This is a genomic window from Crocinitomix algicola (assembly GCF_001661595.2).
GTDB classification, from domain to species: domain Bacteria; phylum Bacteroidota; class Bacteroidia; order Flavobacteriales_D; family Crocinitomicaceae; genus Crocinitomix; species Crocinitomix algicola.
Map to the genome: position 1 here is coordinate 173,014 of NZ_LYPF02000002.1, position 115,343 is coordinate 288,356.

The following is a 115,343-nucleotide window of genomic DNA, read 5'->3' on the forward strand; positions in this document are numbered from 1 at the left end:
AAATTGACATCTGACGGAAGTGACTGAACAAATAACAAGCGATGACACATAAATTGCTTGGAAAAGTTTTTTAAACATCAAATCAGTTTTATTTTATTATTTTGTGTCCTACTAGTCAATGCTAAGTTTTAAACGTTGTAGTTGATTGGTGCTGAAGATATAAAAAGGAATTTAAATGCCAGAAGTTTTTAATAATTAATTATCATGAGAAAAATCACGTTTATTGGTCTATTATGCCTTGGATTAATGAATTGCAAATCAGATATAGATCGTGAAGCCAAAGGAGTGTTATCTTGGTCGGTTGGGGTAGTAGTGGATATAGGTTATGGGTTAGATATCACTTCGAATATTCAAAAAAAACGCTTACCACAAACGGTAGTAGGAGATTTTGTTTTAGACTTGGCGAACGGGAATTGTGAAGAGGCAATAAAGAGCACTATTGGTAAAGCTCGTGAAACAGTACAGGCTAGTTGGGATGCCGGTTGCGAAGAATACAAAACGATTATAAAAGGTGTGAACTGTGAGTTAAATGAAGAGGATAAAAAACGAATGATATGTGATTGTATAGAAGAAAGAGAGGGCCTAGAAATGACCTATTTTTATGAATTGAAAAAAATTAAACGGACATGGAAAATAGAGAATTATAGCAAAGAAATTGATTCTTCAGTAGATTAATGAAACGATAATCCTTTTATTATTCCGTTCGTGTAAGATATTGTTTACACTTATTATTCTTGACTATCTTCAATTAAAAATAAATTATGAAAAAACCTATTTTTTTATGCGCTGCAAGTTTATGGTTATTTGCTTGTAACAATAACACTAAAAAAGAAGAACAAGTGGAAAGTTTTGAATATCCAAAAACAGTAAAGAAAGCTGATAGTACGGTTTATTTTGGTAGAACAGTATTAGACCCTTATCGCTGGTTGGAAGATGATCGAAGTGAAGAAACAGAGGCGTGGGTAAAAGAACAAAATAAATTTACTTTTGGCTACTTAGATGAGATTGAATTTAGATCTAAAATAAAGGACAGGTTTTCTGCATTATGGGATTATGAAAAAGTTGGTTCTCCATTTATTGAAGGAGGTAAAACTTATTATTATAAGAATGATGGACTACAAAATCAGTATGTCATTTATCAAGTAGATGAGAATGGGGATGAACGTGTTTTCTTAGACCCAAATCAATTTTCAGAGGATGGGACCATTTCTTTAGGAAATGTGAGTTTTTCAAAGGATGGTAAAACAGTTGCTTACAGTATTTCTGAGGGAGGATCTGATTGGAGAAAAGTAATTATTATGGATGCGAATTCACTCGAAATTCTTGAAGATACGTTGGTGGATATTAAATTTAGTGGGTTGTCGTGGAAAGGTAATGATGGTTTTTATTACTCGAGTTATGACAAGCCAAAAGGAAGCGAACTCTCGGCGAAGACAGATCAGCACAAACTTTATTACCACAAGTTAGGGACTAAACAAAGTAATGATGAGGTTATCTTTGGAGCAAAACCGGAACAAAAGCGACGTTATGTTGGAGGTAGCGTAACGGAAGATGATCGTTATTTACTAATATCTGGGGCGATTTCGACTTCTGGAAATGAATTGTATATCATGGACTTAATGGATCCGAAAAAGGAAATTAAGGCAATTGTTGATAATTTTGATAGTGATTCTTATGTTATTGAAAATGAAGGAGAGAAATTATTTATTGTTACGAATTTAAATGCTCCGAATAAACGAATTGTGACTGTTAATGCAAACCAACCGAAACCAGAAAATTGGGTTGATTTTATCCCGGAGACAGCACATGTTCTCAGTCCATCTACTGGTGGAGGTTTTTTCTTTGCGAATTATATGAAAGATGCAGTTTCGCTAGTTAAACAATTCGATTACCAAGGTAATGAAATTACAACTGTCGAATTGCCGGGTATTGGTTCTGCCGGAGGGTTTGGCGGTAAAAAAGAAGATACAGTATTGTATTATTCCTTTAGTAATTACCACACACCATCTAGTCTTTACACATATAATCCTAAAAAGCAACATTCAACTCAATATTGGACACCTGAAATTGGATTTAATAAGGATGATTTTGAATCAACGCAGGTGTTTTTCGAATCTAAAGACGGAACGAAGGTTCCTATGATTATTACGCATAAGAAAGGAATTGAACTCAATGGAAAAAATCCGACTATCCTTTATGGATATGGTGGTTTTAATATCAGTTTAACTCCATCTTTCAGTTTGTCTACTGCAGTTTGGATGGAACAAGGAGGTGTTTATGCTGTTCCTAATTTAAGAGGCGGAGGTGAGTATGGTAAAGCGTGGCATGATGCAGGTACACAATTGAAAAAACAAAATGTATTTGATGATTTTATTGCTGCAGCAGAATATTTAATCGCGAACAAATATACTTCGTCAGAATACTTAGCGATAAAAGGAGGTTCTAACGGTGGGTTACTCGTGGGAGCTGTCATGACGCAAAGACCGGACTTAATGAAAGTAGCATTGCCTGCGGTTGGGGTTCTGGATATGTTGAGATATCATACGTTTACTGCTGGTGCAGGTTGGGCTTATGATTATGGTACGGCAGAAGATAGCCAAGAAATGTTTGAGTACCTATTGGGATATTCTCCTGTGCATAATGTTAATGAAGGCACCTCATATCCTGCTACCATGGTAACAACAGGTGATCACGATGATAGAGTTGTTCCCGCACACTCTTTCAAGTTTATCGCTGAGTTGCAGGCTAAAAATTCGGGGAATAATCCAGTACTGATTCGCATTGAAACGGATGCCGGTCATGGGGCAGGAACGCCGGTTTCTAAAATTATAGATGCTTATGCTGATGAAATGAGTTTTGTGCTTCACAATATGGGCGTTAAGGATTTTGTTATGAAAGAGTAAAAGCGAAATTAATATTAATAATTCACGAAGGGTGTTAGAGGATTAGTAAAATCTTCACACCCTTTTTTTATGTTTTTTTGATTAATTGATGAAGAATATGATGAATTTACTACAAGTAGAAATGTTTGAAACGCTCTCACGGATTTTAGCTAAAATTAGAGGCGATTTTTTTCCGTCACTATGTTCTTTCCAAAAGAAAAAAACACCGTAATATAGGTCAGTCGAATGTTAGTCGTTTTGAAATTAAAAAACGCTAAAAAAAATCTCAATAATTCAGAGGCAAAGAGTTGGAATCTTAAAAATATTGTGGTATAGAGTGAGCGAGATTTCCTTGTTAACATGTTGTTTTGCAATGGGTTGTTTGCTTTGTTTTTTCAGTGAGAAAAATCATGTTTTAAGAGGTTGGGTTTTCCACAAAATAGATACTTATTCACAATTTACTACTTTGTCAAAAACGTAAATTGGGTCGTGAAATACTGTATTTAGGCAGTTTAGTAAGTCTATTAACAAAGGGTGTTAATAACCTTTATTTTTTTGTCAAAAAGAGAGGCAAGTTTAGGACTAATTTTGATGGTAAGAACTGTTCTAAATAGATTTTATTATGTCAATAACTCATATTCAAAAACGAAATTATACTGCAAAACCTTTCCAACTGGAAAAAATCACGAATGCTGTATTTAAAGCTATGAATGCTGCTTCTGAAGGTGAATTAAAGGATGCTGAAATTATTTCGCACAAGACATACGAGAGCTTATTAGAGCGTGTTAATGCTTTGGAGAATTACACACCAACAGTAGAGGAAATCCAAGATTTAGTGGAGCAAAAATTAATGGAGAATAAGTTTTTCAACACTGCAAAAGCTTATATTCTTTACAGAAACGAACAAGCCCAAAAAAGGAAAAGAAATCTATTTGAAAAACGTGTAAATCTGAAGCCTTATGAATATCCAGAATTGTACGAATATGTTCCTGCTATTCGACATTCTTATTGGATTCATTCCGAATTTAATTTTACCAGTGACATTCAAGATTTTAAAACACATTTGTCTGAAGTTGAACGCAGTTCGATTAAAAATACAATGTTAGCAATCTCGCAAATTGAAATCGCTGTAAAAACCTTTTGGGGTGATATTTATAAAAGAATGCCAAAACCTGAGGTTGGCTCGGTTGGAGCAACATTTGCAGAAAGCGAGGTAAGACATGCTGATGCATATTCGCATTTAATTGAAATTTTAGGATTAAATACCGAATTTGAAAGCTTGAAAAAGAAGCCTGTCATAATGCGTAGAATTCAATACCTAGAAGCTTCATTATCAAATGCAAGAAGTACAGATAATAAGGCATATTCAGAAGCCGTTCTGCTTTTTTCACTCTTTATTGAGCACGTATCGTTATTTAGTCAGTTCTTAATAATTATGGCCTTTAACAAACACAAGAACATGTTAAAGGGAATTTCAAATGTTGTTGAAGCAACTTCTAAAGAAGAACAAATACATGGAGATTTTGGAATTGATATCATCAATATTATCAAAGAAGAGAATCCAGATTGGTTTGATGAGGAGTATAAGAAACGCATTACAGGGATGTGTTTAAATGCGTTTGAAGCAGAAAGTGGTATTGTAGATTGGATTTTTGAAAAGGGAGAATTGGACTTTTTACCAAAAAAGGTTGTTATCGAATTTTTAAAAGACCGATTTAACCGCTCTTTAGACAGCATTGGAATTGAAAAAGTATTTGAAACTGACGAATCACTATTAAGTGAGACAGAATGGTTTGACGATGAAATTATCGGGACAAAACACGGTGATTTCTTCGTAAAACGATCAATTAATTACAGTAAAAGAACTCAAAGTATTACAAGCGAAGACCTATTTTAATTATGAAAGAAGAATTTAGCCCCGAGAATGCAACATTAGCAGGAGATATTGCTACTGCTGCTGATAAATTGAAAACAGCGCGTGAAGAAGCGCGTCAACAAATGAACGATCCGTACAGTGATGGTTTTAAATGGTTAACTGAGCACAGCAGAAACTTTTTAAAAGCAGGTTATTTAACGGAAGGTGTAGAACCAGAGGAGCGTATTAGAGAAATCGCTGATAGAGCCGAAAAAATCTTAGGAATCGAAGGATTTAGTGACAAGTTCTTTTATTATATGTCACAAGGATTTTACTCATTAGCATCGCCTGTATGGTCTAATTTTGGTAAAGATAGAGGTCTGCCAATTAGTTGCTTTGGGTCTCATATTGATGATGATATGGGAAATATTTTATACACACAGTCCGAAGTAGGAATGATGTCCAAATTAGGGGGAGGAACATCAGGTTATTTCGGGAAAATAAGACATCGTGGTGCTGAAGTTAAAAATAATGGACAAGCATCGGGAGCTGTACATATCATGCAGTTATTCGAATCGATGGTTGATGTTGTTAGTCAAGGTTCTGTTCGTAGAGGTCGATTTTCGCCCTATTTACCCGTAGAGCATAAAGATATTTCTGAGTTCTTAGATATTGGAACGGAAGGAAATCCAATTCAAGAATTGACACATGGCGTAACGGTTGGAGATGAATGGATGCAAGCAATGATTGATGGTGACCAAGAAAAACGAACCATTTGGGCAAAAGTACTTCAAAGAAGAGGTGAAATGGGGTACCCATACATCTTTTTTAAAGATAAAGCTAATGCTGGTGCTGCGGATGTTTATCGTGATAAGAATCATGAAATCTATGCAAGTAACCTTTGTACAGAAATCATGTTACCATCAAATGATAACTGGTCGTTCGTATGTGTTTTATCTTCTTTAAATGTTTTACATTACGATAAATGGAAAGACACTGACGCTGTTGAAACCATGGTTTATTTCTTAGATGCTGTTATTACAGAATTCTTGGAAAAATTAGAAGTTTACAGAGATTCAGAAGATCGTGAAGATCGTCAGACCTTCTTGTTTATGGAAAGAGCTTATAATTTTGCCAAGGAAAACCGTGCTTTAGGATTAGGTGTTCTTGGTTGGCACTCATTATTACAGTCAAAAATGTATGCTTTTGATAGTCAAGAAGCGTTTAATTTAAATAATGAGATTTTTAAGAATATTAAAGAACATTCTTATAAAGCGTCTGAAGAATTAGCAGAACAATTTGGTGAACCTGAGTTGTTAAAAGGTTACGGTAGAAGAAATGCAACATTAAATGCTATTGCACCAACTACTTCATCTGCTTTCATTTTAGGACAAGTATCTCAAGGTATTGAACCTATTTGGTCAAATATCTATGTAAAGGATATCGCAAAAATTAAAACGACGATTAAGAATCCTTTCTTGGTTAATTTACTTCAGGAAAAAGGTATGGATAATCAAGAAACTTGGAGAAGTATTCGTGATATGGATGGTTCTGTTCAACACCTTGACTTTTTGACCGAAGCTGAAAAAGATGTCTTTAAGACGTATTCAGAGATTGATCAAATGGATATTGTTTATCAAGCAGCTAACCGTCAAGCATACATAGACCAAGGACAATCAGTGAATATTATTGTACACCCAGATATGCCTGTTAAAGAAATTAATAAAATACATGTAACGGCTTGGAAATTAGGGTTGAAGTCGCTTTACTATCAACATAGTATGAATGCTGCACAAAAATTTAGACAAAAGAAAGATTGTGCTAGCTGCGAAGCTTAAAAAAATAATAAATACAGTAAAAAGACTGCTGCCTTTTGGTGGCAGTCTTTTTTTATGCTCGATATTCCCTAACTTTGCAATAGAACCTTAATTATGGATTTACCAAAACACAATGATTTGCAAGCAAAGTCCTTGGCTGAACGTGTTAAAGAGCTAGAATGTTTGTATAAAATCTCTCAAATTTCAGGAAATTTTAAAACTGATTTAGTTAAAGCCTTAACATTAATCTTAGCAGAAATTCCTAAGGGTTGGCAATTCCCTGAATTAATGCAAACTTATCTGGTTTATGGGAATGTGGAGTACGGAATTAAGCCAACGGATGAAATGTATCAATCCTGTAGCTTCGAAATTCATCCGAACATTAATGGGTGTTTATTCGTGTATTTTGAAAAGGATAAAGAACCTAATAGTGGCCAAAAGTTTTTAATTGAAGAACAAGCTTTATTAAAACAAATTGTTCACGAAATTTCAGGGTTAATCGAATTGGATGAAAAGCGTAAAAGTGAACGTCTTATCCAAGAAAAATTGAAACATAGTGATCGTTTAAATTTGTTGGGTGAGCTAACGGCCGGAATTGCTCACGAATTGAATACGCCTCTTGGAAATATAATTGGGTTTACAGAATTATTGCTGAAGGATGAGTCAGATCCGAATAAAATAAGTGACCTCAATCGGGTTTTAAAATCTTCAAAACATGCTAGCGAAATAGTTAAAAAATTGCTTTTTTTCTCTTGTGAAATGCCTTCTCAATTCAAAAAATCTAACTTAAATAAAGTTATAAAGGATTGTATTGATTTGTTGAAAATTCAAATTAATGAAAAACAAATTCAGGTCAACTTAAACCTTAATCTTGAGATACCTCTGTTTAAATTTGATGCCATTCAAATAACCCAAGTTATTTTTAATATGGTGTTAAATGCCATTCATGCAATGGATTTACAAGGACAGCTTTGTATTGTCACGAAACAGGAAAATAAAAATATTGTTTTGATAATTCAAGATAATGGGGCCGGAATTCCTCAAAATGATTTGGAAAAAATATTTCAGCCTTTTAATTCGAATAAAGAGAATGGAGCAGGTCTTGGTTTGGCGGTAACTCATGGTATTGTTCAAGCTCATAAAGGAAGGATTAAGGTTGAATCGAAAGAAGGTGAAGGGACCTGTTTTACTATTTATTTACCAATAACAGAATAATGAATAAAGATACTTCTATTTTAGTTGTTGATGATTCGCACGATATGCTAGAATTAGTGCGACGGCAATTGGTTAATCTAGGGTTAAATCCAGTGGTTTCGGATAATGTAATGGATGCGATTGAATTGTTGGAGCAGACAACATTTGACTTGCTAATTACAGATTTAAATATGCCAAAAATAGGAGGGGAACAACTGATTAAATTTGTAGCGGAGCATGTGCAAAACCTCCCAGTTTTAGTGATTACAGGGTATCCAAGTATCGATTCGGCAATAAATGTGATGAAATTGGGAGCAATGGAGTATTTGATTAAGCCGTTTACTGCTGAAGATTTGGCTTATGCAATAGAAAATATTCTGAGCGATATTCCAGAGCCATCAGAATCTTTAGTTAACGAAAATAGAAGTAGTTACCATGGTATTATTGGTGCAAGTGACAAAATGCAAGAACTCTATACCACGATTGAACGAACGCGATCAAATCGGGCAACAATTTTGATTAATGGAGAAAGTGGTACGGGTAAAGAATTAGTGGCGCGAGCAGTTCATTACGGAAGCGATTTTTCAGCAGCACCCTTTATTTCTGTTAACTGCGGAGCTATTCCTGAACAGCTTTTGGAAAGTGAGTTGTTCGGACATCTGAAAGGAAGTTTTACTGGTGCAATTTCAAACCGAGCTGGTTTTTTTCAAGCGGCGCATGGAGGAACTTTGTTTTTGGATGAAATCAGCAATACTTCTTTAGCCGTGCAAGCTAAATTACTGAGAGCAATCCAAGAAAAAGAAGTTACGGCACTCGGGGCAACTAAAAGTCAAAAAATTGATGTTCGAATAATTACTGCAACCAATGTCAATTTACAGGAGTTGGTACGTCAAGGTAAATTTCGTGAAGATTTGTATTATCGTTTAAATGTTATATTTCTTGAAATACCACCATTACGTGATCGAAAAGGTGATATTGTATCCTTGGTCAGGTACTTTAATCAAAAATTCAGTAAAGAATTGTCTAAGAATAAATTAAAGTTTCACAGAAATGTAATCAATTCGTTTAACAATTATGCGTGGCCAGGAAATGTTCGAGAATTAGAAAATTTTATTCAACGATTAGTTGTCATGCATGACGATGAAATTACGATGGTTGAAATTCCGGACTATATGAAATCTAAACCTGCTCAAAAAGAAGAGGATGATGAAGTACTCTCGTTAAAAGAGATGGAAAGAAAATACATTCAAAAAGTACTACTTAGCTTTGATAACAATAAATCTAAAGCAGCGCAAGCTTTAGGGATAGATCGTAAAACTCTAAGGGAAAAGCTTAAATAAACAAAAAATCATTGGTTCAATTCGTACCGTAATGGGGAATTTTGTACCAGAATGTTGGTAGTAAAAATCCAAGAAAAAGTAGGGGGTAAAAACTAATGCCCTGAACTTCAGTGGTTGGTGCTTTTGTTTTGCTCAGAATTTCTGTTTTGGCATTGGACTTGCCTTTAGTAAAGTCAAATTATAAAACTGATATGAGCATTTGCAACAATTGTACACATGATAATTCCTGTGTTTTTAGAATGTCTGAGAAATATAGCTCCTTTATGTTTTGTGACGGACATGAGGTACAAGAGAATTTGACATCTTTATCTGTTGAGCAGACTCGCTCACCTCAAATGGCTCGAACGATTTTGGATTTATGTGCAGATTGTGACTCAAGCAATACCTGTACACTTAGAGATCCGGAGCATTTTATTTTTCAGTGCGAACACTATTCTTAAACTATATATTATATGGAAACAATCAAAAAAAAATCTGCTAAAAAAGGCATGTATGAAAATGTGATGAAGCAGTACGATCAAGCTGCCGATATCATGAATTTACATGGTGGCATTCGAAAAATTTTAGCCAATACCAATAATGAAATTGTAGTTCATTTTCCTGTAAAATTGGATGATGGGACAATTGAAGTATTTACAGGATATCGTGTACAACATAATAATGCACTAGGACCTTACAAAGGAGGATTGAGGTATCATCCAACAGTTGATATTGATGCGGCAAGAGCTTTAGCAATGTGGATGACCTGGAAAAGTGCTATAGCAGGTTTGCCTTATGGTGGAGGAAAAGGAGGAATTCAAATTGACCCTAGTAAGTATTCGGAGGCGGAATTAGAACGAATTACACGAAGGTTTACCTACGCTTTAGGAGATAATATTGGACCAGATTTAGATATTCCTGCTCCAGATGTTAATACGAATGCCAAAATTATGGCATGGATTGCAGATACTTACTCTTCAATTAAATCACCATCGGTACGCCAAAAAAACATGCACGTCGTAACTGGTAAACCTGTTTATTCAGGTGGATTAGCTGGTAGAGATAGAGCAACAGGCTTTGGAGTTGTGGTGAATATTAAAAACTGGGCTAAAACAAATAATATAGACTTAAAAGACAAAACTTTTATTGTTCAAGGTTTTGGAAATGTAGGGTATTGGGCATCACATTTTTTAATTAAAGAAGGCGCAAAATTAATAGCCGTTCAAGACGCAAGTGGAACAATTGTAGCAGATAATGGAATAGACCCTGAATCACTTTTAGACCATACAAAAAATAATAGTGGAAATGTTGCGGGATTTGTTGACGCAGCTGAATTTGAAAATGGAGGTTTTTTTGGAATTAAATGTGATATCGTTATACCAGCAGCATTAGGAAATCAAATTACAGAAGAAAACTGTGAGACTATCCAAGCACAAGTTATTGCTGAAGGTGCAAATGGACCAGTGAATACTGAAGCAGAACGTATTTTATTGGATAAAGGAATTCAAATCATCCCAGATATTCTTTGTAACTCTGGTGGCGTAATTGGTAGTTACTACGAATGGCTGCAAAACAAGAGAAGTGAGAATTGGAAAATCAGTATGGTGTTGGATATGATTGAAGATAAGATTATAGATGCTTACGATCGAGTAGTGGAAACATCTCAGAAACATAATGTAAGCTGGCGAGTTGGTGCGTATGTTGTCGCATTAGAACGATTGGAGCAAACTTATAAAGAAAGAGGGGTATTCCCATAGCCTATGAAAGTATTAGGAGTATTAAAGGAGAACACTGGTGTTACCGTTGTTTGTTTAACACCAAATAATGTTGCGTCTTTAGTAAAAGACTATACCGTTCTTGTAGAAAAAGGAGCAGGAGATGACGCTGGATTTAGTGATCAAAATTATAAGGATGCCGGTGCTCAAATTCTAGACTCAAGAAATAAATTAATTAATCAAGCAAATATTATTCTGACTCATCATGCTCATATTGATGAGTCAGAACTAAACGAACATAAAATAGTTATTGGGGGGTATAATGTTTTAGATGATTTTACATCCTTTATTCAATTTACCAACGCTAATTTTGACCTCTATAGTTTAAGTCTCTTACCTCGGACTACAATTGCGCAATCGATGGATATTCTTTCCAGTCTTGCCTCGTTGTCCGGTTATCAATCGGTCGTTTTAGGGTTAAATAAATTGAAAACGGTAGCACCTATGATTTCTGGTGCTGGTGGAACATTGCCCCCTTCTAACATTTTAATTCTAGGAGCTGGAGTAGCAGGGTTGCAAGCTATTGCTACCGCAAAAAGAATGGGTGCAGTGGTTTATGCATTTGATATTCGAAAGCAAACCAAAACTGAAGTTGAAAGTTTGGGTGGCAAATTTATTCAAATTGAAGGAGCAGTAGAAGATGAAAATAGTGGTGGTTATGCCGTTGAGCAAGGTGATGATTTTATGCAAAAAGTAAATAGCACTTTGACAAAGTATATTAAAACTGCAGACTTAATTATTACCACTGCAAGAATTCCTGGTAAAAGGGCACCACTTTTAATTAACGAGTCAATGTTTGATGAAATTAAAAGAGGAGCAGTAGTTATTGATTTAGCCGCTGATACAGGAGGCAATTGCGCTTATATTCAACCGAATGAAGAGTTAATAAAGAATGACGTACGTTTGATAGGTAATTCAGCATTGTATGAATCCTTACCCGGTTCGGCATCAGTTCTTTTAGGCAATAATATGACAGCGTTTTTAAAGCATTACAATCAATGCGGAAGTCCTAAAGAGGACGAAATACTTCAGTCTACTTTAGTGGTTAAAAATGGGGAAGTCGTTCATGAAAAAATCTGTGAAGAAATAAGTAATTATTAAGATGAATTTTAGTTTAAGTTTAACACCACTAGACGGTGTTTATATTGTGTTGTTGTGCATTATTGTTGGCATAGCAATTATTAAAAATGTACCTGCTGTTTTGCATACACCATTAATGTCTGGCTCAAATGCGATAAGTGGAATTATTATTATTGGCGGGGCGATACAATTGTTAGGACCAAAGTTTGGTTTTAATTTATCAACAGTTGTTTCGGCAATCGGTGTTCTCGTTGGTACAATTAATGTTTCAGGTGGCTTTTTTGTTACTCACCGGATGTTGAAAATGTTTCAAATAAAAAAATAAGGGATGATTTTAGGAGGGAATTTAGGTGTTTTATTTGGTGCGTTTTCTTTTGTTGTTGGAATGCTTTTAATGGGAAATCCTAAGAAAGCATTTAAGGGGAATTTATTGCTGGTAATTGGAATGATCGCTGCAATTATTGGTACTGTTATGATTCAATTGGTGGAATTAAATAACATTCCCTGGGCGCGACTTGGTGTTCTGTTAGGTTTGTTAATGATTGGTACTTTAATTGGCAAAAAAGTTTCGTTTAGCTTTCAATTGACCAAAATGCCAGAATTGGTTTCATTATTTAACGGTTTTGGAGGGTTGGCAGCTGGGTTAATTGCACTGGTGGGTATTTTGCAAATTAACGGAAATGAGTTTTCAATAGCAAGTCTAAGCTTATTGGTGTCCTCAGTATTTTTAGGACTTTTCACATTTTCAGGAAGTTTAGTAGCCTTTTACAAATTAGGAGGAAGATATAAATGGAACTTTAAGACAAATCAATGGGTGAATGCATCTATTTTGATTTTAAATATAGGGTTAATATTTGCAGTATTATTCGCTAATTCACCGCTGATTGGTTTGATGGCACTTTTCTTATTGGTTGTAACGAGTTTATTGCATGGAATTGCTTTCTCGAATGGTATTGGTGGAGGAGATATGCCCATTTTAATTTCAGTCTTAAACGGGTTAACAGGTTTGTTGACAACGGTTTCTGGAATATATTTTGGGAGTACTGTGATGATTTTATCAGGTGTTTTTGTTGGTGCCACTGGAGTTATTTTAACAGTTCAAATGTGCGCAGCTATGAATACCTCTCTAGTTAAGGTGTTTTTTGGAGGAGCAACCGTAGGAAGTCAAGCAGGCGCAAATAATGATTATAGCGAATTGATAGAAACAACTGCTCCAAAAGTTGCTGGAGATCTCATGCTTCTTCAGAAAGTAGCTATTGTACCAGGATTTGGGTTGGCCGTCGCTAAAGCCCAAAAGGTATGTCGAGAATTGAAAGATGAGTTAGCGGGTATGGGGATTGAGTTAAAATTTGTAATACATCCTGTGGCAGGAAGAATGCCAGGACACATGAATGTTTTGTTGGCTGAAGCAGGGATAGAATACGATGATATTTTGGATTTAGCAGAAGGAAATGATTATTTGGAAGAGGCAGATTTGTGTTTTGTGATTGGAGCAAATGATGTGGTTAATATCTCTGCGGAAAACGATCATGAATCCGTGATTTATGGAATGCCAATTGTTCAAACCTACAAGGCAAAAAGGGTTGTGGTTTTAAAGCGAAGCTTAAGCCCTGGGTACGCAGGAATTAAAAACCCTCTTTTTGAGAATGAGCAAACGTCCATGTTGTTTTTGGATGCAAAATCAGCATTAGAATTAATTGTTAAAAATCTTAAGTTGAAATAGTAAAATTTGTGTAAAGGCATGAAGCGCGTTATTGTCCCAATTGATTTTTCAGAGACATCAGATAAGATTGTTCGAACTGCTCTCCAATTTTGTTTACATTTTAATGTCGAACTCTATTTACTCCATGTTTTTGATTATACCCATCTCGATCTTGATTTTAATCAACAAAAGGTGAAAACTGAAATTGATTTTAAGAAAAAAGAGATGGGTAAATTGGTGACTTCAATTCGAAATGATAAAAAATATGAGAAAATAAAGATTGTTGAAGCGTTTGGACATGGCACTTTGGTGAGAAATTTAAAAAGTCTAGGTTTTCAATCGAAGAAGGACTTAATTGTTTTGGGTATATCGGGAGAACATCGTTTATTGAGAAGAATGTTTGGTACGAAATGGACTGAAATTGTTCAAGAAATTGAGAACCCTATGTTTTTACAACCAAATCAGTTAGAAGTAGATTTTATCAAGTCCATAGTTCTTGGGATAAATGAATCAACAACTTTGAATAAGCCAACAAGCAATTTATTGGAAAGCGTATTGAGCATGTATAATTTAGAGGTGATCAAATTGGTACATGTTATTGCTGACTTTAAAGATGATCGCGTAGACAACGTGGTTAAAAAATATGATTTACCTTATACATACACCGAATTTTGTGACACAAACATTTCTGAAGGGTTACAACATTTTGTTCAAAGAGCAAAAGACACATTACTAGTGCTAAAGAAGCGTACACCTAAATTACCCCTTCAGAAAAACATTATCCAAGAGCTTACGTTAGATGCAAAAATTCCATTGATGATAGTTTAAGGTTTATAATCATCATTTGAATATTGAGTTTAGTTTAGTGAGCATTTAAAGTAAGGAGGATAAAAAAAAGGACTGTTCTGTAAGGGACGGTTCTTTTTGTTTGGTGAAAAGTCTAAATAACTGCAATTCTAAAACGAGATGACTGTTGACTGCATGTGTTTTTCTGAATGGCGTGCTGTTAATTTAAAGAAAAAAAGCAGGTAGATTTTCAAAGATTATATATTCAATAATTAACCCAAAACTTATGAAAAAGTAAATTAATCTTCTACTCTGTCTACCTGCACTACAAAGATACAAAGACTTAAACGATATATCCAAACAAATTCCATAGGAAGACTAATTTTATCGATAAACGGTCTTTTTATTATGATACTGGTCTGAAAAACTTCGCTAAAATTAAAATTATTAAATCAAGCTGATTGTATTATCCGCTAAGGATGGCAATGACAGCTTACTGAAAAAATGATTTTAGTTTGGCTAGACTTGAAAGGTGACAACAGAAACCCTTTCAAGATTATGCAAAAACTTAGTCATTTTGAAGTAACTATAATGGACAGCCTGTTAAAGCGGCCAGAAAAATTTTAATCCACATCCTTCCCTTACTTCCTTTAAGCATTTTCTCTCTTTTTATTGCAAGAGTTTTGCTAAGAAAAATTTCCACATGAATAACTTTCCAAGGACGAAAATTTTTGGTGTAGCCTTTATGTCCGTTATTATGATAATATATGCGTTGAATTAAATTGCTAGTGTAACCGATATAAATTTTATCGAAATTATCACTATATAGCACATATACAGCAAAATGCGTTTCCATAAGTGTTAGGTTTTGGGTTAAAAAAAACCGAAAGTAGAACTTCCGGTTTTCAAGTGGCGAGAGGGAGATTTGAACTCCCGACCTCAGGGTTATGAATCCTGCGCTCTAACCAACTGAGCTACCTCGCCGTATTCATTTCTCAATGTGGGGTGCAAATGTAAATTATTTTTCTTAAATACCATCAATATTTTTTAAATAATTATTTAAAAAAAGGCATAAAAATTCTAACCGGCTGAAAGCCTATTAATTTCTAAATTTGTTTTTGATAATTTTGACATTATGAAGTTATTTCCTGAGGATGGAGAAAAGAATTGGCTGCCTTATAATGGGGTTGTAAATTATTTTGGAATTATAATGAATGCACAGATGATAGGTTTTTATTTTAATCACTTAATGCACGAAATACCTTGGCGACATGATGAAGCACACCTCTATGGTAAGAGAATAATTACGAAAAGGAAAGTAGCTTGGTATGGAGATGAGCCATTTCCGTACCGTTATTCAGGTACAACAAAGACTGCTTTGCCTTGGACCAAGGAGTTGTTAGAATTAAAAGTAAAAGTCGAGCAGCGAACAAAGGAAACGTTTAATTCTTGTTTACTTAACTTGTATCACGATGGATCAGAAGGAATGGCATGGCATAGCGATGGGGAAAGAGAATTGAAGAAAAATGGTGCGATAGCAGCATTGAGTTTAGGAGCAGAACGAAAATTTTCTTTAAAGCATAAGAAGGACCGTACAAAAATAAACTTTCTGCTTGAAAATGGTAGTTTATTAGTAATGAAAGGCGAGACACAAACTTATTGGTTACATCGCATTCCACCAACGAAGAAGGTATTTGAACCGAGAATTAGTTTAACCTTTAGAACAATAGCGAAGGAAGCAACTATTTAGGCCATTTAAATACCCAAGCTTCACTTGCATCAGTACTAACACTTGATTTTCCATTGTAAGCCTCGCTATTAGAATCGTAAGACTTGATTGAGACCATGTAGAGTCCATCAAATCGACCTAAAATTATAGCAGGATAACCTTTGTTCGACATTGCTTCTACATAGGCTTCTGCATTTGATTTTTCGCTAAATGAGTTCCCTATTAAATGATATGATCCGTTATTTGAAGAAGTGACTACTGGCTTTGATTCACTTTCAGTTTCCTGAACACCATTATTGGTTTCGTTTTTATCAGTTGAATCTAAGTCTTCAAAATTTTCGACATGCGTCGTGTCGGCAACCATAGTCTCCTCTTGAGAATCATCGCTTTCACTTAAAGCTTCTTTTTCACCAGAGTTTTGGACAGTTTCAGGCTTGGATTCTTCTTTATTGATGAATGCTAAAATCTGATCTTTGAAAAAATAACCTGTCACTGTTAAGCCAATTAATAGAAGCAAGAGAATAATCCAAGGTAATTTTGATTTTTTCTTTTTTTCGATCTTCTCTTCTTTCTTCTTCTGAGCTTTAGGGATAGTTTTCTGTTTCGATTTTTCGTCAAACGACGCTTTGGTTTCTTTTACTTTATTACCAATTTCGGCTACTGTTTTATCCGTTTTTTCAGAAACGATAGCTGTCGCTGCATTGGCCTTATCTTTCAATGAATTTTCTTCTTTTTTATTATCCTCCTCTGCAGGTTTAAAAGTGTTTTTCGCTTGTTTGTCTTCCGTTTTTGGACTTGCTTTGGCAACTGCCTTTGGAGCGGCTAACTCTTCCTTTTTGGCAAGTTTTTCAGCCTCCTCTTTAGCTTTTTTCTTCGCTTTTTCTATTTTTTTAGCTTCTTCTTCCTTTTTCGCTTTTAAGGCCTCAGCTTCCTTTTCAGATTTATTCTCTCGAATGATGTCAGCAGGTGTTACAACCGTCTTTTTAACCGTTTCTTTTTCCTCTTGTGATTCGTTTTCACCACTCAGGATTGCCCCTTCATTGGTCATTTCAAAATCGACATCACCATCCGAATTTTTGACAAATCTTCCGAATTCAAACATATCGTAAGAATTGCCTTTTCCCAGCTCAGCTTCAATTTCGCGAACAAATTTTGCAACTTTGTTTTGAGCCTCTTGCTGTTCAATACCCTCCTTTTCTGCGATAAATTTTGCTAAACTACCATCATTAAATTTGAGATGTTGATTGAAAACAATCTTACCGGTTTTCTGACTTGGCACCATAAGAGCTCCTAAACCAGGGAGAATTACTGAATTTTGAATCTTTAGTATTTCAATCAAGTATTTATTCATGATGGTAATTTTTGGCTTTGTTATTGGTTTATTGTAAAACGATTACAAAATAAGAAATTCATTTTATTTTGCGCTATTCAAAAAATAATTTAGACGAATTTATAAATCACTTAGTTTAAAAGTGCGATCTAAACGAACACCTTTCTCAGTTAATTTAACCGTACAACATTCATTTTGATGGTCATGTTCAAGCATCAAAACAAAACTTTCTTTTGCTGCTGTTTCTAGAAAATCTCCTTTTTCAGCAAGGGTTAATAAGGGGCGTGTATCGTACCCCATAACATAAGGCAAAGGAATGTGACCAACGCTTGGTAGTAAATCGGCCATGAAAACTAATTTATTTCCTTTATAATCTAACATCGGTAACATTTGACTGTCCGTATGACCATCAACAAATAAAAAATCCATTCCTAATAATTCAGGAGCTTTTGTAATTTGATTTTCTCGATTGATAAATTTTAGCTGACCACTTTCCTGAATGGGAAGTATATTCTCTGCTAGAAAAGAGGCTTTTTCACGTGCATTTGGTTCGGTAGCCCATTTCCAATGCCTTTCATTACTCCAATATGTAGCATTTTTAAATACAGGTCTAAAACCATTATCCGTGCGAGAAATGGCACCTCCACAATGGTCAAAATGTAAATGAGTTAAAACTACATCAGTTATGTCATCAAGTGAAAAACCGTACTGCTCAATACTCGATTTTAAGGTTTCATTGCCAAATAGATAATAATAACTGAAAAATTTTTCAGATTGTTTATCTCCAATACCGGTATCAACAAGAATTAACCGATCACCTTCTTCAATCAGTAAACAGCGCATGCTCCAAGAGCACATATTGTTTTCGTCTGCAGGATTTGTGCGTTGCCAAATGGATTTAGGAACGACACCAAACATTGCACCACCGTCAAGTTTAAAATTACCAGTTTCGATAGGATATAATCTCATAAAAAATATTTTCTACCAAATATAAAGATTGATTGAAGGAAAATTTAGAAATCGAGTGTTTATTTTTATTGTTCCAAAATAAGCTGTTGAAAACTATAGGAGATGAGGAGATTTGATACGTTATTTTTGGTCAATTTAGTAGAAAGAATAAAAGAAGTTATGCGCGTACATTTTATTGCAATTGGAGGAAGTGCAATGCACAATTTGGCAATTGCCTTGAAACGAAAAGGGGATGTGGTAACCGGATCGGATGATGAGATTTTTGAACCCTCCAAAAGTCGTTTAGCAGAAAATGGTATTTTACCCAAAAGCATTGGATGGAATACGGATTTAATTACAACTGATCTCGACGCAATTATTCTTGGAATGCATGCACGCATTGATAACCCGGAATTATTAAAGGCTCAAAAATTAGACTTAAAAATTTATTCATACCCTGAGTTCATATTCGAACAAACAAAAGATAAAATTCGACTTGTTGTTGGGGGTAGTCATGGTAAAACTTCAATCACATCAATGCTTTTACATGTCATGGATAAGCTTGGTATAGAAACAGACTTTTTAGTTGGAGCCTTATTAGATGGCTTTGATTGTATGGTGCAACTTTCTGATGCTAAATACATTGTTATTGAGGGCGATGAGTATTTATCTTCGCCAATCGACTTAAAACCAAAATTTCACTGGTATGCGCCACATATTGCTTTAATTAGTGGAATTGCATGGGATCATATTAATGTTTTTCCGACGTTTGAAAACTACGTTTCACAGTTTAAAATATTTACTGAAAAGATAGAAGAGAAGGGGAGTTTGATTTATTTTAAACATGATGAATCAATACAAAGTATAGTTCCTAAACTTAGAGAAGATATTCAAAAAGTTGGTTATGAAGCAGCTCCCTACAAGGTTGTTGAAGGTGTAACATATGTTCATTATAATAATCAAGAAATTCCGCTTAAAGTTTTTGGAAACCATAATCTTCAAAACATTGAAGGAGCACGGTTAATGTTAAAAGGTATTGGTGTTTCCGATGACGATTTTTATCGTGCAATACAATCCTTTAAAGGCGCAGCAAAACGTTTGGAATTAATTGCTGAGGGGCCAAGTTCTAATGCTTATAAAGATTTTGCGCACTCGCCCTCTAAACTGAAAGCAACGGTTTCGGCAGTGAACGAACAATTTCCGAACCGTAAATTAATTGCATGCATGGAACTTCATACATTTTCATCGTTAAAAAAAGAATTCCTGCCTCAATATGATCAATGCATGGTTGAGGCCGATGAGGCATTAGTTTATTTTAGCCCAGAAGTCGTAGCACATAAAAAGTTAGATCCCATTACCGCAGAAATGGTTGAACAGGCTTTTGGTTCAGCCAACGTTAAGGTGTATACAAACTCTGAAAAGTTGCAAAGTGATTTGAAAAGTAAAAATTGGGAAAATTCAAACTTACTTTTGATGAGCTCAGGAAATTTTCACGGAATTGATTTAAATGCTTTTGCAAAATCTTTAATCGAAGAGTAATTATTGTCTGAGGATAATTTTTCGAATAACAATTGTGACAAAGAAAGAATAGAAAAGAGAGAACATAAATAAGATCATTAAGTGAAAGAATGATGTGAAAAATTCTCCTACAAAAGTTCTTGTTTGGTCTTCTTGATTTTCAATAAAGTCATCAAAGCTCTTATTGGTCCACTTGTCATCAACAGCTTGAATGTCTTTTATATAAGTCTCTTCGTTTGGAATTTTTTCATGAATAGCAGCTATTCTGTCGTTCGTGATACTTTCCTTTATGCTTTCGTCTATTTGACTGTGGTAGAGATATACAAATCCTGTAATGAGAATCGTATACACAATACCAGATTGCATTGCAATTTTGAAGTCTTCAATAGCGTTTACTGTTTCGTAATTATTCTCTTTTTTGGTTAAGTATAACCCCGTGAAAATAGCACCGAGTAGTAAAAACAGATTGATGAGCTCAGATACAATGAAAAAATCCACTGAGTACCCTAGTAAGTAGGCAATTAGGACCAAAATGATCCAAATAATTCCAAATAATAAACCTGCTTTTACTGAAGTCTTCATTATAGTACATTAGAGTTGATGCACAAATTTAACATCATTCCATTTGTAATGGCCTTATTATTTAGAATTAATTCTAGATTTATTTATGCCTTAGACGGCTTAACTCCTAATTGTTTTAACATTCTGCCGTGGCTTCTTATTGCACTAAAGAACGTTGGTTCAGAATAATATGGTACACCAAATTCTTCTGCTGTTTCCTTTACTATTTTTGATAGCTTCTTGTAATGCACATGGCAAATATTGGGAAATAAGTGATGCTCAACTTGATAATTTAATCCGCCTACTAACCAATAAAAAATTCGACTTTTAGGAGCAAAGTTTGAAGTTGTTTCTAATTGATGGATTGCCCAGTTATTTTCAATAGTCAAGTCTCTTGTTGGCTCTGGGAATTCAGTATCTGGAACAACATGAGCAGGTTGAAAAATTACGGCTAAAGTGAAACCTGCAATTAAATGCATCATAATGATAAAAATCAATAATTGCCACCATGCGATATCCAGGAAAATTAAAGGGAGAATTACTATGTATAAGTAGTAAACAGCCTTTGTTATTAGAAGCTCAGTTAAGAGTTTGCCAAATTTTTCGTTTTCCGTTTGGGTCAGCCCCATTTTTTTATAGCGAAATAACTGTTGAAAATCTTTTGTTGTAATCCACATTACTGTCATTAAGCTGTAAAAAAACCAAGCATAAATAAATTGAAAACGGTGAATTGGAATGTGCTTGTCTTTTGGTGAGAACCGAAGGATTGATAAGGCAGGTGACACATCTTCATCATACCCATGTACATTTGTGTAGCTGTGATGAAGAATATTATGTTGAATTTTCCATGTCGGGGCATAGCCTCCAACTAAATTAACAATTCTACCTATTATTCGATTGACACTTTCTTTTTTAGAATAAGCACCGTGATTGGCATCGTGCATTACTGATAAACCAATACCGGCTATTCCAAACCCCATGAACGCCCAACACATGGCAATTAACCAAATATTGGTAATAACACCTGTCATCATTAAAACGTAAGGAGTGAAGTACAGTAATGTCATGAAAGCCGTTTTGATTTTCATGTTTGTATTTGCGTATTTCGAAATATTATTTTCTTTAAAGTACGCACGTACTCTTCGCTTTAATGTTGAATTGAAATCTCGTCCAATTTTATGCGAAAATTTGATGGGTTTAAGTTTATTGGTATTATTCTCCATTGAATGATTTTAGTTGCGAATCCTTACAAATATATAAACTTGAAGGAATTAATTGTTACTCAATTAAACTGACTGTTTGATTTATAACAGAAAATTTAATATTTTATTGTTTTAAATATTACTTTTTACTGTCGCTTTTGCCGTAGGTTTTCCAAGGCGTTGAAGCATTTTATAGTGACTTTTTACCGCGCTTAAAAAAGTTGGCTCCGAATAATAAGGAAGGCCAAATTCAAGTGCTGTCTCACGGACTATTTTTGATAAATTACGGTAGTGAACATGACAGATGTTTGGAAACAAATGATGTTCGACTTGATAATTCAACCCTCCAATAAACCATTGAAAAATGCGGCTGTTTGGTCCAAAGTTTGAAGTAGTTTCAAGTTGGTGTATCGCCCAGTTATTTTCAATTTCGCCATTTTTATTTGCTACAGGGAAGGATGTTTCCGGTACCACATGAGCCAAAATAAAAACGATAGCCAAACTAAATCCTGCAATCAAATGTTTTAATAATAAAAACAAAAGGATTCCCCACCATGGAACATCAATAAAGATAAGAGGTAACACTAAGATGTAGCCAAAATAAATAACTTTGGAAAGTAAGAGCTCTGTTAATAGAGGGCCAAATTTTTCACTTTCTGTTTTCGTTAATCCCATTTTTCGATACCTAAAAATCTGCTGGAAATCTTTCACGGTTATCCAAGATACGGTCATGAAGCTATAGAAGAACCATGCATAGAGGAATTGAAAGCGATGAATTTTACGGTATTTATCGTGTGGCGTAAATCGAATGATAGGTACAGGTTGATCTACATCTTCATCGTACTCATGAATATTGGTATAAGTATGATGAAGTACATTGTGTTGAATTTTCCAGTTTGGAGCAAATGTTCCAACTAAATTCATCACTCTTCCTAGAAGATAGTTTGTGCGCTTATTTTTCGAGTAGGCACCGTGGTTGGCATCATGGATAATTCCCATGCCAATTCCTGCCATACCAAATCCTATTAATGACCAACAAATTGTCATTGCCCAGATGCTGGTAACAACACCTGTAATCATTAAAAAATATGGAACAAAATAAAGAGACAGCATGAAAACTGTCTTTAGTTTCATGTTGAAGTTTGCATATTTGGAGATATTATTATCCTTAAAATATGCTCGAACTCGCTTTTTGAGAGTGGAATTAAAATCGCGCCCAATTGTATGTGAAAACTTGATTGGTTCAAATACAGGTTTGGATTCTGATTTAATATTTGTGTTATTCATGGTTTGTAAAGATATAGTTTTTTCGGGTTAATCATGTACCCAAAAAAGCACTTACCTTAAAAATACCATAAATGGGTGATTCAAATCAACCTAAATTTATTTTCTATTTTTTTGTCGTTGACGCTCTTGTTGTAGCTTTTGAGCTTCTTCTAATCGCTGTTGGAATTTAGATTTACCTTTTTTCTTTTTAGGATTTGCTTTGTTTGATTCAATTTTTGCAAGAATCTTATCTTCATCTAACATGAATTTTTTAATTGCAAACATAATTCCAATTGTCATCAAGGTAGAGATAAAATAATAATAACTCAATCCAGAAGCATAACTGTTGAAGAAGAAAATCATCATGACAGGAAAGAAATACATGATGTACTTCATATTAGGCATTCCTTCCATTTGCGGTTGTTGCATATTACTACTATTATAATGCGTGTACAACAATGTTGTCGCAGCCATTAAAAGTGTAAATAAACTGATGTGAGCTCCATAGAAAGGAATCTCAAAACCAAAGTTTAAGATAGAGTCATATGTTGACAAATCTTCTGCCCATAAAAAACCTTCTTGACGTAAAGCTATTTCAGCGGGGAATAAGCGGAAAATAGCAAATAGAATAGGCATTTGGATTAACATGGGGATACATCCAGCCATGGGAGAAACACCTGTTTCTCGATAAAGAGCCATCGTTGCTTGCTGTTTTTTCATGGCATCTTCTTTCTTCGGGAATTTTTTGGTAATCTTTTCGATTTCAGGTCTTAGTACTTTCATCATTGCTGACGACTTATACATTTTGTAGTTGACTGGGCTCAATAATAGTTTAACAAAAATCGTTAAGAATAAAATTGCAATTCCTGCGCCAATCCCCATATTCATTAACCAGCCAAAAATAGGTCGCATAAAATACACGTTAATCCATCTAAAGAGTCCCCAACCAAGATCTACGATATCTTCTGATCCATTGCCGTATTCAGCTAAAATATCATAATCGTTTGGACCAAAATACCATTTCATTTCAACCGTGTTGTTAAAATTACTTACACCTAAATCCAGGTTAGATTTGTAGTGTTTAATGTATGTCGTATCCGATTCCGGTAAGTTCAAGATTTCAATTGTTGAGTTTTCATCTCCTTTAAAACCATTTTCACTCATTAAAATGGCAGAGAAATAGCTCTGTTTAAAAGCAACCCATGCTGTTTTTTCTTCTAATACTTCGTCATCATCCCCGGCAATAGATAAGTAGTCGTATGAATCTTCATTGTATTTAAAGAAAATCGTACTTACACGTTGTTCTGAAGGCAAGTGCTTTTCTGTCGATAGCAATTTAAAATCGGTATTAAAAAAAGTACTGGAAGCATCATCTTCGTTAAACCCCGTAAATGAAACATCAAATTCAACGTCATAATGATTTTCCGATAAGGCATAGCGATAGGATACCGATTTGCCAGATGGATTGATCATATCAAGAATTACAACGTCTTTATTTTGTTCTCTAACTTTAAAATCAAAGTTATTGGCGTTTAGTATTTCTTCTCCATCTTTAAAGGTAACGCCGTATGTCGATTGGCGGTCAAATAATTGCAAGGGAGCTTCATTTTCTTTTATAAAATCTGCATACGTATTGTACTCTTTTAGGTATACAGCTTGGATGTTCCCACCTTTGTTTGAAATGTCTACAGCAATTTTATTATTCTCTAAACGAATGGTTTTTTCTTCAACTGATATCTGCTCTAGCAAAGGAACCGCATCGAGTTTTTTAGTAAGAAATGTATCAAGATCTAAAACGGTGTCTTTATAATGATATTGACCGATATTGTTTGTCAATTGTATGCCGTCTTCATTTAATACAGGGACAAGATTATTTATTGGCTCTACGATAGTTTTACTCGGCGTAGTATCTAATTGTTCAATTGAATCATTTTCAGAGGTTAGAGTGTCCGTTTGAGCGTTAGCCGTCTCTGAGTTTTCAGGTTGACTTGGATTGAAATAACTAAATGCAAAAAGAATTGCTCCAATAATAAATAATCCAATAATTGATCTTTTATCCATGCTGTATTAATTTGGCCTATTTTTAAATTAGGCGGTGCAAAAATACGATTTATATTGTTTTTTGCACAAGGATTGCGGTTTTAATAAATTCTTAGCCCTATTGACGAATAAAAAAGGATGATATTTTAAATCATCCTTTATCTATTATTGTTTATTTTTAAGTGCTGCCTTAACGAAGGCTAAAAATAACGGATGTGGCCGCTCTACAGTACTTTTATATTCGGGATGAAATTGTGCTCCAACAAACCAAGGATGATCAGGAATCTCTACAACCTCTACGAGACCAGTTTCTGGATTTTTCCCAGTTGAAATCATTCCATGCTTTTCAAATTCCTCGAGGTATTCACCATTGAATTCATAGCGATGGCGATGACGTTCTTTGATAATCTCTTCTTCGTAAGCCTGTGCTATATTTGATCCATCTAGAAGTTTACACTTGTATGCCCCCAATCGCATAGTGCCCCCTTTGTTGGTAATATCCTTTTGATCTTCCATAATAGTAATTACAGGATATTCACAATTGTCTGATATTTCCGTTGTGTGTGCATCCTTCCAGCCAATTACGTTACGGGCAAATTCGATTACTGCACATTGCATTCCAAGACAAATTCCTAAAAACGGAATCTTATTCTCTCTAACATATTGAATGGCCAAAATTTTTCCTTTAATTCCTCTAGAACCGAATCCTGGAGCAACTAAGACACCATCCAAAGCTGATAATTCATTGTCAATATTATCACCATTTAATTTATCTGAATGTATCCATTTTAAATCAACCTCACATTCATTATAGGCGCCAGCATGAACAAATGATTCAATAATTGATTTGTATGAATCCTTTAATTCAATGTATTTGCCCACTAATCCGATAGTTATTTTTGATTTAGGATGAGCAAGTTTGTCTAAAAATTCTTTCCATTCTTTAAGTTCTGGATTTCCTTTAGAAGGTAGGTCAAGTTTTTGAAGAACAACCTTGTCCAATTCCTCCTGTTGCATAATAATTGGTACTTCATAAATAGATGAAGCGTCTATAGATTCTATTACTGCTGTTGGATTTACATTACAAAATCGTGCGATTTTTTTACGAATAGTGTTGTCCAAAGGATGCTCAGTTCGACAGACTAAAATATCGGGTTGAACGCCTAGTTCCAGTAATGATTTTACGGAGTGTTGTGTAGGTTTGGTTTTTAATTCTCCAGCTGCGCGTAAAAACGGAACTAAAGTAAGGTGAACAACAATACAATCGTCCGGATATTCCCACATCATTTGTCGAACTGATTCGATATACGGTAAAGATTCAATATCTCCAACCGTTCCACCAATCTCTGTAATTACAATTTCATAATCTCCTGATTTTCCCAAGATTTGAATTCGATCTTTGATTTCATTGGTTATATGAGGGATAACTTGAACAGTTTTACCTAAAAATTCCCCTCGTCGTTCTTTGTCCATAACAGACTGATATATTCTACCAGTTGTTACATTGTTTGATTGTGAGGTGGGAACATTCAAAAAACGCTCATAATGTCCTAAGTCAAGGTCTGTTTCAGCACCATCATTAGTCACATAACATTCCCCATGCTCATATGGGTTTAATGTTCCTGGATCAATATTGATGTAAGGGTCAAGTTTTTGGATGGTTACTGTGTAACCTCGTGCTTGAAGAAGTTTTGCTAATGAAGCTGAAATAATACCTTTACCCAGTGAAGAAGTAACCCCGCCGGTTACAAAGATATATTTTGTTGAATTGGACATAATCTTAATTTGTAACTACGGGGAGCAAAGGTAGTGGAAAATTAAGTCCTATCAAGTATAAAAATGAAGAAAAAATAATAAAGTTTAGAATGTGGTGGCTATAAGGTATTTGTAGTCCGTCAAAAAAGTGAAGCCTGGAACTAATTTAACTCTTCTTGAAGGCCAATCATTTTAAGCAGGGATACCGCACATTCTATTCCTTTATTGCCATGCTTTCCGCCCGAACGATCAATGGATTGCTGTTTGGTATTATCTGTAAGTACGCAAAATGAAATAGGTGTATTATATTCTAAAGTGACGTCCATAATTCCCTTAGTAGCTCCTTGACAAACAAAATCAAAATGTTTTGTTTCTCCTTGAATAACACATCCAATCGCAATTACTCCATCCAACTCCTCATCATGTTCAAGTAAATATTGACAGCCAAGGGGCAATTCAAATGTGCCTGGAACATTTTTAACGAGAATATTTTCTCGTAATACGCCGTTTTCTGTCAAAGCTTCTAATGCACCCTTTAAGAGGTTAGAGGTAATATCATTGTTCCATTCAGATACAACAATGCCGATTCGAAAATCGGCACCATTAGGAATATTTCCTATTTCGTATTCTGATAAGTTTTTATTTTCTGTAGCCATTAGTTTTCTACTCTTGCAATATATTTATCAATATCAGTCGCTTCTTCACTTTCTGGCCAATCATTTTTAATTTTCAGATAAGCATTTAATGCATCTTCAGGCTGGTTTAAGGCTTCATAAGTTAAGCCTGCCTTTTTTAAATACATCGGTGAAGTGTAATCATTTTGTTCACGAGCAGCTGCTTTTTCAAAATAATTTACTGCGTCTTCATTTTGGTCTAGTTCAACATAACAATCTCCTTTTAATCCCAAAACAAGTGACCCCATCATTACATCGTCAAAATCACATTCATCTAGGTATTCAATTGCTTCTTCAAAGTTTCCTGCTTTCATAGCTCCAATTGCAAGAGTATAGTTTGCAATATTACCACCTGAAGTTCCGCTATACTCATCTGCTACGTCCAACATTCCGTCAAACATTTCATTTCCGTTAGCCGCCAATTGCATAGAATCTTTTTCAAATTCATAAAACGCTGGCCAATAAGCTTCTTGGGATGCTATTTCGTTTGGTTCTGCAACAAGCTTCTGATAACCTATAATACCTAACACAACTACAACAATGGCTCCACCACCAATCATAATTGCATTTTTGTATTTGTCAATAAAATTCTCTGTTGAAGTTAATGCTTCTACTTCTTCAATCTGTGATTCTCTATTTTTCTTTGCCATTGCTTCTTTTCAAAATATCATGCAAAAGTAATTTTTTTTTGATTCAAATTGATATAAAATGTAGATTTTTGTGAATTCAAGAACAAGAATACTATTCTTTATGCTAAAACGACTGACAATTCGACAACTAATTTTACTGTCAACCGCCCTTTTTCTAATGGCTTTTTTAGTTTTTGGAATTGGCTACAGAACTGATCGAACAGCCTTTCTTACTTTTTTCTTGCAGTACGTTAGTCTCTTCATTTTATTCTACATGGTTTGGTTAAATCAATGGAATTTCAATTTTTATTTCTTTTTGTTGTTAGCCCTGGGCTTGAGGTTGGTTTTGTTAGGAGCAATTCCTGAATTGTCGAATGACTTTTATCGTTTTATTTGGGATGGAGAATTAATCACGCAAGGTAAAAATCCTTTTGCCCAAAAACCTGAAGAGATTATTAGTAATTATGCCGTTTATGGAAGTGATTATAAGAGGATGCTGTATTTGGGGATGGGGAGCTTATCACAGGAGCATTATTCTTGTTACCCTGTTTTGAATCAGGTACTTTTTGCTATTCCTGCATTTTTCTCAGAAACTATAATGGGTAATATTTTTGGGTTAAGAATAATCGTAATTCTTGCTGATCTTGGCGCGATTTATTTTGCAAAAAAAATTGCAAATCACTTTAATCTTTCTATTCATGCTATTTGGCTGTATTTTTTAAACCCATTTGTTATTCTTGAATTTACCGGAAACCTCCATTTTGAAGGTGTAATGGTGTTTTTTCTATTGGCCGCCATTTATTTTATTTTAAAGTTTAATTGGATATTGGCAGGTGTTTTCTTTGCCTTGGCAATTCATATAAAATTAATTCCTTTAATGCTTTTACCTTTTGTTTTAAAGAAATTAAAATGGCGCTTTTCCATCGGTTTTCTAGCAGTAGTTACTCTTGTTTTAATGGTTGTTGGTGGTATGATGCTCAACGTACAATATTTAGCGAATATGTTGGATTCTGTTAACGAGTATTTTGTTCGTTTTCAATTTAACGCCAGTGTTTTCTACATTATTCGAGAAATTGGATTTGCAACGGTTGGCTGGGATCCTATTCAATTTGTTGGCCCTATTTTATCTTTATTGGCAGGAACAGGCATTTTAATATTGGCTGCCTTTAAAGCCTATCACAATGATCTTGATATGGTAAAAGGCATGTTGTTTGGATTAATGATTTATTACTTTTTGGCAACAACCGTTCATCCGTGGTATGTTGGAACGGTTCTGGCTCTTTCAATGTTTACGCAATACAAATTTGCGCTAGTCTGGTCGCTGGTTGTTATGTTATCTTATTCGGGGTATATGAACCCTACCATGGTAGTTGAAAAACCATACTTGTTAATTGCTGAATACCTTGTTGTTATCATGATTATGTTCTATGAAATTAGAAAACATACTGATAAGAAGAATTTTGGTCTTCAGTTAAAATCCTTCTTTGGTTCTCTGTAAATTTTAAAGGCATTCCTTTTTTTTGGGTTAAATTTGCAGACATGAAAAAGGCAGAGTTTATTCCGATTAATCGAACTAAAATGATTTTGTTAACTGTATTGTATGGTTTAGCAGGGTTAATTGGTTTTTCCATGTTTTATTATGGAGGATTCGCTTTTGAAACAGTTCCTCACGGTGTTTTTAAAGGATTATCCCTTGTTGTTTTACTTTTTTTTGCTGTGGTAGCAGGAACGTTTGCAAAGCGTGTAAAGAACAGTGATGCAGGACTTGAAATTAATAGTAAAGGCATAACTGATACCAGTAGCTCAATAAGCCTAAGTTTAATTCCCTGGAAGGATATCACTAAAATTGAAACCTATCGGTCAGCGTCGGCGAAATACATTCTTGTTCATGTAAAACAACCAAACAAATACCTCGAAGGTGCTAAGAATAGTGCAATTCGAAAACTGTTAACGCAAAATGTGCAACAGTTTAAAACTCCCGTAGTTATTAATGCGGGAATTCTAAAAACAGATTTGAATGATTTGTCGGGAAAGTTAAAAGCTCGATTAAAGAAATAAGTTTATGAAAGTAGATATATTGGCTATTGGAGCACATCCAGATGACGTTGAATTGTCAGCGTCTGGGACATTGATTCATCATATAGCGATGGGTAAAAAAGTAGCATTGTTAGATTTAACCGAAGGTGAACTAGGGTCAAGAGGTACAGTCGAAACGCGCTACCAAGAAGCAAAGGATGCGGGAAGTATAATGGGAATTTCCAATCGAGTTAACCTTAATTTAGGGGATGGATTTTTCGATTTATCAAAAGAAAATAAATTAAAAATAATTCAGCAGATTCGATTTTTTCGACCGGAGGTTGTTTTCGTAAATGCTTATACGGATAGACACCCGGATCATGGCAAAGCTGCAACTTTAGCCAAGGAAGCTTGTTTTTTGTCTGGTTTATTAAAAATTGAAACCGAGTATAAAGGTCTAAAACAAGAAAAATGGAGGCCAAAGGCTGTTTATGGTTATATTCAAGATCGTTATCTAAAACCTGATTTTGTTGTAGATATTACCCCTTATGTCGAACAAAAAATGGAATCAATATTAGCTTATAGAACGCAGTTTTATGATCCCGAATCATCCGAGCCAAATACACCTATCTCAGGGAAAGATTTTATTGATTTTTTAAAAGGAAGGTGGGCACAATTTGGTCGTGAAATTGGAGTGCCTTTTGCTGAAGGTTTTACAACGGATCGAACGATTGGAATTAATAATGTTTTAGATTTAAAATAAGATGAATTTAATCGATAGAGATAGGGCTTTTGTTTGGCATCCTTTTACTCAGGCTCAAATTGCACCTACACCAATTCCAATAATCAAAGCGAAAGGTGTATGGTTGTTTGCAGAAAATGGCAAGAAATATATTGATGCAAATTCAAGCTGGTGGACTATTAACCACGGGCATGGTAATCAGTATATTGCGAATGCCATTCACAAGCAGTTTTTAGATATTGATCACGTTATTTTTGCAGGAGCAACTCATCCAAAAGCAGTTGAAGTAGCAGAACGTATTGTAGGGGCTTTGCCTAATGGTTTTCAGAAGGTTTTCTTTTCAGATAATGGATCTACTAGTGTAGAAGTTGGTATTAAAATGGTGTATCAATATTGGTATAATAAAGGCCAAACTAAAAAACGATTTTTAGCGATTGAAGGTTCGTATCATGGAGATACTTTCGGAGCAATGTCTGTTGGTCAACGGGGGTACTTTAATAAGCCATTTGAACATTTGTTTTTTGACGTAGATTTTATTCCATTTCCGACAGAAGAAAATATTGATGAAGTTCTTTTAAAAATAGAAGACTTTTTTGCTACGGATGAATTTGCTGGTTTCATTTTTGAACCGCTCGTTCAAGGAGCGGCGGGTATGAGGATTTATCAACCCGAATGGTTAAACGCATTCGTAAAATTAGCAAAAAAACATGGCGTTTTAACTATTGCGGACGAAGTGATGACTGGCTTTTATCGTACAGGAAAAATGTTTGCGATTGATCAAATAGAGGAGGTGCCTGATATTGTTTGTTTATCAAAAGGTGTTACGGGTGGAGTCATGCCTGTCGGTTTGACTGTCGCCAGTCAAAAAATTTATGATGCTTTTTTATCTGATGATACTTCAAAAGCACTGTTGCATGGACATTCTTTTACTGGAAACCCATTGTCTTGTGCAGCTATATGTGCTTCCCTCGATTTGTTTGAAAAAGAAGAGGTGAGAGAAAATATACGTGCATTAGAGAAGGATCATCATGATTTTGTTCGTGAACATGTTAATCATTCTAAATTAAAAGCTGCTAAAGTGATGGGGACAATCTTGTCCTTGGAGGTTGAGGATGATCATGAAAGTTCTTATTTTTCTTCAATTCGCGAAAAAGCGTACAATTACTTTTTAGAAAACAACATTTTATTACGGCCACTAGGTAATATCATCTTTTTCAATCCTCCTTATTGTATTACTAAAGAAGAAAGGAATCATGTTTATGGTCATATTTCTAAATTTTTAGATGCTTTATAAAACTAATCGAGCCTGTAAAAATTAGACAATAAAAAAGCCACTCTGATTTGAGTGGCTTTTTTTAGTTCTGTTTTGTAATGATTTGGTTAGCAACCTCCATTTACAACATCGTCATAATAATTCATGAAAATCTCGTCGTCTTCGTACCATTGCTTTACCTGATTCAATAACTTTTTAGCATTGTCACAAAGTCTATTTTGAACCATATAATTACAGTATTCTATTACTCCCAAACGCATCATTTCAAAGTCAATATCTCTCCAGTCTTCAACGCTTTCAACTAAATCTAATTTTTCCTGTCCTTTGTTAAAGCTTATTTTTGCTCCACCTTTATCTTTAATTTGATATTGACAAGCGGCTAACAAATAGTACGATCCAATATCTGTTGGGTCCATACGTTGTAATTTCATCACTTTACCTCTAAGTCGGCTGTAGTCTTCAATATCAACCATGTTTTTAATCTCCTCAACAATATATTCTTTTAACTCAGTAAAGTATGCTTTTTCTCTATCGTAAACTTCTCCAGTCTTATCTTTTTTTATTGCTTTACCGGCATCCCCAATGGCATCATTAAATGCTTTCGGAAAATCTTCTTCATATTGTTGGTCTTTAGACATCTCAAAATTTGCTTTTGAAGAATATAAATATGGCCAAGGATCATTTTTCGTGTCATCATTACCCATATACTTTTCTGCTTTGCTAATTAGCTTTTCGTAATTACCATCTGCATAATAAATAAGCAGGTCGTCATAATATGGCGGCTGCGTATTCGCATTAAATGCAAATGTTGTAAGTATTAGGAATAAGAATAAATTTTTCATAATCATTGTCATTTTTTTCAATTATAATTCAAAGATGATGCCGAAAGTTACAAAATTGTCTGGATTAACTAAAATTTAACAGAATCATTTTTTATGGTACTGCAATAATATATTTAAAATATTTATGGCTGCATTTGCAATCTTTGTACCAGGGCCAAAAATTCCCATTACACCACTATCATATAGAAAGTCGTAATCTTGTGCAGGAATGACACCTCCGGCGACGACCATTATATCACTTCGCCCTTGTTTTTCAAGTTCTTCGATTACTTGAGGTATCAATGTTTTATGTCCGGCTGCTAATGAACTTACACCTAAAATATGTACGTCATTTTCAATGGCTTGTTTCACAGCTTCTTCGGGGGTTTGGAACAATGGTCCGATGTCAACATCAAATCCAATATCAGCAAAAGAAGTAGAAATTACTTTGGCTCCTCGATCATGTCCGTCTTGTCCCATTTTTGCTACCATTATTCGCGGTCTTCTCCCTTCTAAATCGCTGAATTCGTTCGCTAATTCTTTCGCTTTTATAAAATCATTGTCCTTCATGGCTTCTGCTGAATAAACTCCTGAAATTGTTCTAATTGTTGCTTGGTACCTGCCAAAAACGGCTTCCATTGCATCTGAAATCTCCCCAAGAGAAGCTCGTTTACGCGCGCAATCAACCGCCAATTCAAGAAGATTTGCATCTTCTGCTGCTCCTTTTTTCAATTTAGCTAAAGCGTCTTGTACAGCCTTTTCATCGCGTTCCGCTCTCATCTTGTTTAGTCTTTCGATTTGAGATAATCGTACTTGGGTATTATCTATTTCAAGAATATCGATAGGCTCTTCTTCTTCTAATTGATATCGATTTACACCGACAATAATATCTTTATTTGAGTCAATTCTCGCTTGTTTTCTAGCCGCAGCTTCTTCGATTCTAATTTTAGGAATACCGGCTTCAATTGCCTTTGCCATTCCTCCAAGTGAATCAATTTCTTTGATGTGTTTCCATGCTTTTTCAACAATTTCTGCAGTCAATTTCTCCATGTAATATGAACCCGCCCAAGGATCAATAACCTTCGTAATTCCAGTTTCTTCTTGTAGGTATATTTGTGTATTTCGTGCAATTCTAGCAGAAAAATCTGTCGGTAAAGCAATTGCTTCATCCAACGCATTGGTGTGCAGTGATTGTGTGCCTCCAAGCGCAGCAGCCATTGCCTCAATACAAGTACGTGCAATGTTGTTATAAGGGTCCTGTTCAGTTAAACTCCATCCCGACGTTTGACAATGCGTTCGCAATGCCATGGACTTAGGGTTTTTGGGGTTGAATTGTTTCACCAATTTTGCCCAAATCATCCTTGCGGCTCTCATCTTTGCAATTTCCATAAAATGGTTCATACCTATTGCCCAGAAAAAAGAAAGTCGGGGAGCAAAAGTGTCAATATCCATTCCTGAAGCTATTCCTGCTTTAATATATTCGAGACCATCGGCTAGGGTATAAGCTAATTCTAAATCAGCCGTAGCACCTGCTTCCTGCATATGATAGCCAGAAATAGAAATAGAATTGAATTTTGGCATATGTTGCGATGTATATTTAAATATATCAGCAATTATACGCATGGAATGTTGGGGTGGATAAATGTATGTGTTTCGAACCATGAATTCTTTTAGAATGTCATTTTGAATGGTTCCTGCGAGTAACTCAGGTTTTACACCTTGCTCTTCAGCAGCAATAATGTAAAATGCTAAGATTGGAATTACAGCTCCGTTCATCGTCATGGAGACGGACATTTTATCTAATGGAATTTGGTCGAAGAGTATTTTCATGTCTTCAACAGAATCAATTGCAACGCCAGCCTTTCCTACATCACCTACAACACGTTTGTGGTCAGAATCATAGCCTCTATGAGTGGCAAGGTCAAAAGCAACAGAAAGTCCTTTCTGCCCTGCGGCTAAATTTCTTCTGTAAAAAGCGTTGGATTCTTCTGCAGTTGAAAATCCTGCATATTGCCGGACCGTCCATGGTCGCATAGTGTACATGGTAGAATAAGGGCCCCTTAAATTGGGAGCTATTCCTGACGCGAATCCTAAATGCTCAACACCCTTAAGGTCGGATGCTGTGTAAAAATTTTTTAAAGTTATTTTTTCAGCTGTCTCAAAAACCTGGTCTTTTGTCGGTTCTTTACTTTTTGCCGCTTTCAGAGGTTGTATATGATCAAATTTAACTCGACTCATCTTAGTGCTGTTTTTTAGTAAAATAATTTTCAAGATAAAAAGGCGAAACAGGTGTAAAATCAGTTGAATCAGGCTGATTAGGAACAGTCAATTCAATCCAGTTTTCCATACTGTTTGGGTGTTTGTTAACACCTAGAAATGTTCTTGAATTTGCATTTAGATCCGAAATTAAACGATTTCTATTCGCTGAAATCTCATTTTGAATATGGTTCGTTTTTAAAGCTGATTCAAATCCTCCAACTTTTTCAATAGCCAAGAAATAAGTCCATGCTTTATTGATTATCTGCTCAGTTAATGATTCAATATAATAAGAACCTCCAGAAGGGTCAACAACTAAACCGAGGTAAGCTTCTTCTTTTAAAATTAACTGAATGTTTTTTGCAACTCTTTCAAATCGAGTGATTTCAGCAGGTGTTCCAAATTCAGGGACCGTAATTGTTAATTGATTACAACCACCGATTACTGCAGACATCGCTTGGCTTGTTTGCCTTAATGGGTTATTGTTTTTGTCATTTTTAGCTAAATACCGAACACTAGTTTTTGCGAAAATTGTAGGGGAAAATGATTCATTTTCAATACCGTATCCTTTTAAAAGCGATTTGATTAATACATGAATTGCTCTGAATTTTGCAATATTGACGAAATAGTCTTCTCCAACACTTAACGAAATTGTTATTTTATCTAGTACTTCAATTAAGTTGACACCCGCTCCTTCGAGTGCGTGAAAGTATTCATTTAAATGAGCAACGGTGTAACCTAATTCTTGACTACTCGATGATCCAGCATTTCCATATATATCACCACTTACCCATATATTATTGTAGGCAGATTTCGCTTTGAAAAAATCAAGAAAATCACTCATATCAAATTTTTGAGCCCCTGATGCTGCATTTAACGCAAGAATGTCAAAGTTTAATTTACTTTCTTTCGGAATTTCAGCGTTTATGGCTTGTTCAACCGATGTAAACGAAATATCTGAATCAATATATTTAAATTGTACATCCTTTGTGAGTTTTTCAAAAGATTGCGCATCTAGGTATGAAATCCCCAGTGAAGTAATTCCTTCATTTAATGCGTTTAAAACAATTTGATTATCATGTTTGTCCGGAGAAATTTCTTTACGAATTCCCCATGTGTTTGTTGCTTTGTTAATTGTACGATGCGAATCGAAATCTGGGTGTTCTTCCAGTAATTGCTCAGCGTGAGAATAGGCTTTAATTTCTAAGTCAGGCTCTGGTGTGGAGTGAAGAACAGATAAAGGTTTACCTTTTAAATCTTGTTCAATTTTTGTCAGCCATTCTGGTAGACTTACTTTGTCAAAATCATTAAATAATTCTTTCATTCGAGTATTTCGCTTAATTCACAATTAACCTTGGTTAAGGCCAAATTTAATGGTTTTATATTTAAAATAATGGAATCTGCTTTAGCTTAGTTGATGTAATCCATTATTATCTTAAAAATGATTCCTAAAATTCCGCAAGCGGCGATAAAAGTGCTGATAAAATAATAGCCGAAAGTATACCCTCTTTTTCGTAATACAAGACCTGCGATGGTAGAAATCACAGACGCGATTAGTAAGGTGTAAATGATTGCTTCAGTTCCGGACATTAGTAATTTTCTTTTGACTTTTCCCAATATTCGTCCATGTCCGCTAAGTCCATTTCGGAAATCTCTTTTCCATCAGCTTTTGTTGCTTGTTCCATCCATTGAAAACGTTTGATAAATTTTCGATTCGTTTTTTCCAATGCATCTTCAGGATTAATTCCGACAAAACGAGCATAATTAATTAAAGAAAAAAGAACGTCTCCAAATTCTGCTTCCATTTTTGACTGGTCCCCTTTTTTCTCTTCCTCTTGAAATTCTTTTATCTCTTCTTGAACTTTATTCCAAACTTGATTTTTTTCCTCCCAGTCAAAACCAATTCCCTTTACTTTGTCTTGAATTCGAGTCGCTTTAACTAGAGCTGGGAGTGATTTTGGGACACCTTCTAAAACTGATTTTTTACCTTCTTTTAGCTTTAATTTTTCCCAGTTGGCTTTTACTTCTTCTTCGTCATTTACTTCAACATCTCCATAAATATGAGGATGACGATGGATAAGCTTGTCACAAATTCCATTTAAAACGTCAGCAATATCGAATTGATTTGTTTCACTCGCAATTTTAGAATAAAATACCATGTGTAGCATTAAGTCACCAATTTCACCTTTCAGGCCATCCATATCTTTTTCGATAATAGCATCGGCCAACTCATAGGTCTCTTCAATCGTTAAATGTCGTAGTGATTCAAGTGTCTGTTTTTTGTCCCATGGACATTGTGATCTTAAATCGTCCATAATGTCTAATAAGCGTTGAAAGGCGACTTGTTTTTGGTTCATTTTTTTAATTTTGTTCAAAATTACTTTAAACTTCGCGTTTTGAAAACTGTTTTACTCTTTTTGTTGGTTTTGATGACGGTCTTACCAGGCTTTGGTCAACAAGAAGGGCCGTTTTCGATTGGTTTTTCGGCAGGTACAGGTTCGTTAATGGTTCATCGTGAAACGATGCATCATCTTGTGCAAGATCGGACAAACACCTTCTCTCTTGAGTTTTTGCGGCAAGATACAACGGTAAATTATTGGACTCAAATTTATAGAAATCCTTCTAAAGGATTGGCAATGAAATTCCAAGACTTTGGTAATCCAGCTGTTTTGGGACAATCCTTTTCCATATTTCGCCTTATTAATTTTCCAATTTATCAGAATAACAAATTAGGTTTTATTGATTTTCGCTTGGGAACTGGATTGAGTTATGTGACCAAGAAATATGATAAGAATCAAAACAATAAGAACATTGCAATAGGATCTTTTATTAATGGCTTTGTCAACTTTCAAATCATTTATCGCAAGTATTTTAAAAGTGTTTTTTTTGGGACAGGTATTGATTTTTCACATGTTTCAAACGCATATTTAAAAACTCCAAATTTAGGTTTGAATTCATTTTCCGGTTTTTTGCAAGTCGGTTATCCGTTTGAAACAAGACAAGTTTGTGAGCAACCAACATACGACCCAATGAACAATGAAAAATTGCGACATTTTAATAAATGGCAATTTCATTTTATTTTTGGATTGAAACAAAACTTGCCAGACCATTTGCCGGCGAGAAATTTTGGCGTAGCGTCATTACAAGGACTGTACAGGAAACAAATCAGTCCAGTATGGGATGTTGAATTTGGAGCTGATATTATCTATAATGAAGCAAATCGTTGGTTCTATGAAATTAAACCTACACCGGTCCATGAAGCTTTTTTAGTAGGCGGATACGCCGGTATGGCTATGTCTTTTTATAAAATGCAGATTTATTTTGGACTTGGTGTTTATGGTTTAAATATTATTAATCCTGCAGGATGGGTGTATGATCGTGCTGGATTTCGGTTTAATATGAATGCGCAATGGAATTTCTCGGTTGGAATAAAAGCGCATGGTGGAATTGCGGATTATGTTGAATGGGGGTTAGGGTATAGGTTATGATTAAAGCAACTTTATATATTACATGTATTTTTCTTTTCTTAGCTTGCAAAAAGGCTAATGAAAGAACCTGCTTTAAGTCGAGTGGGAATTATGCTGAAAAAGTAATTCCTTTAGATTCTGTACGATTTTTTGAAATGAACCGGGGTATTAAGTACCGTATGGTTCAAAGTGAAGAGCGGAAAGTCATTGTTAAAGGGGGGGAGAACATGATCGACAATATTTCAGTAGATGTTCGTGATAACGTACTGTATGTTCATAATGAAAATCGATGCACTTTTTTAAGAAACGAAGAAAAAGATTTAGTTGAAGTGGAAGTGCATTATCCGCATTATACTTATCTCTATTTTGACGCTATGGATTCTGTCGTTTTTGAAAATCAGATTAAAACACACACGTTAGAAATAGAAATGCGTTATGGTGGAGGTAGTTTAGATATTAATGTTGACGTTACGCGATTAAAGTTGATCGTTTCTGCGGGAGCGGGTGATTTTAATTTGAGTGGTAAGGCCAAGGAGTCAGAATTAAAAATACAAAACAATGGAGCCGCAAGAGCCCTTGATTTTCAAACCGAATATGTGTATCTCTACCAAAATTCAACAGCTGATTTTTATATTAGTTTATTAAATACACATTGCTTAATAGTAGTAGACGGTACAGGAAATGTTTATTATCAATATGATGCGGCAAATATAGTTCGGGAAGGTTTAGGTTCTGGTGAAATAATCAAATTATAATATTGTTTTATTTTGATTTCTAAGGATTAATCTTAATTTTAGGAACTTATAAAACCAAAATCTATATTATGCATAAACAAAGATTAGCAGTTATCGTAGCAGCCGGATTAGGAATGGTTGCAACATTTTTGCCTTGGGCAAAAGTATCCATGTTTGGAATGTCTATTTCCGTAAAAGGGACAGAAGGTGACGGATGGATTTCACTAGCACTTTTCGCAGTGGCTGGTGTATTGGCCTTTTTAGGTGATGATCGTACTCAGCCTATTGATGCTGGTAAAGTTAAAGGTGTTGCAGGTGTTGGTGCGGCGGTTACACTTTTTATGTTGTGGGAATTAATCGGCAGTATTGGTTTCGATTATTCAAGCATAGGTGTATACTTAGCATTGCTTGCTGGTATTGCCGTGTTAGCTGTGCCATTCGTTATAAAAGATAGCGGTGAATTTGAAATGCCAACTAAAGACAGTATAAAAGAGGAGTTTAATGAGATGAAAGAAAATTAAATTGATATAATCCTATTACAAGAAACGTCCATGATTTACATGGGCGTTTTTCTTTTTTAAGTACAGGACTTTAACGGAAGTTTAAAGTGCTTTTATTTTGATATCTGAGGATTAATCTTAATTTTAACAACTTATAAACCAAAATCTATTTTAATATGTACGAATTTAGTTATCAGAGTGTAGAAATTAATCCAATTTTTATCGTTATTTGGCTTGCCATTGTTGTGTTAATGATAGCGAGTTTATGGAAGGTTTTTACTAAGGCTGGGAAACCAGGTTGGGCAGCTATTGTTCCAATTTACAATATTATAGTCTTAATTGAAATAGCACAAAAACCAATGTGGTGGCTAGCCATAATTTTATTAGGACCAATTATACCAATTGCAGGTGGAATTGCTGCTCTGGTCTTTATGATATTATTGAGCATTGCAATCGCAGAAAAATTTGGCCAATCTCAAGGATTTGGAGTAGGTTTAGCGCTGCTTGGGATTATTTTCTATCCGATTTTAGCTTTTGGCGATGCCACTTATGAAGGAGAAACAATTGCTGGCGATGATGAAATTCTGGATTCAATCTAAACGAAAAAACAATCAATTATTTTACAAAAAACGTCCATGAACTTCATGGGCGTTTTTTCAGTTTATAATGGAGTATAAAGAGGAAACATTAGAGGACCTAACTGATTTTGAGAACCATGGGATACCTAGTTTTTTAAATGTGTTAACAATACTTACGTTTATAGGTAGCGGTTTAAGTATCGTGTCAGGTTGCTATAGTTTAGCAACGATTGAATTACAAAAAAGTCAGATTCAGCAGTCAGAGCGTATGCTGGGCGGTACTGAAATGGGGCGCGATATTATAGCTTCCGCGAAGGCTTCTTTTGAACAGGTCATTCCATTACAGGCTAACGTTATTATAACGGGTTTACTTTGTGTTATTGGTGCGTTTTTAATGCGCAAGCTTAATAAAACAGGTTTTTATATTTATACTATTGCTGCAGGCTGTAGCGTGATAATACCTATTTATTTAACTGGACTCGGTGAAGGAGTCGTCAATAATTTGTCAATATTAGTTCTGGTTATCACGATTTCTTTTATTGTAATGTATGCATTCAACTTAAAATTTATGAGCTAAGTCGGCAAAATTTGGTGTAGGAATACTTTTTAATGATTGTTTACTTTTGAAGCTATAATTCGATTATTTCAATTTTAGCTCGCCCATAAAGTCATATATCATCTTTTTAGGAATACAATAATAAGCGGGTTTAAACTAGTAACATTAACTTAAGATTCATAATTTTAAGTCAATCAATTTAAAATTTAATCATATGAAAAAAATGTTACTACCCGTAGCTATTTTTATGAGTTCGGCAATTTATGCACAGACTTATTTTGAGGATGATTTCTCAGGTGGTTTAGGAGCATGGACTGTACTTGATGAAGATGGCGATGGAATGGAATGGGTTATTGCTGATTATGCAGCAGGTGATGGACATGGAAATGTTGCTGCTAGTGCATCATGGGATGCAGGAGCAGGAGCTTTGACTCCGGACAATGTTATGGTCAGCGAATCTATTGACCTTTCTGGTGCTGCTGGAGATGTTTATTTAACATGGCAAGTAAAGGCACAAGATCAGGATTGGGCGGACGAGAATTATTCGGTATATGTCGCTACAAGTGACGATTTAATGGATTTATATGCAAGTCCACTTTCTTTTAATGAAGTGATTGGGGCAACAGGTGGTGTCTACCAAAGTCGTTTATTAGATGTTTCGGATTTAGCAGGTGAAGGAGCGGTTTATATTGCTTTTAGACATCATGATGTATCGGACATGTTTAGATTAAATATCGATGATGTCATGATAGCGACTTTGCCAGCTAATGATATTGAATTATTATCCGTTTCAACATATCCGGTTACTGAGCCTGGTGATGTTGAGATTACAGGTACAGTGAAAAATAATGGCGCAGAACCCATTACCTCTTTTGATTTAGTTTGGACCGAGGGTGGAGTGCCGCATATGGAGACTATTACAGCAGATATTGCACCTTTCGCAACTTATGCCTTTACGCATTCAACGGCGCTAACAGCTACATCTGGAAGTGTATATGAGGTTTCAGTTTGTGCTTCTGTGGCTGATGATGCTGATCTTGAAAATAATTGTGCTGATGTGACAATTACATGTGTTGAGGAAATCCCTGAAAAATTCGTAGTGGGAGAAGAGAAGACTGGTACATGGTGTGGTTGGTGTCCGAGAGGAACGGTTGCTTTAGAAGGAATGGAATCTGAGGATAATTTCATTGGTATTGCTGTTCATAATGGTGATCCAATGACAATTGCAAGTTACGATACGGGAATCAATACTTATGTACCTGGAGGTTATCCTGGAGCAGGGGTTGATCGTGTTATTGATGGTGACCCGAGTGATTTTGAGGCAATGTTCAATGAGCGAAAAGACATGATTCCTTTGGCATCTATCGATGTTTCTGTTGTTGACGCAGGAGATGATTATGAAGTGACAGTATCGGCTACATTTATTGCGGACTTGTCTGGAGATTATCGTTTAGCTTCGGTTATTACACATGACCGTGTTGCCGGTTCAGCATCAGGATATGCACAAGTTAATTACTACTCTGGTGGTGATTACGGAGAAATGGGAGGATACGAAGATCTTCCAAATCCTGTTCCTGCTGCGGACATGGTTTATAACCACGTGGCTGTAGCATTAGCGAATGATCAAATCTTGGGTGATGCTGGTTCTCTTCCTGCTGATATTTCTGCAGGAACGACAGAATCTTATACCTATACAATACCAAAAGGTGCAGATTGGAGTTCTGATTGGTTACATTTTATTGGGATGTTAATTGATGCTTCTACAGGAGAAATTATTAATGCTGGACAAACTCATTTAGAGTATACAGGTATTGAGAATTTGGATCAGAATGAATTCAATATTTCATTATATCCAAATCCTGCAAATGAAATTGCACAATTAAAATTAACCATTGAAGAAGAGTCTAATGTTTCGGTTGAAATTTATAATAATATCGGTGAGGTAGTGTTTGTAAATCAAGCTCAAAACCTTGCTGGTGGAGAATATATTTATACCGTTGATGTGAATGATTTTGCACCAGGAATTTATGTTGTAAGAACAACAGCAAATGAAACTGTTAAAACAGTAAAATTATCGGTTCAGTAGGACTTGATTTTTGAATTTTATGAACCGTCTTGGGAAACTAAGACGGTTTTTTTGTTTTCATTTGGGAAAGGAGTAAAGTATCCTTAAATTTGTACAAAACTTTAAAAAATGAAATTAGCGTTAATTGCAATAGGATTATTAGGATTGGGTTTTGCGGGTATCGCCATTAAAATTTGGGCAAAAAAGGATGGGAAATTTGAAGGTACATGTGCCAGCAATAATCCAATGTTTACCAAAGAAGGGGAGAATTGTAGCTTTTGCGGAGCGCGACCAGATGAGCAATGCATGAAAGAGGAAGTAGTAGCATAAAAAAAAATCCCAACTAGCAACGAATTAGTAGTGGGACTTTCATATTGATGTTTAGTTGTGGCTTATTTTAACCGTTTGAAATAAAAATTATGTTTTTTTCAAACGAATTCCATCCCATCCCTTCAATTCCGAAGCGTAAATTTATATAAACTTTCGTTATAAAGAACTAAATCGATTGAAATAAAATTGATGATAGTTGCATCTTGTTTGCACATTTAGGTTAGGAAATTAAGTGACAGCAATACATACAGCTTAATATGCTTGCATAATAAAAAAAGCCATAATTATAAATTACGGCTTTAAATATTCACAAATATCAATGAATTAAACTTTAAACTGCGACATTATTCTCGCGTAGGGCATCGTTTAAAGATGTTTTCTTATCGGTACTCTCTTTTCTTTTTCCAATTATCAATGCACAAGGCACGTTGAAATCTCCAGCTGGGAAAGATTTAGTGTATGATCCTGGGATGACTACACTTCTTTCAGGCACATGACCTTTTAATACAATAGGTTCATCCCCTGTGACATCTATTATTTTTGTTGACATTGTCAATACAACATTAGCCCCTAAAACTGCTTCTTTTCCAACCCGAACACCTTCCACCACAATACATCGCGATCCAATAAAAGCATCATCCTCTATAATGACAGGTGCAGCCTGCAAAGGTTCTAACACTCCACCAATTCCAACGCCTCCGCTTAAATGTACATTTTTACCAATTTGAGCACATGAACCAACCGTAGCCCATGTATCAACCATGGTTCCTTCATCTACATAAGCTCCAATATTGACATAAGAAGGCATCATAATTACTCCTGAAGAAATATATGCACCATAACGTGCTACAGCATGGGGTACTACTCGAATTCCTTTTTCCTTATAACCAGTTTTTAGCGCCATTTTATCATGAAATTCAAAAGGCCCCACTTCAATAGTCTCCATCTTGCGAATTGGAAAGTACATTACTACTGCTTTTTTTACCCATTCATTAACTTGCCAAGTTCCATCAGCTAGGGGCTCTGCAACTCTCAAATTACCAGAGTCTATCTCGGCTATTACAGTGTTAATCGCTTCTATGGTTTCTTTGTTTTCTAAAAGAGACCTGTCATTCCAGGCATTTTCTATTAGGCTTCTCATGCTTTCTATCTTTTTGACTCCAAAGATAGTACTTCATTAAGTTTTGTTCTTTATTTTTGTGCTGAATAATTAACGAAAATAATAAGAGATGTTCGGAAATGGAATGATGAAAAAAATGCAGGAAATGCAGGCGAAAGCTGAAGAAGCTAAAGAACGATTGAATCATATCAAACTTATTGGTGAGGCGAAAGAAGGAGCTGTAAGAATTGAAGTAAACGGGAATGGTGTTATAACTGATATGACCTTTAATGACGAACTTCAAGGTGAAGAATTGAAACAGTTAATTATGTTGGCAGCAAACCGTGCATTAGAACAATCGTATAGAACTAAAGAGATGGAAATGGCGCAATCTGCTAAAGGAATCATACCTGGGATGTAAAATTATTATTTCACAATGGGTATGCTTATCGTTAATTCCTAAAATGAATTGTTGCAATACAGGGAATTATCTCGTAATTAAAAGGTATATTCTTCGTCTCAATTAATAATGGACTGATTTTTGTGTATTTAGAACAAACAACGAAGCATAAATTATGAAAAATACGTTATCAATTTTATTACTTTTTTTCTCTGGAATTATAATGGCTAGTGAAGCTCCAGATCATTCAATATATAATAAACTATTGCAAACGTATGTGTCGGCAATTGGTACGGTTGATTATGAGGGTCTTAAAACTCAAGAGAAAAAATTGGACGATTATTTAGTTTACCTTAGTTCAAATGGTCCTAATGCTGATTGGTCAGAGAAAACGAAAAAGGCCTATTACATCAATGCATACAACGCGTATACAATTAAATTTGTTTTACTCAAATATCCAACAAAGTCGGTTAAGGACCTGTCTTTTAGTGGTAAAGATATTTGGAATTTTAGATTGGTAAAATTAGGAGGGAAAACTTATACCCTTGATTATTTAGAGAAAGAAATTCTATTGAAAATGAGAGATGCACGGATACATTTTGCGGTTAACTGTGCTTCCAAGTCATGTCCGAAATTGTGGAATAAAGCATTTACAGCGGCTAACATTGATAAGCAATTGACCATATTGACAAAAGAGTTCATTAATAATAATTCACACAATATCATCTCCGCTAAAAAAATTAAAATTTCGAAACTATTCGATTGGTATGCGGACGATTTTAAATTTGAGGCGAAATCAGTAATTGGATTTTTAAATAAATACAGCACTGTTCAAATTCAAGAAAATGCAAAAATTGAATACCTTCCTTATAATTGGAGTTTGAACGAATAAGGTAGCAATGAAAGGGTATTTGATTTTAATTAGCCTATTTTTCTCTTTTTGTGCTAATGCGCAGAGAGATTCAAGTTCTGCCTATGATCAAATGCTACAAGAACATTACGAGTTTTCTGTTCCTTTCATTTATCCAGACGAGTTATATCATCGAATAACAACAGGAGCTAAAGTTGTTTTGTTGGATACGCGTGAACAAAAAGAATTTGAAATTTCAACAATTCAAGGCGCGCAGCAAGTAGGATTTCTCTTTTATTCTAAAAAGCGTGTTGAAAGTCTTAACAAAAACGATTTAATTGTTGTTTATTGTACCATAGGCGCGCGCAGTGAGACTATTGGGGAACGACTAGTTAAGGCAGGGTATACTAATGTTTATAATTTGTACGGAGGGTTGATTCATTGGAAAAATATGGGGTACCCAGTGTATAATAATGGTGTAGAAACAAAGAATGTCCATGTTTATTCAAAAAAATGGGAACTCTGGTTAGAAAAAGGTAATCCCGTATATTAATGAAAGAAAATTTGTTAATCGTTTTTGCGAAGAATAAAATTAAAGGTAAGGCTAAAACTCGGCTGGCAAAGTCAATTGGTCAAGATGGTGCGGATGAGGTGTATACTTATTTATATCATTTAACTGAACGAGAATCAGAGGGGGTAAGCAATGCGGATGTACAAGTGCATTTTTCGAATTTTGATGACCTAGACGCTTGGGGAAATAGTGAGCACTTTTTACAAGCTGGAGAAACGCTGGGAGACCGTATGAAAGGAGCTTTTTTAGAAGGTTTTGAGCGAGGATATAAGCGTATAATTGGAATTGGAGCAGACTTGCCCGATATTAATTCTGAACTATTGTCGAAAGCTTTTGAAATTTTGAAGAATAATGATTTTATTTTTGGACCTGCTGCAGACGGAGGTTATTATTTGATTGGTTTACAGTCTAAAGAAAATCTATTTGTTTTTGATAATAAACCTTGGAGCACTGATGCTTTATTAAAAGTTACGGTAGAAGAGGTGCGGTCAAAAAATAAAAGTCTATCAAAATTGCCCGAGAAAAATGATATCGACACTTTAGAAGATTTAAGAGGTTCGAATATCGCTGATTTATTTTCCCATTTGTATTCGTAGCTCCGCTTTATTCAACCAAGTAATTTTCAAATTTCTGTTGAGCGGTTCTAGAGAATAGTCCCCATTTCATTAAACTCAGGTAAGGGTAAGAATGAATGTAAGCCCCATCTTTGTCTATTTTCAAGAGTAGTTTCGCTTCGTTTAAACTATCATAACCAATTAAAGCCTTAGTAAACTCAGGTGTACCAATTTCTCCCCAAACGTAATTTGAAGAATCCCTTAAAAAAGTGAGTAGACTATCATTGTAGTCGAAGTTTATTTTTTGTCGATTGAAAGGAAAATTTAAATTAAAAAGGTAGAAGGTTTGAAGCTGTTTGGGTAAATTGATTTGTTTTGTTTGATCCATTTCAATTGACGTTTGATAATTGTCTTTTTCAACAATTTCAGCAGAGTGAAACTCAAATTGCGGGTCGCCATTAATAAACTGTGGTAACGTGAAATACCGATAAAGAATAATTGCAGCGTAAACAACTATAATAGTAAGACTTGCTCTTAGTGTAAAGCGATTCATACGGGTGAAAATAATGAAAAACGCAAACACATAGAAAAAGTGTTTGCGTTTAAAAAGTGTTTTTTACTATTTATTCTGTAATTGATATTGAACTTTGAAAATTATCACTCAGTTTAATTGTTAGGTGTTCATCTTCCGCTGCTCCATGGTAAAAAGGCGTTTCACTAATAATTATTTCATTGCCTGGATTGTCGAGAAGCTTTTTTAAGTCTATATTAAAATTTAGTGTATTAGCTGATTTTTTGTCTATCTCAAAGTTGTGATTGAGGTTCAGTGTCCTGTAGCTAACATTATAGCCGGTATGATAAGCAAATGTTCCATCAATTGTTCCGTCGCCATCTGAATCATAACGACCTTCAGCCATCACAAACCTATATTTGCCTACCCATCCCCAGTAGGTGTTTTGAGTAGTACTCAATGGGTGACCATCTTCGGCGTAATTTGAAGGATCTGCATCATTCAAAGTTGCTTTAACACCAATTCCAAAACTTATTTTTTCGTAATTACCATGAGGCACTTTAAAATCGAGATTTGCAATACCATTCGAATTAAATTTGAAAAGTTCTATTTCACTTATGAGTCGTTTTTCACCATCAGAATTGTGTATTTCAATATCAGAAAGATAAAACTGAAACAATTCATAAGTAATTTCAACACCCAAATCGTTTTTGTATGAATCTCCTATACCATAATCGGTTCCATTCACAGTCGTCTGAAAACTAATCTTAAGGTCAGAATTTAATTTAGTACCGCTTTTTTTACATCCTGTAATGAACGTAAAACCAATAATTGCGAAAACTAGAATTAACGATTTATCTCTCATGCCTTTAATTTTAATTTCAGGAGCTAAAAAATAATTCTCAACTCCTGAAATGTATCATTACTCTTCGAAATGAAGCATTATTTTAGTTGTAGCAGATTTATCTTCTGCGTCTATAACGGTGAAGTGAATCCAAGCCATCATAGGAGCTTCTTCAGGAACTGTAAAATGTTCGTGAAATTCAAAACTTGATTCATCAGTTGTTCCTGTTTCCATAAAGTTGATCGTTTCGTTATGATTTCCATCTTCATCACCTACCATTACAGTGTAGTTTTTTAAAGCTCTGTCATCTTCAAACGTTGCTTCAATATGCACAGTTTCTCCCCATTTTAAATCGCTGTGGTTAGCAGGAGAACTTACCGTAATAGTCGGATCCTCTTTGTCTTTCTTACAAGACGTAAATCCAATTAAAAGAGTTAGTGTGCTGAGTATTATTATTGTTTTTTTCATTTTAATTTATTTTAAGTTGTAGGTAACACCTACGTTTAATTTTGATTTAGTTAAGAGTTGCGAAAATCCATTTAGTTCGGATGATACTGCATGTTGATACTCGCCAAAAAGAACGAGTTTTTTAAAGAAAAATTGCATGCCCATGTTGGCAAAAATAATCTGTCCGCCTGTATTATCGTATAGCGTTTTTTCATTGTAAAAGGCGGTATAGCTTGCATCTTTTAATGCTAATTCTGTACTCGATCCAGCAAGAATTCGTATGGTTGATTTATTAATCTTAAAATCATTAAATAGGTTGACAGAACCGTTGATTACAGTTCCGTATCGATAATTTAAATGATCTTTTCCATTTAGTTTAACATTAGAGATTGCATTGAGGCCAAATGAGTTGATTTTAAATCCATAAGAAATATAAGACACCATGTCCCAACTCCCGCTTCCAGGTTGTAGGTCTAAATTCGGTGTTCCTTGTTCGTACTTAAGGTTTGTTTTACCAACAGGCAATTTTACACCAATACCAACCATAACACGTTGAGAGAATTTACTTGCTCCTGTGTCCTTTTTTGTATTGTACAGTTGATAGGATTGCATGAGGATTGGGTCGCCAATATTACGTATTAAATAGCGCTGTTTATCATCAATGATTTGCTGATTATTCACAATAGGAATGATAACCGTTGTTTTCCAACGTTCTTTAAAATAGTAATTTCCTCTAAACTCAAATGTTTGAAAAATTTCTTGTACGTCGTTGCCCCATAAAGCAGGATCATTACCATGGCCAGCATGCATTACACTTGTCATCTCTCCAAAAAAATCATAAGCTCCGTACATCAAACGGTGACGCATATATAAGCCAATAGAATTTTTATAATCGTTTGGGGATTGACTTAAATATACATTGCAGTTGTCACAAGCAAATCCGACAAACGAAATCATGAGCAATGCGCTCATTACTAATTGTTTCATTGTTTTTTACAATAAGTTTTTTATTAAATGTTTGATCATGTAATCATCCTTGATTACTGGTGTAAAACTTATTTGAAATCGGGAGGGGAATAAACTGTAGATAAATATCCAGTCAAAAGTTGGGTATTATTTGAAGAGAAATCTGTTTTGTAATTAACTTTAGTAAATATTTTATCCGAAGTCGAATTAAAAAAGGCAAATAAAATTAAGCCAGACTTAACTATTTTCGAATTTGCTAAGTTTTTATTCTGATCAGGATTAGTTTTTGTTAATTGCTCTTTTAAATGACATTTTCCTTTACAATTCAACGCTGGTTTATCTTTGTTGATACAATGCTCGGCAGTAATGCTGTCTTGATAGAAATAGAAATGAACAACCGTTAGAGTTTGCCAAAGAGTACCTACAAAAATACCCATCACCAATAATAAACTGATATATGTACGCAATTGATTCATTTTTGGCAAATTTAAGATATTCCAAAGGCTTTTGATTTAAAATTGTAAAAATTAGTTAAATTGTCAATCAAAGTAAAAGCAAGCAGAATGAAAGTTACAATTTTCTCAATTTTAGTTTTTGGATTTATAAGTTGCTCTGTTTTTAAACGTGCTGCGTTGAAATACTGGACAAGCCACCAAGTTGAGGAATTTATTAAAAATTGTGAGACAAATGCCAGCAAAATAATAGCAGAAGATAAAGCAATGAATTTTTGTGATTGTGCAGTTGATGTGGTAGCGAAAGAATATCCTAACTATACAGATCTCCAGAATACCCCAATTAAAAAGATCATTTCAATCGCAAAATCTTGTCAATAAAAAATTTTTTTCGAAAAATTTTAAAAAAACATCTTCAGTATTTATACTTAGATTGATGAAAAAGGGTGAATTTGAAAACACCTATGTTTTTGAGCAATCTATAATTCTTAAAAATTAAAATCTAAGTATTTTGACTTAAATACAGTGGTTTTTCGATTCTTGTTACGTGTTGTAACATATACTGTATCAGTGCGCTAAGACTTGTGATTGTAATTGTTTTTTCTCATATTCGTAAGTATAAATAGAATAAATTGTGTTCCCACAAACATATTAACCCGAGCAAAAATTAAACGAATTTGCATTAGAACAGTCTACGACTTATGAGTGAAAAGGTACAGAATAATTTAAGGTTGGCAGTAGAGCAACTTTTTGTGAAAGTTCATGGAGATTTAATCAGTGAGATTAGAGAAAAACATACTTCATGTATCGTTGAATTTAATGAATTTGATATTCGACACAAGAGCATAATTACGCTCGGTAAAGAAAAGATTGGTTTTAAAAATACAATGTCGAACGGAGAAATTTTTAATGCTATAATTCGAATGTACGATACTTGGAAAGAACGCGAAGCAATAAAGTTGATGAATGCAGTGTAAAGTGGGATTAAAGACGCTCAAATAAGGCATCAACAAAATACGATTTTTTGTCTTTGAATTGTGCTTTCAATTTAAAGCCATGCTTTGAGAATAATTCATTTAATTCCTCCATATCATATTTTTTCGATAATTCTGTCCAAATACATTCTCCAGCTTCGAAAGTATACAGTTGATTTAATCCCTCGATTTTCACGACCTGATCAATTAGACTCACTAAGTAACTTCTGACTTCGCCAGTTTCAGGACTATAAGAAACATAAAAATCAAAATTTTCTAGTTCGAAGTTCCCTTTAAGCTCTGAATTAATTCTCTTCAATAAATTTAAGTTGAATCGTTTCGTTATGCCGTGAGGATCATCGTAAGCATTTAAAATTGTTTTCGGATGCTTTTTAAGGTCGACTCCAACTAAGATTTGATCTCCAACTTTCATTGTTTCTTGCAAGAGTTCAAGTAAACTATGAAGAGCAATTTTTGAATAATTTCCAATATTGCTTCCAATGAAAAGAAGTAAGACAGGCTTTTTTTCCTTTTTTATTTTTTTTAATACTTCAAAATAGTCTCCTGTTGCGGGGTTAATTTTAAGGTAGGGCAGGTTCTGGGACATTTTTTCTTGCAAGATATCGTTAGCTTCTTGCGATATGTCTATCGGTCGATAGGTGAATTTATTTGAGTTTTTTAGGAATTGGCGCAATAAAATTTCTGTTTTTGCTCCGTCACCTGCACCGAGTTCCAAGATGCTAAATTCTTCAGTGAATCCAAGAGATTTATAGATCAATTGAGATTGCGATTCGAAAATTTCCATTTCGCTATTTGTCAAGTAGTATTCTGGCATAGCCATAATTTCTTGAAATATGCGACTTCCATTATCATCATAAAAATACATTGATGATAACTGTTTTTGTTTTTTACTCAGTCCTTCTTTAACGTGATTGGCGAATGTGCTCATCTTTTATTTTACTAATCTAATTCCTGAAAAATGCCACCTTAATTGCGGGTTAAAAAAATTGCGATAAGTATTTCTTGAGTGTCCTGGAATGGTAGCGATAGACCCACCTCTTAGCACTTGTTGATTGACCATAAATTTGCCATTATACTCTCCAATTGCTCCTTTCTCAGTTTTAAACCGGGGATAGGATTGATAAGCACTGCTTGTCCACTCCCATACTTGTCCCCATTTAAAAAGATGCTGAGAAACTTCCCATTCAAACTCCGTTGGAAGACGCATTTTCTTCCAATTCGCAAATGCAAAAGCTTCGTAATATGAAATATGACTGACAGGTAGATTTTTATCTATTTTATCAAAACCTTTATAATCATACGAAAACCATTGGCCTTTTTTCTTGTACCAATATAATGGGGCGTTAATATTATGGGTATTTATAAAGTTCCACCCATCGGCATGCCATAACTCAAACTTTTTATACCCATCATCTTTCATGAATTCTAAATATTCGCCGCAAGTGACGAGTCGGTTAGAAATTTCAAATTCTTCCAGATAAACTTTGTGTTTTCCATGTTCGTTGTCAAAAGAAAAGCCGTTTCCATCATAACCAATTTGATAAATTCCCGCATTTATTTTTGCAAACTCTTGTTTAACTTCTTCTGATGAAAAACGAATATTTGTTTGATATGTCGGGAAGTACGGTTGATTTCCTAGTATGTACTTGATATCATACATAAGCAATTCTTGATGTTGTTCTTCATGATTTATTCCTAGTTCAATTATTGACTTTAGGTCACTATTATAATCTGTTTCCAGGAATTCAATCATGGCGCTTGTAACATATTCCCGATACCTATAAATTTCTTTTACAGTTGGTCTCGTCATTAATCCTCTATTTGGCCGCAGAACTCGATCTCCAACTGTATTATAATAACTGTTAAATAGGTAAGCGAATCGCTCATTATAAACGCTGTAATTTTTCGCGTGGGGAACTAAGACAAATTGTTCAAAAAACCACGTTGTGTGGGCAAGATGCCATTTTGGAGGGGAAACATCAACAATAGGTTGAACGGAGTAGTCCTCGATTTCGAGGTGCTCGCATCTTTTTTCAGAGTTTTCCCGCGTATGGATGAACTTTTTAAGAAGGTTATTATGCATGGATTTATTTTACTTCAACACCTTTCCAAAAGGCTATATATCCCTTAATATTTTTCGCGAGTTCAGAAGTTTCGGGGTAGTACCATGCGGCATCTTCATTTAGTGCGTCAGCTACTTCAATGCTGTAGTAAGAAGCTTCACCTTTCCAAGGGCAAATTGTATGCGTGTCTGATGAAATTAAAAATTCCCTTTTAACATCACCAGGCGGGAAATAATGGTTTCCTTCAATATTTACTGTGTTTTCGCTTGCCGCTATCACTACTCCATTCCATATAGCCTGTTTCATTGTATTTTATTTTTTTTAACTAAAAGTAAGGTTATCTAATCTTTAGTCGGTTGACGGTGGGGGGAATTACAAAAGCATTTCAAATGCTTTAAATGGTCAACATTTTCTTCCAACAATATAATGAAACCTTTGGTCTTAAGAAAGGAATTGAAGGGTGTTTTTTGAAAATTAACAAAAATTTAAATCCTGATTATTTTTGATTAGGACTGTAAACATTTAACTTTGTGCTAATGCCAGAACAAAGTAAAATAGGAATGAGTAGTGACCTTTTAGGTATAAAGAGGTTATTTGTTTCTTATTTGTTTTACTTTTTTTTATTGCAACCGGTAATCGGCTTTTTCTATCCAGAATGGAGTAGTCCTCAGGTTTTTCAATTGGTTGAAGAAGAAGATTCAGGCCAAAGTAGAATTTTGGAAGAACGTGTTTGTCATAGTTTAGAAGATAACTTTTTAGATTTTAGTTTTGAACAAATTCAATTGAATCATAAGCATCTCTATTTTTATTACATTAGTCTATATCAAGCTTTTAAAAAAGAAACCCCAAGTCCCCCTCCAGAGTTTATTGTTTAATACCAAATGATTTCGTCGGTAAATTTAAACCTGACGAATATTTGTGGTCAACATTTGGCCATAAAAGTGTTTTATAAACCGAATTGTGTCGTACTTTTTAGGTATGTCACCCCATGTATTAAATAAAAATGAAAGAGAATAAAAGTTTTTTTTCAAGCTTAAAGTTTGATTTTGCGGCTGGATTAGTCGTGTTTTTTGTGGCCTTGCCACTATGTTTAGGAATCTCATTAGCTTCAACAAGTTATGCAGAGATGGATGGAATGGCCGCTTTTGGTGGTGTTGTTTTTCCAGGATTAATTTCAGGTATTATTGGAGGTATTGTAGTAGGCTCTATAAGTGGATCAAAATTTGGAGTATCAGGTCCTGCTGCTGGTCTAATTACCATCGTTGCAGCGGCAATAGTTGGATTTGGAGGATTTGATAACGGAGGTTATGAAAAGTTTGTAGTAGCTGTTGCTTTGGCAGGTGTTATTCAAATTGCATTAGGATTTTTAAAAGCAGGTTTTGTCGCTTATTACGTTCCTTCATCTGTAATAAAGGGGATGTTAGCGGGTATTGGAATAACCATTATTATCAAAGAAATTCCACACTTTTTTGGGTATGATAAAGATCCGGAAGGAGATTTAGGTTTTAATCAAGTTGATGGACATAATACTTTTTCAGAGTTAGGTTATATGATGGATAACGTGCATATCGGAGCAACGCTTATAGCAGTTATTTCAATTGCCATTCTGATTTTTTGGGGAACTAAAATGATTAAATCAAATAAAATTTTAGGAATGATTCCTGGTCCACTTGTAGCAATTATCGTTTCAATTTTTGCGGCGTTGTTATTGGTCGATAATCCAGATTTTGCTGTTTCAGGAGAACATTTGGTATCCGTGCCAACACCAAATGATTTTACTGAGTTTAAAGCTCAATTTTACTTCCCTGATTTCTCGGCTCTATCAGATCCTCAAGTTTATGTTGTAGCCTTTACCATTGCAATAGTTGCAAGTTTGGAGACTTTATTATGTGTTGAAGCAACTGATAAAATGGACCCTGACAAAGGTCGTACACCAATGAATTTAGAATTAAAAGCACAAGGATTTGGAAACCTGGCTTCAGGATTATTGGGTGGATTGCCAATCACACAAGTTATTGTTCGTTCAACGGCTAATATGAATGCAGGTGCAAAAACTAAAAAATCAGCAGTTTTGCATGGTGTCTTTTTAATGTCATTTGTAATAGCATTACCTTGGTTATTGAACATGATACCCCGTGCAACTTTGGCAGCAGTATTAATATTGATAGGTTATAAATTGGCAAGCCCTAAATCGATCGCGGCAATCGTAAAAAGTGGATTTGCGCAGTATTTCCCATTTTTCGTTGTTATAATCGTAATGTTACTAACTGATTTGTTGGTTGGAGTTGGAGTAGGATTGGGAGTTGCGTTTTTAATTATCCTGTACAACAACTATAAGTTATCTTATTTCGTTGCACCAAAAGAAAATGATGGTATTATTCATTTAGCATTATCGCAGCATGCTACTTTTTTAAACAAAGCGGTTATTGTTAAAACATTGGATGAAATTGAAGATGGTAAGTCTGTTGAAATAGATTTAACATTGTGCCATGACATTGATTATGACATTAGAGAAGTGATAATGGAATTTCAAGAAAGTGCCAAGGATCGAGAAATAAATGTTACGATTATTGACGCTGAAAAATTGAATACAAAGGAGCTAACCAACTAGTTTAATATACCTGTAAAGGTTTGTAATTCACTTAGCGCGCTAGCCATGGTTAGCGCGCTTTTTTTATTTCCAATATAAAACCCAAGCTGAAGAACATCCTTCGACTTGTTTTTGAATATGAACCTTTGCTTCCTCTGCGGCTATTTCACTTGAATAATTTTCGATAGAAACGTAATTATACTTTCCCTTTAGAACAGTTGCTCTGTAATTTAAAGCAAGGAGTTCATTTTTCCTTTTTTCGGCATTTTCAGGAATCGAAAAAGCACCTATGATGATATGATAATTTCCAAGTGTATCTTTTATGGTTGATTTCATTGAAGTGTCGTTGCTATCAACTTCGGTGTTACTTTTTGATTTTTTTTTATCTACCCGTAAAGAAGGCGTTGTCGGTTGACCCGAATTTTGTGGTGTATACAGAAAACTAAATAAATTTTCAGTCAAATCTTCTTCCTTAAAAGAGGGGAGCTTAAAATCGTGAAATATTTCGATTTTCCCACTGTAACAAGCTACCCAAATGTCATTTTGCTGCCAATTTCCGCATATTCCAATTGGTTTTTCGCCAGTAGTTATTGTTGCTTCAGTAAGCATTGATGAGGTATTAATTTTCGAAAAACTATTGTCAAAATAATTTACAACATACAACCATTTTTCATCTGGAGATAAGGTCATGCTTCTCGGACCTGAACCCGTTTCACACATTTGCCTTTTTCCAGTTTTTAAGTCTACTTTTACAATTTTATTACTGGAGTTTACAGATACTAGTAAAGTAGAATCATTATTTGTTAGGAGAATAGACCTTGGAGCTTTGCCAATATCTTTAATATAATTTACCGAATAATCCATTAAATCTACCACAGCAATTTTTGTTGAACCCATTACGGTTATATAGGCCTTTGTGCCGTCTTTGTTAATTGCAATGCCTCGAGGATGAAGGCCAACTTTAACCCGTTTGATTTCTTCCTCTTTAACTAAGTCGATTATAGAAATATCCGAACTTACCCAATTAGAAACGATAAGCGTTTTTTGATCGGTTGACATGGCAATGAATTTTGGAACAGAACCCACTTTAATAACGGATTCTATTTTATGCGTTTTTAAGTTTATTTTGTAAATAAAACTAGGGTCATAATTACTGCCCACGCATTGGTCACACCCCGGTTTATTAAATTCGGAGCCTTTCATTTCATAATTTGAAACCCAAAGATAGTTGCCATCTTCAGTAAAAACACCTTCAACGGGAGCTCCACGATAATAATTTTCTTTATAATTCTTATAGCCGAATTCACTTAAATTGACACCGTCATCTATTGTCGTTATTTCATGTCCTTCTTGATTATAAAGAACAACAGTATGCCTGTACATCATATTTTGTGCAGCAAAAACCCCTTGACCATTCGTTACGATTGATTTGGGTGAAATACGTCCGCTGATTTCATGTTTTTTACGAATATGACTTTCTACCTGAGCAATTGAATTTAGGTTGATTGAAAATAAGTAGATTAAGAAGGTCAGTTTTATCAATTTATAATATTGCTGATATGAAAAGTTTAATCGCATTTTCAATTATCCTTCAACTTCAGATACTGTGGTTTTAATGATAAAATTACCAATTTGAACTGTTAGTTTTTTACCATCGCGCTCCAATAATACGCCTTTCGTCGATTGGTTTTTCAATTTTATTTTGTTACCAACTATTAAAGTGGCTTCTTTTTTTGCTGCTTTTTCCTGTTCTATCGCTGCTTCTATCGCTTTCTCTTTTTGAATGTCTTCTTGCGTTTTCTTTGGTACTGCCGGTTGTTGGAGATTTTTCTCTAAAACTGCTGGTTTGTCTTGTTCAAGAATCTTAGACTTTTCAATGGAAGCCAATTTTTTTAAAGCTTCGTTGATGGCTTTATTCGTTTTATGATGTTTAAATTTTCCTATGATTTCATAAAACTTTTTACCGATATTGACAAATTTTTGTTGCTGTTCGATGAAACGATTGATTCGTTCGGATTTTTCTTGTAACCGTTCCAATTTTTCGTTGTATTCTCGAATGCTTTTTTTGGCTTTGTTTTGAGTTTTATACTGCTCGTTATTAATACGCTTAAACTTTGATTTTTCTTTTTGTAGAGAAGCTGATAATGCATCCACTTTAAGCTTGTTTTCAGAAACCTCTAATTTCGCTTGTTCGATCAGCTCTTTAGGAATTCCATTATGCTCAGCTACTTCGAAGGTAAATGATGAGCCTGGTAGACCAATAGATAGTTGGAATAATGGTGTTAATTTTTTTGTATCAAATAACATACAAGCATTCTCTGCAGAAGGTAATGAAGACGTTAATATTTTAATATTGGTGTAATGAGTTGTGATTACGGAATAAACCGATCTATTGTAGAGCTCTTTATAAAATACTTCCGCTAAGGCGCCACCAAGTTCAGGGTCTGATCCACTACCAAATTCATCCAATAATAAAAGCGTTTTATCATTGACTGTCTGCAGAAAAAAGTTCATCCTATTTAACCGATAGCTATACGTACTCAATTGGTTCTCTATCGATTGGTTATCTCCAATATCGGATAAAACTTGATCAAACCAACAACACGAACTTGTTTCAGACACACTTAAAAATAATCCGCATTGATACATCATTTGCAACAAACCTACCGTTTTCAAGGTAATCGATTTTCCACCTGCATTTGGTCCGGAAATCACCAAGAATCGACCGTTTTCATTCAAAATAATTTCTTGCCCTATGGTTTTTAGGTTAGATTGTTGATTTTTCAAATAGAGGAGAGGATGAACAGCATCTTCCCAATGCATAGACTGGGATTGATTAAATCGCGGACGAATTCCTTTATAGGTTGATGCAAACATTACTTTTGCACTAAGCAAATCAAAGCGAACAAGCAATCGTTGGAAGGCTTTTAATTGTTTTTTTTCGGAACGTAAAGCTTTCGTTACCTTTTCAAGTATTATGAACAATTCGTTATTTTCATCGATTCTTAATTGCTCTTGTATTTTGTTTAGTTCAACGTTTTCCAGAGGTTCGATATAGGTAAAGTTACCTTTAGCACTAACACCGTATAATTTACCAGGAACCCTTTTCTTGTATTGCGATAGAACAGCTAATAACCTCCTGTTTTCTAAAAAAGTTTCCTCTATTTCACCCAATAAATCTTCTTGTTTATACTTTCTCAGAGCTCGATCAAAATTTTTATTGATTTCAACCTGATTGGTTTTTTGACGTTGTCGTATTGCTGCTAATCTAGGTGTTGCATTGTCCTTAATCTTGAGTTGTTTGATGTCTAAAATACTCGTGATTGTGGTCAGTATTTCTTTAATTCCTGTGATATGTTCACATGCACCAAAAATTAGAGGAAACTGAATTTGATTGTTTCGTGCAAAATCAATAATTTGTTTTGTGCCAGCGCAAAGGGAATATACTTTTAATAACTCAGAAAGGATGAGAACCCCATTTTCAATTCTTAAAATATTTAATGCAGTATCTATATCTTCAGCGTTTGGGTGGGGAAAACTTAATCCATCGTCATTGAAAATTGTTTGAATCTCGGCCAATAAATCGAATTCTTGTTTGAGTTTTTCAGGTGATTCAAAAAAATTCAGGTTCATCGCATTTTGCTTTGCTTTTTGCGATTTGCAATGCGTTGAAAGCAGTTGGCAAACTACATCAAACTCTAAATCTTTTGCGCTTTGTTTATCAAATTTCATTAGGCGGTAAAATTAATTATAATCTTTTAGCTTTCTATTGCGATTTTTTATTCGAAATCAATAAAAATGATTAAATTATATCCTTTTTGAAAGAAGAAACGAATAATTCAGTGTTAATAATTAAAATAAATTGTTTTGGTATGAACTTTGAATTAGTTGACTCACACACTATTTTTGTTTAAACATTTAATTGCAAAAAGGATGAAGAATTTTCTACTATTTTCACTTTTGATTTTATCCAAAATTGGTTTTTCGGATTCCCCATTAACTTCAACCGATTTTTATAAAGCTTATAGCTCAGAAGAAATGGTTATTCATGTCCAAGAGCGTGGTTTTGATCAATACTTTGTTGAATTTTTACTAAACAAGCGGAAAGATCCCGTAATTAAAATTGCCGCAATAAACGCATTGGGTTGGGGACAATCTACCTATATTCAAGAGTTCGAAAGATATCTTTTGAAGAATAGAAGTGGGCTGCAACCTCAGGTGTTTGATTTTTTGCGCTCCACAGAAGTGTCAGATGAACAAAAGGGAAATTTATCCTTTTTAAAGGGAGATGATTTATTGTGTTGGGCGTATCTCCAGGCAATGTCAGATTATGATAATCCCGAGAAGGCACTTTATGCTGCAAAAGTCGCCGCTGAGCGTGAGCCCAAAAGCATGGCTCCTGCTGTCGTATATACATTGATTGCCGGACAGGTTGCTTTTGATAGCGAATGGTGCGAGGTATATAATTTGGGAGTTAAAAATCTAAAAAATACAACCTATAAAAATGACACCCTAAAACAGGATGCCATTCAAATAATAATGGATTATTTAGATTTATATAAAACGTATTGTGAAAAGTAATTAATGCTCAAGTGCCCACAGAATAAAGGCATACTCAAAAGCCATTTCTTGCAGTTGTTCATACCTTCCCGACATGCCACCGTGGCCAGCATCCATATTTGTTTTTAATAAAATTTCATTCGAACTCAAGTTGTAATCGCGAACCTTGGCAACGTATTTCGTAGGTTCCCAATATTGCACTTGTGAATCATGCAGACCACTTGTAATAAGTATTTTAGGATAATGCTGAGATGAAATTTGATCGTATGGAGAATATGAAAGCATATAATCATAATAGATTTTTTCATTTGGATTTCCCCATTCATCGTACTCTCCTGTAGTTAAAGGAATTTTATCATCAAGCATTGTGGTAACCACGTCCATAAATGGTACTTGAGCAATTATGGCGCGCCATAAATCAGGTCTTAAATTTGCTATCGCTCCCATCAAGAGACCTCCAGCACTACCTCCCATAGCAAATAATTTATCAACATGTGCATATTTTTCTGAAACAAGAAATTCGGCTGAAGCAATAAAATCTGTAAACGAATTTTTCTTTTTAAGGAGCTTACCACCTTCATACCACGGTGTACCCAGATATTCACCCCCTCTTACATGAGCAATAGCAAACACAAATCCTCGATCGAGTAAACTTAATCTAACCGAGCTAAAGTAGGGGTCAATAGTTGATCCGTAAGAACCATATGCATAAAGTAACAAGGGTTGTTTACCATTCTTCTGAAATAGGTCCTTTTTATAGACTAAAGAAATGGGAATGTGCGTACCATCTTCCGCTTTTGCCCAAACTCTTTCTGAATGATATTCATTCGGTGAGAAATCACCAAGAACGGGTGCTTGTTTTATTAACGTATACTCAAAACTTTCTAGGTTTATATCATAGATTGTATGTGGTGTGGTCATTGAACTGTACCCAATTCGAACAGATTGATGGTCTGCTTCAGGATTGTTTTCTAGATAAAGTAAATACGTTTCTTCTGTAGGAGGCAATTGGCGATGACTCATATCGGTCAAACAATAAACGTTTAACTGACTTAAACCAGCAATTTTTTCTTGTATTACGAGATGTGTTTTAAAGACCTCAAAATCTTCAATGAAAACAGTTTCATTATGTTCTTGAATCACTTCCCAGTTTTCAGGGGTTCTCCCTTCTAGGTTGCAACTTACAATTTTAAAGTTTTTTGCAGCGTGATTAGTTTTGAGGAAGAACTTGCCTCCGGCCGATTCAGGGTAATATTCATGACCAGTTTCTCTTGGTATAAAAGAAACGAAATCAACTTGGTTGTTCGCCGATTTAAACAAAAATTCAGTTGTTAATGTACTGTGACACCCAATGAATAAGTAGTTATAGTCAGAAGATTTATTGAGGTTGACAATAAATGTATCATCCTCTTCTTGATATATTTCTTTTTTAAGTTTTGTTTCAATATTAATTGATTGAATTAAATAAGGGCGCAGGGTTTCGGTGTCCTTTAAAGAATAATAGAGGTGAACATTATCATTGTGCCAAGCCAAATCACTTCCTGCATTTTCAATGCAATACGGCAAAATTTCTCCAGTTTCTAAGTTTTTAAATCGAATTTGATAGAGACGTCTTCCTGTGATATCTTCGGTAAATGCCATAAGGCGATTATCCATTGTTATAGCATACGCCACTACTTCGTAATAAGGCAAATCTTTACAAAGTTCATTTTCATCTAAAAGAACCTCTTCTTCGGCATTTAAATTTTCTTTTTTCCGACAATATATTTCAAGTTCTTTCCCTGTTTCATATCGGCTATAATACCAATAACCATTTTTATAATAGGGAGCTGAGCTGTCATCTTCTTTAATTCTACCTTTCATTTCCTCAAAAAGGGTTAATTGAAGATTTTTAGTACTACCTAGTACAGACTCTGTGTATTCATTTTCTTTATTTAAGTAGTCAATTACTTCCGGATTTTCGCGTTCACGCATCCAATAATAAGGATCAATTCGTTCGTGTCCGTGCTTCTTTAAAACGGTTGTTTTTTTTTCTGCCCGAGGAATAGCAGGTGAGGTATCTTTCATTATTATTTAAAATTTGAATAAGTGTGAACAAAAAACTTTTCATCTCTTCCATAAATATCTGGATGAAAAATTATGTTTCCAGCGCTATCACCAGTAGCGGTAAAGTATTCGATTTGAACTTCAAAAGGTTCATTTAACTCTAATACTCTTTGTTCACCTCTAATTACAATGCTATCCAATGTATCTGCTTCCATTTTATATGCGTCCAATTCTAACATCGACTTCGCCAAAAGAAATGGATTTTCTAATCGCACGCAACCGTGTGAATAAGCCCTAACATCATTTGAAAACAGTCTCTTAGAAGGAGTGTCATGAACAAAAACAGCGTGGATATTTGGAAATAGAAATTTAATCTTGCCTAAACTATTACCTGATCCCCCTTCTTGCCTTACTCGATATGGAAAATTCTTTTCACGAATGGTAGCCCAGTCAACGGTATTCGGATCAATTTCCTCCCCTTTTTTAAACAACTTATATCCTTTACTTTGTAAATATGCGCTGTCTTTTTTAACATGATATAAAATTTCTGTCGAAGAAATAGAGTAGGGTACATGCCAATATGGATTGGTAACCATTCGTTCCATTTTGGCCTTAAATTCTGGTGTTTGGGTTTTATATGCCCCTACAACAACCCTGTGTTTACGCTTAACACGACCACTATCAATAAAATACAAATTAAATTCTGGGATGTTTACCCGGATGTATCGGGTAGGAGATTCTTTTTTCCAACGCCATTTTTCTAGACTTAAGGCGGCTTGATAAAAACGATCTTGATTACTTTTTTCAAGGGATTTGCCAGTCCATGTGCCAATTATTCCGTCATCTTTTAACCCATGTTGGAGTTGAAAATTTTTTAGTTCTCGAAGAAACAAAGAATCATTTTTTGCACCCACAGAATCCAAATAATGATAGGCTAATAACACTGATTTTGCTTGATTGTAACAAGCGTTTGAATCATCCCTAATATTAGGAATTTTAAAATGCATAGTATCTAATGGGAAATTTACAAGATATTTTTTTAGTCCTTTTTTAAGTTGAAGGTATTCCCAGTTTTTAGGTTCATGCTCGTAAATGATGGAATGAAGATTTTCGCCTGCTTTAACTCGATTGAGTTGTTCATCTATACTAAAATCTAAAGAGTCCTTTTTCCACTGATAGCTGTACGTTGAAGAGTCGATACAGCCCAAAGTAATATGAGAAATATATAGAAAAAAAGCGTTGGTAAGTAAAAGTTCTGCATCCATTAATGAAGAATCAATTAATGAGTTTATGGTATTGGCATGAAACATCTCTGGAATAAAACCATCAAAATATGAACTATCAATTATAATTTTCAGTTTTTTGCCTTTTTCCGTTAAACCTTTATCGTTAATCCAAATCGGAACATAATCTGACTTTTTATAAAAGCTTAAAACCTCGGTACTTGCAACTAATGTATCCCCTTTATATTCAAGCTGTTTCGTTTCGTAGAATTTCTTTTTGAGTTGCTCGCTTAATTCAATACCTTCTTCTGTTGTCAAAGCAGAATTGTTTGAACAACTTGTTAGTGTAACGAAAAACACTAATTTTAGTATAACAGATAGAATTATTAACCGCATTTCAGTTTAAATATACAGAACTGGAATCATATAAAGCCCACTTATTAGCAAATGTACATTACTTATTTATTATTAGCCGTAACAATTTTAATTTCCGTTAAGGCAATTGAAGATAATGTGCTGAAAGGGCGATTATTATTAAATCCTTATGACGTTACTCATTTTAAAAAATGGTACCGAACATTTACACATGCATTTATTCATGCTGATTGGATGCATTTAGGATTTAATATGTACGTACTTTATAGTTTTGGAGAAGTATTGGAAAAGAGTTTAGTATACCGTTACGAGTTATGGGGACATGCACTTTTTGCTTTTTTGTACTTAAGTGCAATATTAATGGCATCGCTTTATTCAATTAATAAACACAAAGACAATCCTAGCTACAACGCCCTTGGAGCATCAGGAGCCGTAATGGCTGTGCTATTTGCGTTTATTTTAATGAACCCTACTATCGAACTAGGTTTACTTTTTTTACCTATTTATGTACCAGCATATATTTTTGGACCTTTAATTCTTGTCGCGGAGTATTTTTTAGCGAAAAGAGGAGGAACAGGAATTGCTCATGACGCGCACATTTCTGGAGCAATTTATGGAGTTATTTTTATGTCTTGTGTGGATTTAGACTATTTGGCAAACTTTTTAAATCATTTTACAAGATGAGTCAATATGTAAATAGTAACGGAAATTTACTTTCCGCCGAAGGCTATGTGCTTGAAGCTGGTAATAGAGGGTATTTATATGGTGATGGATTGTTTGAAACAATTCGTGTAGTAAAAGGGAAAACTTTAAACCTACAACAACATTTAAACCGTTTATTAGATGGAATGGAAGCGCTGGAAATGGAGGTGCCAAGCGATTTTGATTTTGCGTTTTTCGAACGTGAAATTCATACCTTATTAATAAAAAATGAAATCGACTTAAACGCCCGTGTTCGTCTTTCAATTGATCGTAAAACTGGTGGACATTTTTTGCCCATATCCAACAAAGTTGATTATTTAATTGAGGCGGATCGAATACCAGAGTATGAATTTAGATTAAATCAAGAAGGGCTCGTAGTGGACCTTTTTGATGAAATAAAAAAACCAATCAATAGTCTGTCTAATTTTAAAACTAAAAACTGCTTAATCTATATTTTAGGTCGAATAAGAGCCGTTAAAAAAGGCTTAGATGACCATTTAATCTTGAATGAAAAGAATAGCATTATAGAAAGTACAAGTTCTAATTTATTTCTAGTGAGCAATGGTGTACTTTATACTTCAAGTTTGGACTCAGGTTGTTTAGGTGGAACAATGCGAATGCAAATAATCAATTTAGCCATTGAAAACAATATTAAAGTTTACGAATGCAATTTAAATCCGCAAAACCTATTAGCTGCTGATGAAATGTTTCTTACCAATGCTATAAATGGAGTAAGATGGATTAAAAAATTTAGATCTAAAAGTTATATAAATGAAATGGCCTCAAAATTGGTCAGTTTATTGAATAAAAAATGGAATCTTTAAGTAAAAAAAATAACCCTACAAATGAACTATCTTATTAAACGTATTTTATCATTATGCATTGCAATTATTACGGTGTTTACCCTAAGTGCTCAAGACTCTCGCGATTCAAAAAAAATAAAAAAATGCTGGAAAGTCTATCATAAAAAAGGGGTGAATGCAGGATTAACAAGATTAAAGGATTACATGGCCACTCAAATCAAAAATACCCCTTACGCTCATGAATCTTTAATTGTAATGGAATACGAGAAGTATTTAAAAATAAAAGAGGCCGGTTTAGAAGGATATGTAAATAATAAGAAAGCGGGTAAGCTTGATATAAATGCCATTCTTAAGGGGAATGAACAAGAAAGCGATTTAATAGCGGCTTGCCGTCGTGGAACAATTGAGGCCACATCACCTACAGGAGATAGAATAATTCATAGTTTATTGGTTCATGAAGATCCTGATACTTTAATCTCAGAAAAAGCAAAATTGTATTTCGAAGAGGGAAAAACTTTTTTTGAGAAGCAGGACTATGAGTTGGCAAAAATGAACTTTATAAAAGCTTTACAAGAAGATAGTAACTATTATAAACCATTGTTATATTTAGGTGAATCTATGGCCTTTGAAGATAACGCTGATAGTGCATTTGTTTATTATCAACTTGCAAGAAAGTTAAAACCTAATATGTTAGAGCCAAGGATTTATATTATAAATTATTTAACAGAGAAAGGTTTGTATTATCGCGCAAAAAAGGAAAGCCTAGAAGCCCTGACAATATATCCAGGTTTCAACATGAAATATAAATTAAATGGAATTTTGGATGTTGAAAATAAATACATGAATGAGCGCCGAATTACACGAACTTTTTACTCAAATAGTGTGACAAGAGAACCGCAGAATGATTTATCTAACATGCAGATTTGGAGAGATTACCGTCTTGCTCGTGAAATGGCTGTTTCTTATTGTTCGAAAGACGGAATCATATCCGACAATGAAAAGATTGAAGACCATTACCTAGAAGTTTATTCCTATCGCTATATGTTGAATAAAAATCAGCACGATTTACCTGAATTTTTGCACTTTGCGGATAAAATGAAAGAGGAAGGTTTCCTTGAGCCGTACGTTTTTATAAGTCAATTTCATTTTGATCTTTATCCACAATTTAAGCATTATATGTCAATTGAAGAAAATAGAAATAAGGCAATTGAATACATTGAGAAGTACGTAATTACTCCAAAACCAAGTTATTAATTTAATGTAGGATTTTTTGGAAAATGGGCAAATGCTTTGTATTTACCACCTTGTCTGGCCATGTAATCAGACCAAAGACGATTGTTAGAGGTGTCCATTATTTCACCAATATCATGGATGTCAGCAACTAACCACGCATTATGCTTTAATTCACTTTCCAATTGTTTTTCAACCCATCCTGAATATCCTAAAAAGAACCTAACATCTTTTTCTTGAATTGCATCAACACGAATTAGGTTTAATAATGTTTCAAAATCTCCTCCAGCATAAAGACCAGGAAAAACTTCTACACTTTCAGGTAACTGATCTCCTAAAGTATGGATATAGTAAAGGTTTTTAGAACTAACTGGACCACCTTGACCAATCTTCGTTTCAAATTCTGGCAATCCTTCAAAGTCGGTCAATTGCACATCAACATAATTGTTTAAAACAAAACCAAAAGACCCATCTTGATTATGTTCACAAAGTAAAACAACAGAACGGTGGAAATACGAACTTTCTTCAAAAGGTTCAGTTATTAATAGTCTTCCTTTTTTAGGTTCAAGTTTGTTGTATACGTTTAAATCAATCATTATTGCAAATATAAGACGAAGAAATCAGAAAAAAAGTGAGCCACGACAGTTTAAATGCTCTATTTTTTTTAGACCTTTGTTAGTACCATGTCTAAACTTGATATAAAAAATAAAAAAGTAAGGTTTGAGTTCGAACTTATCGATGACTTTACAGCGGGTATAGTTTTAACAGGAACAGAAATGAAATCCATTAGAAATGGAAAGGCAAGTATAATGGAGTCATTTTGTGTTGTTCGTGACGGTGAATTGTATATTCGAAATATGTATATTCAAGAATATGAAAATGGGAGCTATTATAATCACGAACCTCGACGAGATCGTAAGCTATTGGTAAATAAAATTGAGATCAAGAAGATTGAACGCAAACTTCGGGATAAAGGACTTACTATTGTTGCCTCTAAATTATTTATTAATGAAAAAAATCTTGCCAAACTTAGGATTCATATTGCCAAGGGTAAAAAACTACATGATAAGCGTAGCGATTTAAAAGAAAAGGATACAAAGAGAGAGATGGCGCGAGCTATGAAATACTAACAGTTTTAGTTGGTTCCCACGTTTACTATTTCTTCCCAAATTATTTTCGCTGAATTATCCCATGAAAATTTTTTTTGTTGTTCTTGACCCTTTTCAATGAGTTCCTTTCTTAAGTTGTCATCCGAGTCTAAGGCCTGCATTCCTTTGGTAATTGCTTCAATTGAGTAAGGGTCAACACACAAACCTGCATTTCCTGCAACTTCTGGCAATGATGTTTTATTACTTGTTAAAATAGGCACATTTGCGCGCATTGCTTCAACCAATGGAATGCCAAATCCTTCAAAATAAGAAACTAGTGTTAGGGCCTTTGCCGCGCCAACAATTTGGGTCAATTCATCTAATTTGACATGTCCAGAAAATAGAACCGCATCGCTATAATTTGATTGTTTTAAAATTAATTCGTAACTCGCGTTTTTCCATAAGGATTCTCCAACAATTAACAGTTTGGTTTCGGATCCGGTTTGTTCTTTAAACTTAAAAAAACCATGTAACATTCGCTCTATATTTTTTCTGGCGTGTAGTGCACCGACATAAACAAAATAAGGTTTTCCATCTGTGTACTTTTTCCTAATGTTAGTCTGTTCGATTTGCGGAAGTGGGGTGAATTTATCACTTGCGCCGTTATGCGCAACAACTACTTTATTAGAATCAATATTGTAAGTTGAACAGATGTCCTGCTTAGAATATTCCGATACTGTTATAATTTTTTTTGCTTTATTGGCGAATTTTGGAAAGTATTTTCTCAAATATCTTAATGCTGATTTTGGCAAATCTTCAGGATGGTGTTCGAAATTTAGGTCATGGATGACACCAATTTGAGGGACTTCTGTTTTTAAAGATAAATAGCCATCAGGAGAAAAAAACAGGTCTACTTTGTATTTTTTTAATGCTTTGGTGATAGAATAATCGAACCAGATTTTAAATAGAACTGGATGTCGTGCTTGTGGATACAAAACAACTGGTTTCACATTATCGGCAAAAATAAATTTCTTATCGAATGAACGGTCAAAGAAAAAGATAAAATCATGTTCGGGATGAGCTTCAACAATTCGCTTTACGATTTCATAAGTAAACCAACCAAAGCCTTCCATTTTATGCTTTAGTAAAAATCGTGTATTGATGGCTATTCTCATGACAGCGAATTTATGGGTTTCTTTAATTTTATCCTATTTTTGTACCGCCTATGAAGAATTTTATAAAATTAGTATTGCAAAAGCTTTTAGGGTATGAGCGGTATTTGAGAGTTTTTTCAAACTACAAAATCAAAACGCTTAAGTCAGATGAAAAAGAAAAAGACTTTTTTGCTTTTGTAAATTCAATTTCTAAAGAAGGTATTATTTTAGATGTTGGAGCCAATATAGGAATTATGACCTATCATTTATCCAAAAGTTTTCCTAATCGCAAGGTGATAGGAATCGAACCAATGCCTAATAACTTTAAAGTTCTTCAAGATCTCGTGCTTCAAAAAAAACTTAATAATGTTGAACTTTATCAAAATGCCGTTGGTGAAGGTGAATCAACCATTGAAATGATCTTGCCCATGGATGGTAAAGTGAAAATGCAAGGGTTAGCCCATGTAGTTCATGATACAATAAAAGAATGGAACGAAGGAGAGACATTTACTGTTCAATGCTTGACTTTAGATGATATCGTTGCTGGAGAAACCGTAGCGGGTATAAAGATGGATATTGAGAATTTTGAATATTTTGCCTTAAAAGGAGCCCGTCATATTTTGACCACACATAAACCGATTGTTTACTTAGAGTTATGGGAGAATGAGAATAGGGATAATTGTTTTGAGCTACTTCGCACTTTAGGTTATCATGCTTATGTGTTAGTGGATGGAAAGCTAAATCCTTATGACCCAGCATCGCATAAAAAGCAAAATTTTATTTTCAAATAATTATCTTTTTTTCTTTCCTCGTGGTTTTTGTCCTCTCGTCTTCGGCTTCTTGTATTTTGCTTTTATTTTTTCCCGGTAAGATCCTCCTTTATTAACTTTTTGATTTTTGAGTTTTTTCTCAGTTTTCACCTGTTTAACCCCTTTTCTACTTGGTTCAGGTAAGTAATTTTTATCCGCCAAATTAGGCTGCTCTTCAGGTGTGAAAATGTCTGAAATTTCAACATCATTCGGAATTGACATTACATCAATTTTGAAATTCATGAGCGACTCAATTTCTTCGAGATAGCAAGTTTCAGCTTCATTTACGAAAGTAATCGCATTTCCTTTTGCTTCAGCTCTACCTGTTCGACCAATTCTATGGAGGTAATTTTCTGGATAATCTGGGGTGTCAAAATTGATGACATGACTGATTCCTTCAAAATCTATCCCACGTGCAATGATGTCAGTGGCGATGAGTATCCTTAAACGACCGTCTTGGAATCGTTCAATTGAACGTAATCTATAGTTTTGCGATTTATTAGAATGGATAACGCCAATTTCTCCTTCAAATTGTTCTGTAAGTTGCTCTTCAAGTCTATCGACTAGTCTTTTACTTTCGGCAAAAACCAACACTTTTTCAAAGCTTTCGCCTGTTTTAAGTAAGTGCTCAAGTAGGTTTACTTTTGTGAAAAAATTCGGAACTTTAAATACAGTTTGATGAATATTATCTAAAGGCGTTCCTTCAGGTACAACAGTAAATCGTTCGGGTTGATTAAAGAATGCATCAATAAGTTCGTTGACATCAGCGGTCATTGTTGCTGAAAAGAGTAAATTCTGACGTTTTTCAGGAAGTATATCCAATAAGTTTGTTAGCTGCACGCGAAAGCCTAAATTGAGCATTTCATCCACTTCGTCGATTACTAATTTTTGGATGTTTTTTAATCGTAATACACCCGATAATGCCAAATCTAAAAGCCTTCCGGGTGTGGCAACTAAAATATCACTCCCATCATATACGTTCTGTTTTTGCGTATTAATGTTAGTTCCACCATAAACACCTTTAATGCGAACGCTCATGTAGGTTGTGAGTTTTTCAAATTCTCCAACAACCTGGACTACAAGTTCTCGAGTTGGAACGAGGACTAAAATACGAGGATGCTTTTGTTCGGAATATTTTAAATGTCTCAACAAAGGCAAAGCATAGGCAAATGTTTTTCCTGTTCCAGTTTGAGCTATCCCTACTACATCTCTGCCAGAAAGAATAGTGTTATAAGCCATTTCCTGGATAGGAGTAGGTGTGTCAAAACCTAAATCGGTTAAGGCATTATTAAGAGGTTTTCCTATGTTTAAATCTGTAAAAGTCACAATCCATTAATTTTTTGTAAAGTTAGCTTAATTAAATTTAGAAATTTGATTCGTCTTCGAATTAAGCCAAATTCGGGTTCATTTTTTAATTCAATCAACCCCTTTCTACAAACTCATTAAAGAACCTCTTCGTCCGTTTCAATTTTTCGACTTCCTTTTTTTAAATTCACGCCAGAACTGAGGTCTATAATCGAAATTATTACTAAGCCTATAAGACTGAGTAAACAGATATAATAACCAAAAGAAACGATTTCAAAAAATCCTTTTCCTTCCATCTGAATTATAGCCAATGTAGTTATTGTAAGTAACACAAATAAGCTTGGTATAGAAAGCCATAATCGCATTTTCTTTTTATTCAAGTATTCTAAAAATAAAGCAACGCTTAAAAGCATAGGGATGACGATCAAAAAAATTAAATAGGCAAGAGAGCCGTCGTAGGATCCTCCTAAATCATTTAACTGGTCTAGGTTAGTACTAGCTTGAGTCAATCTAAAACCACTCACTGAATAATTGAAAAAAAGTAAGTTAATACTGACCCAAGGAAGCAGAAAACTTACAATTCCAACTGCGGCTAAGGCCATATAAGTCTTACTATTGCTGGTTCTCAATGTCTTTTTTTCACTATTTGATTTTTCTGTGGCATTCATATAAAACTCATAAATGAGCTACAAATATAAAATAATGAATTAAAGCTAATACAATTCTATTTTTTATTAGAGAACTTATATTGTTGATAACGAGAAGTAAAAAATGGCAAAGCCATCGAATTAATCGATGGCTTTTGCCTTAGCTACTTTTTCTTTCAATAAAGCTATTTTAATGACTTCGTCCATCGTTTTAACGTAGTGAAAGGTAAGTCCTTTTAAATAATCTTGATTGATATCTAGAACGTCTTTTTCATTTTTCTCAGACAAAATAATTTCTTTAATATTGGCTCTTCTAGCTGCTAGTATTTTTTCTTTAATTCCACCAACCGGTAACACAGCTCCCCGCAATGTGATTTCACCAGTCATTGCGATGTATTTTTTTACCTTTCGTTGCGTAAAGGCAGAAGCGATAGAGGTTAGCATGGTGATACCAGCGGAAGGTCCATCTTTTGGAGTTGCTCCTTCTGGTACGTGGACATGTACATCCCATTTATCAAATACTGAAGAATCAATGTTAAACTCCTCTGAGTTGGCTTTTAAATATTGATGAGCCAATACAGCAGATTCTTTCATTACATCGCCCAAGTTTCCAGTCAAAGTTAATTTACCTTTTCCTTTCGAAAGACTTGTTTCAATGTACAAAATGTCTCCACCAACTTGTGTCCAAGCAAGACCGGTTACGACGCCTGCAAAGTCATTACCAAAGTATTTATCCTTTCCATGTGATGGGCCAAGAATTTTTAATAGGTCATCGCTAGAAACTTTAACATTATACTTTTCCTCCATTGCAATTTGTTTCGCTCTATTTCGAACGATTGATGCAATCTTTTTTTCTAATCCTCTTACTCCTGATTCACTGGTATACTGTTCAATAAGGCTTTCCACTAACTTTGCCGAAAATGAAATTTCTTTTTTTGATATTCCATGTGCTTCTAATTGTTTAGGGATCAAATGACGCTTTGCAATTTCTTTCTTTTCTTCAACGGTGTACCCATTCACTTCAATCATTTCCATTCGATCTCGCAAAGGTCCTTGTATAGAAGAAATATTATTTGCAGTGGCAATAAACAAAACATTGGATAGGTCATAATCCAATTCGACAAAATTATCATTAAAGTTGGCGTTTTGTTCTGGATCTAATACTTCAAGTAGAGCAGAGGAAGGGTCTCCCTGATGGCCTCTTCCTACTTTATCGATTTCGTCTAATACAAAAACAGGGTTAGAAGTCTTAGCCTTTTTCAAATTTTGGAGCACACGACCAGGCATAGCTCCAATATATGTTCTTCTGTGTCCTCTAATTTCCGCTTCATCGTGCACACCACCAAGAGACATACGAACATATTTTCTTCCAAGCGCCTCTGCAATAGATTTACCTAGAGATGTTTTACCTACCCCGGGAGGTCCATATAAACATAGAATCGGAGATTTCATGTCTTTTTTTAACTTTAGCACGGCTAAATGTTCCAATATTCTATTTTTTACCTTTTCCAATCCAAAGTGATCCCTATCAAGAATTTTTTTCGCTCTTTTTAAGTTGAAATTGTCTTTTGAAACTTCGTTCCAAGGTAATTCAAGAATCAAATCAATATAATTCATTTGAACTGAAAACTCGGCACTTTGAGGATTCATTCGGCTCAATTTATTCAATTCTTTCTCAAAAGATTTTTGGACCTGTTTAGGCCATTTTTTGTTCGTCGCCCTTTTTTCGAAATTTTTTAATTCGGTATCAACAGGGTTTTCACCGAGTTCATCCTGAATGGTTCTTATTTGCTGATTTAGAAAGTACTCTCTTTGCTGACGATCCATATCCATTTTCACCTTGGTTTGGATCTCGTTTTTCATATTGAGCATTTGAATCTCAACAGAAAGTTGTTTGATTACCTTCTCAATTCTCGCTGGAATTGAGTCAATCTCAAGTAGTTTTTGTTTTTTCTCAACTTCACTATTAAGATTTGATGCTATGAAATTCACCAAAAATGTTGGGCTTTCGATATTTTTAATCGCAAAAGTTGCCTCAGACGGAATGTTTGGAGATTCTTTAATTATCCGCATTGCCATTTCCTTCATAGAATCAACCAGCGCCTTGTTTTTATCATCGGTCATATCAAGCTTCATTTCTTGTAAAGCTTGAACAGTCGCTCTAAAATAAGGTTGTTCTTCTATAAATTCAACAACTTCAAATCTTCTCTTTCCCTGAATAATAACAGTTGTACTTCCGTCAGGCATCTTAAGACGTTTTAAGATCCTAGCAACTGTTCCAACCCTATTTAGGTCTTCAGCAAATGGGTCTTCAACATTCGTTTTCTTTTGGGCAATCACCCCAATAATTTTGTTACCACGATACGCTTCTTCGATTAAGCTTATCGATTTATCCCTTCCTATTGTTATAGGTATGACAACACCCGGAAATAAAACATTATTTCTTAGCGGCAGAATTGGTAGCGCTTCAGGCACGCTTTCGTTATTTAAAATATCCTCTTCTTCTTCTGAGATTAAGGGAATAAACTCAGGTTCTTGGTCAAGTATATTTGATAAGGCAAAAAAATCACCTTTATTAGATTCAGACATAAATTCAGTTTTTTTGTCAAATTGTCATTTTGGCTACAATATCCCTATTTTTCTCTGCCAGTTTTCGGCAAATATTAGAGGTTATGTAGGTTTTTATCATTTCCCTTGATAAGGTTCAATCATTATGCCAAATTATAGAGATGTGTTAAAATAGATTGATCCGCGTCTGAAAGTTCAATTTTTCGTCGAGCCATCATGTTTTTCGCAACTTCAAAAGCTTTCTCAATAATAAATTTATCCGTATTTTCAACACCTCCCCATGCAAATGAAGGAATATATTTTGGGGGGAAACCTCCACCAAATATATTGGCAGAAACGCCAACTACAGTAGCCGTATTTAACATGGTATTTATCCCAGTTTTAGAATGGTCGCCCATGATAGTGCCACAAAACAAAATAGGGGATAAAACCATTTGCTTTTTACCGAAGTCGTATATTTTTACATTCGAATAATTATTTTTAAGATTACTTGTGTTCGTGTCAGCACCAAAGTTGCACCACTCACCAATTACCGAATTTCCCATAAAACCATCATGTCCTTTGTTGGAATAAGCTTGGAAAATGGAATTAGAAATTTCTCCACCAACTTTACAATGTGGACCAACAGTTGTAGCTCCGTATATTTTTGCTCCCATTTTTACAGTTGCATGTTCGCCTATGGCAAATGGCCCACGAATAATTGATCCTTCCATAATTTCCGCGTCTTTGCCAATATAAATAGGGCCAGTTGAAGCATTTAAAATTGCATGATTAACTTGAGCACCTTCTTCAACGAATATTTCATTTGGTGCACTAACTTTATTAGTGTCATTGAGTTTGTTAGATTGCCTGTGTTCAGTTATTATTTCGAAATCAACTTTTAAGGCTGTATCATTATGTTGGAAGAGTTCCCAAACTTTGTTAAAATGAGGAAAGGTTATAGTTTTAGATAGAACAATTTTCTTTAGCTCCTGCTTACCTTTTAGCGCTATTCTTTCACCATTAGAATAAAGTGCTTCGCCTTCTTTAAGTGTAATAACTTGTTGAAATAATGACTTGGTCGGTTTAATATTACCACTAATCGTTATGGTGTCATTCGTTGCACTTCCTTGTGGGTATTTTACGTTAAGATAGGCCTCTGTATTATAAGTCTTGGTGATCTCATTAAACTGTTTTTCAAATAAGGCCAGCCATGATTCTTCAACCGTTTGAATACCAAATCGAAGTTGCGAAACGGGTTTTGTTAAAGTCAAGGGGGCTAAAGCGTGATGTAAATTGTTATCGTCAAAAATTATCTGCATAAAATAGAATAAAAAAACCCGTCGAGGCATCGCCAAGACGGGTCACTAAATTATAAAAAAAATCTTATTTTTTCATGTTCTTACCATAACGGTTTTTGAACTTATCAATACGTCCTGCTGTATCCACAAATTGCATTTTACCAGTAAAGAACGGATGAGATTCTGAAGAAATATCCAATTTAATTAGTGGGTATTCAGTTCCGTCTTCCCATGCCTCTGTTTCATTTGAAGTCGCGCAAGAACTAGATAAAAATCTATAACCGTTTGACATATCCTTGAAAATAACCAATCTGTAATCCTCTGGATGTATTCCCTTTTTCATCTTATTTTATTTTAATCTTCTTAAATTCTTTTCCGTTTCTTCAGCAAATTCAGTGGTTTTACTTAAAAATCAATCCCCTGATTCGATGTAAGAGGGTGCAAATTTAGTATTTTTTTTTAATTCATGATTATTTTCGGGCATAAAATAAAAAAAGTAAAATTACGTAATTACATTTGTAAGATAGTTATATATATGCGATTTACTTTTATTTTTAGCTTAATCTTGTTGTTTACGGCGTTATTCGCATGTAAAAAAGATAAAAATTTTACGAAAGATCATCTCGATTTTTCAGCGGATACTTTACTATTCGATACCGTTTTTACAACCGTTGGTTCAACAACCAAAAGGTTTAAAATTTACAATAAAAATTTCGGGAATATTAAAATTGAAGAGGTGCAATTAATGGGAGGGGAGGACAGTCCTTTCAGAATTAATATAGACGGTGTATCTGGGGTTAAACATTCGAACTTGGAATTAGCAGGAAATGATTCACTTTTTGGTTTTGTGGAGGTTACACTGGATGTAAATGGCGGTACCTATCCAATGGTTATCTCTGATTCAATACGATTTTTAACAAATGGTTTAAATCAATATTTGAAGCTTGCCGTTTGGGGGCAAGATGCTTATTTTCACGCGCCTGAACCAGGTGAAAACTTAGTACTTGTATCTGATGAGATTGAATTGTGGAATAATGATAAGCCTCATGTTTTATATGGTTTGGTAGCCGTAGACTCAGCTCAACACTTAACCATTCCTCAAGGAACGGACATTTATTGTCATAAGGATTCTAGGTTAATCATTTATAAAGGTTCTATTGATATTCAAGGTGAGCTTGGTAATGAAGTAACTTTTCAAGGAGATCGTTTGGAGTCTTTTTATGATGATGTAACCGGTCAGTGGTTCGGAATTCAGCTAATTGGAGCGCGGGAAAGCTCTATTAACTATGCGATTATAAAAAATGGAGCAATAGGACTAGGAATCTATGAAGTACCATCAGGAAATATAAGACTTACAAACACGATAATTGATAATTCAAATTTCTTTAATTTGCATCTATCGGATGGAGGCGCGCTTTACCAAGTTGAAAATTGTTTGTTTGGAGATGCAGGAACTTCTTCAGCTTTTCTTGAGCAAAGTACCTATTTCAATATGAGACACTGTAATTTTGTAAATTATTGGTCTGGCTCTCGTAATGGTCCGGCGCTAGCTATAAGAAATTGGAAACAGGTTGATGGTGATATTCAGTTGGTAAATGTGGTTGATTCTAGAATAGATAACTGTATTATTGAAGGAAATGGAGCAACTGAATTTGTTTTGGATACGCTTCCATTTGATGGACTAACTTTTGATGTAACAATAAATAGTTCTGCCATAAAACGTGAAGAAATATATACCTACGATAATTATACAGCGTCTGTTAGATGGAATATAGACCCGATGTTCGTCGATTATTTCACACGCGATTTTCACTTACAACCAGCTTCACCTTTGGTAAATGCAGGAGACCCTTTGAATACGAATGGTGCTGATATTGAAGGTGTTGGGCGAGGTGTTCCAGATATAGGTTTATACGAGCAGTAAATTAATTTACTGTAACTGATTGCGTTACAGTAGATTTGTCACCTGCAAACGAAAAATCCGAATAAGCATGAAGGGTAATTGTATAACTACCTGGCATAGAGAATGCATGAGTGAACTTTGGATCTGACCATCCTAATTCATTTTCCACCGCTTCTTCTGGTCCTTCTATGTACCATTCTAAGCTTAAGGCATTTTCAGAACATGAAGTAAATTCAATGTCCTTATCAACTGATGTTGTTGTTTCACTCAATTCCATACAAGCCTCGGTTGTTTTATCACAACTCAAAAAGAGAAGCGATAATGCCGGAATAAGGAAGTATAATTTATTTGCCATAATAATTTTGTACTACGAATTTAAAAAAGATGTTTCGAATAGCAACCGATATTATAAAAATTTAGGTTGAGTTTTTAAGATGTAAATGTCGATAACGGCCAAACATTTAGAAAAATACGAGCGGTAATGAGTGAAATTGTGCATTGAACGTACATCTTTGGCATTGAATGCAATGGCATCTATTTGAAATGAGTTTGCTATAAATAGTGCTTTTTGGTTGTGAAACATTTGAGAAACAATGATTATATCCTTCTTGTGAAACACCTTTTTCGCTCGAATGACACTGTCCAAAGTTCTGAAACCAGCAAAATCTTTGATAATTGCGGTCGATGGAATTCCTTTATTTACGAGATACTTTGCCATATCTTCCGTTTCATTGTAAGAAAAATGATGGTTATCCCCACTTACAATTATGGATTTTATTTTACCGGCGTTATACAGTGAAATTGCTGCCTCCATTCGATACTTAAAGTAAGGGTTAATGCCATATTTACCATTTTTTCGACTACCTAGGACTAAAGCTGTTTCTCTGATTGGAACATTTTCGATTTTGGCGTAAACCTGGTTTTTAGTTTGTTCAATTACAATTTTATTTCCCATTATTAGTAATGAGCAGGTGCAACAGAATAGGTAGAATAATAAAGACACTTTTTTCATATGACTAATTTACATATCTTTAAGTGGATGGAACGAGGATATGATATTAGTTAATGTTTCATCTTTTAAATGCTTTATTCCATTGATTATTCGGTTGTTTATCAAGACAATAATCTGGATGAAATGGCGTTGATAATATTGTGGCAGTAATCTTGCAAGGAAAACTGTAACGAAAACTGTATTGATCGTTATACAGTTGCAAAGAAATTAAAACCAAACAAAAAACTATGTCGACGAACCCTATTTATCACCACACGGAGGATAAGCTGCTAAAGGAGCTTAAGTGGATAAAGTACGCTCAAGAAGATCCTCGAGGTTTTGAGCCGCTGTATAACAAATACTATGAGCAGATTTTAAGGTATATCTATCAACGAGTTGATGACAAGGAGCAAGCATATGATATCGCGAGTCAAGTGTTTTTAAAAGCCTTAAATAACATTCATAAATACGAATATCGAGGAGTGCCTTTTGCTTCATGGTTGTACCGTATAGCAAAAAGTGAATTGTATCAGTCGTTTCGTGATAAAAAAGCAAGAAGAACGGTAAATGTAGACACCGCAAGATTGTCAGATGTCATTGATGAAATGGAAGAAGATACAACAGATGAAACACATAAAATGTTAATTAAATTGATCTCCAAATTGAAAGAAGAAGAGGTTCAAATGGTTGAACTTCGATTTTTTGAAAAGAGATCGTTCAAAGAAATAGGGGAAATTCTCGAAATTACAGAGAATAACGCCAAAGTGAAATCGCATAGAGTAATCAACAAAATGAAAAAACTATTCAATCAGATCTAGAATGAAAGACAGGAAAATAAACGTGGATCGTCCTCAACTGACTGCAGAAGAAATTCACCAAGGAAAAAATTTTGATGCAATTGTGAGAAACCACCAGCTAATGTCCAAACCGTTTTATAAACAAACTTGGTTTTATGGTACAACCGGTCTAGCCTCCATTGGAATAATAATTGGGGGCATGGCCTTGCAAAGCTCAAATTCAGAACCAATGGTCAAGCAAGAGGTGCAAATGACAGATGTACCTCCTAATTTAATCGCTTTGCACCAAGAGGTTAACGAAAAGCCCGTTAAAGAATCAACTATAACGGAGGAAAAGGAATCAAAGACAATAGAAATCGAACCTAAAAATATTCAGCCAATAGAAGAAACAACTACTCTAAAATCAGAAAAGAAAAATTCACAAAATACAAAACCAACGCTAGAAGAAGTTGAAGAGGATTTTGAAGAGATTGATGAATCAGATAAAATTGAGAAAACTGAACAGCCTAATATCGAAGAAAAGAAAAAAAATAAGGCAATGGATATGTTTCCACGAATTAGCGATAAGATAGGGGGAGCAATCACAAGAAATGAGTTATTCGATAACAAAGGAATAACAACTGAAGGTGACATTAGCATTATTCATTTCGAACTACACCTTATTGATGGTTTGGGTGGTAAAGTATATGCGCAAGAAGGAAATACACTAAATTCCGAAATGAAGTCGGCGCTTGATAAAGTTGGTCAAGGAGAGACAATTTATTTTGAAAATATTCGTGGTAAAATTAAAAATGGCACCGAAGTTCGTTTAAATCCATTGCGTTATGTTTTAATGAATTAAGATTGTTAAATTTTTAAGCAGTCTGTTGTAAACTAATCTTTATTTTTTCAAATAATTGAGCAAATAATCATTGGTTTATGTAACTTTGGAAATCAATTGATCAAATTTTATTGTTATAAATGTTATTCACGAGGCAATTTCTTCTTGGGCTCCCGTTCATCTTATTGTTCCATGTTGGAGGGCATAGTCAGTCTTCACATTTCACAACATCTGATTATTGGAAAACACAAAAGAAGGAGCTTATTTTTGGCATTGGAGCTTCGAACTTTTTAGGGGATCTTGGAGGATTGGATAAAGTTGGTACCCATTTTTCTCCATTAGATATGGAATGGAATGTAACAAGACCATCGGGCCATGTTGGTTTCCGTTATCGATTTAGACCTTATTTTGCTACGAAATCATTTCTGCAATACGCAATCTTAAAAGGGGATGATGCATTGACAAGCGAACCTTTCCGAAGAAATCGAAATCTTAGTTTTCGTTCTCATATTTTAGAATTTTCTCAGACTTTAGAAATCATTTTCTTTAATTTTGAAAGGTTTGGAAAAAGGTATAAAATACCAGGAATTAAAGGTGTGAGAAATAAAAATACGGTGGCTTATGTTTTCGGAGGTATTTCAGGTTTTTTATATGTTCCGCAAGGTCCTGGTGGCGGCGGATGGACAAACCTACGACCATTGAAAACTGAAGGGCAAGGATTACCTGGTGCTTCAAAAGATAAAACTTATGGATTATTTAGTTTAGGATTACCAGTTGGTGTTGGATTCAAATTTGGTTTAGATCAACTTTGGAGAATGTCTGTAGAGTTAAGCTATACACAAACTTTTACCGATTATTTAGATGATGTGAGTGGAACCTATTATGATAATGATGCTATAAGAGAAAACTATGGGGGAACCGCCGCGTATTTTGCGGATCCATCTAATGGTGAATTCCCAACCTGGACTCATGAAGGTGAATTAAGGGGGGATTCCTCTCATAACGATGGATATATATTTTTGAATGTTTCCTTTGTTCGAAATATAACTGTGAAACGATCAAGAAAAATAAAATGGGCCTCTGGATCTAGAGCTGTTTTCTAGTTGAGATTTCTCACATAAATTATACTTAACTTGCCGTTAATCTAAATGGCTGTATTAACTTTGTGGAAATATTTAGGGAAATGTATAAATTAATCCTCCGTCCGTTTTTGTTTCTTTTTGACCCTGAAAAGATCCATTATTTTACGTTTAGTTTAATAAAATTTACAGCTAAAATTCCTGGTGTTAGATTTTTAAGGCGTGCAAAGTATAAATTAAAAGATCCACGACTAAAGCGAACTGTCTTCGGTTTGACATTCGAAAACCCTGTTGGAATGGCAGCAGGATTTGACAAGAATGCTTTAATTTTGGATGAATTATCTGATTTTGGCTTTGGTTTTGTAGAAATTGGTACGGTTACACCTAGACCGCAAGAAGGTAACCCTAAAAAAAGGTTATTTCGATTAAAGGAGGATCAAGGATTAATTAATCGAATGGGATTTAATAACCAAGGAGTGGATGCCGTTGCTGAACGATTAAAATCTACAAATAAATCAAAAATTATCGTCGGCGGTAATATCGGAAAAAATACTAGTACATTAAACGAGGAGTCAAAACCAGATTTTGTTGAAAATTTTGAAAAGTTACATCCTTATGTCGATTATTTTGTAGTGAATGTAAGTTGTCCAAATGTGGGGGATACTGCGAAACTTCAGGACAAAGATTTTTTAGTTGATTTATTGAGTACCTTGATTGAGAAGAATAAATCTTTTGACATTCAACGTCCAATTTTATTAAAAATAGCACCTGACTTAAATAATGTCCAGTTGGATGAGGTTATCGAGATTGTTCAGGAGTCTGAAATTGATGGAATAATTGCTTCTAATACTTCTGTCGATCGGTCAAATTTGAAAACTTCGGATGAAGTACTAAATTCTATTGGCAATGGTGGCCTAAGTGGAAAACCAATTCGAGATAAGAGTACGGCAGTCATTAAGTACATTGCAGAAAAATCAAATAAAGCCTTTCCAATTATTGGAGTTGGAGGTATACAAACGCCTAAAGATGCGCTAGAAAAGCTAGAAGCAGGAGCAGATTTAGTACAAGTGTACACTGGTTTTATTTATGAAGGACCGGGAATGGTAAAGAAAATTAATAAAGAAATTTTAAAATCGTAAAGCAGATGTTAAAGTTGATTGAATGCCCAAGGGATGCTATGCAAGGTTTGCATGATTTTATCCCAACGCAAACAAAAATAGATTACATCAATGAATTACTAAATGTAGGTTTTGATACGATTGATTTTGGAAGTTTTGTCTCCCCAAAAGCAATTCCTCAATTGAGGGATACTGCTGAGGTTTTAAATGGACTAAAAGTTGATGGCAAAACTAAATTATTGGCAATTGTAGCAAACAAACGTGGAGCGGAAGATGCCACTAAATTTGATGAAATTAACTATTTAGGTTATCCTTTTTCTATTTCAGAAACATTTCAAAAAAGGAATACCAATGCCACAATTGACGAATCATTAAGTCGAGTTGAAGAAATTCAAAATTTATGCATTAACCATGGTAAAAAGTTGGTAGTCTATATATCAATGGCGTTTGGAAACCCTTACGGTGATGCCTGGGATATAGAAGTTGCTGCAAAATGGAGTCAACGCCTTTCAAATGATTTAGGAGTCGAAATTTTAGCGTTATCCGATACCATTGGTGTCTCTAATCACGAAAACATAACCACTTTATTTCAAGGTTTAATTCCGGAATTACCAAAGGTTGAATTTGGCGCTCATTTACATTCTACTCCAGAAGCTGTCTATGAAAAGGTGAATGCTGCTTATCAAGCTGGTTGTCGTAGATTTGATGGAGCTATCAAAGGGTTTGGGGGCTGTCCAATGGCTGCGGATGACTTGACAGGAAACATGCCGACCGAAGGAATGGTGGCTTATTTTGATGAAAAGAATATAGAAACAAATTTAGATAAAAAACAATTTTTAGAAGCTCAGGCACGCGCTTTGCAGGTGTTTCCAATAAAATAAATAGCTATGATTAAATGGATTTTTGTAACGGTTTTAACCCTATGTGTTTATACCTTAAAAGCAGGTGATTTTACGGTGGAAGTAGATGATTTTTACGCTGTCGAAATACAAGGTAACTTTAAGGCGAAATTGGTAAAGAGTGATAAACTAATGGTGGAGGTTTTCAATGGTGAAGAGGATTTGGACGATAGTAAAATTGTTTGTGAAGTCAAAAATAAAACATTGAAAATTAGAATAAAGGGTGATTTATATTCCGAAAAGGATATTAAAGTGGTCGTTCATTATAATGAATTAGAAAGGGTTGAAGCGCGTGCAGGTTGTCAAATAGAAGTTATGGAAGCAATTGAAACACATCGTTTAACGTTGAATGTTGAAGCAGGAGGAAAATTAAAAGCTAAATTTATTGGAGAGGAATTAAATGCATCTGTCAGTGCAGGTGGATCAATTCGTGTTGGAGGCAACGTAAAAAATGCAAATTATAAGGTAAGTGCTGGGGGAACAATTGCTGCTGTTAGCGTGGATGTTCCGGATGTTAATGCGAAGGTTACGGCCGGAGGAGAAATAATTTGTAAGGCAACGGAATCGTTGAAAGTAAATATTACAAGTGGAGGAACAGTTTCATACTTAGGAGAGCCCGAAGCGTTTGAACAAAAAGTTACATTAGGAGGAACAATTTCAAAACTAAAAGCACAAGATGTTATTAAATATGAATAAGATAGTATTCTTCCTTTATATCATTTCAGGGATATTGTTTGCCAGTTGCAGTAACAAAAAACCAGAGCAATCTGCTCCAACTTTCATTTCAGAAACAAGGCTGGTAGATTCAACATACCCTCCAATTGACGAGTCGGCTTTGGCCATTATGGATAAGCTTCAAATTTGTACTTTGAGCGATACTGTCTTGTCTTTGCCTCCTTGTTCGGCAGAATTTTTCCGAGTATTTCAATATAAAACGGGTAAAACTTGGAAAGATGGGTTTATTGTCGAAATGATTCCTGGTCTGTATGGTTCGCCTGTTCATCAGGTTGTTATTATTGAAAATTATTTTGGTAAATATCGCATCGTTAATCAATATTTGGGTGCATTATTGGAACTGCGAAGTAATGAAAATGGGATTGATGATTTGTTAATTGGTTATCATGATCCAGATATAGGTGTTGTTGCTATTCGACACGAGTGGAAAGAGAATAAATATGATGTGGTCGATGTTGAGGAAATAAACAACCATTATGTCAAACCAGAATTAAAAGATTCCATAAATAATCTATTCTTACCAGCCTTTGCGGCGGGACATTGATGCTATAGATTATTATTTTTCTTGATTTTCTTCAGGGGTACTGATAACTTTTTATTTTTGTCGTATGATGTGGCGACTCTTACCTTTTATTTTACTCCTTCTCTTTAGGTTGAACGGGTTTACTCAGGTAATTACCGTGAATGCTCCTAGTTTTGTTTTTGAAGGAATTTCAACTCCTGCTGAAATAATTAAGGAACATTCAGCGACTTGGCCAGAATATTTGGTACAGTTAGATGAAAAAGGTAAATGTATCGATACAATATTTATTACTGACCAAGCTTCAAGTCGTTTAGAAGTTGAACTAAAGTTTTATACGGAGAATCAAGTAAACTTTAAAGACTTTGAAGTAGAACAAAGCAATCTTCCAGGAGTTGTGCCACTTTGGACGTCAATTTTACCTCCACTCATCGCTATCTTTTTAGCCTTGGTTTTTAAGGAGGTTATATTTGCGCTGTTATCAGGGGTATTTATAGGTGCCGCAATTATGGGGTTCTATGCAGAAGGTTGGATAGGGATTTTAACTGGTTTTTATCGTATTATTGACACCTATATAATTCATGCACTGAATGATTCTAGTCATTTAAGTGTGATCGTATTTTCAATTGTGATTGGAGGAATTGTTGCTGTTATCTCAAAAAATGGGGGGATGCAAGGTATCGTCAATCGTGTTTCACGTTTTGCAAACTCAGCTAGAAATGGGCAGTTAACAACTTGGGCTTTAGGAATTCTTATATTTTTTGATGATTATGCGAACACTTTAGTGGTCGGTAATACCATGAGGGCAATAACAGATAAACTTAAGATTTCTCGAGAAAAATTGGCCTATATAGTCGATTCAACTGCGGCACCAGTTTCGGCAGTGGCTTTTGTAACGACTTGGATTGGGGCAGAGTTAGGTTATATCTCAGATGGTTTAGATGTCATTAATAAGGATGAACTTGTGATTACAGAAGGGGTATATTCAATTTTCCTTAGTAGTCTGTCTTATTCATTTTATCCCATTATGACATTGTTTTTTATTTTCTATATAATTTACAGAGGTAAAGATTATGGACCAATGTATAAGGCTGAACATAGGGCTAGGAGAGGCAAGGTTGTTAACCCAGAAGAAAACACAGGAGATTTAACGGAGTTGGAAGATCTTGAACCTGTTAAAGGAATTAAATATAAAGCACGAAATGCAGTAATTCCCGTCTTAATTGTTGTATTGGGCACTGTTGTAGGGTTACTATTTACGGGATTTGAAAGTTTAAATCAACAATTAAACGAGATAAGTGGTTTATCAAAGTTGAGAAGTTGGGGAGAAATCTGGAGTGAACTTGAATTATTACCCACTAATCCAGATAGTTTAACTAAAAAAATAGGAAGTTTAATTGGTGCATCAGACTCATATTTGGCATTACTTTGGTCTTCGTTAACAGCATTGTTATTTGCGGTTTTATTAACAGTGGGACAGAAAATAATGAGTTTGCAAGCCACAATTGAGACCGTGGTATCAGGGTTTAAAACTATGGTTCCTGCAATATTGATTTTAATTTTAGCTTGGGCTTTGGCCTCAGTTACAGATGAGATGCATACGGCTGACTTTTTGACCGGGGTTATAGGAGATAGATTGCCACCATGGATAATACCGGCAATTACATTCGTACTTTCGGCTTTCGTTGCTTTTTCAACCGGTTCATCTTGGTCAACAATGGCCTTAGTTTACCCTTTAATTCTGCCTGCAGCTTGGGCAATATGTAATTCTGAGACCTATCAATATGAATTTGCAGATTCGATGGCAATTTTTTATAATACGGTGAGTGCAGTATTGGCAGGGTCGGTATTAGGTGATCACTGTTCTCCAATTTCTGATACAACTATTTTATCATCGCTTGCAAGTGGTAGTAATCACATTGATCATGTCCGAACGCAAATTCCTTACGCGATAACAGTTGGGAGTGTCTCTGTTATCGTCGGAACCTTGTTTTCAGCCTTAGGTTTAAATCCGTTAATAGCCTTATTACTTGGAATTTTAGCCTTAGTTTTAATCGTAGAACTGCTTGGTAAGCGAGTCGATGGAATCTCTTAAAAAGATATAATATGTCACAGTTTTTAGCATTAGATTATGGAGAAAAAAGAACAGGAATCGCGGTCACGGATGACAGTAAAATCATAGCAACAGGTCTAACTACAGTTGATACAAAGGATTTATTTAAGTTTTTAGGGGAATATTTCCAAAAAAACGATGTCACGGATATTGTATTAGGTGAGCCCAAGCGATTGAATGGTGAGGCAACACATAGCTCTTCTGCCATTGCAAAACTGAAAGTCAAACTTCATGAAACTTTTGGAAAACCTGTTCATTTAATAGACGAACGTTTTACATCAAAAATGGCATTTCAATCTATGATCGATAGTGGCGTGTCTAAGAAAAAAAGAAAAAATAAAGGATTAATTGATGAAATAAGTGCTACAATAATCCTACAGTCATTTATGGAGACTCAGCGATTCTAACGTTATTTGATGAGTCTAATACCTTCCGGTTCTATCGTTATGATTCGATCTTTATACAAAGCCCCAATCGCCTTTTTAAACACTTTTTTGCTAATCCCAAAGACATGTTTAATGGATTCGGGCGAAGACTTATCATTCAATTCTATGTAGCCACCACTTTTTTTGATTTTATCTAAAATCTCACCGGCTACTCCTTCAACTTTAGCATAACCTTCTTCTTGTAAGGCTATATCAAGTTTTTCATCTTCACGAATTTTTTTGATAAACCCAATAGTTCGCATACCAGGTTTTACAGGAGTAAAAATTTCATTGTGATATATCAATCCTGAAAATTGCCCATTTACAATAACTTTCATACCTAGTTCTGTAGGGGTACCGATAATCAAATCTACTTGATCTCCTTCCTCAAAATCATGCGGAATATTGTCTAAAAATTGGTTGGTTTTAGCACTGGCAACTATACGTTCAGTTTCTTCATCTAAGTATACTCGAACAAAATAAGAAAGACCTTCTACCATGTCATGAGCTTGCTCGCTAAAAGGAACGAGAAGATCTTTTGGTAACCCCCAATCTAAAAATGCACCAAAACTAGTAGTACTCACACATTTTAAAAATGCAAAATCGCCCACTTGAGCATAAGGTTCTTCAGTTGTCGCGATTAAGCGATCTTCAGAATCTAAATAGATAAATACATCCAAATAATGGTCAACTTCAGTATCTTCAGGAACATAACGAGTTGGTATTAAAATTTCTCCAAAAGCCTCACCTCCATCTAAGTATAATCCAAAATCTACTTCTTTTACGACTTTTAAAGTATTAACTTTTCCAATTTCTATCATGCTACCTTCTTTGAAATAAAGTGTAAATATAAGGACGATCTTCGCCTTTTGGGTTAATATGTGTAAAGTTTAATGCTTGCTTTAGTTCAAAATCAAATCCTAAACGTTGAGCTATCATATCTTGATCATATTGTAAAATTGGTAAACCAGAGCACTTTTCAGCACCTCCTTTAGCAAAGGTTGCAATGATGACATAACCTTTAGGTTTTACTTTTGATTTTAACAAATTAAAATACGCCAATTGGTCTCGCTCTTCCGTGAAAAAATGTAATACGGCCCTGTCGTGCCATAAGTCGATAGGGGTGAGATCTTTAAGTTTTGTTGGCGCAACAATATCATCAGTAATCCATTCAACATTGCATTCTTCTTTACCTAACTCTTTTCGCAGTAAATCTAAGGCTACTGAACTTATGTCATTTACTGTTATATTCTGGAAACCATCTTCTAACAAGTGTTCAATTAAAGTGGAGGCTCCCGTGCCAACAGAGAAAATTTCTGCGTAAGGACTAAGCTTAAGGGATCGAATTAAACCCATTGATGGTTCTGGAACATTTTCGTACCATCCTAATTCTTGGGGACTTTTATTTGTGTAGGAGTTGTCCCAGTGTTCTTTTATATTCATTCAGTAGTAATGTTTGTAGTCAAGTCAGTTGTAGGTGATACGAAGATACGCTATAAATCAGAATTTAAGAGAATGTCTTTTTATTTTTTTATGAATTAAAAAAGGGGACAAATTAATGTCCCCCCAAAAAAAATAAACTATGAACTTAAAACTAGGCTACTAACTCAGCTTTAGGATACATTTGCATCCATTTTTTAAGTTGTTCCTCCGTTTTTAAAGTGATGGTAGTTCTACTGTCTAGTTGTAGCTTGAATTTAGGCGTAGAATTTTTAATTTCGTTTAGTACTTTTTGAACCTTTGCATTTGATTTCTTTCTTGCCATTATATGTGTTTTTAATGTTAAGTAACTGTAAATTTGTCTAACAAATATAACGTATAAGTCCTAAAAATGTTGTGACATAAATCACATAAATTCAGTATTTTAGATAAATTAAGATTTTTTAAGGATAAAATGCATGTTTCAACAAGTTTAAATATACCATTCGGTATATGTTTAAACAGTTATAAGTCAGTTTTTTGCTTTTTCAGGCTCATATCGTAATGCTATTTTGCGATAATAATTTTTTGAATAGCGGTTTCATTTTCAGGAGAATTTCCAACTAAAATATAGGTTCCATTTTCAAGAAAATCCACTTGCAAAAGTGTAAGTATGTCTTTAGTGCTAAATGACTTAATTAATTTACCATTCAAATTATAAAGTTGATAAGAAAATCCACTTTCACCTTCAATTGTGATTTCTCCAGTTGAACTCGGATTTGGATAGACATTAAACAATTTATTTGATTGATGTTCTTCCAGTATACTTGCCGATGTTGTTAGGTTAAAGTCCCATATTCCTCTGCCCCAAGTCGCAAATCGAACGATGTATTCGCTAGGAACAAATTCGACTGAAATATATTGTTGTAAAGGAGCTGAAAGCCCAGCAATGTTATACCATTCTTCGGAATTCATGCTGTAAACATACGGGCCAGCATCTGTAGCGGCAAATAAATAATTTTCATTAGGATCCATCGTCATTTCATGTACCATTGTATTAGGCATATCACCATCTAGTGGAATAAAGGTTTTCGCGCTATCTTTGGACATATATACAGAAGCACCCGCATAGCCACTTCCTCCAACAAAAATTAAACCAGGTGTTTTACGAGATGCATATATATCAGCCGTATAAATCCAACCACCACTAGGTCCTATATAATCTTCAGTTTGCGTAAAATTTTCGCCTGTATCATAAGAAGAATAGAAACGACCATTTTCAGTGACAACGTATATACACTCAGGCATTAAAGGACTAGTTTCAATTGCGGAAATACTCGCTCCAGAATGATCTTTGAAATCAAAACTGAATTGCGACGCAGTGACATCGCTGCCTGTATAAGTGAGTTTAATTAGCCTAGAACCACTACCACCACTTAAATTACCTCCTCCTACGTAGATAAAATTGTCTGAAGGAAATGGGGCAGCTCCTGTTGGAACTATCCAATTATTATTCGGCATATCAACACCGTTTACGTTATAACTATGAGAGTACCAATCGTGACTTTCAGCGTCAGTGTATATTTGAAAATCTCCTCCCGGGTATTGAATCCAAATGGTCTCAGCGTCATTAGTGAATTGCATTTCGCCGTAATCACCTGAGATTACTTGTTGAAAACTGGACGGTTCTTCATTTAAACCATCTATTGTTCTTTGAAAGCCTTGATCTTGTGTTCCTCCAAATATCAGAGCACCATTGTCAGGGTGTGTGAGTACGTCATAAAATTGTCCGGTATTTAAATCTTGTAACGCAATATTTGGCGTTGTTGCTAAATGATCATAGGAAACACTTATTCCACCATGATTGGCAATTAACGTAAATTCGGTACCGTCTTCTTTCACAAATGGTTCAATACTCATAATATCGGCATGAATTTTATTTGCTACATCATCATAATATTCCCACCACTCTGATACAAGATCAAAAGTAAGTCCACCGTTTGTCGATCGATATAAGTTTACTTCTCCATAATAAATGAAATTCGGGTCGTCGTTAGCTACTTCAAAGCCAACGTCCCAAGTCTGGGTGGGCAAATTATTGACAAATGAAAATGATTCTCCTTCATCAGTTGATTTATACAGTTTTTCGTTGTCAAATAAGGCATAAAGTGTTAAAATACCTCCTGAATTATTTGCTTGAATCATGCACCTCGAACTTCCGTCTAAATCTAAAGCTTCACCTTCAACTAAAAAGTCGACACCATCAAACGAATACAGAAATTCATTTTCATCTAAAATATAAGCTTTATCACCATTTAATGGTATATCCATAGAAGCAAACCTGTCATTTGTTGAGTTAAGTTCAAACACAAATTCAAAAGTGGCACCAAAATCCGATGAGTAGGCGAGTTTGTTTACGGATGCACCTGAAATTGGATTTCTTTGATTATACAAGTATACGATGCCTGAATCATCGTTATTTAGTGTTCCAATATTTATTCCTTCACCACTAATACCCGATATTCCATCTGCTTGAAGCCAAGAGGCCCCTTCATCATCAGAATAGAATAACTCGCAACCATCGGCAACGATAATCCTTAAGCCTCCATCCGGTAAATCTACTACTTTAAGCACTCGTGTAGAGAATTGAATATCATCATTGAGAGGCGTCCATGTTTCTCCATCGAGATTTCCTTTCCAGAGAATACCACCATCAGAAATGACATAGATATCTTCAGTGTTCTTGTGATAGTCACTCACTTTAATATTTCCTGGTACATCAACACTACCTCTTTCTTTCCATTCACCATTAAGTTCTCCGTCCAAAAATGATTCAACCATACGATATTGTTTACGCAGGGCTCGCTTTTCAGCTAATTCTTTGAAGTTTTTTGCGTTAATTTCTTTCCAGTTCGCATTATGACTTCCGCTATGGATTAAATCAAAATAAGCATCACGACGTTCCTCATAGGCTTTTTCATCTGCCATATTCTCATAGACCACGGTAGGAATAGGAAGGTCTGGCTTTTCCAGTACAAGATGTGTTTTATTCAATTTATGATTTTCATTTACGCATCCCATTAGAAGTGGGATAAGTAGGTAGTACGCGTTTTTCATGGAAATAATTTTGTCCAAAAATAAGTATTTAATCTTGTGCTCACGATTCAAACTTAAAAGAATATTGCAATCCAAATTGCTGATTATTTACTCTAATTCATCGGAGTGAATTGAAATTTAGTTTGTCTATTTGAAAAAAAATAGACTGTTTTATTGCACTAAAAAATAAAGTCTTTCGTTAACCTGTTTATTCTTAAATGTAGTTTTTCTTTTTAACTGTAATAAATAGTTATTTTTGTGTTTTTAAATAAAAAAAATGAGTCAAGACCAAAATTTTAATTCAACCGATTTAATCGCCTTTTTATGGTCCAAAAGAAAGGCTTTAATTATTGTAACCGCAATTGCTTTCGTCGCGTCCATTGGGGTAAGTATGTTTATGACACCTTATTATATGTCAAGAGCGGTTGTGTTTCCAACAAAGGCAAACTCGGTTGATTTTAATTCGAACAGCAGAAATAGTGTAGTTGAATTTGGTGATGAGGCAGACGCAGAACGTTTATTACAAGTCTTAATCTCACCAGAGATTAGGGATAGTTTGACTCGAAAATATAATTTATACGAACATTATGAGATAGATTCTAATGAGGCACATGCTAAATTTGAATTTCAGAAAGCTTATGAAGGAAATGTAAAGTTTAATCGGACAAGATATAATTCAATTAATATAGATGTTTATGATACGGATCCAATACAAGCTGCAGATATGGCTAATGATATCGTACGTTTAGTTGATACGGTAATGAATAAAATGATTCGTCAGCGTGCGATAGGTCCAATGTGGGCAATTCAAGACCAAGTTAAACTCATTCGCACTGAAATGGGAGACTATTCAGACCGTCTTCGAACGTTAAGTGACACTGGGGTTGTTAGTAAGGATGAACGCGGAAATATGTATACTGATTATTTAGAAGCCTTACGTGCAAACAAGCGGGAGTTAGCTACAGAAATCAAACGAAAAATAGACGCTACGCAAACCTATGCCTCGGATTATGATACTTATTCAAATTTGATTGAATTTTCAAGTTTACGGTATTCGAATATTATGGATGTTAACGATCAAGCGCGACAATACGCTCAAACAAACATTCAGCAAACCATTCGCCAAAGTATGGCAGAAGTTCCAGATAAGAAAGCAAAACCTAAACGATCGATTATCGTAATATTTTCAACAATATCCGTTTTGATTTTTGCCATTTTTGTCTTATTGGCCATTGAAAAAATTAAAGAATTGCGATTAAAGTCATAAACAGTCATTTTGAAGGCTCTTTTAAATATGCGGTGGTTTTATGCCTTGGTAGTGATTTTTCTAGCAATCAATCTTTACGCAAATTTTAATGGGCAAATAGCATTAAACGCGGTGCCGATAGCCCTTATGTTAATGTATACCGCTTTTTATCATTTTGATAAATTATTTCTTTTTGTCGTATTTTTCACCCCGCTCTCTATTAATATAGAAGAGTTTGTCTCAGCTAATGTTGGCTTATTTCTACCTACAGAACCATTACTTTTTGGGATGCTTTTGTTGATTATTTTTAATCAATTTAAGAAGAATCAATTTGAAAAGAAATTCTTAATACATCCCATAACTATCTTATTTATAATCCAGCTAATTTGGATTTTATTAACCGCGATAACTAGTACCCATATTGATGTTTCATTGAAATTTTTGTTAACTAAACTCTGGTTTATTGTTCCTATTTATTTTTTTGGGGTTTACTTTTTTAAGGATGAAAGGAATATTCTTCGATTTTTAAGTTTGTACATTGGAGCGCTAAGCATTGTTGTGGGATATACGCTGTTTAATCATGCGTTAAATGGATTTGATGAGCCTAGTGGTCATTGGGTAATGTTTCCGTTTTTTAAAGATCATACTTCATATGGAGCAATATTAGCATTGATATACCCTGTTTTATTTGGATTATTGTTTTCAAAGAAACGAGGTCCCCTTGTACGTTTAACTTTATTATTCCTTATTGTGTTTTTTGGATTTGGGATTTTTATGAGTTATACGCGGGCGGCATGGGTTAGTTTAGTGGGAGCGATAGTGGTGTGGGGACTGATTCATTTTCGAGTTAAATTTTATTATTTAGCAACAATAGGGCTAGTTGGTTTAATTTATGTTGCGATGTCGTGGACCTCAATTATGCATAACTTGGAACGAAATAGGTCAGAACATGCTACTGAGAACATAGATGAGCGAATAGAATCAATTGCTAACATTAGTACGGATGCATCGAATTTAGAACGGTTAAATAGATGGGGAAGTGCAATAAGAATGTGGGAAGCACGTCCAATTCTTGGTTGGGGGCCAGGAACATACGCGTTTGAATATGCCCCTTTTCAATTGTCTTCTGGTAAAACTATTATCTCAACAAACGCTGGTAACATGGGAAATGCTCACTCAGAATATTTGGGACCTTTAGCTGAACAAGGATTGCCTGGAATGCTATTGATGATAATACTCGTTGCCTTAATAATGTACACTGGTATTACCCTTTATTATAAGATGCCAAATGGTGAAATGAAGATAATACTTCTCTCCCTAATTTTAGGGTTGGTTACCTATTTTGCGCATGGCGTGTTGAATAATTATTTGGATACGGATAAAGCGACAATTCCTGTTTGGGGTTTTACAGCAATTATAGTGATGTTTGATTTGAAATATGGGAAGGGGAGGGGTGATGGTATGTCAACTCAAAATACGATTCTCCGCAAAGAGACCACTAAATAATCATTATACTTTTATCCAGTAGATAATTAAAATTATTCAATAGGTAACGATGATTGTACTTATAGACAAATTCATCTATATATAATTGGTTATACTTTGTTGAAATTTGATGATAGATTCCTCGGTTGACTTTTCTTAGATTATTTAGCACCTTATGGAGCCAAGGTTTAATTCTAATTTCATTCGACGTTTCCAGGATGAATGGAGGGTGAGAGTTAGGTCTTGAAATCTTGAAGTGTCTATTAGAATAGGAATTTATTATTCTATTGTATTCGTATTGCTTAACCTCCCACATGGCATCAATACTCTCTCGTTCGGTTGCAATAATTCTAATTTTTGATGTAGATGTTTTTTCATTTTTGAATTTGCTTTTGAAATTACCCGTCATAATTAATGCATGTTGCTTTAAGAAGCCTTGTCTTCTCACCTTATTCTTATTATCAACTACACTCTTATTATCGAGTTTAGTGAAAAAGACATTTTCTAAATGTAGCTGTTGTTGATCATGGTCAGCTTCATTTATTAGAGCCATTATTTTACGAATTTTGTGCATCATGTACCACGCAGGTTCATTTCTTTTTAAACCTAGTCTCCTTTGTAGTTCGCATGCTGATAATCCCTTTTTATTCGAAGTCATGAGGAATATTGCTTCGTACCATATTTTAATCGGTAGCTTACTGCTTTCCATCACAGTTCCGCTTTTCAGAGAAGTTCGAAATCTACATTTTTTGCATTGCCATTTTTCTTTACTTTTTAGCCAATAATGTTCTTTTGATTTACATTTCTTGCAGGTGAGTCCAAGTTTTTCTCTGCGTTTTTTTAGGTCAGTTTTACAGTTATTTTCTGTTAAAAAATTGGAATAGAAATCTGAATTTTTCATAGTATAAGTTTTGGATTTTTTTGTTGTGGTCTCTTTACGGAGAATCGTATCAATTATTATTTTAAAATAAAAAAGCCCCTCCGTAAATCGAAGGGGCTGTGATTTTATGCTTAGTTCTTTATTTTATTACAGTGACGTGACCAGAATGTTTATGTCGTTTGTCTGTATGTAGCTCTTTGAACTCTAAAGACCAGATATAAACTCCATCATCTACTAACCCTCCGTCTCCATAAGTTCCGTTCCATCCTCCTGTAACATCATATGATTCAAAAACAATTTCACCGTATCTATTGAAGATTGTCATGTGGAAATCATAAGGATCATAGCCTGATTCAAATACAGGTTGGAATTTTTCATTGAATTGATCACCATCTGGAGTGAATGCATTTGGAATATAGAATAAGATAATTCCTTTCACATTCATATATTTCGTGATACTATCCTCACATCCTATTGCGTTGGATACTTTCAATTGAACTGGATAAAGTATATCTCCAACATCACTTGGGAAGAAATGTTCAGGATTCGTTTCATTTGTTAAGTCAGAACCGTCTCCAAAATCCCAAATATAATCAGTTGCATACATTGATTCATTTGTAAATTCTACACGAGTATCATTTGTATAAACAGATTGTGGGTTCATGGAGAACTTTGCAATCGGTTGATCATAAACAACTACATAATTTGATTTTTCAAGAGAATTTACACAGCCATTTATGTCTGTTACGGTTATGCTTACATCATAGCCTTCTTCTTCTCCAAATAAATAAACATGCGACACTGTTGGAGAAGTTGCTCCTAAAAAGCTGTCTCCATCACCGAAATACCAATCAGTAGAGGAAATAGCAACATCTGAGTATACAGTAAATTCTGATTCAAATGGTGTACATCCTAGTGAGTCACCAAAAAAGTTTATCACTGGCAGTGCATATACCGTCACATCTACATCATCAGTATTTACACACCCTATACCATTTGTAGCGGTTACTGTATAAGTTACAGTTCCTACACCTGGAGAAAATGGTACACCATCAGATACTGTTGCTGGATCCCATTCATATGTTGCTGGATCTCCAGAAGCAGCTAATATAACTTCTTCTCCAATACAAATAAATTGGTCTGGTCCAGCGTCAACAGCTGGTGCTGCGACTACGGTAATGGTAAATTCGGCTACATCATCTATACATGGATCTGTTCCCTCAACGGTATATTCAAATGTGTAATCTCCTGGATCTAATGTTCCATCAATTGAAAATATTCCAGTAGCAGCATCAAATCCACCTTCGGTATCATCAATTTCAGTCCACGTACCTCCAGCATCATGACCAGATAGAAGTGTATTCAAATCGTATTCTAGGCCTGCTGCATTACAAATTTCACCTGCGTTATCAGCACCGGCTGTGGGTTGATCATAGACTGTAACTGTATGGAATGAGGTATCATTATCACAGTCAGGTCCACTTAGCGCAATAAATCTCACTGTATAATCTCCTGCAGGTATTCCAGTAGGGTCAAATTCTGTAGAGATAGGGTCAAAAGCACCTCCAGAAGGTGTTACTTCTTCCCAAACATAGCCTTCAGCAACTAGTGAAGTGTCTACTAAAAATTCTTCAAAAATAATTGTTGCTCCGCCAGCGTTACATAACTCGTGACCGTCACTATCTTCACCAGCGCTAATTTCAATGTATTCTATTTCGATTAGCTTTTTATCCCAGCATCCACTACCATCTGGATCTGCAATCATTACCCAAACTTCATCTCCAGGACCAATTGGACTTCCATCCCATAAATCTGAGTAGTCATCCATTGCTTCTGGTTCAGAACCATGGAAAGTCATGTCTGTTCCAGGTATATCCATAGTGTCTTCAATTATTAAATCTTCAAGGTCAACAGCCCCACATTGTGGACCTATGTCTGTAATATCTATCATCGGTCCATCTCCAACGGCAAGTATCACAAAATAGCGCTCAATAGGTAACTCAAAACAGTCCCCAACAGGATCCGCTTCTACACGATACATTGTTGATCCAACAGGTAGTATTGTATGAGAAGCTCCTTCACCAACTTCTTCGCCAGTATCCTCGTTATACCATACAATATCATAAGCCGGCCCAACATATGGCCCTGCGAATTCTAACTCAATTGGCCCTCCTGCACAATCAAATTCAATTGTATCCGGAACCGGTTCTAAATCACCGTCACCGTCTAAGTCAATCATTTCTTCAGTACATGCTGCATCAGGATCGGCACCATCATAATCAACGAAATACAAACTTTGAATAGCGTCTTCAACTTGCTCTGAGCTTAAGATTACAACAAATTGGAAGTTTGAACTTGCACCAGCAGCAATAGTTGCATCTCTATGACATATTGATATTGCGGCATCAGCAGTTGCTACAGCCCCTTCAACTCCCGTAAGACCACCAGTTCCATTGTAAATATCAGATCCACTTGCGACAGCAAAACCACCATGACTTACGTGAATATTCGGGTCAATCGCACCAAGACCAACATAGCTTGTCCAAGCGTTTATTTGTCTTGCGCTTACCAATGATTTTGGACAAAACGGTGAAGGTTGGTACTCTATTTCATTAGTAGTAACAAAGCCCCATCCAATTGGTTGATTATTATCAGGGTCAAACGTTTTGTAAAAATATACGTTGTTTTTGGCAACAGGATTTGTGTTTGTTAAAGTAACGTCGACAGTATAATATGTTTTTGTTGTGTCGAGTTTATAGGTCATGTGAATATCAATACCTCCTATACTTCCATCCCAGTCTAACAATTTACATTTACCTAATACCTCATAGTTTGAAATTCCAGGTCCTGTCATGGGAATATCGTACTCACCAGTAGCAGAGTTTTGATAATCTGTACCGTCGATTTGTATTCCAAATGTGTTTTCGGGTGAACCAGGTAAATAAAAATCTCCGTCATAATTTGTCCAACCATCTTCTAAAGGGTTAGAAACAAATCCTAATCGTCCTCCAGGCCCTCTATTGTGATTAGCCATTGGAGGTGTAACTGAAGAACCTTCAAATCCTTGAGAATGGATACCAACTTCTAATGTCGGCCCCATTATGTATCCATTTCCTCCAACGATTTGAGCAAATCCGGTAATTCCTGATATTAGCCCAAATCCCAGTAGGAATAGTTTATTAAATATTTTCATTTTATTTGGTTTAATTAGCATTTTGATTCAAATTATTCTACTGGTTTGGTCAGGTGATTAAGGTAGAATTGTAAATTATTATAATCCGTGTCACCTCCAATGTATTCCGTCTTTACGTGCAGAACGAGATAATCTTCTTCCAAATTAATCGCAGGTTCGATTAGGTTAGCAGTTAGATAAAAATTTAATTTTTTTAAAGCTTCTTCGTCATCTGCGAATGTTAAATGCGAAATATCAATGAAGTAATACTCTTCAATTGGAATTTCAGGTACGGTAACCAAAAACTTATCGTCGATAGTTGCGATTGGCAACTCCTCAACTGGAACGTCTTGTGCTGTTGCATTCAGCGCACTGAATCCAAGAGCAAAAAAGAATAATTTAAGTAGTTTCATGTTAGTATGATTTGTTTAGTTTATAGACTATTAAAAATTGTTCGCGTTGCCTAAATTGGGAAAAAGTTTTGGTTTTTTTTTACGTTTTTTTTACACTTTAATAACAGAAAAGCCATAAATCCTTGATTTTGCGAGGATTTAGGTGGTGAAAAAAAATGAATTTTGGTCTAAATAGACTAGAAATCAGGGAGTAAGGGTGTTAAAATTTTCGCAGTATCCCCAAGCTTGTTAAGAAAATAACAATAATTAGAATTGTTTTATTTTAACTTACCTATGATTGTAGTTTTTCCTTGAACAACATCATCAATATTGATGTTTAGTTCGGTGTTTAACGGTAAAAATAAATCGATACGAGAACCAAACTTAATGAAACCGAATTCCGATCCTGCTTTAACTTCTTTTTCTTTTTGGGCGTAACAAACAATTCTACGTGCTACTGCTCCTGCAATCTGTCTAAACAATATTTCTTGGCCATTTTTATGTTGAGTCACTACAGTTGATCGTTCATTTTCTGTCGATGATTTGGGGTGCCATGCCACTAAAAACTTTCCTGGGTGATATTTATAATATTTAGTTACACCACTTATTGGATTCCAATTAACGTGAACGTTCATCGGCGACATAAATATAGATACTTGAATTCTTTTATCGTTAAAGTACTCGGTCTCTTCAACTTCTTCAATAACCACAACTTTTCCATCTGCTGGACATATAATAAGATCTTCTCCTTGAGGGGAAACTCGTTTAGGAACACGAAAAAACTGTATCACTAAATAAAGCATCACAACAATAAAGGCGTTTAGTAGCCAATAAAATAAAGGGTAGTCAATTAATAGCGTGTGGTTGATTGTATATAAAACAGCTCCTATTATTAAACTTACAAGTATAATTGTATATCCCTCTTTGTGAATTTTCATTTTAATAGTTTACGATTTTTAAACAAAAATATAATAATGTAGATAGTAAATAACAGGTATTACAAAAAACACTGCATCAAATCGATCTAGAATTCCTCCATGACCAGGAATTATTGTTCCAGAGTCTTTTATTTTTAAGCTTCTTTTAAGCATTGATTCAACTAAATCACCTAAAGTTCCAACTATACTTGCAACTAGACCATATAAAACAAACTGAGTGATATTGGCTTCAGTGAAGTAAGCGATTAAGTACCCTGCAAGTACACTGAATAACAATCCTCCAATGAATCCTTCCCAAGATTTTTTTGGTGAAATTCGTTCAAACAACTTGTGTTTGCCTAATTTTCTTCCTACTAAGTATGCAAATGTGTCACTGCACCAAACCAATATAAAAATTGTGAGTACCGGCCAATAGTTGTTTACAGTGTATGTGATTCGACTGAAATCGAGTAAATGATTTAATAAAATTAAAGGGAGCGAAATATAGAAAATTCCAACAAAGCTTATTGCAATATTTTCAAAGGGTGTCTTTTTTTTACGATACAACTCTGCGATAGAAAGGGAAATAAATGTCAAAATGAATACACCTAGAAAGTAAGTGAAATATTCAAAATTATATATGGCTGCTATTCCAGTGATGTAGAATAGCAATCCAAATATAGTTCCTAAAGTGGTTTGAGGACTTATTGCTGCCTTTTTAAAGAGACCATAAAACTCCAACAAACCAAGTAATGCAACTACACCCATTACGAGATTAAATATCCAGCTTTTAAACAATATTGATCCAATTATAATTAAGACAAATATTGTGCCGACGAGGGCGCGTTGTACTAGGTTACTCATGCGTTACTTTCTGCGATAATTTGTTTCGCTTTTTGTTCATTTTCAGGATCGACAAATAAATCAATTTGGTTCATAACATTGAACGCTGAATCGTTATGATCCAGGACTGTTACCGCAATTCCGTTTGCTTCTAATTCACCCTTAATTACGGCAGCTAAATGAGATTTGCCGGTTGAAAATACTAAACTTTTATTCTCCATCTTCTTTATTATTTAAGTTATCCTCCTTGAGATTTTCGGTGGAACTCTGATCGTTACTATTTTCGATGGTCGGTTCATCAGCTTTGATTTCCTCAGCTATTTGCTCAGATAATGGTTCTTTGTCCCATTCTCTATCACCGAATATTTCAACAAGGTTATCCTTAAATATAACTTCTTTTTCTAAAAGTTTTTCAGCAAGTTGAATTAATTTGTCTTTATTTTCAGTTAGGATTTTTACAGCACGATCGTATTGCTCTTCAATGATTCTGCTTACTTCCTCGTCAATATTTTTTGCACGTTCTTCCGAATATGGTTTGGTGAACCCTGATTGACCTTGAGAATCATAATAACTGATATTCCCTAATTTAGAGCTTAGTCCATAAATTGAAACCATTGCATAAGCTTGTTTGGTTACTTTTTCCAAATCACTTAAGGCTCCTGTGGATATTTTACCAAACATAATTTGTTCAGCAGCTCTTCCGCCTAGAGCAGAACACATTTCATCAAGCAACTGTTCGGTGGTTGTGATTTGTCTTTCTTCTGGAAGGTACCATGCTGCACCTAAAGATCTACCACGAGGAACGATTGTTACTTTAACTAAAGGAGAGGCATGTTCCAATAACCAAGATGTTGTTGCATGTCCAGCTTCATGATATGCAATAGTTGATTTTTCGTTTGGTGTTATGATTTTGTTCTTTTTTTCTAATCCCCCAACTATTCGATCAACAGCATCTAAAAAGTCTTGTTTGTCGACATTTTTCTTTTTCTTTCGCGCGGCAATTAGAGCCGCTTCATTACAAATATTGGCGATATCTGCTCCAGAGAAACCTGGTGTTTGTTTAGAAAGGAATTCAACATCCAAATCAGTTGCCAGTTTCAACGGTTTAAGATGTACTTTAAAGATTTCTTTTCTTTCATTTACATCAGGCATGTCAACATAAATTTGACGGTCAAAACGCCCGGCACGCATAAGCGCTGAATCTAATACATCGGCTCTGTTTGTAGCAGCCAATATAATCACACCACTATTGGTGCCAAAACCATCCATCTCGGTTAAAAGCTGATTAAGTGTATTTTCTCGTTCATCGTTAGACCCCATATTGGCATTTTTACCGCGGGCACGTCCAATTGCGTCAATCTCATCAATAAATATAATTGAAGGAGATTTTTCTTTTGCTTGTTTGAACAAATCTCTCACTCGCGAAGCACCTACACCAACAAACATTTCAACAAAATCTGAACCGGATAGTGAGAAAAAAGGAACTTTTGCTTCACCGGCAACTGCTTTAGCCAATAAAGTTTTACCAGTTCCCGGAGGGCCTACAAGTAATGCTCCTTTAGGAATTTTTGCACCTAATTCAGTATATTTTTTAGGGTTTTTTAAGAAATCTACAATTTCTTCGACTTCTTCTTTTGCTCCTTCTAATCCTGCAACATCTTTGAAGGTTGTGTTTGTACCTTTTCCTTTTTCAAAAACGGTGGCTTTTGATTTACCAATATTAAAAATGTTGCCACCCGCTCCTCCGCCTGTGCCACCAGACATTCTTCGCATTATTACGAACCAGAATACTAAAATTAACACTGGGAATAATAACCAACTAAGAGCACCTGACCAATCCGTTCGTGAAGTATAATTAACTTTGAAGCTAAATTTCGGACCTTTTTCAAGCTCTAATTTTTCTTTGAATTCTGAAATATTAGTGTAAAAAGTTTCCATTGGTGGAGTGGTAAACTGCATATCATAAGGACGTCCACTCAAGGTGTTTTCTGATTTCTTAAGTGATTTATACTTTATCGAATCCAAGGCTTTGATCGCATCAATTTGTTCTAAATCCAGATAGACTTCAGCTTTCTCTTCATTTTTAATTAAATCAATCCGTTCAACATATCCGTTTGCAGCTAACTCTTTGAATTTATCAACATCAATTTCGATTGCCGTAGGCTTTAATTGAAATAAGTTGAAAGCAATCAACAATACAGCGATGATCGCATAAATCCAATAAGCGTTAAAGCCGCCTTTCTTTTTTCCTTTATTTGGTGTATTATTATTCATATCTTAATTAGTCAATATTTGGAATTTCAATTCTCTCAGCATCTGCCCACAAACTTTCGAGGTTATAAAAATCTCTAACTTCTTTGTAAAAAACATGTATCACGACGTCAACATAATCCAATAACACCCATTCTGCATTTTTTGTTCCTTCTTCATGCCAAGCTTTCTCTTTTAGCTTTTCCCTTGTTTTTCTTGCAATTGTTTGTGCGATTGATTCTACTTGTGTACTTGAATCACCACTGCAAATAACAAAAAAATCCGCCACAGCATTCGGCAATTCAGAAAGGTTTAAAACAACGATGTCTCTTCCTTTAACATCTTGTATTGCATCAATGATTGTATCGATTAAAAGTTTTGCGTCGTACGCTTTCTCGTCGAGAGATTTTACCATCTGTATTTATTTGGTGAACAAAATTAAGTTTTTTGTTTCATTTATATTAAAAATTGGCACATTTGTTTTCATGAATTGTAAAAGACTATCTGCCAATTTTATTTCATTATCATCTGTTGATTCAACTAACAATTATGCTGCCAATCTTGTAAAAGAGACAAATGTGGCAAATGGCACGACAATTCTGACAAAAAGACAGTACAGCGGTAAAGGGCAACGAGGGAATAGTTGGTTGAGCGAAGACGAAAAAAATTTAATTTTTTCGGTTGTTTTATATCCTTCTATCAAGTTTGATCGAGTCTTTTATTTAAATATCGTGGCTTCCTTGGCGATAGCTAAGACATTAAAAGATTTAGGATTGGCCGTGAAGGTGAAATGGCCTAATGATATCTTGATCGGTGATAAAAAAGTTGCCGGAATTTTAATTGAAAATCAACTTCAAGGCCAATTGATCAAACACTCGATTGTGGGGATAGGTTTAAATGTAAATCAAAAAGAATTTCCGAAAGAAAATAAAGCAACATCATTATTCCTAGAAATGGGTGTGGAGCAAGAATTGGAAATAGTGTTTAATCAATTCTTTAAATACTTGGATTTTTATTATGATCTGCTTGAACAGGGGAATTATAAAGTATTACTTAGTCGATATTATGAATCGTTATACCGTTACCAACAATGGTCGCGGTATTCTACAAATGAGACCGAGTTTTTTGGAATGATAAAAGGAATAGACGAAACCGGATTATTAATAGTCCAAACGGAGAGTACGGTTAAGAAATTTGATCTGAAAGAAATAGCGTTCTTACGTTAATGATGAGTTTAGGAATGCACTTCTTGGATGCGATCGGCCATATAATTGAATAAATTCGTTAAAGGCTTAACAACCATCATTTTTAGAAAGGCATTTATTTCTCCTTCAAATTTTAAATAAGCTTGAGATTTATTATCTGGCTGCTCCTCAATGAAAACTTCTAAAGTAAAAGGAAACGGCGCATTTTCTCCTGATTTAATATTTATTTTGCCATTCGGTTCAACAGTGTCTTTTACAAGTGGAATAACTGCTGCATTTTGAATTTTAAAAGAACATTCTTCAGTTGTAGCCTTCCAGTCAGATATTTTATCTTGAGGAAGTAATTCTTTTATATTGTTGAAATCTGTTAAATACGTAAAAACAGTTTCTTGATTCGCGTTTATTATAACTTTATTACTGTCAATTTTAGTAGCCATTATGATTGCCAATTTTCAGGGTTATTATTCCAACTATTTAAAGATTCGATATCTTTCTCAGAGACATAATTCTCTTTTGCCGCTTGTTCGATTAACAAATCGTAATTGCTCAATGTAAAATAAGGACAATTTGCATTTTCAAAATTTTCTTCGGCTACTTTAAAGCCATAGGTAAATATTGCAGCTAATCCAACTACATTACACCCCGCCTCTTTAAGGGCTTCAACGGCTTTTAAGCTACTTCCTCCAGTTGAGATTAAATCTTCAATTACCACAACTCTTTGACCGGAATGAAATTCTCCTTCTATTTGATTTCCTAAACCATGTCCTTTAGCAGAAGATCTCACATAGATAAATGGAAGCCCCATTTCTTCAGCCACAAGTGCACCAATAGCAATTCCACCAGTTGCAACACCCGCAATAACGTCGACTGTTTCAAACTTTGCTTTGATTTGCTCAGAAAAAGTTTGACGAATAGCAGTTCTAATTGTAGGATACGATAAAGTTTTTCGATTGTCACAATAAATGGGTGACTTCATTCCACTGGACCATATGAATGGATCTGAGGGATTTAATTTAACAGCCTTAATTTGTAACAAAAAATCAGCTATTTTTAGGGCTTTATCCTTATTTAAAATCATAGGCGCAAATGTATAAAGTTTTTATCGAAAATAAACCGATTAGTTTTCATTTTAATTCTCAAGTTTCAAGTTTAGAAAATCCAAAAAAAGTTTGGGAATGGATACAAGAATATCTTCTCTCAACAAAAAATGAACTTCATATTGAACTTGTGGATGAGGCTGAGTTTTGGGCTGTATTTACTAACTATAAATTCATTGAAGCGGCTGGGGGATTGGTAGAAAGGGAGAATAGGTTTTTATTTATCAAACGAAATGGCTTTTGGGACATTCCTAAAGGTAAACTTGAAGGAAATGAGACTCCTGAAATTGGGGCAATTCGAGAAATTGAGGAAGAGTGTGGGTTGGAGTCTCCAAAAATTAAAGAACATTTAATTGACACTTATCACACCTATCAGCATAAAGGAGAACACATTTTAAAAAAGACTTATTGGTTTTGGTTGGAAGAAGGGGAGGAGTTGCGAGAATTAATTCCTCAAACTGAAGAGGGAATTACAGAGGTAGCGTATTTTGGATTAAAAGAATTCGATAAGATTAGGTCGAATACCTACACTTCTATTCTTGCTGTTATGGATTGCCTTGAAAAAAAAATGAATTAAGGTTGTTACTTTTTAGTTTAAGTTGAATTACTTGAAAAAACCGTATTGTAAAATACCTTGAAAGTATCGCCCGAAATATTAAAAGATGATCAAAGATTAGTTGAATTAGCTAAGAGAGATCGTAATGCTTTTGCTTTAATTTATGAGAAGTATTTTGAACGAATTTATTTATTCGTTTATAAACGCGTTCAGGATGAAGCAAAGGCGGGCGATATTTGTCAAGAAGCGATGTTGAAAGCAATGTTTAATATTCATAAATACGAAAATAGAGGGGCTCCTTTCTCTTCATGGCTGTATAGGATTGCTTCTAACGAGGCAAATTTGTATTTTAGAAAATTAAAGAAAGAGGTAAAGATAGAAGTAAGTGAAAAAGACATTCAGGTAATGATGAGGGAAGTTTCGATTAATGATGTTGATAACATGAATGAGCAAGAAAAATTGGTAAAGGCATTAAATAATTTAACGCCAGAACAGGCTGAGATAATTGACCTTCGCTTTTTTATGCATTATTCATTTAAAGCCATTGCTGATTTCTATTCAATAACAGAAGCTTCGGCGAAAATGCGGGTTTATCGTATTTTGGAAAAGCTTAAGAAAGGATGGACATCCAAATGAAAAAATATAGTATAAATAGAGATGAAAACCTTAAAAAGCCATCGAAAGAAACGATGGCTAAGTATAAGGATTTTACACATATTTCTCATGAGTATGATCGGTTAACTAAACGGCCAAAAGTTCCACTCTACAAGGATAAAAGGATGTTTATTGTACTCCTTATTATTCTAATGATTGCTTACTTAGTTTCGCAAGCGAATGAAGAAAGCAAATCGGAAAGTGATGCAACCGCTACTGAGCAAGTAAACTAATATCTGTTTTTTCTAATAAAGCGATAATCTCTTTTTGAATCGTTTTTCCTTTGTCCTTATTATATGCTTTTTGCATTTCTACATTGACTTGTTCGTAGGGCAGGTTTTGGGCCATTAATTCTGTTCTTAACTCTTGGATATGAGCTGGTCGTGGTCCCCAATTAAATAGGTCATTTTGGTTTTGATCTCGAACAATTAATTTAGGGATTGATCTTCCTCCATTGGTGAGGTATTGATCCATTAATTCAAGGTTTTCATCTCTTAATTTCCACTCAAATTGTATATTCTCATTCAATTCGCTCATCATCCAGAGAAATCCAATTGAATGTGCGGCATCACCACACCAGCCTTCTGTTAAAACAATCCAATGCTGAGGCGATGTTATGGATTTAATCGTTTCTATTGTTTCCGGTAATAGTTCCCCTTTTTCTAACCATCTTTCTAATCGTTTAACACTCATTTTTGAATAATGGAGCATTGCATCAGAATTTTGGTCGTTTGTGGTTCGATTTTCTCCTAAGAGTTTATTTATAGTATCAATATAATTTTTCATGTTGGTTTAGACGACTTTTTTTTGTTTTACTTACAATTAATTGGATTAGTATAAAAAGTAAAAAAAGCGTATAGAAATAGATCGATTGATTGGTAAGGAGTTGTTAAATTTGAGTATCGGATAATTACACCTATCTGTTAACCTGAAACATGCCTATTAGATGTGTAAAACAATTAAGTGAAGATGTGTTCTAATGAATAAGTAGCGTATGAAAAAGAACAAAAGTAGCGTTTACACTTTTATTGAATAAAAACCCAATCTATAGCTGTTTCAGGTTCTTTCTAATTAATAAAAACGGTTTTTCTGACAGAATCTTTTACATCATCCTCGTTCCAAACATGAAGCCAAACTTCATAAGTATCCGGAATTGTGTATATAGCAGTATCGTCAGGATTTGTTGATTTTTCACCATTACCAAAGTTCCAACGCCATTTCACTGCATTTTCAGACTGATCATAAAAGTAAAGTGAGCAGATAGAAATGCAATTGTTATTCTCAACAAAAAAATTTGCTTTTGGTAGTGGAGCAGGTGCAGGTTTATTACAAGCCATCACCGTAAACAACAATGCAATAATGACGGCTCCTAATTTTACCATTTTTTATTTAATTAAATTCATTTCTTCGATAAGGTGACTAGCTTCACCGTACTTGTCTATCACCCATAGCACATAACGAATGTCAACAACAATGTTACGACATCTTGATTCATCAAACATAAAATCAGACATTGTACTTTCCCAAGAACGGTCGAAATTGATCCCCATTAAATTACCATCAGCATCTATTACAGGGCTCCCAGAATTACCTCCTGTTGTATGGTTCGAAGCAGTAAAACAAACCCAAAGTTCTCCGTCTTGATCATATCCGCCAAAATCCCGCTCTGCATACAATTCTAGGAATCGGTTTGTTAGTTGAAAATCAGGGTTTTTAGGGTCGTATTTCTGCATAATTCCATCAATAGTGGTATAAGGTAAGTATTTCATCCCATCCCGAGGAGCAGACCCTTCCAATTTACCATAAGCTATACGTAATGTTGAATTGGCATCTGCCCAAGTTTTTCTGTCCGGCATCATTTCTAAAATACCACCGACATACACTTTCATTAATTCTTCTTCTTTTTTGGTGAATTTTTGATAAGCGTCACTAATTTTTGAGAAGAAGTTTCGGTAGATTAATAGAGAGTATGTGTATGCAGGGTCGTTCAGAATCTTTTTCGCTGAACCCTTTTTGAAATTCGCTAAAAATTCAGGTAATTCATCTTGATTAAGCAAGATTGACTTTTCAAAAAGTCGATCACCTTTCTTTTCCCATGATTCAGCTAAACCTTCGGGTAATAAGTCATTGTCTGTATAAGATAAATAGAGTGGGGTAAGGGTGTTAAAGATTTCTTGATCAATTAATTTGTTGTAATTTTTAAAGAATCCTTGTTGACGCTTAGTCAGACGCTCAATTTCATCAGCTAATTCTCCTTTTTCCTTCAGTTCGTCATAGTTGTTGGCGATATTTGCAAAGTTTAATACAAATTGCATAAACTCTGGTCCTACATAAAAATACTCCACAAAAATTGAACGAGCCATTTCATATTTTTTATTTTGCTCTTGAAGTTGATTGAGTTGATCAATTATATCAAAGTATTTTTCTTTTGTTTTCGTGTTTTCGGCTGCTATTGAGCGAAATTTTTCTTCGAATTCCTTCTTCTTTTCTAAGGCATTCAATTCGTTCAATCCACCAATTTGACCGATCCATTTTTTCCATGCATTGGCAATTCGAGCTTGTTTAGAAGCGTATTGGATTCTCGTTTGATCATCCTTATTCATCGCTGGTTTTAGAATGTCGAGGGTTTGTTGTCGCATGTCAATTCTCGCTGGTCGTTCTTCTTCCATATAGAATTTTAATTTCCCTGAAGAGAAATGTTGATCAGTTGATCCAGGGAATCCATAAACCATTGTAAAATCTCCCTCTTTTTTTGGTTTTAAGCTAATTGGTAAGAATTTTTTGGGCTGATAAGGAACATTATCCTCGCTGTAAGCGGCTGATTTATTGTTCTTGTCTGCATAAATTCTAAATACGGAAAAATCCCCTGTATGTCTCGGCCAAACCCAGTTATCTGTATCTCCGCCAAATTTACCAATTGCCGAAGGAGGTGTCCCTACCAATCTAACATCATTAAAATCTTCAGTTATCAGCATATAATACTGATTCCCTAAATTGAATGGCTTAACGACTGCTAAAACTGATTCGGTGGTATATTCTTCTTCTAAATTTTTGATTCGATCAGCAAGTTTATGCGAATCGCCATTTAAAATGAGATTAGTCACATCTTTAATCTCACGCACGAAAGTAACGCGCATGCTAGGATTAGGTAATTCTTCTTTTAGGTTTTTTGCCCAAAAACCATGTTTTAAATAATCATTCTCTAAAGAAGAATGAGATTGAATCGCGCCAAATCCACAATGGTGATTCGTTAAAATTAATCCTCTATCAGAAACTATTTCAGCAGTACAACCTCCATTAAACTGTACTATTGCATCTTTAAGACTTGCCGAATTTGTGGCATATATTTCTTCCGGACTTAGATTCAATCCATAAGTTTTCATGTCTGAATGAAACATTTCAATTAAAGAAGGAATCCACATACCTTCAACCGCTCTGGATTGAAATTGAAGTCCTATAGTTACTGTTAATAAAAGGAATAAATTTCTCATAAAATGATTTGATTTTTGATCTGCTGCAAAGATAATAAAGATTCCTTCAATCTTATCAATCCTAGAATTATCCGATAGAATGAGGATATGTAAATCTTTTTATCGAATTTAGAGACCTATCATTTTATTTGGTTCTTATGAATTTTGAAAAACATATAGCTGCGGCAAAAAAATCTAAATTTGGTTTATTTAAGTTAAACCTAGGATTAGGTTTTATCATCCCTTTTAATCGTCCGCATGGTATAAAAATTAAGAAGATTGAGTTTAACCGAATTACAACGGTAATACCTTACAAAAGAAAAAACTTCAATCACATTAAAGGTATTCATGCCTGTGGTTTGGCTACGGCTGCGGAATTTTCTTCAGGATTTCTATTATTGAATAAGTTAGGGAATAAGAAATATCGGTTGATTATGGAATCTTTAAAAATGGAGTATCATTATCAGGCCAAAAAAACGGTGTATGCCGTATTTGAAGCGCAAGACGATTGGATGGATGAAAAAATATTCAGCCCTTTAAAAAATCAAGATAGTATCTATGTTGCGTGTCAGATTAAACTGCATGATTGTGATGGGAATCATATTGCGACAGGGTACACAAATTGGCAAATTAAACGATGGGATAAGGTTAAAACAAAGGTATAAATGACAGCTTGTCATTGATCACGTGATTTTGACAGGAGAACCTTTCTTTGCATGTTAATTGCAACAGTAATGGTCAGAATTAAAAAGTATGAATGTATTAAGGTTTATTTTTGGATTGGGGATTGCATTTTCAATTTTCAGTTTTATTTGGGGATTTATTATGCTATTGATAAATTCAATTCGTGGAAACGCTGGCAGAGCAAAACAAGTGCAAGATTATACATTAAGAATAATCAAATATTTTTTACTTGTTTCTGTGACCGCGAATTACATTTTCAAGTACCAGGCAGGTGATGATCAAACTTTGTCTTGGGCATACATGCTTTTGGGAACGATGGTGATGGTTTTTTATCTTATGGGAAAACTGCAAAAAAGAATGTTGTTTAGTCAGCTTTCAAAACACCCTGTATTGGCTCGATTTACGGCAACTATTGATCCTCTTGTGGAACGCTATTTATTGATAGGTTCAGTTGTTTATTTTATAATTTGTTTACAATTACCAGATATGGTTAATAATGGAGTAGTTAATTGGTTTACGACATCAATAGCAGCAATATATGACGCTCCAATAATTGGATGGATTTTTTCAGTGATTGCTTTTTTCTTTTTAGTGAACATTCTTTTTAGGGGAGCTAATGTAATAGGTAGTTTAGTGACTGGACAGCCACTCAATCGTCCAAGCGTTGGTGGTTTTGGTCAATTTCAACAGGGATCAAATCCTTTTGAACAATTTAGAGAGAAACAACGTGAAGAAGAAGGTTTCGTTGATTACGAAGATGTGACTGACGAAGAAGAAAGTGAAAACAAAAATTAACGTTATTTTTTCAATTTAAAGTCGGTTTCAAGGTATTTTGAGGTCCAAGTTTTATTTTCACGTACACCTATAGTATAATGATAGGTTGAATCGTTTTTATATTGCCAATATTCTGTTAGTTTTATGTTTTTGTAGGGATATTGATAAATAATGTCATTATGGTTTGCTTCCACAGTTCCCTCCGTTAATCCTCCAAATCTATCAAATTCCCAAAAGCGGATGGCGTTTGATGATGAATCAAACTGTCGAACACCATGATTTCTATTGCCGATTGTATTGGTATCTGATGAAGTATAACTTCTTGTATTTGCTATTACTATAGATTTTTCTAAATCAAAATAGTAAGAAATTTCTTGGTAAAAAGAAGAGCCGTCGGCCCAAACACCTTCAGCTATCCAAGTATTGTTTACTAACGGCTCAAAAACTTTTAAACGGTGGTTAGGACCTGTTTGAAAAGAGAGTCCTGCGATGAATAAACCAACTAAAAAATTCATATTATTCTATTATTTCTGTCCAAACGGCGAGTTCATTTCCCTCCAGATCTTCAAACTGAAATCGTCGACCGCCAGGAAAGGTGAAAATGGGTACGGTAATTTTACCGCCATTTTTTTCTATTATTGGAAGTATTTCTTCGAGATTATCATGATACAGTACAACTAGAGCGCCATTAACTATAGGTTGATTTGTCTTTTCAAAACCTCCTTCAATTCCACTATTGGAAAATGCAATGTATTGATCACCATAATCCTTAAATTCCCATCCAAATACATTCCCGTAAAAATCCTTAACACGTTTTAAATCTTTTGCTTTAAACTCGATATAGTTTATTTTTATCGTATTCATTTTTTTAGTGATTAATTGAAATTATTGATTGTTTAATGCATTTTCTCTTTGTCTTCTTGCTAATCTATCACGTAATATGTTCGCGTAATTTCTACCTTCTTTTATTCGGTAATCACCATAAGATTTTTGAGCTAATTCTAAAGCTTTTTCAATTTCACCGTTAATTTCATGATAAATAGCCATGTTGTAGGTTGCTCTTCCTGCAACTTTTCTTTTTGTTGATTGTAAATCTTTTTTCCACATTTCTGCAGCACCGTCCCAATCACCAACATCAGACCTTCTTCTAGCAATTTTTAAGTTATTACTTCCTTTTGTATAGTAATTCCGCCATACACGAAACCTCTGATATTCTATACGACCAGCATAGTGTCGACCAATATTTGTAGAGACTTGTCTCACTGCTTGTCCACGGTTCAGTAGAGTGGCTGCCGCTGCCGCTGGATTAATTCCACTACCACGAGATTGTAATTGGTCTGACCATCTAAATTCGTCTAAAATTAGTTTGCGTGATGGGTCATAAATTCGCCAACCTGTTTTTATCAAAGTTGTCATTGTCGCGTTGTGAACAGGTACTTGAACGTCTCCCAAAGGAGTTGACTTAGTGGTCGTTCCCATTGAATAGTTAATTTTAGTGTCCGTATCATACACCTCTAAAACCATCAAAAAGTCGAGGTTGTTTTCACGACAGATTGTTTCTACCTTGCTCCAAGGAATTTGCGCCGGGAAAACATCCATACCACCATTTTCAACAGGTAATGAGTCTAAAATTTCGAGGTAGTCAAAACGATTTATAGTAGTTAAATAATCAAAAGCTCCTTGAATGGCCGCATTTGATCCAGCAACATCTAGGTCTCCTTCAAGAGAAAGTCCTTTATCGACGATATCAATTAACTTACTTTCACCGGATGAAAACGAGCGATTAATAAATCCACCTCTTAAATAGTCTTTGTCAACATGGACAATTGGTGGTTCAGTTACAGTAAGATAAACCCGTTGTTTACAACTGGTAATGGAGAGTAAAAAAAGACCAAAAATATAGGGTAGAATTTTGTTCATAGTTCGTGTTTTTGGACTAATGTACAAATTTGATGCCTAAGGGGCAGATTTATTTGAGGGATAAAAAAAGGGAGTTTAGCTCATGTAAACTCCCTTTTGAATTTCGCGTTAAAACGAATTTATTTTTCTGCTTCTTTCTTTTCTGCTTCTTTCTTTTCTGGCTTAGGTAATAAAACCTTTCTTGAAAGTTTGAATTTTTTCGTTTTTGGATCTTGTCCTATCACTTTAAATTTGACCATATCTCCCTCTTTAACTACTTCTTCAACTTTTTCAACTCTTCTATGTTCCAATTCAGAAATATGAATTAATCCATCAGTACCAGGTAAAATTTCTACGAAACAACCGTAAGCTTGAATAGATTTAACTTTACCTTCGTATTCTGCACCAACTTCGACAGTAGGAGGGAAGGCAATCAATTTGATTTTAGTTAAAGCAGCATTCATATCCTCACCATTATTCGCAAGAATTTGAACTTCCCCTTCACCTTTATCGTTTTCCTCTATGGTGATAGTAGTGTTGGTGTCCTTTTGCATCTCCTGAATGATCTTACCGCCTGGACCGATAATTGCTCCAATAGCTTCATTTGGTACGATTAAAGCCTCGATTCTTGGAGCATTTGGTTTTAATTCAGTTCTTGGTGTATCTATGGTTTTTAAGATTTCATTCAAAATATGTAAACGACCCGCTCTTGCCTGTTCTAAAGCTTCTGTTAATACTTCGAAAGAAAGACCGTCAACTTTGATGTCCATTTGACAAGCTGTAATTCCATCAGCTGTTCCAGTTACTTTAAAGTCCATGTCTCCTATATGGTCTTCATCACCTAGGATGTCAGATAATACACAGTATTTACCATCTGCATCTGTAATTAATCCCATAGCAATTCCTGAAACTGGTTTTTTCATCTGAATTCCACCGTCCATCAGCGCTAACGTACCTGCACAAACTGTGGCCATTGAGGATGAACCGTTCGATTCAAGGATATCCGATACTAAACGAATTGTATATGCATTGTCTTCAGGTAGCATGTTTTTCAAAGCACGTAAAGCTAAGTTCCCATGACCAATTTCTCTTCGTGAAACGCCTCTAATAGGTCTAGCTTCACCTGTTGAGAATGGAGGGAAATTATAATGAAGCAAAAACTTTTCGTATCGTTTTTCTGCCATATTATCAATCATTTGTTCATCCAACTTACCGCCTAAAGTAAGTGTCGTTAACGATTGAGTTTCACCTCTTGTAAATACTGCAGAACCATGAGCCGAAGGAATGTAATCAATTTCAGACCAAATAGGGCGAATTTCATCCATTTTTCTACCATCTAAACGAATGCGTTCATTCAGCATTACTTGACGTACCGCCTCTTTTTTCGTTTTATTAAAATAAGTTTGGATAAAAGGAGCTTCTGCTTCAAGTGTTTCTTCATCTAAACCATCAACATATTCTTGATATATTTCTCTAAACAACTCAGCTCTTTTATTTTTGTCGGCAAGACCTTGACGGGCAACTTCTTTGCATTTATCGAAAGTTGCAGTATGAATTTTCTCTTTTATTGCTTCGTCATGTGTTTCGTGAGAATATTCTCTTTTCACTGCCGCTGTAGGAACTTCAGCTGCTAATTCTTCTTGGAATTGGCATTGCTTTTTAATAGCATCGTGTGCAACCTTGATTATTTCAACCATATCTGCTTCTGAAATTTCGTGCATTTCACCTTCAAGCATTACGATATTCTCTGCAGTACCTGCTATCATACAATCAACGTCTGATTGAGCAAATTCTTCGTAAGTTGGGTTAACAATCCAATTACCATCAACACGACCAACTCTCACTTCAGACATCGGTCCATTAAATGGTATATCTGATACAGCTATCGCAGCAGAAGCGGCAAAACCAGCTAAAGAATCGGGCATGTTAACACCGTCAAAAGAGATTAATTGCATCATTAATTGTGTATCCGCGTGATAGTCATCTGGAAAAAGAGGTCTAAGTGCACGATCAACTAATCGCATAACAAGGATCTCGTCATCAGAAGGTCTTGCTTCACGCTTTAAATATCCTCCAGGAATTTTTCCTCCTGCAGAGAACTTTTCTCTATAATCTACGGTGAGTGGTAAAAAATCCACTCCATCTTTGGCTTCAGGATTTGAAACCACTGTGGAAAGAATCATTGTTCCTCCACATTTTACAACGACAGAACCGTCTGCTTGCTTTGCAAGTTTACCAGTTTCAACGGATATTTCTTTTCCGTTTCCTAGGTCGATTGTTTTGTTTATTACATTCATATGTGTTTGTTTTGTTGAAGCGGGGCTTCTTCTTGATCCTGTCTAAACAGGGTCCGCTTCACTTGTTTTATTTAT

Annotated in this window: 116 protein-coding genes and 1 tRNA gene (1 of these 117 running past the window's edge); 57 read left to right on the forward strand and 60 right to left on the reverse strand. The window is 34.8% G+C overall.

Translation table 11 applies throughout. The features are described 5' to 3' along the window. Window positions 1-78, reverse strand: partial view of a lipid A-modifier LpxR family protein gene (locus A8143_RS02385; protein ID WP_139134244.1) — the 5' end (the start) only. The gene continues 945 nt to the left of window position 1, outside the view; only the first 78 of its 1,023 coding nucleotides appear in the window; its start codon is at window positions 76-78; its stop codon lies off the left edge, out of view. Between the two features lie 126 nt (window positions 79-204). Here A8143_RS02385 and A8143_RS02390 point away from each other — a divergent pair, with 126 nt between their 5' ends. The 12 genes from A8143_RS02390 (at window position 205) to A8143_RS02440 (ending at window position 14,452) form a co-directional block, all read left to right on the forward strand. Next, complete coding sequence (locus A8143_RS02390; RefSeq protein ID WP_066755718.1) at window positions 205-675, forward strand: hypothetical protein; 471 nt, start codon at window positions 205-207, stop codon at window positions 673-675. Between the two features lie 86 nt (window positions 676-761). Beyond that, entirely contained in the window at window positions 762-2,903 is a 2,142-nt protein-coding gene (locus tag A8143_RS02395; RefSeq protein ID WP_066755721.1) for a prolyl oligopeptidase family serine peptidase, read from the forward strand. Window positions 2,904-3,504: 601 nt separating this feature from the next. After that, window positions 3,505-4,779, forward strand: a complete 1,275-nt coding sequence (locus A8143_RS02400; RefSeq protein WP_066755724.1) for a ribonucleotide-diphosphate reductase subunit beta — start codon at window positions 3,505-3,507, stop codon at window positions 4,777-4,779. Between the two features lie 2 nt (window positions 4,780-4,781). Continuing rightward, the gene (locus A8143_RS02405; protein WP_066755727.1) at window positions 4,782-6,575 is read left to right on the forward strand and encodes a ribonucleoside-diphosphate reductase subunit alpha; all 1,794 of its coding nucleotides are present in this window, start codon (window positions 4,782-4,784) and stop codon (window positions 6,573-6,575) included. Between the two features lie 93 nt (window positions 6,576-6,668). Further along, window positions 6,669-7,769: a sensor histidine kinase gene (locus tag A8143_RS02410; protein WP_066755729.1), complete on the forward strand. Its 1,101-nt coding sequence runs from the start codon at window positions 6,669-6,671 to the stop codon at window positions 7,767-7,769. Then, window positions 7,769-9,088: a sigma-54-dependent transcriptional regulator gene (locus A8143_RS02415; RefSeq protein ID WP_066755731.1), complete on the forward strand. Its 1,320-nt coding sequence runs from the start codon at window positions 7,769-7,771 to the stop codon at window positions 9,086-9,088. The genes A8143_RS02410 and A8143_RS02415 overlap by 1 nt, the downstream gene beginning before the upstream one ends. Before the next feature lie 191 nt (window positions 9,089-9,279). Continuing rightward, window positions 9,280-9,528 carry a hypothetical protein gene (locus A8143_RS16825; RefSeq protein WP_139134245.1) on the forward strand — a complete coding sequence of 83 codons (249 nt, stop codon included), beginning with the start codon at window positions 9,280-9,282 and terminating at the stop codon, window positions 9,526-9,528. A 12-nt stretch (window positions 9,529-9,540) separates the two neighbouring features. Next, a complete protein-coding gene (locus tag A8143_RS02420) occupies window positions 9,541-10,824 on the forward strand; it encodes a Glu/Leu/Phe/Val family dehydrogenase (RefSeq protein WP_066755732.1) in 1,284 nt (427 codons plus the stop codon). A gap of 3 nt (window positions 10,825-10,827) precedes the next feature. Then, window positions 10,828-11,943: a Rossmann-fold NAD(P)-binding domain-containing protein gene (locus A8143_RS02425; protein WP_066755733.1), complete on the forward strand. Its 1,116-nt coding sequence runs from the start codon at window positions 10,828-10,830 to the stop codon at window positions 11,941-11,943. A 1-nt stretch (window position 11,944) separates the two neighbouring features. Continuing rightward, window positions 11,945-12,247, forward strand: coding sequence for a proton-translocating transhydrogenase family protein (locus A8143_RS02430; RefSeq protein WP_066755735.1), 303 nt, complete (start codon window positions 11,945-11,947; stop codon window positions 12,245-12,247). A 3-nt stretch (window positions 12,248-12,250) separates the two neighbouring features. Then, on the forward strand, window positions 12,251-13,645 hold the full coding sequence (locus A8143_RS02435) for an NAD(P)(+) transhydrogenase (Re/Si-specific) subunit beta (protein ID WP_066755738.1): 1,395 nt from the start codon (window positions 12,251-12,253) through the stop codon (window positions 13,643-13,645). An 18-nt stretch (window positions 13,646-13,663) separates the two neighbouring features. Then, on the forward strand, window positions 13,664-14,452 hold the full coding sequence (locus A8143_RS02440; RefSeq protein WP_066755745.1) for a universal stress protein: 789 nt from the start codon (window positions 13,664-13,666) through the stop codon (window positions 14,450-14,452). A 544-nt stretch (window positions 14,453-14,996) separates the two neighbouring features. Here the strand turns inward: A8143_RS02440 and A8143_RS02445 are convergent. Both A8143_RS02445 and A8143_RS02450 read right to left on the reverse strand, forming a co-directional pair. Next, window positions 14,997-15,266, reverse strand: a complete 270-nt coding sequence (locus tag A8143_RS02445; protein WP_066755748.1) for a GIY-YIG nuclease family protein — start codon at window positions 15,264-15,266, stop codon at window positions 14,997-14,999. Between the two features lie 54 nt (window positions 15,267-15,320). After that, window positions 15,321-15,394 (reverse strand) — tRNA-Met (locus A8143_RS02450). Between the two features lie 151 nt (window positions 15,395-15,545). Here A8143_RS02450 and A8143_RS02455 point away from each other — a divergent pair. Next, on the forward strand, window positions 15,546-16,160 hold the full coding sequence (locus A8143_RS02455; protein ID WP_066755751.1) for an alpha-ketoglutarate-dependent dioxygenase AlkB family protein: 615 nt from the start codon (window positions 15,546-15,548) through the stop codon (window positions 16,158-16,160). On the opposite strand, the gene A8143_RS02460 is transcribed toward A8143_RS02455, so the two are convergent. Together A8143_RS02460 and A8143_RS02465 are read right to left on the reverse strand one after the other, a co-directional pair. Then, complete coding sequence (locus A8143_RS02460) at window positions 16,153-17,490, reverse strand: SPOR domain-containing protein (RefSeq protein WP_066755753.1); 1,338 nt, start codon at window positions 17,488-17,490, stop codon at window positions 16,153-16,155. The two genes, A8143_RS02455 and A8143_RS02460, sit on opposite strands and share 8 nt — an antisense overlap. A gap of 99 nt (window positions 17,491-17,589) precedes the next feature. Continuing rightward, on the reverse strand, window positions 17,590-18,438 hold the full coding sequence (locus A8143_RS02465; protein ID WP_066755757.1) for an MBL fold metallo-hydrolase: 849 nt from the start codon (window positions 18,436-18,438) through the stop codon (window positions 17,590-17,592). Between the two features lie 102 nt (window positions 18,439-18,540). Here A8143_RS02465 and A8143_RS02470 point away from each other — a divergent pair, with 102 nt between their 5' ends. Further along, entirely contained in the window at window positions 18,541-19,956 is a 1,416-nt protein-coding gene (locus tag A8143_RS02470) for a UDP-N-acetylmuramate--L-alanine ligase (RefSeq protein WP_394332100.1), read from the forward strand. On the opposite strand, the gene A8143_RS02475 is transcribed toward A8143_RS02470, so the two are convergent. The 7 genes from A8143_RS02475 to A8143_RS02505 form a co-directional block, all read right to left on the reverse strand. Further along, complete coding sequence (locus A8143_RS02475; protein ID WP_066755760.1) at window positions 19,957-20,517, reverse strand: DUF4199 family protein; 561 nt, start codon at window positions 20,515-20,517, stop codon at window positions 19,957-19,959. It abuts the gene before it with no gap. Window positions 20,518-20,600: 83 nt separating this feature from the next. Further along, complete coding sequence (locus A8143_RS02480; RefSeq protein WP_066755763.1) at window positions 20,601-21,719, reverse strand: fatty acid desaturase family protein; 1,119 nt, start codon at window positions 21,717-21,719, stop codon at window positions 20,601-20,603. Window positions 21,720-21,830: 111 nt separating this feature from the next. Further along, window positions 21,831-22,985, reverse strand: coding sequence for a fatty acid desaturase family protein (locus A8143_RS02485; protein ID WP_083261181.1), 1,155 nt, complete (start codon window positions 22,983-22,985; stop codon window positions 21,831-21,833). A 96-nt stretch (window positions 22,986-23,081) separates the two neighbouring features. Further along, entirely contained in the window at window positions 23,082-25,025 is a 1,944-nt protein-coding gene (gene yidC, locus A8143_RS02490; protein ID WP_066755766.1) for a membrane protein insertase YidC, read from the reverse strand. Window positions 25,026-25,169: 144 nt separating this feature from the next. Next, window positions 25,170-26,780: a CTP synthase gene (locus A8143_RS02495; RefSeq protein WP_066755769.1), complete on the reverse strand. Its 1,611-nt coding sequence runs from the start codon at window positions 26,778-26,780 to the stop codon at window positions 25,170-25,172. A gap of 140 nt (window positions 26,781-26,920) precedes the next feature. Then, a complete protein-coding gene (gene ribH / locus A8143_RS02500; protein ID WP_066755777.1) occupies window positions 26,921-27,415 on the reverse strand; it encodes a 6,7-dimethyl-8-ribityllumazine synthase in 495 nt (164 codons plus the stop codon). Beyond that, window positions 27,415-28,083, reverse strand: coding sequence for a tetratricopeptide repeat protein (locus A8143_RS02505; RefSeq protein ID WP_066755780.1), 669 nt, complete (start codon window positions 28,081-28,083; stop codon window positions 27,415-27,417). Before A8143_RS02505 ends, ribH begins: the two co-directional genes overlap by 1 nt. 70 nt (window positions 28,084-28,153) lie before the next feature. On the opposite strand from A8143_RS02505, the gene A8143_RS02510 reads away from it, so the two are divergent. The 4 genes from A8143_RS02510 to bioA are packed head-to-tail and all read left to right on the forward strand — an operon-like array spanning window position 28,154 to window position 32,114. After that, window positions 28,154-29,560, forward strand: coding sequence for a glycosyltransferase family 87 protein (locus tag A8143_RS02510; protein WP_139134246.1), 1,407 nt, complete (start codon window positions 28,154-28,156; stop codon window positions 29,558-29,560). A 41-nt stretch (window positions 29,561-29,601) separates the two neighbouring features. Further along, window positions 29,602-30,120, forward strand: a complete 519-nt coding sequence (locus A8143_RS02515; RefSeq protein WP_066755786.1) for an STM3941 family protein — start codon at window positions 29,602-29,604, stop codon at window positions 30,118-30,120. A gap of 4 nt (window positions 30,121-30,124) precedes the next feature. Next, on the forward strand, window positions 30,125-30,841 hold the full coding sequence (gene bshB1, locus A8143_RS02520; RefSeq protein ID WP_066755789.1) for a bacillithiol biosynthesis deacetylase BshB1: 717 nt from the start codon (window positions 30,125-30,127) through the stop codon (window positions 30,839-30,841). A 1-nt stretch (window position 30,842) separates the two neighbouring features. Then, window positions 30,843-32,114: an adenosylmethionine--8-amino-7-oxononanoate transaminase gene (bioA, locus tag A8143_RS02525; protein ID WP_066755792.1), complete on the forward strand. Its 1,272-nt coding sequence runs from the start codon at window positions 30,843-30,845 to the stop codon at window positions 32,112-32,114. An 86-nt stretch (window positions 32,115-32,200) separates the two neighbouring features. On the opposite strand, the gene A8143_RS02530 is transcribed toward bioA, so the two are convergent. From A8143_RS02530 to mazG, 5 genes are all read right to left on the reverse strand, one after another. Continuing rightward, complete coding sequence (locus tag A8143_RS02530) at window positions 32,201-32,935, reverse strand: hypothetical protein (RefSeq protein ID WP_139134247.1); 735 nt, start codon at window positions 32,933-32,935, stop codon at window positions 32,201-32,203. 84 nt (window positions 32,936-33,019) lie between these two features. Beyond that, on the reverse strand, window positions 33,020-35,152 hold the full coding sequence (gene scpA, locus A8143_RS02535) for a methylmalonyl-CoA mutase (RefSeq protein WP_066756153.1): 2,133 nt from the start codon (window positions 35,150-35,152) through the stop codon (window positions 33,020-33,022). A gap of 1 nt (window position 35,153) precedes the next feature. Continuing rightward, entirely contained in the window at window positions 35,154-36,494 is a 1,341-nt protein-coding gene (locus A8143_RS02540; protein ID WP_066755797.1) for a methylmalonyl-CoA mutase family protein, read from the reverse strand. Between the two features lie 86 nt (window positions 36,495-36,580). Continuing rightward, window positions 36,581-36,760 (reverse strand): hypothetical protein, encoded by a 180-nt coding sequence (locus A8143_RS02545; protein WP_066755799.1) that lies wholly within the window; start codon window positions 36,758-36,760, stop codon window positions 36,581-36,583. Further along, window positions 36,760-37,527, reverse strand: a complete 768-nt coding sequence (mazG, locus tag A8143_RS02550) for a nucleoside triphosphate pyrophosphohydrolase (RefSeq protein ID WP_096348975.1) — start codon at window positions 37,525-37,527, stop codon at window positions 36,760-36,762. The genes A8143_RS02545 and mazG overlap by 1 nt, the downstream gene beginning before the upstream one ends. A 39-nt stretch (window positions 37,528-37,566) precedes the next feature. Here mazG and A8143_RS02555 point away from each other — a divergent pair, with 39 nt between their 5' ends. The 7 genes from A8143_RS02555 (at window position 37,567) to A8143_RS02585 (ending at window position 43,400) form a co-directional block, all read left to right on the forward strand. After that, window positions 37,567-38,658 carry an acyloxyacyl hydrolase gene (locus A8143_RS02555; protein ID WP_139134248.1) on the forward strand — a complete coding sequence of 364 codons (1,092 nt, stop codon included), beginning with the start codon at window positions 37,567-37,569 and terminating at the stop codon, window positions 38,656-38,658. After that, window positions 38,655-39,392 carry a GIN domain-containing protein gene (locus A8143_RS02560; RefSeq protein ID WP_066755804.1) on the forward strand — a complete coding sequence of 246 codons (738 nt, stop codon included), beginning with the start codon at window positions 38,655-38,657 and terminating at the stop codon, window positions 39,390-39,392. Before A8143_RS02555 ends, A8143_RS02560 begins: the two co-directional genes overlap by 4 nt. A gap of 68 nt (window positions 39,393-39,460) precedes the next feature. Further along, on the forward strand, window positions 39,461-39,892 hold the full coding sequence (locus tag A8143_RS02565; RefSeq protein ID WP_066755807.1) for a hypothetical protein: 432 nt from the start codon (window positions 39,461-39,463) through the stop codon (window positions 39,890-39,892). A gap of 155 nt (window positions 39,893-40,047) precedes the next feature. Then, entirely contained in the window at window positions 40,048-40,470 is a 423-nt protein-coding gene (locus A8143_RS02570; RefSeq protein WP_066755809.1) for a DUF5684 domain-containing protein, read from the forward strand. Between the two features lie 67 nt (window positions 40,471-40,537). After that, on the forward strand, window positions 40,538-41,026 hold the full coding sequence (locus A8143_RS02575) for a hypothetical protein (protein ID WP_066755812.1): 489 nt from the start codon (window positions 40,538-40,540) through the stop codon (window positions 41,024-41,026). 193 nt (window positions 41,027-41,219) lie between these two features. After that, window positions 41,220-43,091: a T9SS-dependent choice-of-anchor J family protein gene (locus A8143_RS02580; protein WP_066755815.1), complete on the forward strand. Its 1,872-nt coding sequence runs from the start codon at window positions 41,220-41,222 to the stop codon at window positions 43,089-43,091. Window positions 43,092-43,199: 108 nt separating this feature from the next. Then, window positions 43,200-43,400 carry a membrane or secreted protein gene (locus A8143_RS02585; protein WP_066755817.1) on the forward strand — a complete coding sequence of 67 codons (201 nt, stop codon included), beginning with the start codon at window positions 43,200-43,202 and terminating at the stop codon, window positions 43,398-43,400. Between the two features lie 331 nt (window positions 43,401-43,731). Here A8143_RS02585 and A8143_RS02590 read toward each other — a convergent pair whose 3' ends face one another. Next, window positions 43,732-44,541: a 2,3,4,5-tetrahydropyridine-2,6-dicarboxylate N-succinyltransferase gene (locus A8143_RS02590; protein ID WP_066755819.1), complete on the reverse strand. Its 810-nt coding sequence runs from the start codon at window positions 44,539-44,541 to the stop codon at window positions 43,732-43,734. 88 nt (window positions 44,542-44,629) lie between these two features. Between A8143_RS02590 and A8143_RS02595 the strand changes: the two genes are divergently transcribed. From A8143_RS02595 to A8143_RS02610, 4 genes are all read left to right on the forward strand, one after another. After that, on the forward strand, window positions 44,630-44,920 hold the full coding sequence (locus A8143_RS02595; protein ID WP_066755821.1) for a YbaB/EbfC family nucleoid-associated protein: 291 nt from the start codon (window positions 44,630-44,632) through the stop codon (window positions 44,918-44,920). 154 nt (window positions 44,921-45,074) lie between these two features. Continuing rightward, window positions 45,075-45,791: a DUF547 domain-containing protein gene (locus A8143_RS02600; protein ID WP_066755823.1), complete on the forward strand. Its 717-nt coding sequence runs from the start codon at window positions 45,075-45,077 to the stop codon at window positions 45,789-45,791. 7 nt (window positions 45,792-45,798) lie between these two features. After that, the gene (locus A8143_RS02605) at window positions 45,799-46,302 is read left to right on the forward strand and encodes a rhodanese-like domain-containing protein (RefSeq protein ID WP_066755826.1); all 504 of its coding nucleotides are present in this window, start codon (window positions 45,799-45,801) and stop codon (window positions 46,300-46,302) included. Then, window positions 46,302-46,916 carry a TIGR04282 family arsenosugar biosynthesis glycosyltransferase gene (locus tag A8143_RS02610; protein ID WP_066755829.1) on the forward strand — a complete coding sequence of 205 codons (615 nt, stop codon included), beginning with the start codon at window positions 46,302-46,304 and terminating at the stop codon, window positions 46,914-46,916. The genes A8143_RS02605 and A8143_RS02610 overlap by 1 nt, the downstream gene beginning before the upstream one ends. Window positions 46,917-46,923: 7 nt before the next feature. Here A8143_RS02610 and A8143_RS02615 read toward each other — a convergent pair whose 3' ends face one another. The 5 genes from A8143_RS02615 to A8143_RS02635 form a co-directional block, all read right to left on the reverse strand. Further along, window positions 46,924-47,427 (reverse strand): hypothetical protein, encoded by a 504-nt coding sequence (locus A8143_RS02615; protein ID WP_066755832.1) that lies wholly within the window; start codon window positions 47,425-47,427, stop codon window positions 46,924-46,926. 70 nt (window positions 47,428-47,497) lie between these two features. Beyond that, window positions 47,498-48,250 carry an MbnP family protein gene (locus A8143_RS02620; RefSeq protein ID WP_066755835.1) on the reverse strand — a complete coding sequence of 251 codons (753 nt, stop codon included), beginning with the start codon at window positions 48,248-48,250 and terminating at the stop codon, window positions 47,498-47,500. 57 nt (window positions 48,251-48,307) lie between these two features. Beyond that, entirely contained in the window at window positions 48,308-48,697 is a 390-nt protein-coding gene (locus A8143_RS02625; protein WP_066755838.1) for a DUF4625 domain-containing protein, read from the reverse strand. Window positions 48,698-48,703: 6 nt separating this feature from the next. Then, the gene (locus A8143_RS02630) at window positions 48,704-49,663 is read right to left on the reverse strand and encodes a hypothetical protein (protein WP_139134249.1); all 960 of its coding nucleotides are present in this window, start codon (window positions 49,661-49,663) and stop codon (window positions 48,704-48,706) included. A gap of 68 nt (window positions 49,664-49,731) precedes the next feature. Further along, window positions 49,732-50,118, reverse strand: coding sequence for a hypothetical protein (locus tag A8143_RS02635; RefSeq protein WP_066755845.1), 387 nt, complete (start codon window positions 50,116-50,118; stop codon window positions 49,732-49,734). Window positions 50,119-50,205: 87 nt separating this feature from the next. Here A8143_RS02635 and A8143_RS02640 point away from each other — a divergent pair, with 87 nt between their 5' ends. Next, window positions 50,206-50,475 carry a hypothetical protein gene (locus tag A8143_RS02640; protein WP_066755850.1) on the forward strand — a complete coding sequence of 90 codons (270 nt, stop codon included), beginning with the start codon at window positions 50,206-50,208 and terminating at the stop codon, window positions 50,473-50,475. Window positions 50,476-50,795: 320 nt separating this feature from the next. After that, window positions 50,796-51,071 (forward strand): hypothetical protein, encoded by a 276-nt coding sequence (locus tag A8143_RS02645; protein WP_066755857.1) that lies wholly within the window; start codon window positions 50,796-50,798, stop codon window positions 51,069-51,071. A gap of 7 nt (window positions 51,072-51,078) precedes the next feature. Here A8143_RS02645 and A8143_RS02650 read toward each other — a convergent pair whose 3' ends face one another. From A8143_RS02650 to A8143_RS02660, 3 genes are read right to left on the reverse strand one after another with little or no spacing between them, the layout of a single operon-like run. Continuing rightward, the gene (locus A8143_RS02650; protein WP_066755860.1) at window positions 51,079-52,017 is read right to left on the reverse strand and encodes an L-histidine N(alpha)-methyltransferase; all 939 of its coding nucleotides are present in this window, start codon (window positions 52,015-52,017) and stop codon (window positions 51,079-51,081) included. 3 nt (window positions 52,018-52,020) lie between these two features. Beyond that, window positions 52,021-53,172: an ergothioneine biosynthesis protein EgtB gene (egtB, locus tag A8143_RS02655; RefSeq protein ID WP_066755862.1), complete on the reverse strand. Its 1,152-nt coding sequence runs from the start codon at window positions 53,170-53,172 to the stop codon at window positions 52,021-52,023. A 4-nt stretch (window positions 53,173-53,176) separates the two neighbouring features. After that, window positions 53,177-53,458, reverse strand: coding sequence for a DUF427 domain-containing protein (locus A8143_RS02660; RefSeq protein ID WP_066755864.1), 282 nt, complete (start codon window positions 53,456-53,458; stop codon window positions 53,177-53,179). A 230-nt stretch (window positions 53,459-53,688) separates the two neighbouring features. Here A8143_RS02660 and A8143_RS02665 point away from each other — a divergent pair, with 230 nt between their 5' ends. Together A8143_RS02665 and A8143_RS02670 are read left to right on the forward strand one after the other, a co-directional pair. Further along, window positions 53,689-54,027: a hypothetical protein gene (locus tag A8143_RS02665; RefSeq protein WP_066755866.1), complete on the forward strand. Its 339-nt coding sequence runs from the start codon at window positions 53,689-53,691 to the stop codon at window positions 54,025-54,027. Between the two features lie 128 nt (window positions 54,028-54,155). Continuing rightward, window positions 54,156-55,763, forward strand: coding sequence for a SulP family inorganic anion transporter (locus A8143_RS02670; RefSeq protein ID WP_066755869.1), 1,608 nt, complete (start codon window positions 54,156-54,158; stop codon window positions 55,761-55,763). Between the two features lie 63 nt (window positions 55,764-55,826). Here A8143_RS02670 and A8143_RS17170 read toward each other — a convergent pair whose 3' ends face one another. Next, the gene (locus A8143_RS17170; protein ID WP_066755872.1) at window positions 55,827-57,320 is read right to left on the reverse strand and encodes a YVTN family beta-propeller repeat protein; all 1,494 of its coding nucleotides are present in this window, start codon (window positions 57,318-57,320) and stop codon (window positions 55,827-55,829) included. Between the two features lie 6 nt (window positions 57,321-57,326). Then, window positions 57,327-59,474 carry an endonuclease MutS2 gene (locus A8143_RS02680; protein ID WP_066755875.1) on the reverse strand — a complete coding sequence of 716 codons (2,148 nt, stop codon included), beginning with the start codon at window positions 59,472-59,474 and terminating at the stop codon, window positions 57,327-57,329. 201 nt (window positions 59,475-59,675) lie between these two features. On the opposite strand from A8143_RS02680, the gene A8143_RS02685 reads away from it, so the two are divergent. Beyond that, window positions 59,676-60,323, forward strand: a complete 648-nt coding sequence (locus A8143_RS02685) for a hypothetical protein (RefSeq protein ID WP_066755878.1) — start codon at window positions 59,676-59,678, stop codon at window positions 60,321-60,323. On the opposite strand, the gene A8143_RS02690 is transcribed toward A8143_RS02685, so the two are convergent. Beyond that, window positions 60,324-62,369, reverse strand: a complete 2,046-nt coding sequence (locus A8143_RS02690; protein WP_066755881.1) for a S9 family peptidase — start codon at window positions 62,367-62,369, stop codon at window positions 60,324-60,326. Between the two features lie 2 nt (window positions 62,370-62,371). Beyond that, window positions 62,372-63,889: a L,D-transpeptidase family protein gene (locus A8143_RS02695; RefSeq protein ID WP_175437463.1), complete on the reverse strand. Its 1,518-nt coding sequence runs from the start codon at window positions 63,887-63,889 to the stop codon at window positions 62,372-62,374. 129 nt (window positions 63,890-64,018) lie between these two features. Between A8143_RS02695 and A8143_RS02700 the strand changes: the two genes are divergently transcribed. The 3 genes from A8143_RS02700 to A8143_RS02710 are packed head-to-tail and all read left to right on the forward strand — an operon-like array spanning window position 64,019 to window position 66,705. Continuing rightward, a complete protein-coding gene (locus tag A8143_RS02700) occupies window positions 64,019-64,630 on the forward strand; it encodes a rhomboid family intramembrane serine protease (protein WP_066755888.1) in 612 nt (203 codons plus the stop codon). Then, entirely contained in the window at window positions 64,627-65,472 is an 846-nt protein-coding gene (locus tag A8143_RS02705) for an aminotransferase class IV (RefSeq protein ID WP_066755891.1), read from the forward strand. Before A8143_RS02700 ends, A8143_RS02705 begins: the two co-directional genes overlap by 4 nt. A gap of 21 nt (window positions 65,473-65,493) precedes the next feature. Then, a complete protein-coding gene (locus A8143_RS02710) occupies window positions 65,494-66,705 on the forward strand; it encodes a tetratricopeptide repeat protein (RefSeq protein WP_066755893.1) in 1,212 nt (403 codons plus the stop codon). Here the strand turns inward: A8143_RS02710 and A8143_RS02715 are convergent. Beyond that, complete coding sequence (locus A8143_RS02715) at window positions 66,702-67,277, reverse strand: YqgE/AlgH family protein (protein ID WP_066755895.1); 576 nt, start codon at window positions 67,275-67,277, stop codon at window positions 66,702-66,704. The two genes, A8143_RS02710 and A8143_RS02715, sit on opposite strands and share 4 nt — an antisense overlap. A gap of 87 nt (window positions 67,278-67,364) precedes the next feature. Here A8143_RS02715 and smpB point away from each other — a divergent pair, with 87 nt between their 5' ends. Continuing rightward, entirely contained in the window at window positions 67,365-67,811 is a 447-nt protein-coding gene (gene smpB, locus A8143_RS02720; protein ID WP_066755897.1) for an SsrA-binding protein, read from the forward strand. Between the two features lie 5 nt (window positions 67,812-67,816). On the opposite strand, the gene A8143_RS02725 is transcribed toward smpB, so the two are convergent. After that, complete coding sequence (locus A8143_RS02725; RefSeq protein WP_066755905.1) at window positions 67,817-68,944, reverse strand: glycosyltransferase family 4 protein; 1,128 nt, start codon at window positions 68,942-68,944, stop codon at window positions 67,817-67,819. Between the two features lie 50 nt (window positions 68,945-68,994). Here A8143_RS02725 and A8143_RS02730 point away from each other — a divergent pair, with 50 nt between their 5' ends. Beyond that, window positions 68,995-69,714 carry an FkbM family methyltransferase gene (locus A8143_RS02730; protein ID WP_066755907.1) on the forward strand — a complete coding sequence of 240 codons (720 nt, stop codon included), beginning with the start codon at window positions 68,995-68,997 and terminating at the stop codon, window positions 69,712-69,714. Here A8143_RS02730 and A8143_RS02735 read toward each other — a convergent pair whose 3' ends face one another. The 5 genes from A8143_RS02735 to A8143_RS02755 all read right to left on the reverse strand — a co-directional run bounded on the left by A8143_RS02735 (window position 69,715) and on the right by A8143_RS02755 (window position 75,875). Continuing rightward, entirely contained in the window at window positions 69,715-71,058 is a 1,344-nt protein-coding gene (locus A8143_RS02735; RefSeq protein ID WP_066755910.1) for a DEAD/DEAH box helicase, read from the reverse strand. It lies immediately after the preceding gene. Between the two features lie 116 nt (window positions 71,059-71,174). Beyond that, window positions 71,175-71,705, reverse strand: coding sequence for a hypothetical protein (locus tag A8143_RS02740; protein WP_066755919.1), 531 nt, complete (start codon window positions 71,703-71,705; stop codon window positions 71,175-71,177). Between the two features lie 120 nt (window positions 71,706-71,825). Next, window positions 71,826-74,273 carry an endopeptidase La gene (lon, locus tag A8143_RS02745; protein ID WP_066755922.1) on the reverse strand — a complete coding sequence of 816 codons (2,448 nt, stop codon included), beginning with the start codon at window positions 74,271-74,273 and terminating at the stop codon, window positions 71,826-71,828. A 122-nt stretch (window positions 74,274-74,395) separates the two neighbouring features. Further along, window positions 74,396-75,553 carry a GlmU family protein gene (locus tag A8143_RS02750; RefSeq protein ID WP_066756159.1) on the reverse strand — a complete coding sequence of 386 codons (1,158 nt, stop codon included), beginning with the start codon at window positions 75,551-75,553 and terminating at the stop codon, window positions 74,396-74,398. A gap of 64 nt (window positions 75,554-75,617) precedes the next feature. Further along, on the reverse strand, window positions 75,618-75,875 hold the full coding sequence (locus A8143_RS02755; protein WP_066755925.1) for a type B 50S ribosomal protein L31: 258 nt from the start codon (window positions 75,873-75,875) through the stop codon (window positions 75,618-75,620). Window positions 75,876-76,067: 192 nt separating this feature from the next. Here A8143_RS02755 and A8143_RS02760 point away from each other — a divergent pair, with 192 nt between their 5' ends. After that, on the forward strand, window positions 76,068-77,456 hold the full coding sequence (locus tag A8143_RS02760; RefSeq protein WP_066755929.1) for a right-handed parallel beta-helix repeat-containing protein: 1,389 nt from the start codon (window positions 76,068-76,070) through the stop codon (window positions 77,454-77,456). A gap of 1 nt (window position 77,457) precedes the next feature. On the opposite strand, the gene A8143_RS02765 is transcribed toward A8143_RS02760, so the two are convergent. Next, a complete protein-coding gene (locus A8143_RS02765) occupies window positions 77,458-77,790 on the reverse strand; it encodes a PKD domain-containing protein (protein WP_066755932.1) in 333 nt (110 codons plus the stop codon). A 51-nt stretch (window positions 77,791-77,841) separates the two neighbouring features. Beyond that, window positions 77,842-78,390 carry a SanA/YdcF family protein gene (locus A8143_RS02770; RefSeq protein WP_175437464.1) on the reverse strand — a complete coding sequence of 183 codons (549 nt, stop codon included), beginning with the start codon at window positions 78,388-78,390 and terminating at the stop codon, window positions 77,842-77,844. Between the two features lie 284 nt (window positions 78,391-78,674). On the opposite strand from A8143_RS02770, the gene A8143_RS02775 reads away from it, so the two are divergent. The 9 genes from A8143_RS02775 (at window position 78,675) to ruvX (ending at window position 86,914) form a co-directional block, all read left to right on the forward strand. Continuing rightward, a complete protein-coding gene (locus tag A8143_RS02775) occupies window positions 78,675-79,244 on the forward strand; it encodes an RNA polymerase sigma factor (protein WP_066755938.1) in 570 nt (189 codons plus the stop codon). 1 nt (window position 79,245) lies between these two features. Then, window positions 79,246-80,064 (forward strand): hypothetical protein, encoded by an 819-nt coding sequence (locus A8143_RS02780; protein ID WP_066755941.1) that lies wholly within the window; start codon window positions 79,246-79,248, stop codon window positions 80,062-80,064. 119 nt (window positions 80,065-80,183) lie between these two features. After that, window positions 80,184-81,146, forward strand: a complete 963-nt coding sequence (locus tag A8143_RS02785) for a DUF6089 family protein (RefSeq protein WP_066755944.1) — start codon at window positions 80,184-80,186, stop codon at window positions 81,144-81,146. An 80-nt stretch (window positions 81,147-81,226) separates the two neighbouring features. Next, the gene (locus A8143_RS02790; RefSeq protein ID WP_066755946.1) at window positions 81,227-82,261 is read left to right on the forward strand and encodes a quinone-dependent dihydroorotate dehydrogenase; all 1,035 of its coding nucleotides are present in this window, start codon (window positions 81,227-81,229) and stop codon (window positions 82,259-82,261) included. 5 nt (window positions 82,262-82,266) lie between these two features. Next, complete coding sequence (locus A8143_RS02795) at window positions 82,267-83,121, forward strand: hydroxymethylglutaryl-CoA lyase (RefSeq protein ID WP_066755949.1); 855 nt, start codon at window positions 82,267-82,269, stop codon at window positions 83,119-83,121. Window positions 83,122-83,127: 6 nt separating this feature from the next. After that, complete coding sequence (locus A8143_RS02800) at window positions 83,128-83,835, forward strand: head GIN domain-containing protein (protein ID WP_066755952.1); 708 nt, start codon at window positions 83,128-83,130, stop codon at window positions 83,833-83,835. Further along, window positions 83,828-84,418, forward strand: a complete 591-nt coding sequence (locus A8143_RS02805) for a hypothetical protein (RefSeq protein ID WP_139134250.1) — start codon at window positions 83,828-83,830, stop codon at window positions 84,416-84,418. Before A8143_RS02800 ends, A8143_RS02805 begins: the two co-directional genes overlap by 8 nt. Before the next feature lie 64 nt (window positions 84,419-84,482). Next, complete coding sequence (locus A8143_RS02810; protein WP_083261182.1) at window positions 84,483-86,489, forward strand: Na+/H+ antiporter NhaC family protein; 2,007 nt, start codon at window positions 84,483-84,485, stop codon at window positions 86,487-86,489. 11 nt (window positions 86,490-86,500) lie between these two features. Continuing rightward, window positions 86,501-86,914, forward strand: coding sequence for a Holliday junction resolvase RuvX (ruvX, locus tag A8143_RS02815; protein ID WP_066755959.1), 414 nt, complete (start codon window positions 86,501-86,503; stop codon window positions 86,912-86,914). Window positions 86,915-86,916: 2 nt separating this feature from the next. On the opposite strand, the gene A8143_RS02820 is transcribed toward ruvX, so the two are convergent. The 4 genes from A8143_RS02820 to A8143_RS02830 form a co-directional block, all read right to left on the reverse strand. Continuing rightward, window positions 86,917-87,753 carry a CvfB family protein gene (locus A8143_RS02820; RefSeq protein ID WP_066755960.1) on the reverse strand — a complete coding sequence of 279 codons (837 nt, stop codon included), beginning with the start codon at window positions 87,751-87,753 and terminating at the stop codon, window positions 86,917-86,919. 1 nt (window position 87,754) lies between these two features. Continuing rightward, window positions 87,755-88,375 carry a class I SAM-dependent methyltransferase gene (locus A8143_RS02825; RefSeq protein WP_066755969.1) on the reverse strand — a complete coding sequence of 207 codons (621 nt, stop codon included), beginning with the start codon at window positions 88,373-88,375 and terminating at the stop codon, window positions 87,755-87,757. Between the two features lie 151 nt (window positions 88,376-88,526). Further along, a complete protein-coding gene (locus A8143_RS16975) occupies window positions 88,527-88,697 on the reverse strand; it encodes a hypothetical protein (RefSeq protein ID WP_175437465.1) in 171 nt (56 codons plus the stop codon). Window positions 88,698-88,918: 221 nt separating this feature from the next. Further along, window positions 88,919-91,468: a T9SS type A sorting domain-containing protein gene (locus A8143_RS02830; RefSeq protein ID WP_066755971.1), complete on the reverse strand. Its 2,550-nt coding sequence runs from the start codon at window positions 91,466-91,468 to the stop codon at window positions 88,919-88,921. Between the two features lie 256 nt (window positions 91,469-91,724). Between A8143_RS02830 and A8143_RS02835 the strand changes: the two genes are divergently transcribed. Together A8143_RS02835 and A8143_RS02840 are read left to right on the forward strand one after the other, a co-directional pair. After that, the gene (locus A8143_RS02835) at window positions 91,725-92,714 is read left to right on the forward strand and encodes a Wzz/FepE/Etk N-terminal domain-containing protein (RefSeq protein ID WP_066755974.1); all 990 of its coding nucleotides are present in this window, start codon (window positions 91,725-91,727) and stop codon (window positions 92,712-92,714) included. Between the two features lie 27 nt (window positions 92,715-92,741). Further along, window positions 92,742-94,199 (forward strand): O-antigen ligase family protein, encoded by a 1,458-nt coding sequence (locus A8143_RS02840; RefSeq protein WP_066755977.1) that lies wholly within the window; start codon window positions 92,742-92,744, stop codon window positions 94,197-94,199. On the opposite strand, the gene A8143_RS02845 is transcribed toward A8143_RS02840, so the two are convergent. From A8143_RS02845 to rsfS, 8 genes are all read right to left on the reverse strand, one after another. Beyond that, window positions 94,192-95,079 (reverse strand): IS1595 family transposase, encoded by an 888-nt coding sequence (locus A8143_RS02845; protein WP_066755980.1) that lies wholly within the window; start codon window positions 95,077-95,079, stop codon window positions 94,192-94,194. The genes A8143_RS02840 and A8143_RS02845 overlap by 8 nt on opposite strands. Window positions 95,080-95,197: 118 nt before the next feature. Beyond that, window positions 95,198-98,251 carry a PKD domain-containing protein gene (locus A8143_RS02850; RefSeq protein ID WP_175437466.1) on the reverse strand — a complete coding sequence of 1,018 codons (3,054 nt, stop codon included), beginning with the start codon at window positions 98,249-98,251 and terminating at the stop codon, window positions 95,198-95,200. A 32-nt stretch (window positions 98,252-98,283) separates the two neighbouring features. Then, entirely contained in the window at window positions 98,284-98,643 is a 360-nt protein-coding gene (locus A8143_RS02855) for a hypothetical protein (protein ID WP_066755985.1), read from the reverse strand. Between the two features lie 257 nt (window positions 98,644-98,900). Continuing rightward, window positions 98,901-99,560: a phosphatidylserine decarboxylase family protein gene (locus A8143_RS02860; protein ID WP_066755987.1), complete on the reverse strand. Its 660-nt coding sequence runs from the start codon at window positions 99,558-99,560 to the stop codon at window positions 98,901-98,903. A gap of 18 nt (window positions 99,561-99,578) precedes the next feature. Then, window positions 99,579-100,403, reverse strand: coding sequence for a phosphatidate cytidylyltransferase (locus A8143_RS02865; RefSeq protein ID WP_066755990.1), 825 nt, complete (start codon window positions 100,401-100,403; stop codon window positions 99,579-99,581). After that, entirely contained in the window at window positions 100,400-100,603 is a 204-nt protein-coding gene (locus A8143_RS02870) for a putative signal transducing protein (protein WP_066755994.1), read from the reverse strand. The genes A8143_RS02865 and A8143_RS02870 overlap by 4 nt, the downstream gene beginning before the upstream one ends. Continuing rightward, on the reverse strand, window positions 100,593-102,656 hold the full coding sequence (ftsH, locus tag A8143_RS02875) for an ATP-dependent zinc metalloprotease FtsH (protein ID WP_066755997.1): 2,064 nt from the start codon (window positions 102,654-102,656) through the stop codon (window positions 100,593-100,595). Before ftsH ends, A8143_RS02870 begins: the two co-directional genes overlap by 11 nt. Window positions 102,657-102,663: 7 nt before the next feature. Next, window positions 102,664-103,047, reverse strand: coding sequence for a ribosome silencing factor (gene rsfS / locus A8143_RS02880; RefSeq protein WP_066756000.1), 384 nt, complete (start codon window positions 103,045-103,047; stop codon window positions 102,664-102,666). A 70-nt stretch (window positions 103,048-103,117) separates the two neighbouring features. On the opposite strand from rsfS, the gene A8143_RS02885 reads away from it, so the two are divergent. Next, window positions 103,118-103,858 (forward strand): biotin--[acetyl-CoA-carboxylase] ligase, encoded by a 741-nt coding sequence (locus A8143_RS02885; protein ID WP_066756161.1) that lies wholly within the window; start codon window positions 103,118-103,120, stop codon window positions 103,856-103,858. An 8-nt stretch (window positions 103,859-103,866) separates the two neighbouring features. Here the strand turns inward: A8143_RS02885 and A8143_RS02890 are convergent, their stop codons facing one another. Beyond that, on the reverse strand, window positions 103,867-104,274 hold the full coding sequence (locus A8143_RS02890; protein ID WP_066756003.1) for a hypothetical protein: 408 nt from the start codon (window positions 104,272-104,274) through the stop codon (window positions 103,867-103,869). Continuing rightward, the gene (gene pyrE, locus A8143_RS02895) at window positions 104,274-104,915 is read right to left on the reverse strand and encodes an orotate phosphoribosyltransferase (protein WP_066756006.1); all 642 of its coding nucleotides are present in this window, start codon (window positions 104,913-104,915) and stop codon (window positions 104,274-104,276) included. The genes A8143_RS02890 and pyrE overlap by 1 nt, the downstream gene beginning before the upstream one ends. An 8-nt stretch (window positions 104,916-104,923) precedes the next feature. Between pyrE and A8143_RS02900 the strand changes: the two genes are divergently transcribed. From A8143_RS02900 to A8143_RS02910, 3 genes are read left to right on the forward strand one after another with little or no spacing between them, the layout of a single operon-like run. After that, a complete protein-coding gene (locus A8143_RS02900) occupies window positions 104,924-105,511 on the forward strand; it encodes an NUDIX hydrolase (protein WP_066756009.1) in 588 nt (195 codons plus the stop codon). A 57-nt stretch (window positions 105,512-105,568) separates the two neighbouring features. Beyond that, window positions 105,569-106,126 carry an RNA polymerase sigma factor gene (locus A8143_RS02905; RefSeq protein ID WP_066756012.1) on the forward strand — a complete coding sequence of 186 codons (558 nt, stop codon included), beginning with the start codon at window positions 105,569-105,571 and terminating at the stop codon, window positions 106,124-106,126. After that, entirely contained in the window at window positions 106,123-106,377 is a 255-nt protein-coding gene (locus A8143_RS02910; protein ID WP_070137438.1) for a hypothetical protein, read from the forward strand. The genes A8143_RS02905 and A8143_RS02910 overlap by 4 nt, the downstream gene beginning before the upstream one ends. On the opposite strand, the gene A8143_RS02915 is transcribed toward A8143_RS02910, so the two are convergent. From A8143_RS02915 to A8143_RS02925, 3 genes are all read right to left on the reverse strand, one after another. Then, on the reverse strand, window positions 106,358-106,930 hold the full coding sequence (locus A8143_RS02915; protein WP_066756016.1) for a thioredoxin family protein: 573 nt from the start codon (window positions 106,928-106,930) through the stop codon (window positions 106,358-106,360). The genes A8143_RS02910 and A8143_RS02915 overlap by 20 nt on opposite strands. Window positions 106,931-107,211: 281 nt before the next feature. Continuing rightward, window positions 107,212-107,526, reverse strand: coding sequence for a PKD domain-containing protein (locus tag A8143_RS02920; RefSeq protein WP_066756018.1), 315 nt, complete (start codon window positions 107,524-107,526; stop codon window positions 107,212-107,214). Window positions 107,527-107,529: 3 nt separating this feature from the next. Further along, window positions 107,530-109,635 (reverse strand): S46 family peptidase, encoded by a 2,106-nt coding sequence (locus A8143_RS02925; RefSeq protein WP_066756020.1) that lies wholly within the window; start codon window positions 109,633-109,635, stop codon window positions 107,530-107,532. Between the two features lie 137 nt (window positions 109,636-109,772). On the opposite strand from A8143_RS02925, the gene A8143_RS02930 reads away from it, so the two are divergent. Beyond that, entirely contained in the window at window positions 109,773-110,279 is a 507-nt protein-coding gene (locus A8143_RS02930) for a DUF4442 domain-containing protein (RefSeq protein WP_066756030.1), read from the forward strand. A gap of 88 nt (window positions 110,280-110,367) precedes the next feature. Beyond that, on the forward strand, window positions 110,368-111,093 hold the full coding sequence (locus A8143_RS02935) for a hypothetical protein (protein ID WP_066756033.1): 726 nt from the start codon (window positions 110,368-110,370) through the stop codon (window positions 111,091-111,093). Window positions 111,094-111,095: 2 nt separating this feature from the next. On the opposite strand, the gene A8143_RS02940 is transcribed toward A8143_RS02935, so the two are convergent. From A8143_RS02940 to A8143_RS02955, 4 genes are all read right to left on the reverse strand, one after another. Further along, the gene (locus A8143_RS02940) at window positions 111,096-111,587 is read right to left on the reverse strand and encodes a hypothetical protein (protein WP_066756036.1); all 492 of its coding nucleotides are present in this window, start codon (window positions 111,585-111,587) and stop codon (window positions 111,096-111,098) included. Window position 111,588: 1 nt separating this feature from the next. Then, a complete protein-coding gene (locus A8143_RS02945; protein WP_066756039.1) occupies window positions 111,589-111,936 on the reverse strand; it encodes a VOC family protein in 348 nt (115 codons plus the stop codon). A 21-nt stretch (window positions 111,937-111,957) separates the two neighbouring features. Next, the gene (locus A8143_RS02950; protein WP_066756042.1) at window positions 111,958-112,992 is read right to left on the reverse strand and encodes a DUF6340 family protein; all 1,035 of its coding nucleotides are present in this window, start codon (window positions 112,990-112,992) and stop codon (window positions 111,958-111,960) included. A gap of 119 nt (window positions 112,993-113,111) precedes the next feature. Next, window positions 113,112-115,268 (reverse strand): polyribonucleotide nucleotidyltransferase, encoded by a 2,157-nt coding sequence (locus tag A8143_RS02955; RefSeq protein WP_066756045.1) that lies wholly within the window; start codon window positions 115,266-115,268, stop codon window positions 113,112-113,114. Window positions 115,269-115,343: the final 75 nt, after the last annotated feature.

Coding starts and splice junctions, on each gene's coding strand:
- lon (WP_066755922.1), bottom strand. CDS start 74,273: ATGTCTGAATCTAATAAAGGTGATTTTTTTGCCTTATCAAATATACTT.
- A8143_RS02940 (WP_066756036.1), bottom strand. CDS start 111,587: ATGAATTTTTTAGTTGGTTTATTCATCGCAGGACTCTCTTTTCAAACA.
- A8143_RS02785 (WP_066755944.1), top strand. CDS start 80,184: ATGTTATTCACGAGGCAATTTCTTCTTGGGCTCCCGTTCATCTTATTG.
- A8143_RS02440 (WP_066755745.1), top strand. CDS start 13,664: ATGAAGCGCGTTATTGTCCCAATTGATTTTTCAGAGACATCAGATAAG.
- A8143_RS02560 (WP_066755804.1), top strand. CDS start 38,655: ATGATTAAAGCAACTTTATATATTACATGTATTTTTCTTTTCTTAGCT.
- bshB1 (WP_066755789.1), top strand. CDS start 30,125: ATGAAAGTAGATATATTGGCTATTGGAGCACATCCAGATGACGTTGAA.
- A8143_RS02395 (WP_066755721.1), top strand. CDS start 762: ATGAAAAAACCTATTTTTTTATGCGCTGCAAGTTTATGGTTATTTGCT.
- A8143_RS02465 (WP_066755757.1), bottom strand. CDS start 18,438: ATGAGATTATATCCTATCGAAACTGGTAATTTTAAACTTGACGGTGGT.
- ribH (WP_066755777.1), bottom strand. CDS start 27,415: ATGGCTACAGAAAATAAAAACTTATCAGAATACGAAATAGGAAATATT.
- A8143_RS02585 (WP_066755817.1), top strand. CDS start 43,200: ATGAAATTAGCGTTAATTGCAATAGGATTATTAGGATTGGGTTTTGCG.
- A8143_RS02630 (WP_139134249.1), bottom strand. CDS start 49,663: ATGAAACAATTAGTAATGAGCGCATTGCTCATGATTTCGTTTGTCGGA.
- A8143_RS02715 (WP_066755895.1), bottom strand. CDS start 67,277: ATGATTGATTTAAACGTATACAACAAACTTGAACCTAAAAAAGGAAGA.
- A8143_RS02405 (WP_066755727.1), top strand. CDS start 4,782: ATGAAAGAAGAATTTAGCCCCGAGAATGCAACATTAGCAGGAGATATT.
- A8143_RS02930 (WP_066756030.1), top strand. CDS start 109,773: ATGAATTTTGAAAAACATATAGCTGCGGCAAAAAAATCTAAATTTGGT.
- A8143_RS02650 (WP_066755860.1), bottom strand. CDS start 52,017: ATGAGCACATTCGCCAATCACGTTAAAGAAGGACTGAGTAAAAAACAA.
- A8143_RS02700 (WP_066755888.1), top strand. CDS start 64,019: ATGTACATTACTTATTTATTATTAGCCGTAACAATTTTAATTTCCGTT.
- A8143_RS02665 (WP_066755866.1), top strand. CDS start 53,689: ATGCCAGAACAAAGTAAAATAGGAATGAGTAGTGACCTTTTAGGTATA.
- A8143_RS02400 (WP_066755724.1), top strand. CDS start 3,505: ATGTCAATAACTCATATTCAAAAACGAAATTATACTGCAAAACCTTTC.
- A8143_RS02455 (WP_066755751.1), top strand. CDS start 15,546: ATGAAGTTATTTCCTGAGGATGGAGAAAAGAATTGGCTGCCTTATAAT.
- A8143_RS02765 (WP_066755932.1), bottom strand. CDS start 77,790: ATGGCAAATAAATTATACTTCCTTATTCCGGCATTATCGCTTCTCTTT.
- A8143_RS02495 (WP_066755769.1), bottom strand. CDS start 26,780: ATGTCCAATTCAACAAAATATATCTTTGTAACCGGCGGGGTTACTTCT.
- A8143_RS02530 (WP_139134247.1), bottom strand. CDS start 32,935: ATGAAAAATTTATTCTTATTCCTAATACTTACAACATTTGCATTTAAT.
- A8143_RS02755 (WP_066755925.1), bottom strand. CDS start 75,875: ATGAAAAAGGGAATACATCCAGAGGATTACAGATTGGTTATTTTCAAG.
- A8143_RS02435 (WP_066755738.1), top strand. CDS start 12,251: ATGATTTTAGGAGGGAATTTAGGTGTTTTATTTGGTGCGTTTTCTTTT.
- A8143_RS02460 (WP_066755753.1), bottom strand. CDS start 17,490: ATGAATAAATACTTGATTGAAATACTAAAGATTCAAAATTCAGTAATT.
- A8143_RS02410 (WP_066755729.1), top strand. CDS start 6,669: ATGGATTTACCAAAACACAATGATTTGCAAGCAAAGTCCTTGGCTGAA.
- A8143_RS02570 (WP_066755809.1), top strand. CDS start 40,048: ATGTACGAATTTAGTTATCAGAGTGTAGAAATTAATCCAATTTTTATC.
- A8143_RS02425 (WP_066755733.1), top strand. CDS start 10,828: ATGAAAGTATTAGGAGTATTAAAGGAGAACACTGGTGTTACCGTTGTT.
- A8143_RS02390 (WP_066755718.1), top strand. CDS start 205: ATGAGAAAAATCACGTTTATTGGTCTATTATGCCTTGGATTAATGAAT.
- egtB (WP_066755862.1), bottom strand. CDS start 53,172: ATGCATAATAACCTTCTTAAAAAGTTCATCCATACGCGGGAAAACTCT.
- A8143_RS02505 (WP_066755780.1), bottom strand. CDS start 28,083: ATGGCAAAGAAAAATAGAGAATCACAGATTGAAGAAGTAGAAGCATTA.
- yidC (WP_066755766.1), bottom strand. CDS start 25,025: ATGGATAAAAGATCAATTATTGGATTATTTATTATTGGAGCAATTCTT.
- A8143_RS02590 (WP_066755819.1), bottom strand. CDS start 44,541: ATGAGAAGCCTAATAGAAAATGCCTGGAATGACAGGTCTCTTTTAGAA.
- A8143_RS02685 (WP_066755878.1), top strand. CDS start 59,676: ATGAAGAATTTTCTACTATTTTCACTTTTGATTTTATCCAAAATTGGT.
- A8143_RS02575 (WP_066755812.1), top strand. CDS start 40,538: ATGGAGTATAAAGAGGAAACATTAGAGGACCTAACTGATTTTGAGAAC.
- scpA (WP_066756153.1), bottom strand. CDS start 35,152: ATGAGTCGAGTTAAATTTGATCATATACAACCTCTGAAAGCGGCAAAA.
- A8143_RS02950 (WP_066756042.1), bottom strand. CDS start 112,992: ATGAACAAAATTCTACCCTATATTTTTGGTCTTTTTTTACTCTCCATT.
- A8143_RS02860 (WP_066755987.1), bottom strand. CDS start 99,560: ATGAAAATTCACAAAGAGGGATATACAATTATACTTGTAAGTTTAATA.
- A8143_RS02830 (WP_066755971.1), bottom strand. CDS start 91,468: ATGAAAAACGCGTACTACCTACTTATCCCACTTCTAATGGGATGCGTA.
- A8143_RS02640 (WP_066755850.1), top strand. CDS start 50,206: ATGAAAGTTACAATTTTCTCAATTTTAGTTTTTGGATTTATAAGTTGC.
- A8143_RS02705 (WP_066755891.1), top strand. CDS start 64,627: ATGAGTCAATATGTAAATAGTAACGGAAATTTACTTTCCGCCGAAGGC.
- A8143_RS02925 (WP_066756020.1), bottom strand. CDS start 109,635: ATGAGAAATTTATTCCTTTTATTAACAGTAACTATAGGACTTCAATTT.
- A8143_RS02470 (WP_394332100.1), top strand. CDS start 18,541: ATGAGGAGATTTGATACGTTATTTTTGGTCAATTTAGTAGAAAGAATA.
- A8143_RS02515 (WP_066755786.1), top strand. CDS start 29,602: ATGAAAAAGGCAGAGTTTATTCCGATTAATCGAACTAAAATGATTTTG.
- A8143_RS02955 (WP_066756045.1), bottom strand. CDS start 115,268: ATGAATGTAATAAACAAAACAATCGACCTAGGAAACGGAAAAGAAATA.
- A8143_RS02920 (WP_066756018.1), bottom strand. CDS start 107,526: ATGGTAAAATTAGGAGCCGTCATTATTGCATTGTTGTTTACGGTGATG.
- ftsH (WP_066755997.1), bottom strand. CDS start 102,656: ATGAATAATAATACACCAAATAAAGGAAAAAAGAAAGGCGGCTTTAAC.
- smpB (WP_066755897.1), top strand. CDS start 67,365: ATGTCTAAACTTGATATAAAAAATAAAAAAGTAAGGTTTGAGTTCGAA.
- ruvX (WP_066755959.1), top strand. CDS start 86,501: ATGTCACAGTTTTTAGCATTAGATTATGGAGAAAAAAGAACAGGAATC.
- A8143_RS02890 (WP_066756003.1), bottom strand. CDS start 104,274: ATGGCTACTAAAATTGACAGTAATAAAGTTATAATAAACGCGAATCAA.
- A8143_RS02730 (WP_066755907.1), top strand. CDS start 68,995: ATGAAGAATTTTATAAAATTAGTATTGCAAAAGCTTTTAGGGTATGAG.
- pyrE (WP_066756006.1), bottom strand. CDS start 104,915: ATGATTTTAAATAAGGATAAAGCCCTAAAAATAGCTGATTTTTTGTTA.
- A8143_RS02545 (WP_066755799.1), bottom strand. CDS start 36,760: ATGTCCGGAACTGAAGCAATCATTTACACCTTACTAATCGCGTCTGTG.
- A8143_RS02790 (WP_066755946.1), top strand. CDS start 81,227: ATGTATAAATTAATCCTCCGTCCGTTTTTGTTTCTTTTTGACCCTGAA.
- A8143_RS02805 (WP_139134250.1), top strand. CDS start 83,828: ATGAATAAGATAGTATTCTTCCTTTATATCATTTCAGGGATATTGTTT.
- A8143_RS02635 (WP_066755845.1), bottom strand. CDS start 50,118: ATGAATCAATTGCGTACATATATCAGTTTATTATTGGTGATGGGTATT.
- A8143_RS02810 (WP_083261182.1), top strand. CDS start 84,483: ATGATGTGGCGACTCTTACCTTTTATTTTACTCCTTCTCTTTAGGTTG.
- A8143_RS02795 (WP_066755949.1), top strand. CDS start 82,267: ATGTTAAAGTTGATTGAATGCCCAAGGGATGCTATGCAAGGTTTGCAT.
- A8143_RS02605 (WP_066755826.1), top strand. CDS start 45,799: ATGAAAGGGTATTTGATTTTAATTAGCCTATTTTTCTCTTTTTGTGCT.
- A8143_RS02625 (WP_066755838.1), bottom strand. CDS start 48,697: ATGAAAAAAACAATAATAATACTCAGCACACTAACTCTTTTAATTGGA.
- A8143_RS17170 (WP_066755872.1), bottom strand. CDS start 57,320: ATGCGATTAAACTTTTCATATCAGCAATATTATAAATTGATAAAACTG.
- A8143_RS16975 (WP_175437465.1), bottom strand. CDS start 88,697: ATGGCAAGAAAGAAATCAAATGCAAAGGTTCAAAAAGTACTAAACGAA.
- A8143_RS02600 (WP_066755823.1), top strand. CDS start 45,075: ATGAAAAATACGTTATCAATTTTATTACTTTTTTTCTCTGGAATTATA.
- A8143_RS02870 (WP_066755994.1), bottom strand. CDS start 100,603: ATGGAGAATAAAAGTTTAGTATTTTCAACCGGCAAATCTCATTTAGCT.
- A8143_RS02935 (WP_066756033.1), top strand. CDS start 110,368: ATGAATGTATTAAGGTTTATTTTTGGATTGGGGATTGCATTTTCAATT.
- mazG (WP_096348975.1), bottom strand. CDS start 37,527: ATGAACCAAAAACAAGTCGCCTTTCAACGCTTATTAGACATTATGGAC.
- A8143_RS02645 (WP_066755857.1), top strand. CDS start 50,796: ATGAGTGAAAAGGTACAGAATAATTTAAGGTTGGCAGTAGAGCAACTT.
- A8143_RS02780 (WP_066755941.1), top strand. CDS start 79,246: ATGAAAGACAGGAAAATAAACGTGGATCGTCCTCAACTGACTGCAGAA.
- A8143_RS02800 (WP_066755952.1), top strand. CDS start 83,128: ATGATTAAATGGATTTTTGTAACGGTTTTAACCCTATGTGTTTATACC.
- A8143_RS02760 (WP_066755929.1), top strand. CDS start 76,068: ATGCGATTTACTTTTATTTTTAGCTTAATCTTGTTGTTTACGGCGTTA.
- A8143_RS02835 (WP_066755974.1), top strand. CDS start 91,725: ATGAGTCAAGACCAAAATTTTAATTCAACCGATTTAATCGCCTTTTTA.
- A8143_RS02855 (WP_066755985.1), bottom strand. CDS start 98,643: ATGAAACTACTTAAATTATTCTTTTTTGCTCTTGGATTCAGTGCGCTG.
- bioA (WP_066755792.1), top strand. CDS start 30,843: ATGAATTTAATCGATAGAGATAGGGCTTTTGTTTGGCATCCTTTTACT.
- A8143_RS02430 (WP_066755735.1), top strand. CDS start 11,945: ATGAATTTTAGTTTAAGTTTAACACCACTAGACGGTGTTTATATTGTG.
- A8143_RS02475 (WP_066755760.1), bottom strand. CDS start 20,517: ATGAAGACTTCAGTAAAAGCAGGTTTATTATTTGGAATTATTTGGATC.
- A8143_RS02840 (WP_066755977.1), top strand. CDS start 92,742: ATGCGGTGGTTTTATGCCTTGGTAGTGATTTTTCTAGCAATCAATCTT.
- A8143_RS02580 (WP_066755815.1), top strand. CDS start 41,220: ATGAAAAAAATGTTACTACCCGTAGCTATTTTTATGAGTTCGGCAATT.
- A8143_RS02670 (WP_066755869.1), top strand. CDS start 54,156: ATGAAAGAGAATAAAAGTTTTTTTTCAAGCTTAAAGTTTGATTTTGCG.
- A8143_RS02680 (WP_066755875.1), bottom strand. CDS start 59,474: ATGAAATTTGATAAACAAAGCGCAAAAGATTTAGAGTTTGATGTAGTT.
- A8143_RS02610 (WP_066755829.1), top strand. CDS start 46,302: ATGAAAGAAAATTTGTTAATCGTTTTTGCGAAGAATAAAATTAAAGGT.
- A8143_RS02750 (WP_066756159.1), bottom strand. CDS start 75,553: ATGCAGATAATTTTTGACGATAACAATTTACATCACGCTTTAGCCCCC.
- A8143_RS02415 (WP_066755731.1), top strand. CDS start 7,769: ATGAATAAAGATACTTCTATTTTAGTTGTTGATGATTCGCACGATATG.
- A8143_RS02725 (WP_066755905.1), bottom strand. CDS start 68,944: ATGAGAATAGCCATCAATACACGATTTTTACTAAAGCATAAAATGGAA.
- A8143_RS02445 (WP_066755748.1), bottom strand. CDS start 15,266: ATGGAAACGCATTTTGCTGTATATGTGCTATATAGTGATAATTTCGAT.
- A8143_RS02825 (WP_066755969.1), bottom strand. CDS start 88,375: ATGAATATAAAAGAACACTGGGACAACTCCTACACAAATAAAAGTCCC.
- A8143_RS02885 (WP_066756161.1), top strand. CDS start 103,118: ATGAATTGTAAAAGACTATCTGCCAATTTTATTTCATTATCATCTGTT.
- A8143_RS02865 (WP_066755990.1), bottom strand. CDS start 100,403: ATGAGTAACCTAGTACAACGCGCCCTCGTCGGCACAATATTTGTCTTA.
- A8143_RS02420 (WP_066755732.1), top strand. CDS start 9,541: ATGGAAACAATCAAAAAAAAATCTGCTAAAAAAGGCATGTATGAAAAT.
- A8143_RS02480 (WP_066755763.1), bottom strand. CDS start 21,719: ATGGAGAATAATACCAATAAACTTAAACCCATCAAATTTTCGCATAAA.
- A8143_RS02740 (WP_066755919.1), bottom strand. CDS start 71,705: ATGAATGCCACAGAAAAATCAAATAGTGAAAAAAAGACATTGAGAACC.
- A8143_RS02770 (WP_175437464.1), bottom strand. CDS start 78,390: ATGGGAAATAAAATTGTAATTGAACAAACTAAAAACCAGGTTTACGCC.
- A8143_RS02710 (WP_066755893.1), top strand. CDS start 65,494: ATGAACTATCTTATTAAACGTATTTTATCATTATGCATTGCAATTATT.
- A8143_RS02595 (WP_066755821.1), top strand. CDS start 44,630: ATGTTCGGAAATGGAATGATGAAAAAAATGCAGGAAATGCAGGCGAAA.
- A8143_RS02620 (WP_066755835.1), bottom strand. CDS start 48,250: ATGAGAGATAAATCGTTAATTCTAGTTTTCGCAATTATTGGTTTTACG.
- A8143_RS02845 (WP_066755980.1), bottom strand. CDS start 95,079: ATGAAAAATTCAGATTTCTATTCCAATTTTTTAACAGAAAATAACTGT.
- A8143_RS02660 (WP_066755864.1), bottom strand. CDS start 53,458: ATGAAACAGGCTATATGGAATGGAGTAGTGATAGCGGCAAGCGAAAAC.
- rsfS (WP_066756000.1), bottom strand. CDS start 103,047: ATGGTAAAATCTCTCGACGAGAAAGCGTACGACGCAAAACTTTTAATC.
- A8143_RS02540 (WP_066755797.1), bottom strand. CDS start 36,494: ATGAAAGAATTATTTAATGATTTTGACAAAGTAAGTCTACCAGAATGG.
- A8143_RS02850 (WP_175437466.1), bottom strand. CDS start 98,251: ATGAAAATATTTAATAAACTATTCCTACTGGGATTTGGGCTAATATCA.
- A8143_RS02565 (WP_066755807.1), top strand. CDS start 39,461: ATGCATAAACAAAGATTAGCAGTTATCGTAGCAGCCGGATTAGGAATG.
- A8143_RS16825 (WP_139134245.1), top strand. CDS start 9,280: ATGAGCATTTGCAACAATTGTACACATGATAATTCCTGTGTTTTTAGA.
- A8143_RS02775 (WP_066755938.1), top strand. CDS start 78,675: ATGTCGACGAACCCTATTTATCACCACACGGAGGATAAGCTGCTAAAG.
- A8143_RS02690 (WP_066755881.1), bottom strand. CDS start 62,369: ATGAAAGATACCTCACCTGCTATTCCTCGGGCAGAAAAAAAAACAACC.
- A8143_RS02485 (WP_083261181.1), bottom strand. CDS start 22,985: ATGAATAACACAAATATTAAATCAGAATCCAAACCTGTATTTGAACCA.
- A8143_RS02910 (WP_070137438.1), top strand. CDS start 106,123: ATGAAAAAATATAGTATAAATAGAGATGAAAACCTTAAAAAGCCATCG.
- A8143_RS02900 (WP_066756009.1), top strand. CDS start 104,924: ATGTATAAAGTTTTTATCGAAAATAAACCGATTAGTTTTCATTTTAAT.
- A8143_RS02945 (WP_066756039.1), bottom strand. CDS start 111,936: ATGAATACGATAAAAATAAACTATATCGAGTTTAAAGCAAAAGATTTA.
- A8143_RS02615 (WP_066755832.1), bottom strand. CDS start 47,427: ATGAATCGCTTTACACTAAGAGCAAGTCTTACTATTATAGTTGTTTAC.
- A8143_RS02820 (WP_066755960.1), bottom strand. CDS start 87,753: ATGATAGAAATTGGAAAAGTTAATACTTTAAAAGTCGTAAAAGAAGTA.
- A8143_RS02915 (WP_066756016.1), bottom strand. CDS start 106,930: ATGAAAAATTATATTGATACTATAAATAAACTCTTAGGAGAAAATCGA.